The organism is Kurthia senegalensis, from assembly GCF_000285595.1.
GTDB classification, from domain to species: Bacteria; Bacillota; Bacilli; order Bacillales_A; family Planococcaceae; genus Kurthia; species Kurthia senegalensis.
Map to the genome: position 1 here is coordinate 250,214 of NZ_HE611067.1, position 104,268 is coordinate 354,481.

At 37.0% G+C, this 104,268-nt stretch carries 116 protein-coding genes, 1 tRNA gene, 2 pseudogenes and 1 riboswitch; of the genes and pseudogenes, 36 read left to right on the forward strand and 83 right to left on the reverse strand.

From position 1 onward, the window contains the following. Positions 1 to 66: 66 nt before the first annotated feature. Positions 67 to 1,617 carry a phytoene desaturase family protein gene (locus KSHG_RS10930; protein ID WP_010306104.1) on the reverse strand — a complete coding sequence of 517 codons (1,551 nt, stop codon included), beginning with the start codon at positions 1,615 to 1,617 and terminating at the stop codon, positions 67 to 69. Positions 1,618 to 1,776: 159 nt separating this feature from the next. Here KSHG_RS10930 and KSHG_RS10935 point away from each other — a divergent pair, with 159 nt between their 5' ends. After that, entirely contained in the window at positions 1,777 to 2,658 is an 882-nt protein-coding gene (locus tag KSHG_RS10935; RefSeq protein ID WP_010306108.1) for a MerR family transcriptional regulator, read from the forward strand. 156 nt (positions 2,659 to 2,814) lie between these two features. Here the strand turns inward: KSHG_RS10935 and KSHG_RS10940 are convergent, their stop codons facing one another. Then, positions 2,815 to 3,150 (reverse strand): TM2 domain-containing protein, encoded by a 336-nt coding sequence (locus tag KSHG_RS10940; protein WP_235728373.1) that lies wholly within the window; start codon positions 3,148 to 3,150, stop codon positions 2,815 to 2,817. Positions 3,151 to 3,446: 296 nt separating this feature from the next. Between KSHG_RS10940 and KSHG_RS10945 the strand changes: the two genes are divergently transcribed. Next, positions 3,447 to 3,875, forward strand: coding sequence for a hypothetical protein (locus KSHG_RS10945; protein WP_010306113.1), 429 nt, complete (start codon positions 3,447 to 3,449; stop codon positions 3,873 to 3,875). Positions 3,876 to 3,930: 55 nt separating this feature from the next. Here KSHG_RS10945 and KSHG_RS17605 read toward each other — a convergent pair whose 3' ends face one another. Together KSHG_RS17605 and KSHG_RS18375 are read right to left on the reverse strand one after the other, a co-directional pair. Continuing rightward, positions 3,931 to 4,332: a DUF3159 domain-containing protein gene (locus tag KSHG_RS17605; protein ID WP_010306117.1), complete on the reverse strand. Its 402-nt coding sequence runs from the start codon at positions 4,330 to 4,332 to the stop codon at positions 3,931 to 3,933. Between the two features lie 71 nt (positions 4,333 to 4,403). Continuing rightward, positions 4,404 to 4,595: a DUF3159 domain-containing protein gene (locus tag KSHG_RS18375; protein ID WP_147630532.1), complete on the reverse strand. Its 192-nt coding sequence runs from the start codon at positions 4,593 to 4,595 to the stop codon at positions 4,404 to 4,406. Positions 4,596 to 4,731: 136 nt separating this feature from the next. On the opposite strand from KSHG_RS18375, the gene KSHG_RS10960 reads away from it, so the two are divergent. Next, positions 4,732 to 5,136: a PaaI family thioesterase gene (locus KSHG_RS10960; RefSeq protein WP_010306126.1), complete on the forward strand. Its 405-nt coding sequence runs from the start codon at positions 4,732 to 4,734 to the stop codon at positions 5,134 to 5,136. A gap of 248 nt (positions 5,137 to 5,384) precedes the next feature. Beyond that, a complete protein-coding gene (locus KSHG_RS10965; RefSeq protein WP_010306130.1) occupies positions 5,385 to 6,248 on the forward strand; it encodes a YitT family protein in 864 nt (287 codons plus the stop codon). A 213-nt stretch (positions 6,249 to 6,461) separates the two neighbouring features. Here KSHG_RS10965 and KSHG_RS10975 read toward each other — a convergent pair whose 3' ends face one another. Beyond that, entirely contained in the window at positions 6,462 to 7,862 is a 1,401-nt protein-coding gene (locus KSHG_RS10975) for a GGDEF domain-containing protein (protein ID WP_010306132.1), read from the reverse strand. Continuing rightward, positions 7,843 to 9,201: a GGDEF domain-containing protein gene (locus KSHG_RS17610; RefSeq protein WP_147630533.1), complete on the reverse strand. Its 1,359-nt coding sequence runs from the start codon at positions 9,199 to 9,201 to the stop codon at positions 7,843 to 7,845. Before KSHG_RS17610 ends, KSHG_RS10975 begins: the two co-directional genes overlap by 20 nt. Positions 9,202 to 9,516: 315 nt before the next feature. Here KSHG_RS17610 and KSHG_RS18105 point away from each other — a divergent pair, with 315 nt between their 5' ends. Further along, positions 9,517 to 9,753: a helix-turn-helix domain-containing protein gene (locus KSHG_RS18105; protein ID WP_010306136.1), complete on the forward strand. Its 237-nt coding sequence runs from the start codon at positions 9,517 to 9,519 to the stop codon at positions 9,751 to 9,753. Here KSHG_RS18105 and KSHG_RS18380 read toward each other — a convergent pair. From KSHG_RS18380 to KSHG_RS11035, 11 genes are all read right to left on the reverse strand, one after another. Beyond that, positions 9,687 to 10,175, reverse strand: a complete 489-nt coding sequence (locus KSHG_RS18380) for a hypothetical protein (RefSeq protein WP_010306138.1) — start codon at positions 10,173 to 10,175, stop codon at positions 9,687 to 9,689. The two genes, KSHG_RS18105 and KSHG_RS18380, sit on opposite strands and share 67 nt — an antisense overlap. Positions 10,176 to 10,204: 29 nt before the next feature. Continuing rightward, the gene (locus tag KSHG_RS10990; RefSeq protein ID WP_010306140.1) at positions 10,205 to 10,459 is read right to left on the reverse strand and encodes a hypothetical protein; all 255 of its coding nucleotides are present in this window, start codon (positions 10,457 to 10,459) and stop codon (positions 10,205 to 10,207) included. Positions 10,460 to 10,593: 134 nt separating this feature from the next. Then, the gene (locus KSHG_RS10995) at positions 10,594 to 11,271 is read right to left on the reverse strand and encodes a DNA alkylation repair protein (protein ID WP_010306142.1); all 678 of its coding nucleotides are present in this window, start codon (positions 11,269 to 11,271) and stop codon (positions 10,594 to 10,596) included. Between the two features lie 7 nt (positions 11,272 to 11,278). After that, positions 11,279 to 11,563, reverse strand: a complete 285-nt coding sequence (locus KSHG_RS11000; RefSeq protein WP_010306144.1) for a YjcQ family protein — start codon at positions 11,561 to 11,563, stop codon at positions 11,279 to 11,281. A gap of 253 nt (positions 11,564 to 11,816) precedes the next feature. Beyond that, positions 11,817 to 11,890, reverse strand: a tRNA-Arg gene (locus tag KSHG_RS11005). 136 nt (positions 11,891 to 12,026) lie between these two features. Then, on the reverse strand, positions 12,027 to 14,435 hold the full coding sequence (locus KSHG_RS11010) for a heavy metal translocating P-type ATPase (RefSeq protein WP_010306146.1): 2,409 nt from the start codon (positions 14,433 to 14,435) through the stop codon (positions 12,027 to 12,029). Positions 14,436 to 14,513: 78 nt separating this feature from the next. Next, positions 14,514 to 14,723, reverse strand: coding sequence for a copper chaperone CopZ (gene copZ / locus KSHG_RS11015; protein ID WP_010306148.1), 210 nt, complete (start codon positions 14,721 to 14,723; stop codon positions 14,514 to 14,516). Positions 14,724 to 14,735: 12 nt separating this feature from the next. Further along, positions 14,736 to 15,035 (reverse strand): metal-sensitive transcriptional regulator, encoded by a 300-nt coding sequence (locus KSHG_RS11020; protein ID WP_010306150.1) that lies wholly within the window; start codon positions 15,033 to 15,035, stop codon positions 14,736 to 14,738. Positions 15,036 to 15,148: 113 nt separating this feature from the next. Next, complete coding sequence (locus KSHG_RS11025) at positions 15,149 to 15,955, reverse strand: ABC transporter ATP-binding protein (protein ID WP_010306152.1); 807 nt, start codon at positions 15,953 to 15,955, stop codon at positions 15,149 to 15,151. 14 nt (positions 15,956 to 15,969) lie between these two features. After that, complete coding sequence (locus KSHG_RS11030; protein WP_010306154.1) at positions 15,970 to 17,025, reverse strand: FecCD family ABC transporter permease; 1,056 nt, start codon at positions 17,023 to 17,025, stop codon at positions 15,970 to 15,972. Then, on the reverse strand, positions 17,022 to 18,026 hold the full coding sequence (locus tag KSHG_RS11035) for a FecCD family ABC transporter permease (protein ID WP_010306155.1): 1,005 nt from the start codon (positions 18,024 to 18,026) through the stop codon (positions 17,022 to 17,024). Before KSHG_RS11035 ends, KSHG_RS11030 begins: the two co-directional genes overlap by 4 nt. 164 nt (positions 18,027 to 18,190) lie before the next feature. On the opposite strand from KSHG_RS11035, the gene KSHG_RS11040 reads away from it, so the two are divergent. From KSHG_RS11040 to KSHG_RS11055, 4 genes are all read left to right on the forward strand, one after another. After that, entirely contained in the window at positions 18,191 to 19,174 is a 984-nt protein-coding gene (locus tag KSHG_RS11040; protein WP_010306156.1) for an ABC transporter substrate-binding protein, read from the forward strand. Between the two features lie 327 nt (positions 19,175 to 19,501). Further along, on the forward strand, positions 19,502 to 20,734 hold the full coding sequence (locus KSHG_RS11045; protein WP_010306160.1) for an MFS transporter: 1,233 nt from the start codon (positions 19,502 to 19,504) through the stop codon (positions 20,732 to 20,734). 157 nt (positions 20,735 to 20,891) lie between these two features. Beyond that, a complete protein-coding gene (locus tag KSHG_RS11050) occupies positions 20,892 to 21,332 on the forward strand; it encodes a MarR family winged helix-turn-helix transcriptional regulator (RefSeq protein ID WP_010306165.1) in 441 nt (146 codons plus the stop codon). Further along, positions 21,329 to 22,540, forward strand: a complete 1,212-nt coding sequence (locus KSHG_RS11055; protein ID WP_010306169.1) for an MFS transporter — start codon at positions 21,329 to 21,331, stop codon at positions 22,538 to 22,540. Before KSHG_RS11050 ends, KSHG_RS11055 begins: the two co-directional genes overlap by 4 nt. Positions 22,541 to 22,757: 217 nt before the next feature. Here KSHG_RS11055 and KSHG_RS11060 read toward each other — a convergent pair whose 3' ends face one another. The 5 genes and pseudogenes from KSHG_RS11060 to KSHG_RS11075 all read right to left on the reverse strand — a co-directional run bounded on the left by KSHG_RS11060 (position 22,758) and on the right by KSHG_RS11075 (position 26,257). Then, positions 22,758 to 23,255 (reverse strand): LURP-one-related/scramblase family protein, encoded by a 498-nt coding sequence (locus tag KSHG_RS11060; protein WP_010306173.1) that lies wholly within the window; start codon positions 23,253 to 23,255, stop codon positions 22,758 to 22,760. Positions 23,256 to 23,281: 26 nt separating this feature from the next. Then, positions 23,282 to 23,995 (reverse strand): methyl-accepting chemotaxis protein, encoded by a 714-nt coding sequence (locus tag KSHG_RS19250; RefSeq protein ID WP_407635307.1) that lies wholly within the window; start codon positions 23,993 to 23,995, stop codon positions 23,282 to 23,284. A gap of 105 nt (positions 23,996 to 24,100) precedes the next feature. Next, positions 24,101 to 24,652 (reverse strand): annotated as a pseudogene (locus KSHG_RS19255) (protoglobin domain-containing protein); the annotation flags it as partial. Positions 24,653 to 24,778: 126 nt separating this feature from the next. After that, the gene (locus KSHG_RS11070) at positions 24,779 to 25,288 is read right to left on the reverse strand and encodes a GNAT family N-acetyltransferase (RefSeq protein ID WP_010306183.1); all 510 of its coding nucleotides are present in this window, start codon (positions 25,286 to 25,288) and stop codon (positions 24,779 to 24,781) included. Positions 25,289 to 25,477: 189 nt separating this feature from the next. After that, positions 25,478 to 26,257, reverse strand: coding sequence for a TatD family hydrolase (locus tag KSHG_RS11075; RefSeq protein ID WP_010306186.1), 780 nt, complete (start codon positions 26,255 to 26,257; stop codon positions 25,478 to 25,480). Between the two features lie 133 nt (positions 26,258 to 26,390). On the opposite strand from KSHG_RS11075, the gene KSHG_RS17615 reads away from it, so the two are divergent. Next, a complete protein-coding gene (locus KSHG_RS17615) occupies positions 26,391 to 26,792 on the forward strand; it encodes a DUF5412 family protein (RefSeq protein ID WP_010306190.1) in 402 nt (133 codons plus the stop codon). Here the strand turns inward: KSHG_RS17615 and KSHG_RS18385 are convergent. Beyond that, on the reverse strand, positions 26,789 to 26,953 hold the full coding sequence (locus KSHG_RS18385; RefSeq protein ID WP_010306194.1) for a hypothetical protein: 165 nt from the start codon (positions 26,951 to 26,953) through the stop codon (positions 26,789 to 26,791). The genes KSHG_RS17615 and KSHG_RS18385 overlap by 4 nt on opposite strands. A gap of 23 nt (positions 26,954 to 26,976) precedes the next feature. Further along, a complete protein-coding gene (locus tag KSHG_RS11090) occupies positions 26,977 to 27,819 on the reverse strand; it encodes a pyridoxamine kinase (protein WP_010306200.1) in 843 nt (280 codons plus the stop codon). A 251-nt stretch (positions 27,820 to 28,070) separates the two neighbouring features. On the opposite strand from KSHG_RS11090, the gene KSHG_RS11095 reads away from it, so the two are divergent. Next, positions 28,071 to 28,571 (forward strand): Lrp/AsnC family transcriptional regulator, encoded by a 501-nt coding sequence (locus KSHG_RS11095; RefSeq protein WP_010306204.1) that lies wholly within the window; start codon positions 28,071 to 28,073, stop codon positions 28,569 to 28,571. Then, complete coding sequence (locus KSHG_RS11100) at positions 28,571 to 29,746, forward strand: aminotransferase (RefSeq protein WP_010306208.1); 1,176 nt, start codon at positions 28,571 to 28,573, stop codon at positions 29,744 to 29,746. The genes KSHG_RS11095 and KSHG_RS11100 overlap by 1 nt, the downstream gene beginning before the upstream one ends. A gap of 97 nt (positions 29,747 to 29,843) precedes the next feature. Here KSHG_RS11100 and ptsP read toward each other — a convergent pair whose 3' ends face one another. The 14 genes from ptsP to murQ form a co-directional block, all read right to left on the reverse strand. Next, the gene (gene ptsP / locus KSHG_RS11105) at positions 29,844 to 31,559 is read right to left on the reverse strand and encodes a phosphoenolpyruvate--protein phosphotransferase (protein WP_010306211.1); all 1,716 of its coding nucleotides are present in this window, start codon (positions 31,557 to 31,559) and stop codon (positions 29,844 to 29,846) included. Beyond that, positions 31,556 to 31,822 (reverse strand): HPr family phosphocarrier protein, encoded by a 267-nt coding sequence (locus KSHG_RS11110; RefSeq protein WP_010306215.1) that lies wholly within the window; start codon positions 31,820 to 31,822, stop codon positions 31,556 to 31,558. The genes ptsP and KSHG_RS11110 overlap by 4 nt, the downstream gene beginning before the upstream one ends. A 1-nt stretch (position 31,823) precedes the next feature. Then, positions 31,824 to 32,522 (reverse strand): glucosamine-6-phosphate deaminase, encoded by a 699-nt coding sequence (locus KSHG_RS11115; protein ID WP_026022584.1) that lies wholly within the window; start codon positions 32,520 to 32,522, stop codon positions 31,824 to 31,826. 31 nt (positions 32,523 to 32,553) lie between these two features. Next, on the reverse strand, positions 32,554 to 33,264 hold the full coding sequence (locus KSHG_RS11120) for a sugar isomerase domain-containing protein (RefSeq protein ID WP_010306220.1): 711 nt from the start codon (positions 33,262 to 33,264) through the stop codon (positions 32,554 to 32,556). Positions 33,265 to 33,278: 14 nt separating this feature from the next. Then, positions 33,279 to 34,424: an N-acetylglucosamine-6-phosphate deacetylase gene (gene nagA, locus KSHG_RS11125; RefSeq protein WP_026022585.1), complete on the reverse strand. Its 1,146-nt coding sequence runs from the start codon at positions 34,422 to 34,424 to the stop codon at positions 33,279 to 33,281. Between the two features lie 133 nt (positions 34,425 to 34,557). Beyond that, a complete protein-coding gene (nagE, locus tag KSHG_RS11130) occupies positions 34,558 to 36,498 on the reverse strand; it encodes an N-acetylglucosamine-specific PTS transporter subunit IIBC (RefSeq protein WP_010306226.1) in 1,941 nt (646 codons plus the stop codon). Between the two features lie 231 nt (positions 36,499 to 36,729). Then, complete coding sequence (locus KSHG_RS11135; protein WP_010306229.1) at positions 36,730 to 37,581, reverse strand: MurR/RpiR family transcriptional regulator; 852 nt, start codon at positions 37,579 to 37,581, stop codon at positions 36,730 to 36,732. Next, positions 37,571 to 38,467 (reverse strand): BadF/BadG/BcrA/BcrD ATPase family protein, encoded by an 897-nt coding sequence (locus tag KSHG_RS17620; RefSeq protein WP_010306232.1) that lies wholly within the window; start codon positions 38,465 to 38,467, stop codon positions 37,571 to 37,573. The genes KSHG_RS11135 and KSHG_RS17620 overlap by 11 nt, the downstream gene beginning before the upstream one ends. A 9-nt stretch (positions 38,468 to 38,476) precedes the next feature. After that, the gene (locus KSHG_RS11145; protein ID WP_010306235.1) at positions 38,477 to 39,562 is read right to left on the reverse strand and encodes a DUF871 domain-containing protein; all 1,086 of its coding nucleotides are present in this window, start codon (positions 39,560 to 39,562) and stop codon (positions 38,477 to 38,479) included. Further along, positions 39,563 to 39,886, reverse strand: coding sequence for a PTS lactose/cellobiose transporter subunit IIA (locus KSHG_RS11150; RefSeq protein WP_010306239.1), 324 nt, complete (start codon positions 39,884 to 39,886; stop codon positions 39,563 to 39,565). Between the two features lie 11 nt (positions 39,887 to 39,897). Continuing rightward, on the reverse strand, positions 39,898 to 40,173 hold the full coding sequence (locus KSHG_RS11155; RefSeq protein WP_010306242.1) for a hypothetical protein: 276 nt from the start codon (positions 40,171 to 40,173) through the stop codon (positions 39,898 to 39,900). Positions 40,174 to 40,225: 52 nt separating this feature from the next. Beyond that, complete coding sequence (locus tag KSHG_RS11160) at positions 40,226 to 41,566, reverse strand: PTS sugar transporter subunit IIC (protein WP_010306244.1); 1,341 nt, start codon at positions 41,564 to 41,566, stop codon at positions 40,226 to 40,228. A 16-nt stretch (positions 41,567 to 41,582) separates the two neighbouring features. Beyond that, a complete protein-coding gene (locus KSHG_RS11165; protein ID WP_010306247.1) occupies positions 41,583 to 41,888 on the reverse strand; it encodes a PTS sugar transporter subunit IIB in 306 nt (101 codons plus the stop codon). Then, positions 41,889 to 42,788 carry an N-acetylmuramic acid 6-phosphate etherase gene (gene murQ / locus KSHG_RS11170; RefSeq protein WP_010306249.1) on the reverse strand — a complete coding sequence of 300 codons (900 nt, stop codon included), beginning with the start codon at positions 42,786 to 42,788 and terminating at the stop codon, positions 41,889 to 41,891. Positions 42,789 to 42,928: 140 nt separating this feature from the next. On the opposite strand from murQ, the gene KSHG_RS19010 reads away from it, so the two are divergent. The 4 genes from KSHG_RS19010 to KSHG_RS11185 all read left to right on the forward strand — a co-directional run bounded on the left by KSHG_RS19010 (position 42,929) and on the right by KSHG_RS11185 (position 45,738). Further along, a complete protein-coding gene (locus KSHG_RS19010) occupies positions 42,929 to 43,192 on the forward strand; it encodes an anhydro-N-acetylmuramic acid kinase (RefSeq protein ID WP_010306251.1) in 264 nt (87 codons plus the stop codon). Continuing rightward, positions 43,167 to 44,042: an anhydro-N-acetylmuramic acid kinase gene (locus KSHG_RS16905; protein ID WP_010306253.1), complete on the forward strand. Its 876-nt coding sequence runs from the start codon at positions 43,167 to 43,169 to the stop codon at positions 44,040 to 44,042. The genes KSHG_RS19010 and KSHG_RS16905 overlap by 26 nt, the downstream gene beginning before the upstream one ends. 86 nt (positions 44,043 to 44,128) lie before the next feature. Continuing rightward, complete coding sequence (locus tag KSHG_RS11180; RefSeq protein ID WP_010306256.1) at positions 44,129 to 45,064, forward strand: C40 family peptidase; 936 nt, start codon at positions 44,129 to 44,131, stop codon at positions 45,062 to 45,064. A gap of 74 nt (positions 45,065 to 45,138) precedes the next feature. Beyond that, positions 45,139 to 45,738: a transglutaminase-like domain-containing protein gene (locus KSHG_RS11185; protein WP_010306260.1), complete on the forward strand. Its 600-nt coding sequence runs from the start codon at positions 45,139 to 45,141 to the stop codon at positions 45,736 to 45,738. A gap of 73 nt (positions 45,739 to 45,811) precedes the next feature. On the opposite strand, the gene KSHG_RS11190 is transcribed toward KSHG_RS11185, so the two are convergent. The 15 genes from KSHG_RS11190 to KSHG_RS11265 form a co-directional block, all read right to left on the reverse strand. Next, positions 45,812 to 46,063, reverse strand: a complete 252-nt coding sequence (locus tag KSHG_RS11190; protein WP_010306263.1) for a hypothetical protein — start codon at positions 46,061 to 46,063, stop codon at positions 45,812 to 45,814. Between the two features lie 137 nt (positions 46,064 to 46,200). After that, on the reverse strand, positions 46,201 to 46,386 hold the full coding sequence (locus tag KSHG_RS11195; protein ID WP_010306266.1) for a hypothetical protein: 186 nt from the start codon (positions 46,384 to 46,386) through the stop codon (positions 46,201 to 46,203). Positions 46,387 to 46,769: 383 nt separating this feature from the next. Next, a complete protein-coding gene (rbsB, locus tag KSHG_RS11200; RefSeq protein WP_026022586.1) occupies positions 46,770 to 47,687 on the reverse strand; it encodes a ribose ABC transporter substrate-binding protein RbsB in 918 nt (305 codons plus the stop codon). Between the two features lie 34 nt (positions 47,688 to 47,721). Further along, a complete protein-coding gene (gene rbsC, locus KSHG_RS11205) occupies positions 47,722 to 48,666 on the reverse strand; it encodes a ribose ABC transporter permease (protein ID WP_010306271.1) in 945 nt (314 codons plus the stop codon). Then, a complete protein-coding gene (locus KSHG_RS11210) occupies positions 48,653 to 50,146 on the reverse strand; it encodes a sugar ABC transporter ATP-binding protein (RefSeq protein WP_010306274.1) in 1,494 nt (497 codons plus the stop codon). Before KSHG_RS11210 ends, rbsC begins: the two co-directional genes overlap by 14 nt. An 18-nt stretch (positions 50,147 to 50,164) precedes the next feature. Further along, complete coding sequence (gene rbsD / locus KSHG_RS11215; RefSeq protein ID WP_010306277.1) at positions 50,165 to 50,557, reverse strand: D-ribose pyranase; 393 nt, start codon at positions 50,555 to 50,557, stop codon at positions 50,165 to 50,167. Then, a complete protein-coding gene (rbsK, locus tag KSHG_RS11220; protein WP_010306281.1) occupies positions 50,557 to 51,438 on the reverse strand; it encodes a ribokinase in 882 nt (293 codons plus the stop codon). Before rbsK ends, rbsD begins: the two co-directional genes overlap by 1 nt. Further along, positions 51,435 to 52,424: a LacI family DNA-binding transcriptional regulator gene (locus KSHG_RS11225; protein WP_010306283.1), complete on the reverse strand. Its 990-nt coding sequence runs from the start codon at positions 52,422 to 52,424 to the stop codon at positions 51,435 to 51,437. The genes rbsK and KSHG_RS11225 overlap by 4 nt, the downstream gene beginning before the upstream one ends. A gap of 566 nt (positions 52,425 to 52,990) precedes the next feature. Next, the gene (locus KSHG_RS11230) at positions 52,991 to 53,170 is read right to left on the reverse strand and encodes a hypothetical protein (protein WP_010306288.1); all 180 of its coding nucleotides are present in this window, start codon (positions 53,168 to 53,170) and stop codon (positions 52,991 to 52,993) included. A 19-nt stretch (positions 53,171 to 53,189) separates the two neighbouring features. Then, positions 53,190 to 53,642, reverse strand: a complete 453-nt coding sequence (locus tag KSHG_RS19260; protein WP_010306291.1) for a YrvL family regulatory protein — start codon at positions 53,640 to 53,642, stop codon at positions 53,190 to 53,192. Between the two features lie 527 nt (positions 53,643 to 54,169). Next, the gene (locus KSHG_RS11240) at positions 54,170 to 54,784 is read right to left on the reverse strand and encodes a pyroglutamyl-peptidase I (protein ID WP_010306293.1); all 615 of its coding nucleotides are present in this window, start codon (positions 54,782 to 54,784) and stop codon (positions 54,170 to 54,172) included. Positions 54,785 to 54,882: 98 nt separating this feature from the next. Further along, complete coding sequence (locus tag KSHG_RS11245) at positions 54,883 to 56,682, reverse strand: ABC transporter ATP-binding protein (protein ID WP_010306295.1); 1,800 nt, start codon at positions 56,680 to 56,682, stop codon at positions 54,883 to 54,885. Continuing rightward, a complete protein-coding gene (locus KSHG_RS11250) occupies positions 56,675 to 58,405 on the reverse strand; it encodes an ABC transporter ATP-binding protein (protein ID WP_010306298.1) in 1,731 nt (576 codons plus the stop codon). Before KSHG_RS11250 ends, KSHG_RS11245 begins: the two co-directional genes overlap by 8 nt. Before the next feature lie 522 nt (positions 58,406 to 58,927). Further along, complete coding sequence (locus KSHG_RS11260; protein WP_010306300.1) at positions 58,928 to 59,659, reverse strand: alpha/beta hydrolase; 732 nt, start codon at positions 59,657 to 59,659, stop codon at positions 58,928 to 58,930. A gap of 146 nt (positions 59,660 to 59,805) precedes the next feature. Next, the gene (locus KSHG_RS11265; RefSeq protein WP_010306302.1) at positions 59,806 to 60,171 is read right to left on the reverse strand and encodes a DUF4181 domain-containing protein; all 366 of its coding nucleotides are present in this window, start codon (positions 60,169 to 60,171) and stop codon (positions 59,806 to 59,808) included. A gap of 60 nt (positions 60,172 to 60,231) precedes the next feature. On the opposite strand from KSHG_RS11265, the gene KSHG_RS11270 reads away from it, so the two are divergent. Both KSHG_RS11270 and KSHG_RS11275 read left to right on the forward strand, forming a co-directional pair. After that, on the forward strand, positions 60,232 to 61,200 hold the full coding sequence (locus KSHG_RS11270) for a S66 family peptidase (RefSeq protein ID WP_010306304.1): 969 nt from the start codon (positions 60,232 to 60,234) through the stop codon (positions 61,198 to 61,200). Between the two features lie 68 nt (positions 61,201 to 61,268). Next, positions 61,269 to 61,637 (forward strand): DUF4181 domain-containing protein, encoded by a 369-nt coding sequence (locus KSHG_RS11275; protein WP_010306308.1) that lies wholly within the window; start codon positions 61,269 to 61,271, stop codon positions 61,635 to 61,637. A 283-nt stretch (positions 61,638 to 61,920) separates the two neighbouring features. On the opposite strand, the gene KSHG_RS11280 is transcribed toward KSHG_RS11275, so the two are convergent. From KSHG_RS11280 to KSHG_RS11310, 7 genes are all read right to left on the reverse strand, one after another. After that, complete coding sequence (locus tag KSHG_RS11280; protein ID WP_010306312.1) at positions 61,921 to 62,610, reverse strand: metal-binding protein; 690 nt, start codon at positions 62,608 to 62,610, stop codon at positions 61,921 to 61,923. A gap of 138 nt (positions 62,611 to 62,748) precedes the next feature. Further along, on the reverse strand, positions 62,749 to 65,151 hold the full coding sequence (locus KSHG_RS11285; RefSeq protein WP_010306315.1) for a S8 family peptidase: 2,403 nt from the start codon (positions 65,149 to 65,151) through the stop codon (positions 62,749 to 62,751). A gap of 90 nt (positions 65,152 to 65,241) precedes the next feature. Further along, the gene (locus KSHG_RS11290; protein WP_010306318.1) at positions 65,242 to 65,973 is read right to left on the reverse strand and encodes an amino acid ABC transporter ATP-binding protein; all 732 of its coding nucleotides are present in this window, start codon (positions 65,971 to 65,973) and stop codon (positions 65,242 to 65,244) included. Between the two features lie 11 nt (positions 65,974 to 65,984). Beyond that, positions 65,985 to 66,773 (reverse strand): amino acid ABC transporter permease, encoded by a 789-nt coding sequence (locus tag KSHG_RS11295; RefSeq protein ID WP_010306321.1) that lies wholly within the window; start codon positions 66,771 to 66,773, stop codon positions 65,985 to 65,987. A 29-nt stretch (positions 66,774 to 66,802) separates the two neighbouring features. Further along, the gene (locus tag KSHG_RS11300; RefSeq protein ID WP_010306326.1) at positions 66,803 to 67,648 is read right to left on the reverse strand and encodes a transporter substrate-binding domain-containing protein; all 846 of its coding nucleotides are present in this window, start codon (positions 67,646 to 67,648) and stop codon (positions 66,803 to 66,805) included. Positions 67,649 to 67,766: 118 nt separating this feature from the next. After that, a riboswitch (Lysine riboswitch) is annotated at positions 67,767 to 67,946 on the reverse strand. 407 nt (positions 67,947 to 68,353) lie between these two features. Next, the gene (locus KSHG_RS11305; protein ID WP_010306329.1) at positions 68,354 to 68,827 is read right to left on the reverse strand and encodes a hypothetical protein; all 474 of its coding nucleotides are present in this window, start codon (positions 68,825 to 68,827) and stop codon (positions 68,354 to 68,356) included. A gap of 222 nt (positions 68,828 to 69,049) precedes the next feature. Beyond that, complete coding sequence (locus tag KSHG_RS11310; protein WP_042231959.1) at positions 69,050 to 69,442, reverse strand: hotdog fold thioesterase; 393 nt, start codon at positions 69,440 to 69,442, stop codon at positions 69,050 to 69,052. Positions 69,443 to 69,581: 139 nt separating this feature from the next. Here KSHG_RS11310 and KSHG_RS11315 point away from each other — a divergent pair, with 139 nt between their 5' ends. Then, positions 69,582 to 70,745: a hypothetical protein gene (locus KSHG_RS11315; protein WP_010306337.1), complete on the forward strand. Its 1,164-nt coding sequence runs from the start codon at positions 69,582 to 69,584 to the stop codon at positions 70,743 to 70,745. A gap of 49 nt (positions 70,746 to 70,794) precedes the next feature. On the opposite strand, the gene KSHG_RS11320 is transcribed toward KSHG_RS11315, so the two are convergent. From KSHG_RS11320 to KSHG_RS11330, 3 genes are read right to left on the reverse strand one after another with little or no spacing between them, the layout of a single operon-like run. Continuing rightward, positions 70,795 to 72,150 (reverse strand): hypothetical protein, encoded by a 1,356-nt coding sequence (locus KSHG_RS11320; protein WP_010306344.1) that lies wholly within the window; start codon positions 72,148 to 72,150, stop codon positions 70,795 to 70,797. A gap of 13 nt (positions 72,151 to 72,163) precedes the next feature. Then, a complete protein-coding gene (locus KSHG_RS11325; protein WP_010306346.1) occupies positions 72,164 to 72,388 on the reverse strand; it encodes a hypothetical protein in 225 nt (74 codons plus the stop codon). A gap of 12 nt (positions 72,389 to 72,400) precedes the next feature. Further along, positions 72,401 to 72,598, reverse strand: a complete 198-nt coding sequence (locus KSHG_RS11330) for a hypothetical protein (RefSeq protein ID WP_010306349.1) — start codon at positions 72,596 to 72,598, stop codon at positions 72,401 to 72,403. A gap of 163 nt (positions 72,599 to 72,761) precedes the next feature. Here KSHG_RS11330 and KSHG_RS11335 point away from each other — a divergent pair, with 163 nt between their 5' ends. Continuing rightward, entirely contained in the window at positions 72,762 to 73,487 is a 726-nt protein-coding gene (locus KSHG_RS11335; RefSeq protein ID WP_010306352.1) for a 3-ketoacyl-ACP reductase, read from the forward strand. An 87-nt stretch (positions 73,488 to 73,574) separates the two neighbouring features. Here KSHG_RS11335 and KSHG_RS11340 read toward each other — a convergent pair whose 3' ends face one another. Further along, entirely contained in the window at positions 73,575 to 73,844 is a 270-nt protein-coding gene (locus tag KSHG_RS11340) for a hypothetical protein (RefSeq protein WP_010306354.1), read from the reverse strand. Positions 73,845 to 73,970: 126 nt separating this feature from the next. Here KSHG_RS11340 and KSHG_RS11345 point away from each other — a divergent pair, with 126 nt between their 5' ends. The 5 genes from KSHG_RS11345 to KSHG_RS11365 all read left to right on the forward strand — a co-directional run bounded on the left by KSHG_RS11345 (position 73,971) and on the right by KSHG_RS11365 (position 78,207). Next, entirely contained in the window at positions 73,971 to 74,513 is a 543-nt protein-coding gene (locus tag KSHG_RS11345) for a GrpB family protein (RefSeq protein ID WP_010306357.1), read from the forward strand. A gap of 288 nt (positions 74,514 to 74,801) precedes the next feature. Continuing rightward, the gene (locus KSHG_RS18390; protein ID WP_154646908.1) at positions 74,802 to 74,975 is read left to right on the forward strand and encodes a hypothetical protein; all 174 of its coding nucleotides are present in this window, start codon (positions 74,802 to 74,804) and stop codon (positions 74,973 to 74,975) included. Between the two features lie 361 nt (positions 74,976 to 75,336). Then, positions 75,337 to 77,112: a GTPase domain-containing protein gene (locus KSHG_RS17625; protein ID WP_010306360.1), complete on the forward strand. Its 1,776-nt coding sequence runs from the start codon at positions 75,337 to 75,339 to the stop codon at positions 77,110 to 77,112. Next, complete coding sequence (locus tag KSHG_RS11360) at positions 77,105 to 77,761, forward strand: GTPase family protein (RefSeq protein WP_026022587.1); 657 nt, start codon at positions 77,105 to 77,107, stop codon at positions 77,759 to 77,761. Before KSHG_RS17625 ends, KSHG_RS11360 begins: the two co-directional genes overlap by 8 nt. Further along, positions 77,758 to 78,207: a YcjF family protein gene (locus tag KSHG_RS11365; protein WP_026022588.1), complete on the forward strand. Its 450-nt coding sequence runs from the start codon at positions 77,758 to 77,760 to the stop codon at positions 78,205 to 78,207. Before KSHG_RS11360 ends, KSHG_RS11365 begins: the two co-directional genes overlap by 4 nt. Before the next feature lie 354 nt (positions 78,208 to 78,561). Here the strand turns inward: KSHG_RS11365 and KSHG_RS11370 are convergent, their stop codons facing one another. From KSHG_RS11370 to KSHG_RS11395, 6 genes are all read right to left on the reverse strand, one after another. After that, positions 78,562 to 78,813 carry a hypothetical protein gene (locus KSHG_RS11370; protein WP_147630537.1) on the reverse strand — a complete coding sequence of 84 codons (252 nt, stop codon included), beginning with the start codon at positions 78,811 to 78,813 and terminating at the stop codon, positions 78,562 to 78,564. Positions 78,814 to 78,946: 133 nt separating this feature from the next. Next, entirely contained in the window at positions 78,947 to 79,264 is a 318-nt protein-coding gene (locus KSHG_RS11375) for a hypothetical protein (protein ID WP_010306370.1), read from the reverse strand. A 200-nt stretch (positions 79,265 to 79,464) separates the two neighbouring features. Further along, positions 79,465 to 80,082 carry a stage II sporulation protein M gene (locus tag KSHG_RS11380; protein ID WP_010306374.1) on the reverse strand — a complete coding sequence of 206 codons (618 nt, stop codon included), beginning with the start codon at positions 80,080 to 80,082 and terminating at the stop codon, positions 79,465 to 79,467. Positions 80,083 to 80,583: 501 nt separating this feature from the next. Beyond that, complete coding sequence (locus tag KSHG_RS16915; protein ID WP_010306376.1) at positions 80,584 to 81,243, reverse strand: acetate uptake transporter; 660 nt, start codon at positions 81,241 to 81,243, stop codon at positions 80,584 to 80,586. A gap of 559 nt (positions 81,244 to 81,802) precedes the next feature. Then, on the reverse strand, positions 81,803 to 83,362 hold the full coding sequence (locus KSHG_RS11390) for a helix-turn-helix domain-containing protein (protein ID WP_010306381.1): 1,560 nt from the start codon (positions 83,360 to 83,362) through the stop codon (positions 81,803 to 81,805). Then, the gene (locus KSHG_RS11395; protein WP_010306386.1) at positions 83,359 to 83,640 is read right to left on the reverse strand and encodes a hypothetical protein; all 282 of its coding nucleotides are present in this window, start codon (positions 83,638 to 83,640) and stop codon (positions 83,359 to 83,361) included. The genes KSHG_RS11390 and KSHG_RS11395 overlap by 4 nt, the downstream gene beginning before the upstream one ends. Before the next feature lie 749 nt (positions 83,641 to 84,389). On the opposite strand from KSHG_RS11395, the gene KSHG_RS11400 reads away from it, so the two are divergent. The 3 genes from KSHG_RS11400 to KSHG_RS11415 all read left to right on the forward strand — a co-directional run bounded on the left by KSHG_RS11400 (position 84,390) and on the right by KSHG_RS11415 (position 87,804). Continuing rightward, entirely contained in the window at positions 84,390 to 85,880 is a 1,491-nt protein-coding gene (locus tag KSHG_RS11400; protein ID WP_010306389.1) for a primase C-terminal domain-containing protein, read from the forward strand. A gap of 188 nt (positions 85,881 to 86,068) precedes the next feature. Next, positions 86,069 to 87,259, forward strand: a complete 1,191-nt coding sequence (locus KSHG_RS11405) for a ParA family protein (protein ID WP_010306393.1) — start codon at positions 86,069 to 86,071, stop codon at positions 87,257 to 87,259. 122 nt (positions 87,260 to 87,381) lie between these two features. Next, the gene (locus KSHG_RS11415) at positions 87,382 to 87,804 is read left to right on the forward strand and encodes a hypothetical protein (protein ID WP_010306398.1); all 423 of its coding nucleotides are present in this window, start codon (positions 87,382 to 87,384) and stop codon (positions 87,802 to 87,804) included. Positions 87,805 to 87,875: 71 nt separating this feature from the next. On the opposite strand, the gene KSHG_RS11420 is transcribed toward KSHG_RS11415, so the two are convergent. The 3 genes from KSHG_RS11420 to KSHG_RS11430 all read right to left on the reverse strand — a co-directional run bounded on the left by KSHG_RS11420 (position 87,876) and on the right by KSHG_RS11430 (position 89,978). Next, complete coding sequence (locus KSHG_RS11420; protein ID WP_010306403.1) at positions 87,876 to 88,619, reverse strand: GNAT family N-acetyltransferase; 744 nt, start codon at positions 88,617 to 88,619, stop codon at positions 87,876 to 87,878. 40 nt (positions 88,620 to 88,659) lie between these two features. Further along, a complete protein-coding gene (locus tag KSHG_RS11425) occupies positions 88,660 to 88,986 on the reverse strand; it encodes a GNAT family N-acetyltransferase (protein ID WP_010306409.1) in 327 nt (108 codons plus the stop codon). A gap of 140 nt (positions 88,987 to 89,126) precedes the next feature. Continuing rightward, positions 89,127 to 89,978, reverse strand: coding sequence for a hypothetical protein (locus tag KSHG_RS11430; protein WP_010306412.1), 852 nt, complete (start codon positions 89,976 to 89,978; stop codon positions 89,127 to 89,129). A gap of 110 nt (positions 89,979 to 90,088) precedes the next feature. On the opposite strand from KSHG_RS11430, the gene KSHG_RS11435 reads away from it, so the two are divergent. Both KSHG_RS11435 and KSHG_RS11440 read left to right on the forward strand, forming a co-directional pair. Further along, positions 90,089 to 90,331 (forward strand): (4Fe-4S)-binding protein, encoded by a 243-nt coding sequence (locus KSHG_RS11435; RefSeq protein ID WP_010306416.1) that lies wholly within the window; start codon positions 90,089 to 90,091, stop codon positions 90,329 to 90,331. Beyond that, positions 90,286 to 90,606 (forward strand): GNAT family N-acetyltransferase, encoded by a 321-nt coding sequence (locus tag KSHG_RS11440; protein WP_042231869.1) that lies wholly within the window; start codon positions 90,286 to 90,288, stop codon positions 90,604 to 90,606. The genes KSHG_RS11435 and KSHG_RS11440 overlap by 46 nt, the downstream gene beginning before the upstream one ends. Before the next feature lie 186 nt (positions 90,607 to 90,792). Here KSHG_RS11440 and KSHG_RS11445 read toward each other — a convergent pair whose 3' ends face one another. Next, positions 90,793 to 92,337, reverse strand: a complete 1,545-nt coding sequence (locus tag KSHG_RS11445) for a solute symporter family protein (protein WP_010306424.1) — start codon at positions 92,335 to 92,337, stop codon at positions 90,793 to 90,795. After that, positions 92,334 to 92,627 (reverse strand): DUF485 domain-containing protein, encoded by a 294-nt coding sequence (locus tag KSHG_RS11450; protein WP_010306428.1) that lies wholly within the window; start codon positions 92,625 to 92,627, stop codon positions 92,334 to 92,336. The genes KSHG_RS11445 and KSHG_RS11450 overlap by 4 nt, the downstream gene beginning before the upstream one ends. Positions 92,628 to 93,148: 521 nt before the next feature. On the opposite strand from KSHG_RS11450, the gene KSHG_RS11460 reads away from it, so the two are divergent. Further along, positions 93,149 to 93,931 (forward strand): class I SAM-dependent methyltransferase, encoded by a 783-nt coding sequence (locus tag KSHG_RS11460; protein ID WP_010306433.1) that lies wholly within the window; start codon positions 93,149 to 93,151, stop codon positions 93,929 to 93,931. Between the two features lie 124 nt (positions 93,932 to 94,055). Here the strand turns inward: KSHG_RS11460 and KSHG_RS11465 are convergent, their stop codons facing one another. Both KSHG_RS11465 and KSHG_RS11470 read right to left on the reverse strand, forming a co-directional pair. Then, positions 94,056 to 94,808 carry a serine hydrolase gene (locus KSHG_RS11465; RefSeq protein ID WP_010306436.1) on the reverse strand — a complete coding sequence of 251 codons (753 nt, stop codon included), beginning with the start codon at positions 94,806 to 94,808 and terminating at the stop codon, positions 94,056 to 94,058. Between the two features lie 161 nt (positions 94,809 to 94,969). Beyond that, positions 94,970 to 95,248: a hypothetical protein gene (locus KSHG_RS11470; protein WP_010306439.1), complete on the reverse strand. Its 279-nt coding sequence runs from the start codon at positions 95,246 to 95,248 to the stop codon at positions 94,970 to 94,972. Positions 95,249 to 95,478: 230 nt separating this feature from the next. Here KSHG_RS11470 and KSHG_RS11475 point away from each other — a divergent pair, with 230 nt between their 5' ends. Beyond that, complete coding sequence (locus KSHG_RS11475) at positions 95,479 to 96,699, forward strand: carboxylate--amine ligase (RefSeq protein ID WP_010306443.1); 1,221 nt, start codon at positions 95,479 to 95,481, stop codon at positions 96,697 to 96,699. A 149-nt stretch (positions 96,700 to 96,848) separates the two neighbouring features. On the opposite strand, the gene KSHG_RS19265 is transcribed toward KSHG_RS11475, so the two are convergent. The 3 genes and pseudogenes from KSHG_RS19265 to lepB form a co-directional block, all read right to left on the reverse strand. Continuing rightward, the gene (locus tag KSHG_RS19265; RefSeq protein ID WP_147630539.1) at positions 96,849 to 97,049 is read right to left on the reverse strand and encodes an IS3 family transposase; all 201 of its coding nucleotides are present in this window, start codon (positions 97,047 to 97,049) and stop codon (positions 96,849 to 96,851) included. 315 nt (positions 97,050 to 97,364) lie between these two features. Next, positions 97,365 to 97,463 carry a hypothetical protein gene (locus KSHG_RS19270; RefSeq protein ID WP_369008784.1) on the reverse strand — a complete coding sequence of 33 codons (99 nt, stop codon included), beginning with the start codon at positions 97,461 to 97,463 and terminating at the stop codon, positions 97,365 to 97,367. 17 nt (positions 97,464 to 97,480) lie between these two features. Next, positions 97,481 to 97,861: pseudogene (lepB, locus tag KSHG_RS16920) on the reverse strand (signal peptidase I); the annotation flags it as partial. Between the two features lie 118 nt (positions 97,862 to 97,979). Here lepB and KSHG_RS11485 point away from each other — a divergent pair. Further along, a complete protein-coding gene (locus tag KSHG_RS11485) occupies positions 97,980 to 98,852 on the forward strand; it encodes an NAD-dependent epimerase/dehydratase family protein (RefSeq protein WP_010306449.1) in 873 nt (290 codons plus the stop codon). Positions 98,853 to 98,946: 94 nt separating this feature from the next. Here the strand turns inward: KSHG_RS11485 and KSHG_RS11490 are convergent, their stop codons facing one another. Both KSHG_RS11490 and KSHG_RS11495 read right to left on the reverse strand, forming a co-directional pair. Beyond that, positions 98,947 to 99,762 (reverse strand): hypothetical protein, encoded by an 816-nt coding sequence (locus KSHG_RS11490; protein WP_010306451.1) that lies wholly within the window; start codon positions 99,760 to 99,762, stop codon positions 98,947 to 98,949. A gap of 623 nt (positions 99,763 to 100,385) precedes the next feature. After that, a complete protein-coding gene (locus KSHG_RS11495) occupies positions 100,386 to 100,565 on the reverse strand; it encodes a hypothetical protein (RefSeq protein WP_026022590.1) in 180 nt (59 codons plus the stop codon). Between the two features lie 165 nt (positions 100,566 to 100,730). Here KSHG_RS11495 and KSHG_RS11500 point away from each other — a divergent pair, with 165 nt between their 5' ends. Next, positions 100,731 to 101,453, forward strand: a complete 723-nt coding sequence (locus KSHG_RS11500; protein ID WP_010306453.1) for a Fe-S oxidoreductase — start codon at positions 100,731 to 100,733, stop codon at positions 101,451 to 101,453. Between the two features lie 113 nt (positions 101,454 to 101,566). Here the strand turns inward: KSHG_RS11500 and KSHG_RS11505 are convergent, their stop codons facing one another. Beyond that, entirely contained in the window at positions 101,567 to 102,385 is an 819-nt protein-coding gene (locus KSHG_RS11505) for a hypothetical protein (protein ID WP_010306455.1), read from the reverse strand. Between the two features lie 133 nt (positions 102,386 to 102,518). On the opposite strand from KSHG_RS11505, the gene KSHG_RS11510 reads away from it, so the two are divergent. Together KSHG_RS11510 and KSHG_RS11515 are read left to right on the forward strand one after the other, a co-directional pair. After that, on the forward strand, positions 102,519 to 103,352 hold the full coding sequence (locus tag KSHG_RS11510) for a YitT family protein (protein ID WP_010306458.1): 834 nt from the start codon (positions 102,519 to 102,521) through the stop codon (positions 103,350 to 103,352). A 20-nt stretch (positions 103,353 to 103,372) separates the two neighbouring features. Beyond that, positions 103,373 to 103,729, forward strand: a complete 357-nt coding sequence (locus tag KSHG_RS11515) for a hypothetical protein (RefSeq protein WP_010306461.1) — start codon at positions 103,373 to 103,375, stop codon at positions 103,727 to 103,729. Positions 103,730 to 104,268 lie beyond the last annotated feature (539 nt).

The following is a 104,268-nucleotide window of genomic DNA, read 5'->3' on the forward strand; positions in this document are numbered from 1 at the left end:
CGTTTTTATGTATTAATGCGAAAAACGCTACCGTCTCATGTCGAAAAAAGATACGTTCACATCCATCTAAACAATAGGTGTAACTGGTGCATTTAAATCATACGCAACTTCCTTCGGCAATTCTTTAACTGCATACACTGCTTTTTTATCTTTTTCTAACAATAAATTTGCTGAAATACGTGCAGATTCTAAAATAATCGGCAAACCGCTACCTGGGTGTGTGCCTCCACCGACTAACCAGCAATTTTCATACGGTTTGAATTGATTGTTCGGGCGGAAGTTCATCATTTGAGACAATTGATGCCCTAAGTTAAATGTCGCACCCTCATAAACGTTAATTTTTTCTTCCCAATCAATTGGTGAGAAAATAAGTTCTTTTTCAATATGTTTTGATAAGTCTTCCAAGCCAAGTCGTTTTTCTAGCGTCTCAAGTAATAAGTCACGATATTGCTCTTTCATCGCTTCCCATTCAATACCGCTCGTATTGTTCGGAACGGGTGCTAATACGTACAAAGTGGATTTTCCTTCTGGAGCGAGCGTATCATCTGATACGACAGGATTTTGAATGTAGATCGACATATCTTTTGAAACCACTTTTGTGTCTGAAATTTCGCGCATGTTTTTCTCGTAATCATCCGCAAATAAAATCGTATGGTGTTGTAAATCATACGTCCGATCCACACCTAAATACAGCATAAATGTTGAACATGAATAGTTTTTCTTCTCTACTTTTTTCTTCGTCCATTTATTTTTTCCGTCATCCCCTAATAGTTTCGTCATCGCATATCCGAAGTCGGCATTAATGACTAATTCATCACAATGGTGGATTTCACCATTTTTCAAACGAATCCCCTCAATCGTATTTTTCACACGAATAACTTTTTGAACCGGTGCATTTAAATGAATTTTGACACCCATTTCTTCTAGCACTTTCGCCATCGCTTGCGTTAATTGGTTAAGCCCACCTTTTAAGTGATACACGCCGTAAGCTTGCTCGATATACGAAAGAATTGAGAAAGCACCTGGGCAAGACCATGGAGACATTCCTAAATATTTTGATTGGAATGTGAAAGCTAACTGCAGCTCTTCATCATTGAAATATTCTCCTAATTTATCCATTAATGACTTCCCTACTTCTAATTCAGGCAACGCACGTAACGCATCTTTTGAAAATAAATCTGTTAATTTTGCCATTCTTCTTTGAAGAAGCGGTGATAATGTTTTCAATTTTTGGTGCGTCTCTTCTAAATAACGACGATATCCGTCTTCATTCCCGGGGAATGTTTGTCTAATGTTTTCAACCATTTCTTGGTAGTCTGAAGTAACTGTGAAGCGTTTATCAGCATATACTAATTCATACAACGGTGTTAGTGGAATCGCTTCGACGTAATCGGATAAATTACGTCCAGTTAATTCGAAAATTTCTTTAATCAAATACATCATATTTAAAAATGTAGGTCCTCTATCAAACGTGTAATCGCCTAATTTAATAGCACTCGTACGACCACCTACATAATTTTCTTTTTCAAAAACTTCCACTTCATATCCTGCATTTGCTAATAGCATTGCGGATGTTAAACCACCAGGACCTGCTCCAATTACGATTACTTTTTTCATTGACGATTCCTCATTTCACATATTTTTACGTATCATTCCTTATTAAAATTATACCGATGAGTATATTTTTGTCAAACGTTAAAAAGAAAACTTTATACAAATTTGAAACGACATACGAGATGCTATATACTAAAAAACGAAAAGAAACGGGGGATACAGATGCCACTTCATACGAATAAACAATATTCAATTGCGGAAGTTTCAACGATTACAGGAATCGATAAACAAACGTTGCGTAAATGGGAAGAACGTTATTACCTTGTCCAACCTTTACGTTTAAATAACGGCTATCGCGTCTACTCTCAATCACAAGTAGATACATTACTCTTCGCACAATCCGAACTACAAAAAGGGCACACAATTAGCCAAGTCGCTAAAAAAATTCACACCGCACAACATTTACCTGTCACACAATCTTTTTACTACACGAAAATGCTTTTCTATGCCGATGAATGTGACGTTGAAAAAATGGATGAATTGTTGAGGATTGCACACCAAGTACTCGGTTTAGAACCGTTTATAGAAGAGCTGATTATTCCGCTTCTACGCGAAGTCGGCGACCGTTGGGAATCTAAGCGTTGGTCTGAGTTTCATGAAAAGTCCGTCTCTGCTGTCATTCAATATTATTTAATGGAAATTGAACATCAATTCCCGCTTTCTATGCATCCTGATATTTTATGTGCATGCTTGCCACACGAAGATCATGAATTACCTTTACGAATTTTGTCTTTACAGTTACGTATAAAAGGATTCTCTACGTACGTAATCGGGCGTTCTCCTGCCCCTGGTACGATTGAAGCATTAACGACTTTAAAAAGGCCAAAAATCGTTTTATTATCTGCTACAACAGCTATTCCTTTAAAACAACAGCAACAACTTATGGCAATTAATCTTTTTGCTGAAGAAAATGAAGATATTTCGTTCTGTTTAGGGGGAGCAGCCATTTTTTCAATGTCTGAACAACCTGTATATTCACATATCCATACATTAAAAGACTCAGAAAAAATATGGGACTTATGCCAAAAGCAACACGCCTTTTAGCTAAATGTACGTTACTCTATTACTCTTTCCCTTTATTTTGGAAATTTAAGCAAGAAAAGTTTTACTTTGCCTCATAAAAGCTTTCATAATCCGACGATTGAAAACAGAAAACGGCACGCATGATTTTAAATCATACGTGCCGTTTTCGTTATTCATTTAATGGATGCGACGTTCCGCTTCCTCTTTGTAATAATTATATTGTACAACATTTGCTTCTTCAACTAATTTTGCCAAACGGAAATAATCGATAATCCACCAAATTAAGCCGACTGCAAAAAAGCCCATTCCTACGTACGATGCTAATGTGAAAATCGCAATACACGTACAAGTTAAAATAACTAAGCCACTACCCATACGATTTAAATAAAATTTATGTGTCCCAAAAAGTCCGAATACCCAGCGCTTACGTGCCGTCGCTAGTGTGCGCACTCCTTCTTTTTCAATTTTTTGTTTTACATAGGCTTCTCGTTGTTGGTCAACAGCGCTCATCATGTAACCTCCTATATTTTACGAACGGAACGGAATAACGTTCCAATTATGTTGTACTTCTATTATAAAATAAATTTAGTAAAAAGGTTTATACAAACAGTGAATTTTTAAAGTGAATTATGGAGAAATCATGTATTACATCGTTTTTAGTCTTTTTATCATATCATAATTCTAAAATTTACAGTCTTTATGAACTATTGTTAACTAGTTCATTATATAGAGTTAAGCGATTCTTATTGCATATTTTGTCGAATAATGACATAATTTGTGTTGCACAATTTAAAAAGGAGTCGAAATGAATGCGTATCGTCATTTTTGAAAAAGATTATAGCGATATTAATACAGTACACAATACTATACAACGCATCGCTAAAGTAAAAGAATATCCAATTTATTTAGTACTCACAACACGTAAAGAACAATCTGTTTATGAATATATGACAAACTATGAAGCAAATGCTTATTTTATAATGGTAAGTGAGGCAGACCCTCACACGCTTGAACTAGCGAAAAAAGTGCGCGCAACACACCCTGCAGCACAAATATTCTTAATGACCGAGCAGCTTACGAATGAAATTGACCACTTATCGCGTCAATTACATTGTAAAGTCATCGAAAAAAATGCAATTACTTTTGCAAATAAAATCGAAATGCACTTTTTAAATGCGTATCGAGCATACATCCAAAAAGAACAAGTACGAACAATTCCTGTTCCAATTTCACAATAATCATAAAAAAGTGCCCCTTTTACATACATAAAGGAGGCACTTTTTTCATACGTCTTTAACTTAAAAATGTTTCTTTTTCTTCTTCGGATAAATGTTTGCCCGCTTCTTTCATAATAAGCATAATAATTAAAAACGTCACAAACATAAAGCCGATATTCATCCCTTGCTTCACAAGAATCCCTTTATCGTAAGCATTCACTCCGTACACCGTAATTAAATGTGCTTGGAATAAACCCGAAACAATTTCTTTCGCCACGATTGCTAATGTGAAAACGACGAACAATAAATGAACGCGCTTTTCATTAAAAATTGGTAATAGCTTAGCACGTCGTTCTGGATCGACAGCGAATAAATCGAGTGCCATGTAGAGCATTAATGGCTTGCGAATTACGATTGATAAAAAATAAACACCTGCCAAAACATATGTAAAATACACGTTGTTCCATAATAAATTCATAGCACTACCTGAGAATACGGTAATGAGCATCGTTATAATGAGATCGGCTAATATGAACGTACCGAATACATTTAATTTTTTTGCTTTTTAAATACGTATAAACCGTAAATAATCCCGATGCCTGCCGAAATAACCATTGCTAAATAGTCACTCAATCCAATTTTATCGCGAAAATGCCAAATAATAAGTGGAATCGCTACGTAAAAAAACAAATCGAGTAACGTAGAGTTCTTTTTCATCATAAATCCCTTTCTTTCTATCACATTGTTCCTACTATAGCATAATTCAAGAAATTTCGTACTTTGGAAGCAGTTTTTCGTGATTTTGTTCTTTTTCACGCTTAATCGACACATATCGTGTATGATGAGAACAACAACATATACTAAAGGAGTCTTACAATTGGTAACAGCTATGACAATTCAACAACATTTTGAAAATACAGAGCTATGGAATACGATTGGCTTTGAATTTTTAAAAGGGGAAGAAGGCTCTGCAGAAATCGCCTTAAATTTTAGCCCAAGTTTAACGAACGTTGCGGGTACGTTACACGGTGGCATAATGATGACGATGCTTGATAATGCGATGGGCATCGCCGCTTACACACTCGGTTTTGACCTCGTTATGACCATTCAAATGGAAACGCGTTTTGTGCGTCCCGTTACTGAAGGACGCTTAATTGCATCCGCACGAACAATTGATCGTACGAAATCAACTGCAATTATTGAAGGTCGTATTTATAATGAACAGCAGCAATTGATTGCGATGTGTACGTCTACATTCAAAGGCGTTCATCACACGGAATGATTTAATATCATATGAAACCATCACCTTCAAAATTTTTCTTTTTGAAGGTGTTTTTTTACATTTTTTGTGCAAGACACTTATTTTTTCTGCGTATTAATGAAAAATATCTATTTTACACATAGCATTTTCAAAGACAAAAATAAAACTTTGTGAAAAAAATAAGCGTTTTTCATAGTTTTAATTATACTTTTTCACAAATTATTCATAAAATATAAGTAATAACATTTATTTTACGTTGGGGGAGCTTTATGAAAAAGAAAAGAAAAAATTTTAAGCGCGTAATCGGACGTAGCTTCATGATTATTTTAGGTGCACTAATTGCTGCCTACGGTTTAGAAGCCATCTTAATTCCGAACGAAGTATCTGATGGCGGTGTCACAGGTATTAGTATCGTACTATCGCAATTATTCAACGTGCCACTTGGTGTGTTAATCGGTATTATTAATATTCCTTTCATTTGGTTAGGTTATAAACAAATTGGTAAAAGTTTTGCTTTGTATTCTATTTTAGGGATTGCTACGTTAGCCATTGGTACGGTAATACTGCATCATGTTGAAACGATTATTACAGGCGATACACTTCTTATTACCGTCGTTGGGGGGATTATTCTCGGTTTCGGTATGGGTATTGCACTTCGTAACGGGGGTGCTTTAGACGGAATTGATATGCTTGCCGTATTACTTTCAAGAAAATTACCTTTCGGTACGAGTGATTTAATTTTATTTTTGAACATGTTCGTCTTTATTCTCGTATCATTCGTCTTCGGTTTAGAAGGAGCGATTCTTTCAGGTCTTGCTTACTTCATCGCCTCGAAAGTCATTCACATTGTTGAAGAAGGCTTAAGTGGTTCGAAAACATTTAAAATCATTACGAAAGATCCAGATTTACTCGTTGAAACGATTCGTGATCGTTTAGGACGAAGTGCAACACTTTCGGACGTATACGGTGGTTACTCGAATGAAAAATTCAAAGAAGTTACGTGCGTCATCAACCGTTTAGAAGATACAAAAATCAAATCGATTATTTTTGAAATTGACCCGAAAGCGTTCGTTACTGTGTATGATACAGCCGAAGTTAAAGGCGGGAATTTCACGAAAAAAGATATTCACTAAACGTTACAAAAAAATTGGGACAACACCCTCGTCAAGAAGAAAAGACATGCATGATTTTATTCAAATCATGCATGTCTTTTTTCTGCTAGGTAGCTATTATTCTTCGTTTCGACCGACGCTTGTTGCGGACACAGCTTCATTTGAATTTTGTTGCCAGAGCACAAAAAATGAATAGCCCACTCATACTGTTCCCACAGAAGTACTAGCCTCTTTTTATAAGTTCGAAAATTCATCGATCGTCAATTGATGTCGTCCACTTTTTTTACTTTTATAAAGAGAGGCATCCGTTCTTGCAAAAAAATCGTCAAACGATTCATCCGCTTGGCGAATCGCTACACCCATAGACGTTGTAAACGTAATGGTCTCTTGTTGACTAAGTAAAAACATTTGGTTTATGGAACGATATAAAATATCGCTTAAATACGCAACTTTTGATGTTTCTCCAATCCAAAAAAGAACAAACTCATCACCGCCATAACGCATCACATATAAATATTCTGTCGCAAAAGCGTCCAGTGATTTCGACAGTAACAAGATTGCCTCATCTCCCGCTTGGTGTCCGAACTGATCATTTAAGGATTTCATATAGTCAATATCAATCATCGCACAAGCCGTGACCGTTTCTTTTGGGAACTCATCAAAGAACATACGATTGTATAGCTTCGTAAACGAATCAAAATACATCATTTCTTTCCACGTTACTACTTCTTGATACGAACGATACGTCTGTGTATTCATTTGATATTCATCCATTAAGCCCGCTTCAAAATCCGCAATTTGTAACCGATAAATAGCAAGTAAAAAAGGCGTACATCCATATATTTTAGCGTCTCTAATAATCTCTTCATAAGTTACCATTAAAATATCCAACATATTTTTCTCTTTTAATAAAAACACGCGTTCTTTTGAAAAATGTTCAAAATGTTCAAAATTTTTCGTTAGCAATGCTTCATAACTACGCATCGTCGCTTCAATATAACTACCGAACGTCGTTGATGATTGCCTCCCTACATACATATGATATGCGTTAACCCACTTTAATGCTTCTTCCTTTTTCCCGAGAACGAGAAAAAGGCGACAAACATTTGCAGGTAAAAAAGGGCATGCTGCTTGGTTTTCATGCCATATGTCGATGAGTGTCTCCAATTTTATTTCAGCCTCAATAAATGACAACACTTTTAACAAATCCCAACCAAACTCATCGTGATAAAAAAGACGTACGTACAACCAATTCGATATGTGTTTCAATTTCATCGTTAACTCAATATCTGATTGTTGAATCGTCTTTAAATATAAAATACTTTCTTTTCGCTTCATTTCAGGACTGCCATAATAAAAGCTAATCGAAGTACGAATGCTTTGTAAACGAAGCTTATCCTGGTTCGATTTTGTATGTCTGGTAAGTTCATTCAAAATTGCGACGTAATCAAGACTTAAATACATTTGCCCGATATCTAGACTATTGACGACAAGTTGCATTAAAAGTTCAAACTGTTGATCTTCTGTCATAATCATTCGATTTTCTAAATAAAAATTTCGCTGTTCTAACCATAAATCATAAGAAGGTCTTTCCAACATCCGCATTTCAAAATCGTTAATTTGTTGTTGAATCATATGACAATCCCTCCACTATCGATTGATCCATATTGAATTTTGCTTCATATTGTGCACTATCTGCACGTGCTACAAGCTGGATTACGGACTCCCCTTTCTGTCTATAACAGAAGCCTACTGACAGATGGATGAGTAGTTGCGAGCCAAAAGAAGTTAAGAAAAGCGGATTAAGGGCTTCATACAATTCAAGTGTCAGCTGTTTCGCAATAATTGGACTTTCTTGAATTAAAATAACAAATTCATCCCCACCATAACGAATTCCAATCATTTGATTCGTTAAAAGCGATTGGATAATCTGTCCGATTTGTCGGAGAACGTCATCTCCTACCCGATGACCGTACGTATCATTGATACTCTTAAAATTATCAATATCAATGAAAACAGCTGTTAACTCGTCCGGTGCATTAAAATGTTCAAAAAATCTGCGATTGTATAGCTTCGTCAAATTATCTGTGAGCGCGGCCTTTTTCATATCAACTGTCGCATCAATGGACTCTTTTGATACACCTTGCGATTTATAATAAAGAACTAATTTTTGAGCGAATATAATCGCTTCTTCTAACATCTGTCGCTCTTCACATACATTCATTAATTCTCTATACATTTGTTGAATTTCTTGATGATGCTCCTTCGACGCATAATACGTTTCTAAACGATCCGTACTTTCAAGCAACTGATCTATATCTTCTTGAAATAATGCGACGTACATTAACATTTCCGAATAAATATAAGAAAATGTTTGTAAAATAGGATGATTTTTATGTATTTCAATAAACGATACTAAATTTAAAATTGGCTCCAACTGATTGCAATAAAAATAAACTTTCACGGCATGTGGGAAAATGGAACGAATCGACACCGGAGAGTGCTGTAATATTTCTTCAAAAGCTGGAATGTTTTTTTCAAAAATAGCTCGCGCTTCTTCGAAACGCTTTTCTTCTATGAGAAAGAACAAATAATTCCCCGTCGCATCACACAAATGCTTCATTTTCCCCGTCTTTTTTGCATAGTGAAATACGCGTTCAAACGCCTCTTCAAATGTCCTGTTATTCCCTAACTTAAAAGCGACAATTCCTCTTTTCATCTCTGTATAATACAATGCTTCAGCGGAATTTATTTTTTCAGCTAACGACTGAAGAACTACTAAATGTTCAAAAGCTCGTTCCACTTCGTTCAAGTTCACTTGACAATTCGTTACATAATTTAATAAGTCAAAATGTTGTTCTATCGTCAATTGATTTTCATATACTAACAAATCTTGAAACTCTCGTAAGCTGTCTTCAAACTTTCCACTCTGAAATAATTCAACAGCTAGTTGAAATCGAGCTTCATAGTTCATAATTCCCACCTCAAACACCTCTTTTAACTATATTTTTGCCTCATATCGTACAATTCAAACATAAATGACGTATAATTCGCAAAATTCTTATTATTATGATGTCTTTTATTTAATGCTTTATTATGCATTTTTATCAATTTTGGTCCAAAAAAAACACCAATTTCCCCGAATTGAAAAATTGGTGATGATGTTTGGTATGAAACGAAACATTTTATAGAATATCATAATTATACGAGAATTTTAAGAAAATCGCAATGACAAAAGCTTGAAGAGATGTGTCATAATAGAGAGAAGAACTGGAAAGGTGGCACAATCATGGCAATTTATATACGATTAAATTATTTACTTGCAGCAAAAAATATGACATCCAAGCAACTTGCCGAAAAATTACAAATGACCGAGGCAAATGTATCGCGATTGAAAACAAATCAAACGCAAACAATCCGTTTTTCAACAATCGATGCGTTGTGCGATATTTTTGACTGTCAGCCTGGCGATCTATTTGAATACGTTCCAGACGAAGCACTTGATTCAACCCGAAGTAAATGTTGAAAATCTTCAAATACGTGCAACAAATGATCGAATTCTTTTACTACGTCCACATGCTCTTGTAAATGAAATAAGTCCGCAAAAATAGCTAACAACATTCGCTCATATGTAAACCGCGGATTTTCAAAAATATTGACATAATGTGGGTCGCTTACTTCTCGGACGACAAAATGATGTTGTTGGTCAAAATAACTATTCACTTTTACATTTTGATGTTGCACGAAAATAAATACATATTGTTGTTCGGTTTTAGTTAACGAATAAAAATATCGCTTACACGTAGAAGGCAATGCCTTTAATGCATGGCACGATAACGGGCTCTTCCCATTCATTTGTCTTAGCTCTTCTGCTAATACTGCGTCAAAGCTATTGTAAGACGCTTTCGTAATATCTATTTTTTTCAATAAATTCGCATCTACGTCCATAACTCTCTTGCCTCCACAAATCGATTATATTACGAATGCTTCCACTCTATTTCGGATGAACATGCCGTGATAATCGTATAAAGGGAAAGTCCCATAATTTTTGTATTGTTAATGAACAACGCAAACACATCTTCTTCTCCCGAACGTGCCACTTTATTTGAGCCTAAACATTCCATAAGCTGGAATCGATTTTGGACTTTTTGAATTTCATACGTCGCTAACTGAAAAGTAAAACGAACATTTTTCTCTTCTTCTAATTGTCGTTCAATTTGTTTTAAATCCATTTGAATTCCTCCTTAAGAAAACTTGATACGTCTATTATACGCCATATCATTTGTTTTTTCTGAATATTTCAATTAAAAAAAGAATCTCTACTAACTTATACTCAAATAAGTAATAGAAATTCTTTTCGTTACATTTATGCTCTTTTTAATTTTTTCAATTGTCGTTTCATTTCAGCGTCAATTTGTAAAGAATCCATACATTTCGAAATAGCTTTATTATGCGTCCAATCGTCGAGGTGATTCTCTTTCAAAAATCCCCACATAGCATGTGGCATTTTAATGAAAAATTTAGATACTGCCCATGCGACGCCCATTTTCACATAATAATCTTCATTCGTTAATGTTTGTAGCATATTCAAACTTTCTTCCATGTACGTTTCATTTACGAAGTGACATAACAACATTACAGCAGCGAACCGTTGTGCGTACGGTGCTTGTTGCTTACTATACGTTTGGACGATTTCCCAATAAAATGATTGTTCTTTTTTCGCTTCTTTTAGCGCACTGCAAAAGCCATCACAAACAGACCAGTTCGTTATTTTTGGAATAAAGCGATCGATATATACTTTTCGCTGTTCTTTCGGCACTTTTACCATGCCGATTACGAAGCCTTCAATCATCGTTTGCTCCATATAGTCATTTTCAACATGCTCTAAAAAGAACAACGGGTCCTCTTTCATAATTTCCTTCGCTAACTTGCGTTGGTCTGGTATACGAACACCTATAATACGCGCTTCAGTTGGAATCAATTTTTTTGAAAATTGTTGATATGATTCATCTCGTAGCGCAAATAATCTTTCTTTTAAATCCACCTTATCCTCACAATTCTATCCATGCTTTCCGATCTAAACTATTACGATACGGCATAATCCATTCAAAATGATCTGCCAAATATTTCATACCGGAATATTGAATTTCTACTTTTTTAAAATCGAGCGTTTCATCAGGTCCGAGATGAACGTTGCTTAACATCCCTTCCTTTTGTAAATTCATAACGTAATGTCTGAACTTCAATGGGTCAATCCCATAATCTGCCGCACTTATTTTACCATTTTTACGTTCAATTTCTTTCAGAATGCTGTACGTTAATCGTGCTTCATTCATCATCATCACCCCTAATTCATTTGATTATGCGAAATATTCCCGAACAGGAATGAAATTAAACACAAACAAAGTGCTGAGAGAAAAAATATTTTGTAAGATGTGAACAGCATAAGTGTCCCTACACTCGTACAAAACACACAAAAAAACACTTCCCAACTTTCCTATCTTCAGATACAGTAGACCTGTATTTTAGAAAAAGTTAAGAAATGCTTATTAACCATTGATATGACGCTATCAATAAAGTTTTCAGTAATGTCCCGAACAGGAATTGAACCTGCGACCTACTCCTTAGGAGGGAGTCGCTCTATCCGACTGAGCTATCGAGACGAAATCGAAACTGCCTTTTGATTTTATACCTGTTCCTGCAAATTGTAAAGGCTATTATTATAGTGGAAAAATTTTTAAACTGTCGATATAAAAAAGAAGCTTCCTTAAAAGAGTAAGGAAAGCTTCTACAGTCAAATTATTTATGAATATTAACACGTTGTAAGCGCAGAGCATTTAATACGACTGACACGGAACTAAGTGCCATCGCTGCTCCTGCTACCCAAGGAGCAAGTAATCCAACAGCAGCAATCGGAATGCCAAGCGTATTGTATCCGAATGCCCAAAATAAATTTTGTTGGATGTTACGAATCGTTTTCTTACTCATTAAAATGGCATCTGCAATACTCATCAAGTCGCCACGTACGAGTGTAATGTCCGCCGCTTCCATCGCAATATCTGTCCCTGTTCCGACAGCCATACCAATCGTAGCAGTCGCTAAAGCTGGTGCATCATTAATACCATCTCCGACCATCGCAACGACTTTTCCTTGCTTCTCAAGCGCTGCGACATGTGCCGCTTTTTGTTCAGGTAAAACACTTGCAATGACGTGGTCGATGCCGACTTCTTTCCCAATTGCTCGTGCCGTCGCCTCATTGTCACCTGTAAGCATAATTACTTCAATACCTAGTTCGTGTAATTGCGCCACTGCTCGTTTCGACGTTTTCTTCACCGTATCTGCTACAGCAAGCAGCCCAACGAATTGTCCATTCATACCGACGAGCATAACCGTTTGCCCTTCGTTTTCAAGTTGCACCATACGATCCGCTATTTCTTCCATAGGAATCGCATATTTCGCCATTAACTTTTTCGTTCCGACAACGATGAAATCGCCCTCTATTTCCGCCTCAATCCCGTAACCTGGTATCGCCTTAAATTGAGTCGGTGTCAGTAATGAAATGTCTTTTTCTTTACTATAGGCAACGATAGATTTTGCTAATGGATGTTCAGACGCTTGTTCACTGCTCGCTACGAGTTGTAAAAAGCGCATTTCATCGAGCGTTGTTTCTATATGCGTTACGACAGGTGTCCCGTTCGTAACCGTTCCTGTTTTATCGACAACGACGGTTGTTACTTTAGCAGCTTGTTCTAAATACTCGCCACCTTTAAATAACACACCGAGTTCAGCTGCTCGTCCTGTTCCTGCCATAATAGATGTTGGTGTTGCTAATCCGAGTGCACATGGACACGCAATGACGAGAACAGCAATCGTCGCTTGCAACGCTTTTGCTACGTTTCCAGCGTCTACGAAGAAAATCCAGATGATAAATGTAACGAGCGCAATTCCGATGACAATCGGAACGAAAATACTCGAAATTTTATCTGCAAGTCGTTGGATTGGCGCTTTAGAACCTTGTGCATTTTCTACAACTTGAATAATTTGTGCAAGAGCGGTTTCTTTCCCAATTTTCGTTGCGCGCATTTGGAATGCGCCGTGTTGATTCACTGTCGCTCCGAATACAGCATCATCGATTGTTTTTTCAACCGGCATGCTCTCACCCGTCAACATCGATTCATCAATCGTCGTTTGTCCGGTTAATAACACACCATCTACCGGAATTTTTTCTCCAGGTTTCACGAGCAATACATCTTGCAGCATCACTTGTTCGATTGGTACTTCTACTTCTTGTCCATTTCGAATAACACGCGCTGTTTTCGCTTGCAAATGCATTAATTTTTCAATCGCATCCGAAGAATGACCTTTTGCTTTTGCTTCAAAATATTTCCCTAATAAAATGAGCGTAATAAGTACCGCACTCGTTTCAAAATAAACGTCTGGCATATGATGGGCGGCACGGTCCATTGTCAACACTTCATACAAACTGTAAAAATAAGCGGCAGACGTTCCTAATACGACGAGGACGTCCATATTCGCGGCACCACTTCGAAGTGACTTGTAGGCACCTTTATAAAACTGCGCCCCGATTATAAATTGAACGATTGACGCAAGAACAAGTTGGAACCAAACGTTCATAAACAGTTCCGGTACGTACATCCACTGCGTAAATGAAAAATGCCCAACCATCGTCCAAAGTAATGGCAGAGATAATACGGCAGAGACGATTAATTTTACTTTTTTTCGGCGTAAAGCTTGCTTTCGAAAATCGGTCGGTGCTTCTTGTTTATATACCTCTGCCCCGTACCCGATTTTTTCAATGCGTTGTACGATATCAGCAAGCGATACTTCTGTCGGGTTGAATGAAACGGTTGCACGCTCTGTCGCTAAATTGACGGTTGCTGTATCAATACCATCCATTTTATTTAACACTTTCTCGATTCGAGCCGAACAAGCTGCACAAGTCATCCCGGTTACAGCAAATTGTTGTTGCTCTTTTACGACGCCATATCCGACACGTTCAATTTTTTCTACGATGTCTTTTGCCGACGTTGCCTCTTCATCAAAATGAACCGTTGCACGTTCTGTCGCTAAATTGACGGTTGCTGTATCTACACCGTCCATTTTATTTAGCACTTTTTCAATACGTGCCGAACAAGCCGCGCATGTCATCCCTGTCACTTGTAGCGTAATATTTTTTTCTTTCGTCATTTCCTTCACCTTCTTATACACCATAGGGGTATATTATTTTAAAAAAAGAAGAGGCGTTTATGCCCCTTTTCCTTACGATTATGAAAGAACGTCATATCCTTGATCGTCAATTGTTTCTTTAATAGCGTCCACATTCGTCGCTGATCCGTCGAATGCAACCGTTACTTCACCTGCTTCTAAATTAACAGCTACTTGAGAAACGCCTGCTAATTCACCAACGCTTCCTTCTACCGCTTTCACACAATGACCACAAGACATACCTTGTACTTTTAATGTAACATTTTCCATTTCCTATTCCTCCTATTTTCTCATTAATTTTTGCATCGTAACGAGTAATTCATCTAACACTTCATCGTCACCTTCTGCTAATCGATCTGCTACACAGCCTTTTAAATGCCCTTCAAGCAATATTTTAGCAACGCTGTTTAGTGCGGATTGAGCCGCTGAAAGTTGTGTAATCACTTCGTCGCAATACGTATCTTCCTCAATCATCCGTTTGATGCCACGTATTTGTCCTTCTACGCGATTCAACCGAACGTTCAAGTTTTTCTTTACCGATTCTGGATGATGACTTTTACGACAAGTATGCATTTCCTCCATACGCCTCACCCTCCTTTATGAACACATCTTAACATACCTATAAGGGGTATGCAAACAAACTGCTCATATCGAAAAGCCCACACTAAACATACTATTTGTGTGGGCTTTTGTATTTATTTCGCAGGCTCGAGTGTACGCCCTTTGCCGAACGGTAAACACATCGGCGTACCGAAAATAGGATCGTTCATCATCTGACATTGTAAATCAAACACATTTTCAACGAGTTCCGCTGTCATAATATGCTCAGGTTGCCCTTGTTCAAAAATCGTACGGTCTTTCACCGTAATAATATGATCTGCATAACGACACGCTAAATTAATATCGTGTAGCACCATAATAATCGTGCGCTGCTGTGTCCGGTTCAATTCAAATAATAAATCGAGGACGTCAATTTGATGCGTTAAATCTAAATACGTTGTCGGTTCGTCTAATAAAATAATATCGGTATTTTGTGCGAGTGTCATAGCTATCCAAGCCCGTTGACGCTGCCCACCAGAAAGTTCATCGACGATTTTATTTTGTAACTCGTACATGGCTGTTGATTTCAACGCATTCATAACGATTTCTTCATCTTGTTCTGTCCACTGCTTGCGCCACGTCTGATGTGGATAACGTCCTTGTTTGACGAGTTGTAAAACCGTTAACCCTTCTGGTGCGACAGGTGATTGAGGTAAAATCGACAATTTTTTAGCAACATCTTTCGTTGATAAATGAAAAACGTCTTCCCCGTCTAATAATACAGCACCATTTTTCGGCTTTAATAAACGCGCAATCGAACGTAGTAACGTTGATTTCCCACACCCATTTGCGCCAATTAATACGGTGATTTTATTCATTGGCATCGTTACGTTCAACGCATCAATAATCGTCGTTGCCCCGTAACTAAGCGTTAAGTTTTCTGTTTTTAAGGAATGTGCCATCATGCACGCCCTCCTTATTTTCTTGGATTTTTAAATAATAAATAAATAAAGTAAGGTGCCCCAATCGCAGCTGTAAATACACCTGCAGGCACTTCGATTGGATTAAATGCTGTTCGACCAATAATATCGGCAACGACGACTAAAAAACAGCCGATTGCGGCACTCATTGGAATGAGTAAGCCGAACGCTGACCCGACTAAGCGACGTGCAATATGTGGGGCCATCAGTCCAACGAAACCAATCGCTCCTGTAAAGGAAATGGCACTTCCGACTAGACACGCACTCAATACGATTAAACCGAAACGCATTTTTTGTACAGATTGCCCTAGACTCATCGCCGTATCGTCCCCAAAATCTTGTACGTTCAAATGACGTACAATCAAAAATGTCACAACGAGTAACACCGCAATAACCGGAACCATAATAACGACTTCATTCCAATCGGTACTTGATACGCTCCCAATGAGCCATTTTTGTACTTCGCTCGCTACATAAACGGGTCCGATAATCATGAGCATTGTCGTAATGGCTTGTAAAAATGTCGCAATTCCGAGTCCTATTAAAACGAGTCTCGTTGATGTCACGCCGTCTTTCCAAGCTAACACGTAGACGAGTAATCCGACGAGCATCGCGCCGATAAAACCAGCAAGTGGCATCCAGTTAATGCTCACTAATAACACGTGATCATTATTACTAAATAACGCTAAAAATCCAACAACTGCGGCACTCCCCCCTGCAGAAATCCCGATAATATCAGGAGAAGCAAGAGGATTTTTAATCATCCCTTGTAAAATTGCACCCGCAACAGCTAAAGCCATACCGGCAAAAGCAGCGAGTAAAATACGCGGCAATCTAAAATCTACAACGAGTAGTTGATTGTAAGCATCCCCTTGTCCAAGTAGTGCTTGAATAACGTGCCAAGGATTAATAAAAGATTCTCCAAAAGAAGCACTTATTAAAACGGCCAGTATTGCCATACAGCCGACAAAAATCGTTCTTCTACTTGCTCGCGTATCTAATAAAAAAGAAACACGTTGTTTTCCTAAACGAATCGTTTTTAATGACTTCATACTTTCTTACCTCCTTTACGTGCAAGATAAATAAAGAAGGGTGTTCCAATAATCGCCGTCATCACACCGACAGGCACTTCACGTGGCATAATCACATACCGCGCTCCGACGTCTGCCAATAACAATAAAACAGCGCCGAGTAATGCTGCCGCTGGAATTAACCATCGATGATCTTGTCCAATTAATTTTCTTGCGATATGTGGAATGACGATGCCAACGAAGCCAATTGGTCCAGCGATTGCAACACTTCCGCCTGCGAGTAACACCGCAATAATCCCAACGACTAATTTAATGAATCCGATACGTAAGCCTAGCCCTCTCGCCACGTCATCACCTAGCGCTAATACGTTCATTTTCCCTGAAATGAGGATCGCACCGACCCAGCCAATGACTAAATAAGGAAGTACCGATAGTAAAATTTCTAACTTACGCCCTTGCACAGAACCTGCTAACCAAAATAAAATTTGGTCCATTTCCGCTTCATTAATCGCCAGTAATCCTTGCGTATACGATGTGAACATCGCACTAATTGCCGCACCTGCTAGCGTAATTTTCAACGGTGTCGACGCATCACGCCCAACCGAGCTAATCCCATACACTGCTGCCGTTGCAATCGCTGCTCCTGTAAAAGCAATCCATGCAAAAGACTGTAAACTTTCAACGTGAAAAAATACGAGCGAACAGACGACCGCAAAACCCGCACCTGCATTAATCCCTAAAATACCAGGAGAAGCGAGCGGGTTTTTTGTTAATGTTTGCAACAAGACACCGGTAATGGCGAGTGAAGCTCCGACACTTGCCGCAATGAGTGCACGCGGTATACGAACATCTTGAATAATAATATGTTCATTTGACTGATCAAAATTCGTAAAAGATTGAATCGTCGTTTGTAATGACGTATAGGCATAGCCATATAAAAGACTCATACACATCGCGATTACGACCGCAAAGACCATCGCAATGAGTCCGATGATTTTTGCTGATTTGCTTTTTAAAACCATTATGTAAAGTTCCTTCCCTATAGAAAAATAATTAAAATATTACGATAAATGTCCATGGACTTTTCTCCTTCGACACTTTATGCTTAAAAAGCTTTATTGAGCAATTGAAAATGATTATCAATTTCAATTGTTTTGATTCTAACACAATTTTTGGAGGGAAAAAAGTGAAAAATTTTTCTAAAGTATTTATGTTATTGTTTACAGCTTTAACAGTTATTGTATTAGCTGCATGTGGAAACAACGATAAGGAAAAAGATGCATCAACTGCAGCAAAAGACGACAGTACATATAAAGTAGAGCATGCAATGGGCACTACTGAAATAAAAGGTGAACCAAAACGTGTTGTCGTTTTAACAAATGAAGGAACAGAAGCCGTACTAGCTTTAGGTGTCAAACCAGTAGGTGCTGTGCAATCATTTTTAGGTGATCCTTGGTATGAACATATCCAAGACAAAATGGACGGTGTCGAAGTCGTAGGATTAGAAACTGAATTAAATATCGAAAAAATCGCTTCTTTAAAACCCGATTTAATTATCGGAAATAAATTACGCCAAGAAAAAGACTACGCAAAATTAAGTAAAATCGCACCAACTGTTTTTTCTGAAACATTACGTGGTGACTGGCAAGAAAACTTCAAACTGTATGCAAAAGCATTAAATAAAGAAGATGAAGGTACAAAAATACTGGATGATTACACAGCTCACGTAGACAAAGTAAAAACAGCTTTAGGTGACAAAACGGATCAAGAAGTATCTGTCGTGCGCTTCATGGCAGATTTAACACGTATTTACTATACAGACTCATTCTCAGGTGTTATTTTAAACCAATTAGGATTTAAACGTGCCCCTGCACAAGCTGATATGTTCAAAGACGATGCAAAATTAGGCAACTTAGCTATTGAAGTAGGTAAAGAATCCATTCCAGATATGGATGCCGACGTATTATTCTACTTCACGTATGCACCAGCTGGTGATGAAACGGCAACAAAAACAGAACAAGAGTGGACAAGCGACAAACTTTGGAAAAACTTAAACGTTGTAAAATCAGGCAATGCACACAAAGTGGACGATGCGATTTGGAATACAGCTGGCGGGATTTTAGCAGCAAACCTTATGTTAGATCAATTGCAAGAAATCATGACAAAATAAACGTTACGTAACATTTAAATGAATCAATCTTAATAGCAAAAAAAGGCTGGGACAATATCCTAATCAATAAGAAAAGACATGCATGATTTTATTCCAATCATGCATGTCTTTTTGTCTGTTGTTCTTCGTTTCGCCCGACGCTTTTTGCGGGCACAGCTTCCACTTCGAACAACTTTTGTATACTTCTATCAAAAATCCCTTATAGAAAAAGGACAATTCTCGTTGAAATTGACGTCGCACCTTCTTTTCTATTTTATAATTCAGTCAAATGGACGATGCGATTCATTTACATTTACTGTAATTTAATAAAAAAGGAGGTCATCAATTATGAACTTTAGCTTCCCCTACAGCGAATTATTAACGCAAAAAAATTTCCGCCTTCTCTCACTCGCAAGACTTTTTAATAAAAGCGCATTCACTCTTTTTCAGTTAGAAATCATTTGGTTCACGATGGAGATTACCAATCAATCCCCGCTTTATTTATCGACAATTATCATGGCTGGAACCGTACCATTTATTTTGTTTGGAATGTACGGTGGGCATGTGGCAGATACGTATAACAAGAAAAAAATGATGATTTATAGCGACATCCTCACTACGTTACTCATCGGACTCATTCCCATTCTTTTTTATTTTGATTCATTAACTTACGTGTCACTCGTTATTATTTATACGTTAATTAGTACGTGTAGTTGTTTTTTAGAACCGAGTTTTCGTGCGATTTTACCCGACCTCATTCGCTCGACACAACTTCAAAAAGGAAATGCGCTACTCGATTCCATACAAAGAGGTGTCGGTATAGTCATTCCTCCTGCAATCGGCATCATTCTTTTTTTCACTATTCCTATTCATATTTTCACAATTTGTTTTTTCTTATTCAGTCTCTCTACGATTTGTCATCTAGCGATTCACTATACGAAACCTGCTATGCAACCCGGGCATACTGTACGAAATAAACAGTCCATCAAAGCGACATTCACTTACATAAAATCGTCGAAAATCATTTTATTGATTATCGTTATGCAAGGTGTCACGATTTTCATTAATACGGGTTTATGGCGCGTCGGTCTTCCGCTCTATTTAGAAAAAAATGTACACGAAGGTATTACAACGTACGGCATCATTACAGGCTTATTAGCTACCGCCGCATTGACAACATCTCTTTTGCTCGGTTTTATACAAAAAATACAGCCCATTACGATTTTTCTCATCGGCATTTCATTATGGGGAAGTGGGTTACTAGTCATCGGACTATCGCCTACTCTATTCACAATTTACGTTGCAACGATCTTAATTGGTATTGGACAAGCAAGTGAAGGGTTAAGCCGCTTAATTATTTTCCAAAAAGAAGTCCCTTCTACACTTTTAGGAAAAGTATTCAGCACATCTTCCTCTATTAATTATGTCAGCGATACATGTTCGCTCGCTGCCATTAGCAGTGTACTTCTCATCCTAGCGACTTCAAACGTTTTTATTTTAAGCGGCCTATGTATCGGACTGAGTAGTATATTCGGTGCCATTTACGTAAGAAAACCTAAAAATACGTCTATTTTTAAGTAACCTTGTTAACTTTTAAAATCACAATTTTTTTAAAAAGTATCTTCCAACAAGTATAAATATGCTTTTTTATGTGATTGACATTTACCTAAAAGTATTTTATGATTAATATCGTCAAAAAAATAGTTAATCAAGTTAACTAATTGAGAGGTGCCTCGAAATGGAATTGTATCAATCTTTCTATCGTGAACTCGTATTAGCCAATCGAACGTTTGAAAATCAGCTAAACGAGATTTTACAACAACAAGGCATTCATCGTTCAGACTGGTCTGTTATGTATTATTTATTAAATGATGAACATATTACGTCCGTTGAAATTGCCAAACGATTAAACATCGAAAAACCGAACGTCACACGAACCATTAAAAATTTAGAAAGTATGGGGTACGTAACCGTTGAACCTTCAAAAGAAGACAAACGAAAAAAACGGATCATCGTTACGCCCGAAGGTTTCGCTATGTATGAAGAAGTGCGTGTTTACGTAGATGAATTTGAACGCTGTACGATGGAAGGTGTTTCAATCGGACAACAACAAATTTTATTAGAGACATTCGAACAAATTCAAGCAAATTTACAAAAGAGAGCCGGGAAAAAAGAGTGAGTCATTCACGTGAAAAATTATGGACGAAAGATTTTATATTCGTTTCATTAATGAACTTTATCGTCATTTTAATCTTTTATTTACTCATGGTATCTATTGCTGCATTCGCAACGAAAGAATACGATGCCTCAACGAGTCAAGCCGGTCTTGCAACAGGAATTTACATCGTTGGGACATTGATTGGACGCTTATTAACAGGTCGTGTTATTAATAAAATCGGCTCAAAAAAAATCGCCATTTTCGGATTATTTTTATTTGCAATTACGATGAGTTTTTATTTTATCCATGCAGGTATTTCAATGTTGTTCTTTAGCCGTTTAATCAACGGGTTTGCTGCAGGTGTTGCTTCTACTGCTACGAGTACGATCATCGCACAAATTATTCCGAATACACGTAAATCGGAAGGGATTGGCTACTTCAGTATGAGTACAACGCTCGGTACAGCCATCGGTCCATTTTTAGGGCTTAACTTAATTAAATGGACGAGCTTTAACAATATTTTTATTTTCTGTATCGCTTTAGCTGTATTCGCTTTACTGATTGGCTTTACGATTCATGCACCGAAAAATACGTTACAAACGATGAGCAAAAAAGAAAAACAACCTAAAGTTCGCTTTAGTTTCAAACAATATATCGAACCAAATGCATTACCAATTGCACTCGTCACATTGTTAATGTCATTCGGCTACGCCGCCATTCTTTCATTCATTAGTTTCTTCGCAGAAGAACGCCAACTCGTTACAGCGGCTAGCTTCTTCTTCCTTGCCTATGCGATTGCCATTTTAGTAACACGTGTATTTAGCGGTCGCATTATGGATACGAAGGGCTCGAATGCGGTCATGGTTCCTTGTTTCCTCTTATTTGCGATTGGGCTAGCAACTTTAAGTTTTACGTATTCAGGCTTCTTATTAATTGTTGTCGCTGTTATTATCGGTGCAGGGTACGGGAACTTACAATCTGGCGCACAAGCGATTGCGATTAAAGTGACCCCTTCTGCACGTGCAGGTTTAGCGACTTCAACATACTTTATCGCACTCGATGCCGGTCTTGGTTTCGGCCCTTATTTACTCGGTTATTTAGAACCAATAATCGGCTTCGGTCAAATGTACTTTTACTTAGCTATTTTAATGATCGTCACGTTATTCGTCTACATGCTCGTTCATGGACGTAAAGAAGCGCACTTAATTGAGCGTGCAAATGCTTCATAAATACAAGAGACTGAAACAAAATCAATCCATAAAAAAAGACGTGCATGATTTTATTCAAATCATGCACGTCTTTTTTCGTCTATTATCCAGCCATTGTTCTCCGTTTCGAATACTTTTCACGGCTCCCGTTCCGAACAACTTTTAATTGTTCCTATCGAAAAGATAATTCCTACAAGATGTCTTCAAAAAAGACTGAAATTTTTACGTATGTCCCCTATTAGAAACTTGCTGTATTGCTCGCTGCATTCTCAGAAGCTTTCACACGATCAATCGCTAAAACGATTGCAACTAAAATAAGCTCATACGCTTCATCCGCAATTTGGATTTCATACGTATCGCGTACTTTAAACCATTGTTTATGAACTTCGCCAATTACGTGCCCATCTTTGCGTACTTCAAAATCCATATCCCACCAGTTACCCTCTACTTGAAGACCTTGCCCCTCAATTTGATACTTCGCTTTAAACAAACTAAATTCTTTACGAATAACCGCTACTTGTTTCCCCCCTACTTCCACTTCAAATGTCGGGAATAAACTAAGCATTTTTTTCGTAATGAAAGCGACTTCTTTATGATTTTCATTTTCAATCGTAAAGGTCTTCGGTATTTTCATAAAGCTACCTTGCGCAAAGTAAACAACTTCATCTTGTGCATTTGAAATCGTAAACTTTTCCGAAAGTGCCATAATATGTTGTTTAATGTATAATGTCTTCAAAAAAACCCTCCTTTACAAAAAATGACTCATTTTTTATTATTTGATTGAATAGCTAAATCATTCGATGCATCTAAAATCGCATCTACATTTTGATGAATCGATTGAACAGATTCACTAAGTTTCGAAACATCTTCACTGAAGCGGATATTGCTTTCATTTAACGTGTTCATCGAATCACTAACCGTTGAAAATGCCCCTTCTAGTAAATGAATCTCTGTCGTAGATTGTTCTAACTGTTTAGATAAAGAAGCAGACGTATCTACAATCGAGCTCGTTTTTGCCTTTGAGACGTGCAAAATTGAGTGTACGTCATCTACGGATTTTTTCGTTGACTCAGCCAATTTACGCACTTCATCAGCAACGACAGCAAATCCTTTTCCGTGTTCTCCTGCACGTGCTGCTTCAATTGACGCATTTAATGCCAATAAGTTCGTTTGATCGGCAATTTCTGTAATCATGCTCGCAATAATAGTGATTTGCTCATTTAATTGATACAATTCTCCGATTTGCTGTTGAATCGTCCCCATCGTTTCTAACAACTGATGTCCGAAATCTTCTGTCTTTTTCACACGTTTTTTCTCATTCACAGCAGATGATGACACGTGTTCGCTTAGTTGCACTGTTTTGATAGAAGACGCATCTAAATCATCTAGTACGACACAAACGCGCTGCAATTCTTCATTCGTTTCATGAACTAATCGTTGCATTTGCTCTGCACTCGCTACCATTTTTTGCATCATCACATCTTTTTGTTCATTTTCTAAATCTAATTGTACTTGATGTTGTGCATCATACGCTTCTAACACAATTTGTTGTTCTAAATTTAAAATTTTCGAAACGGCTAAAATGAGTCGGAATTGCTCTGTTTGTGTGAAAGACGTATTAGAAACAATAACGAAAAAGCCATTTAATAAATCTTGAAAAGCACTCATATACCATTTTGGTTCTAAACCAATACGGGCATGTACTTGTGCAATTTTATGTCGTTTTTGCACATACGTTTCATCAATTTCTCCATCAAACATTTCACTAATATGGTGGATGAGCGTTTGTCGTAGTTTTTGAACAGAACTATTCGATTCAATAATACGCCCGAGTGAAGGCTCTTTTTCCAAATTTTCGTAAAATTTATGAACGATTGAATCTATATTTTCCTTCAATGTTTCTCTCAAAATACGCAATAAAGCCAAATCTTCTTCTGTTAATTGAATCATACTCAATTGACGCTTCACCGATTCGTTTAAAGTAGGTGCAATATTTACAAATGGTTGCTCTTTTTGTAATAAGCTTTCTATCGTTTCTTTATCTACTTGTTGTTTGCGTGAAAATAAGTTCACTTTATATAGCCTCCAAAAGATAATATTTGGAGTTATTATATCATAAGTACTTAAAAACATATTTTTAAAATTAGTAAAAACGAATTAAATAAAATACATTATTTTTAATAATAACTCTTTTTTACCTATTAGAAAATCTCAATTAATACGATTTTGCATAAATAATTCGCAATTCAATAAAATCTATCACAATTCTTTTTGATAAATATGGACATTTTGCCCATTATACACGTCAGCTTTCCCCAATTTCATACCGATCGTCTGAGCTACTTTAATCGACGGGATATTATTCGGTTGAATGATAGCAATTAATTCTTTATTATACTGCAGTTGCTCTGCAAAATGAACGAAAGTTTGCGCTGCCTCTGTCGCAAACTTTTGCCCCCAATAGGCTTGTGCAATCCAATAGCCAATTTCTAACTTTTCTTCTCCATTTAAATTTTGTGGCACAATGCCCGCATGCCCAATCGGCTCACCCGTCTTTCGAATTTCAATAATTTTTAAGCCTAAATTTTCGTCTTGACGATAATGCATGTGAATCCAAGAGGCAAATTGCTCAACCTCCGCATCATTACGCGTATGCCCATCCCCGATATAGCGCATCATATCTTTTGATTGTAATAACCCTTTTAAAAAATAAAAATCCGCATCTGTGTAATTTCGATAGCGAAGTCTTTTTGATTGTAGTTCAAACATCCCCATCCCTCATTTCTACTTATATTTTACACTCTCCATACACAATTTAGCTATTTTAATCATAAAAATAAGTTAAAAAACAATTTTTTGTTCATCAAAAAAACACGCCCAAAACAATCACATTTTGAACGTGTTTTATTTCATCAAGCTAAAAAAGAAATAACGTATACTTACTTTAAGTTTTATTGTTTAAATACGGAAAAATCGACGTGTATTCTTCTCTACTTCATTGAAAAATAAGGCTTCTTCCACACGCATAATTTGCGCGATTTCACGGCCAATATGCGGTAAATATTTCGGCTCGTTCGTACGTGATTTTGGTTTCGGTCGAATATTTTTCGGTATTAAATACGGTGCATCTGTTTCAATCATTAACCGGTCAAGTGGCATATCGAGAAGTGCTTCTCGTAAATCTACGCCGCGCTTCGGATCGCATACCCATCCTGTCACACCAATATGGAATCCTAAATCTAAATACGCTTTTAGCTGCGTTCGGTCACCTGTAAAACAGTGTACGACAGAGCGCTCAATAAGCGTTGGATGTGCTTTCATAACATCGATAAATTGTTGATGTGCTGCTCTTTCATGAAGGAAAATCGGCAAATCATTTTCCTCCGCAATGCTTAATTGTAAATCAAATGCTGCATATTGGTCTTTTGGCTCTGAATAGTTACGGTCAAAATCAAGTCCACATTCTCCTACTGCAATCACTTGTTCGTCTTCATAAAGCGCACGTAATAAATCACCCGTTTGTGCGTTCACTGATTTTGCATCATGTGGATGAATACCTGCTGTCGTGTACAAAACATTCGGATGTCTTTTCGCCATTTCGAGTGCACGCTGACTCCCCGTAATATTACCACCTGTCAAAATCATTTTTTGAACGCCCGCTTCAAGCGCTCTTGCAAGTACATCTTTTTCTTTTCCCGCAAATTGATCTTCTGTTAAATTTAACCCTATGTCTATCATCTTGTCATTCCTTTTCTTCCATTTGTATAACCGTATCTTCTTTCATATGAAAAAACAACTAAATAGAATTATTTAAAAATTGGAACTTTTACTAAAAAATAACGTATATATTAAAAAAAGGAGGGATTTCAGTATGAAAAAAATCATCGTATGCATCGGTTTACTCGTCGTTTTGAGTTGTATTATTTTAGTAGTTGGTCGCCAATTTTATAGCGATTTATATGAAGAATCGTCTAGACATTCGCCGAATAACCGTTTCACTGCAACGGTCTCTTACGCGACATATGGCGGTGCAGCGGGTGGTGTTCAAGCATACGTACAAATCCAAGATACACATACAAAAAAAACGACAATACTTTATTCTGCGAAAGCATTGCAAAATGTTCAGCTCCAATGGGAAAATGAACAACATTTAACGATTATGAATGAAAATAGTACATCGAATGCCACGATGACACTTGACGTGCTGAACGATTCACCTTTCGAAAACGTACATATTCTTTGTAAATATTTTTGTAAACGCCCTACTTCTTAACGCTTTTCTATTTTTTTCAGTTGATGAATCGTCACTGGACGTCCGCATTGTACGTGTAATTTTTTGCGAACGTCAATTTGTGATTGCCCTTTCATCGTCGTTTGCTTTTTTTCGCCGTCTGTCTCATATTCAACGAAATACTTTTGATCTCCGCAGCGCATAGCCATTCCTCCTGTTGTTTATTTTATAAAAGCATGTTTAAATACCGTTCAAATTGCACCCCTTCTATTTTTGGTGTATTCGCAAGGTCAGTCGCTTTGATCGATGCTGTTAAAAATTGCTCAGCACGTTTTAATGCATCCGGCAAATTGTCCCCTCTCATCATGCTACCCATCACGACAGATGCGAATAAGTCACCTGTTCCAGAGTAGCTTTTTCCGTTATACGGTACGAACCCATAATGCGTCGTAGTTTCATCAAAACACATATTTCCAATAAAATTTGCGCCATTTTTCGGCGGTTGAACGCCTGTAACAATCACTTTTGCCTTCGTAGTCAATTGTAACTGTTGTCCTGCTTCTTCAATCGCTTTCAAAAAATCACGCTCCGAGGAATAACGACAAATCGCGTCGTATGATCTGTCTGTGAGCAAACAACATTCCGTCACGTTCGGTGTAATGACATCGGCTTCTTTTACGAGTGCTTTCATTCGATCGAGTAATGCCGGTGTAAAAAATTTATAAGCTTCCCCGTTATCACCCATTACCGGATCGACAAGTAGCGTCGACTGCGCATGATGAAATTTTTCAAGAAAACGAAAAATATGATGAATTTGCTTCTCACCCGTTACAAACCCTGTGTAAATACCATCAAAAGACATCCCTAATTTGGACCATTCCTCTTCAAAGTAATGCATTTTATCCGTAAAATCTTCACAATGAAAGCTCGGAAAACCTGTTTGTGCCGTCAAAATAGCTGTTGGCAATGGACAAGCTTGGACGCCCATCACCGACAATACCGGAATCGCTGCTGTTAACGAGCATTTTCCGAATGAAGATAAATCTTGTAATACCGCTACTTTTTTCATAAAAAAATCCCCCAACCGATTGTTTCTATCCGTACTGTATCATATTTTTTTATCATGTAAACAAACAAGATTAAATACACTCGCTAAAAACGTGAAAAACTCAATGAATATGCAACATTTATCAACGAAAAATCGTTTTCAATTCCTGTCATTGTATTGTAGAATAAATCTATTCGAATTATGAGATAATTCACTTTCTTTACGTATCTGTCCGCTGACAGAAATCGCTCGACATAAATGGAGGACATTGTATGAAATTAACGTCACAAGAAATTGAAATTGTTGAAATTCTAGAAAAAGATGCCCGTACCGATTTGCAAGATGTTGCAAAAATGGTCGGTCTTTCTTATGAAGCTACCGTTACAGCTGTGAAAAAATTAGAAGATGCGAAAGTAATCGTTCGCTATATTTCTCTCGTCGATTGGACGAAAATTGAAGAACACCCTGGTGTACGTGCGATGATCGACGTAAAAGTAACACCAAAACAAGGCGTTGGTTTCGATGAAATTGCCGAGCGTATATACCGCTTTGACAAAGTACAATCCGTTTACTTAATGTCTGGCGTATACGACCTTTCTGTCATTGTGGAAGGTCAATCGATGAATGAAGTAGCGAACTTCGTTTCTCAGAAATTGTCTACACTTGATTCTGTTATTTCAACGACAACGCACTTTATTCTTAAAAAATATAAACATGATGGCACCATTTTAGAAGCCGGTAATCCAGATAAAAGAATCGTGGTGTCGCCTTAATGATCACTTCTCGTAAAAACTACGTTTCCAAAATGGTTTCCGAATTAAAACCATCTGGGATTCGTAAATTTTTTGATTTAGCAGCAGGCATGGAAGGTGTCATCTCCCTTGGCGTCGGAGAACCTGACTTCGTAACACCTTGGCACGTTCGTGAAGAAGCAATTCGCTCACTCGAAAACGGCTACACAGCCTATACACCGAATGCAGGTCTTCTTGAATTACGCCAAGAAATCAGCTATTACATGGCTGACCGATTCGACGTGCGCTACGACGCGGAGCAAGAAGTGATCGTAACAGTCGGTGCGAGTTCAGCTATCGATATTGCGATGCGTACGATTCTTGACCCAGGCGATGAAGTCATCGTCGTCGAACCATGCTTCGTTTCATACGTACCAATGGTCGAACTTGCGGGTGGTAAAGCCGTTACCGTTCAAGCACTTCAAGAAAATGATTTTAAAATTTTACCAGAACAATTAGAAGCTGTTACGACGGCTAAAACAAAAGCAATTATGCTTTGTTCACCGAATAACCCAACTGGTACGATGCTCAATAAAACAGAACTTGAAAATATTGCGGCTTATGTAAAAAAACATGATTTGTTACTTATTGCAGATGAAATTTATGCCGAACTTGCTTACGACGAAACGTATACGAGTATGGCAGCCATTGAAGGCATGCGTGATCGTACGATTTTAGTTTCAGGCTTTTCAAAAGGATTTGCGATGACAGGCTGGCGACTAGGCTTCGTCTGTGCCCCTGCAGACTTAACAGAAGCGATGCTAAAAATTTTCCAATACCAATTAATGTGCGCTTCTACAATGTCACAATATGCGGCGATTGAAGCATTGCGAAACGGTCGTCCGGAAGTAGATGAAATGGTGAAAAGTTACCGTCGTCGTCGAAACTTCATCGTCCAATCATTCAATGATATTGGGTTAACATGTCACAACCCTGGCGGTGCATTTTATGCCTTTCCATCAATCCAATCGACAGGACTTACTTCACAACAATTTGCCGAACAACTGTTAGAAAAAGAAAAAGTAGCCGTCGTCCCTGGCGACGTATTCGGTGAAAGTGGCGAAGGACATATTCGCTGTTCTTACGCCTCTTCACTTGAACAACTTCAAGAAGCAATGAAACGTATTGAACGCTTTATTCAAACGTTAGAAAAATAGAGTGCTGTTTAAAACATAAAAGGAGCCGCCATGGGTTTAAACCCATGGCGGCTCTATTTAGTTGACTAGCATGTTTCACTAGCCTCTTTTTATTTTTTTACTTTGCTACGTATTGTTGAACTATCGCTAACACATCATCTGCAGTTGCTTCATCTAAAGCGCGCACAGCCAACTCTTCCAGTTCTACTTTATTTAATGATTGTAATAAAGCACGTGTTTTTAAAATAGACGTTGCGCTCATTGAGAACTCATCTAATCCTAAACCTAATAATAATGGTACAGCGAATTCATCGCCGGCCATCTCCCCACACATACCAGCCCATTTTCCTTCTTTATGTGCTGCATCAATAACCATTTTAATTAAACGTAAAATCGCTGGATTGTACGGTTGGTATAAGTATGAAACTTGTTCATTCATACGATCTGCTGCCATCGTATATTGGATTAAATCATTCGTACCGATTGAGAAGAAATCAACTTCCTTCGCAAATGTGTCCGCCATTACAGCTGTAGATGGGATTTCTACCATAATACCGACTTCAATTTGCTCAGCTACTTGCACACCTTCCGCAAGTAAGTTTGCTTTTTCTTCTTCTAATAACGCTTTCGCTTCGCGGAATTCTTGCAGTGTCGCAATCATCGGGAACATGATTTTCAAGTTTCCGTATGTTGAGGCACGTAAAAGTGCACGAAGTTGTGTACGGAAAATATCTGTACGTTCTAAGCAAAGACGAATCGCACGGTGACCTAAAAATGGATTCAATTCTTCTGCTAATGGTAAGTACGGTAATTTTTTATCGCCACCGATATCTAATGTACGTACGACAACAGGTTTACCAGACATGCCTTCTAACACCGCACGATACGCTGTGAATTGCTCGTCTTCTGTCGGTAATGCATCTCTACCCATATATAAAAATTCTGTACGGTATAAGCCGACGCCTTCTCCGCCATTTCGTACGACACTTTCTAAATCTTCTGGTGTCCCGATATTCGCAGCAAGTTCAACATGATGTCCGTCTGCTGAAACAGATGGTTCATTCACAAGTTTGGCCCATTCTTTTTGTTGCGCTGAGAAAGCTTTTGCTTTTTGTTCATAATGAGCAATCGTCTCGTCGTCTGGGTTTACTAAAACATCCCCTGACAAACCGTCTACGATGACCATCATGCCGTCTTCAATCGTTTGTGTCGCTTCTTTCGTTCCGACAACTGCCGGAATTTCTAATGAGCGTGCCATGATCGCTGAATGCGACGTACGACCACCGATATCTGTCGTAAATCCGAGAACGAAATCACGGTTTAATTGCGCTGTATCAGACGGTGTTAAATCGTTAGCCACGACGATGACGCGTTCATTAATTGCCGATGGATTTGGGATTTTCACACCTAAAATATGCGCTAAAATACGTTTTGATACGTCTTTAATGTCTGCTGCACGTTCGTTCATGTAGTCATTATCCATCGATTCAAACATCGTAACGAACATCGAAGATACTTCTTGCAATGCGAAAGCAGCATTCACTTTCTCATCAGCAATTTTTTGTTTCATCGGAGCGATTAATTCTGGATCATTCACAACGAGTAAATGTGCACCGAAAATAGCCGCTTCTTCTGCGCCTAAATTTTCTTCTGTCATTTGTTGAATCGCTTTTAACTCTTCTGTCGTCACAGCTAATGCAGCATCTAATTTTGCTTGTTCTGCATCGACATCTGTTATTTGTTGTTTCACAACTGTTAAATCTGGTGCTACTAGGCAATACGCTTTAGCAATGGCTACACCGCTTGAAGCGGCAATCCCATTTAATTTCATCATTGAGCAATCCCCATCTCTACTAAAATTGTCGAAATCGCAGTGAAAGCTTGTTCCTCATCTGCGCCTTCTACACGTAATGTAAAATCATCTCCTTGGCGTAACGCTAAAGACATCACGCTTAGAATAGATTTAACATTCGCTTCTTTATTGTCAGTCACAAGTGCGATTGTTGATGCAAATGCTGTTGAATTCGATACTAATTGACTGGCTGGTCGTGCATGAATACCTTGCGCATCCACGACTTTAAATTGTTGAGACTTCATCCTAATTTTCTCCCTCTTGTAAATCCGTTAAAATAATCACATTGTTATGTTTAACGAGTGCTGTTGCTGGATTATTTTCTGTATATTCACCAGCAATCACCTGTTCTAACACCGCGCGTTTCTTTTCGCCCGTTGCGATCAGTAAAATTACTTTGGCACGTAAAATCGACTGAATTCCCATCGTATACGCTTGTTTCGGTACATCTTCAATTGAATCGAAGAAGCGTGCATTCGCCTCTAATGTAGAAGGCTGTAAATCGACTAAATGTGTTTCTGATGCAAAAGACGTTCCTGGTTCATTAAATGCAATATGACCATTCACGCCGATTCCTAGCAGTTGAAAATCGAGTTCATGTTGCTGTAATAATTGTTCGTATCGATTCGCTTCCGCTTCTGCATTTTCAGCCAAACCATTTGGCAAATACGACATCTTGAATGGTTTGCAATCAAAAAGTTGTTTATGCATATAATAATTGTAACTTTGGTCATGCTGTACGTCCAACCCTACGTATTCATCTAAATTAAAACTAATCGCATCTGAAAAGTCGATGTCTGATTGACGTAGCTTTTCATATAAAGGTTCCATCGTACCGCCTGTTGCAAGCCCAAATGTTGTAGCACCTTGTGCTTTTACTTGTTTGATTATTTCCAGTGCACGTGTGTATAAAACCTCTTTTGATTCAAATCGTTCTATTTGCATTGTCATGGTTTTGAAAACTCCCTTTAGTTAATTAAAAGTTAATTCTTTTGCCATAGTTGGCAATCAATTCATCGTTGTTCGTCGCACCTAAATTACTATTTCTGAACACAGGAAGCGTTTGCCCTGCTTTATGGAGCTTTTCAATAATTTGGGCGTATAAATCATTCAAAATAGCCGCTCCTACAATCGTTGAAACAGGGCCATATTGAAGTTCGTCCAATTGTAACACACCATCTCCGATTGGCACCATCGTATCGAGTACGACATCGACTACTTGTTCTAAACGTTTGCCAGAAACATGTTTCGATGAAACGTGTTGATACGCTAAAGATTGGAGGGAAACAGTGACAACACCTTGTGCCTTCGCATACAGTGCTGCATCGATTGGAACGGGGTTTTTAGCAGAAGTTGAAATAATGATACATACATCTTGTTCGTTGAAAGCGAACGCTTCTTGAATATGTTCAAAATAACCTTGTTCTTTCTCCTTTGAAGAGGCAGATAACGCACCTCGGTGAAGCATTAAAGACTCTACTTGGACTGGTTTAATCGGTACGAGACCGCCACCTCTAAAGTAACCGTCTTGTGCGAGTAACATCGAATGTCCCGAACCGAAAAGCTGAATAATCCCGCCTCGTTGAATTTTAGAGGCGATGACTTCAGCCAAATCACTAATCGTTTCGCTCTGTTGTTCTCCTACGGTATGCAACAACTTTTCTACTTCTAAAAAATAATTATGCAACGTATTTCACCACCTTATGCTTCAAAAACAATTTCGCCTGCTTTAATCGTCGTCACTAATTGGAAAGACGCATCTAACATAACCGCATCGGCGTCTTTTCCTTCTCTTAGTTCCCCTTTATTCGCAAGATTCAGTTGCATTGCCGCATTGTAACTCGACATGGAAACGAGCTCTTCTAATGTACAATTCGTTGCTTTTTGCATGTTAACGATTGCTTCATTCATACGCAATACACTACCTGCAAGTGCACCGTTCGGTAAATGGGCACCCGTTTCTGTCACGTGCACCATTTGACCACCTAAATCGTAATCACCGTATGGCATTCCTTTTGCGCGCATCGCATCTGTAATTAAAATAATGCCTGACGCACCTTTCATACGATAAGCTAAATTGACCGCATCTTTGTGCACGTGAATAAAATCGACGATGATTTCAGCTTTTAATTCATTTAATAATAACGTACCGCCAACGACACCTGGATCACGATGATGGAAAGGACGCATTTGATTGTATAAATGCGTGCCTTGTTTTGCCCCCATTTTCACCGCTTGTTCCATTTGTTCAAATGAAGCATCTGAATGCCCAATGGATACGACGACACCACTTTCTGAAATTGCTTTAGTCGCCTCCATACCGCCTGGTCGTTCTGGTGCAAGCGTAATTTCTTTAATTTTCCCGTTACTTAATTTTTGCCATTTTTCAAAAGCAACTAAATCAGGTTCTACAATATACTCAAGTGGTTGTGCACCAGCACGGTCTTTCGATACGAATGGACCTTCCACGTGAATGCCGACAATTTCTGCTTCATCATGTTGTGACGTAAAAGTCCCAATCGTTTGCAGTGCCGCTTCAATATGTTCATAACTTTGTGTCATTGTCGTCGGTAGAAAGCTTGTCGTTCCTTCTTTTAATAAAGATTGTGCGAGAATACGTAAACCGGCTGCATCGGCATCCATAGCATCCATACGTGCTGAACCGTGAATGTGCATATCGATAAATCCAGGTACTAAATAGCGTCCTGTCCCGTCTAGTTCTCGTACATCTTCTTCGATGGAAGGAGCTATTTTAACGATTTTTCCATTCTCCATTAATACGTCCGCTAGTTGGCGACCATCATGGTTGACGACTGTAATATTTTTAATTTTTAACACATCGTTCATCTCCTAAAATTACTTAATTCAAACGACAAAAACCCACCGTTTTGGTGGGTTCTTATCTTCCATCCTATTTAAAGGACGAATCATCGTTCATAGAATATTCATTACGCTAGTTTTGAAAACCCATGCTGTGAAATTAGTCTTCGATTGAAACGATATTTGGTGTACCAGCTTCTTGGAAACCAGTTTTTTGTAAAACAACTTTTTTACCGATTGCGCTCGTAAATACAACCGGTGTAATGATTGACGGTACAAGTGGTTCAATCGCATTGAAATCGACTGTTAATAACGCGTCACCACGCTGAATTAATTGACCGTCTGTTACGTGTAATTCAAACCCTTTACCGTCTAGTTTTACCGTATCTAAACCGACGTGAATTAACACTTCTACACCTGTATCTGATTTTAAGCCAATCGCATGTTTTGATGGGAAAATCATTACGACTTGTCCATCGAAAGGTGCGCGAACGACGCCATCTTTCGGTTGAATACCGAAACCAGGTCCCATCATTTCTGTTGAGAATGCTTGGTCTGGTACTTCTGAAAGTGGAATAACATCACCCGTAATCGGCATTTCAAAATCATTTGAAGAAATAACCGCTTCTTCTACAGGAGCAACAGGTGTTTCAACTGCCGCATCTGCATTTGCAGGAACCGGATTTCCTTTTTTCAAACGATCTTTCATTGCTTCTGCAAGGAATTCAACAGATGTTCCGATAATGACTTGTACGTTTTGTTTATTAATACGCATCACACCACGTGCACCTGTTTGTTTTAATACTTTATCATCTACTTGTTCTGAATCTGATAACGTCATACGTAAACGTGTTGTACAATAGTCGACTTGTTGAATATTATTTTGTCCGCCAAGTGCTTCAATTGTTTTGTATGCACGTAAGTCTAGATCATTTGAAACCGCTGAATCTGTTGATAACTCATCTTCATCATCGTCTTCACGACCTGGTGTTTTTAAATCTAATTTTTTGATTAAGAAGTAGAAGATCACATAATAAACGGCACCGAATGCAAGACCTAATGGTAATAATAGCCACGGTCTCGAAGCGATATTCCAGTTTAATACGTAGTCAATCAAGCCCGCTGAGAAACCAAATCCGTCACGGAACCCGACTAAATAAGCAACAGCTAATGATAAACCTGTTAAAACAGCATGAACAACATATAAAACCGGAGATAAGAACATGAAAGTGAATTCAATTGGTTCTGTAACACCTGTTAAAAATGCTGTTAATGCGATTGAAAGGAACATACCACCGACGATAGCACGTTTTTCTTTTTTCGCTGCCATAAACATTGCTAAACATGCTGCTGGTAAACCGAACATCATGATTGGGAAGAAACCAGCTTGGAAGTATCCAGCAGTTGGATCTTTCGCTAAGAAACGGCTAATATCCCCTCGCACGATTTCGCCTGCAGCGTTCGTGAACTCACCGAAGTTAAACCATACAACCGTATTTACTACGTGATGTAAACCTACAGGAATTAATAAACGGTTGAAGAAACCATACGTACCTACACCTAATGCACCGGCACCAATAATCCAATTGGCAATCCAGTCAATACCGTCTTGAATTGGTCCCCAAACGACACCGAGTAGACCGGCAATAATTGCCATCGAAACGGACGTTATAATAGGAACAAAGCGTCTGCCACCGAAGAATGATAACCATTCTGGGAATTTGACAGTATGGAATTTATTATATAAAAGACCTGCTGTAATACCGGAAATAACGCCACCAAATACACCCATATCTAATTTGTCATTGATTGAACCTAAAACTGAAACTAACACGAGCTGAGCGATCGCACCAGCTAAAGCTGCACCACCACTCACATCGATTGCTAACCCCATGGCAATACCGATTGCGAAAATAAGCGGTAAGTTACCTAAAATAGCGTCACCTGCCGCAGCCATAATACTCGCAACGACTTTAATCCATTCAGCATCAAAGCTACCGAGCATATCCGTTGCGCCTAGGCGAACTAATAGTGCTGCTGCTGGTAATGTTGCGATTGGGAACATTAATGATTTCCCGATTTTTTGTAAGAAAGCAAGCATGCATTTCTCCTCCTTTGGTATAGTTGTCTAGACCACTAATGTATGAAAACGAAAACGTTTCCACAATGGTTATAGAGTTATTATATTCCCAAGTTTTGAGAAATGTAAATGGTTTTTCGAGAAAAAACGTCATAAACTCATAAATTCTTAAGAATACTGAATTTAGGACGTATATTTTTCCAGAAAGTACACAATTATTTCGATACTTACTATTTATTTTTACTAATTTTTTCATAATAAACGTAAAAAATTGATTGCTTCTTTCGTCGTTTCGACTTGTGCCTGCGTTTCTGAAAAATGCTGTGAAACGTATGAGAAAAACAAAATATTAACAGTTAAAAACTGAGCATACATTGAATTCGTCGCCGCCGTTCTAAATGAACTTTCTGGGGCAATCATATGTTGCAATGAGCAATTGGATAGCTGAGACACACTATTTTGACCATATTGTGTAATACTAATCGTTTGAATGTCTTTTTTATTGGCCCATTTGAGTAATTCAATGCCCTCTTTCGTTTCCCCTTTATTAGATACGACAATTAATAAAGCGTCTGCCGTTGTAGACAAAAGCGTCACCGCATAATGAATATCCGAAACACTCACACAAATCTTCCCAATTCTATTCCACTTCAATTCAATATCGTCTGCAACGAGATGCGAAGCACCTACTCCGAAAATAACGACACGAGAAGCGTTCGCTATTAAATCAACCGCCATTTGCAAGCGATCATTTTTAACGAAATGAACGGTTTCCTTGATTGTCTCAATGGCATTGAACATGACTTTTTCTTTAATGCTTTCAATCGGCTCATTTTCTAGTACATCGCTAAATCCTTTTGCATCTGGATTTGCGATCAACGTGGATAAAGCGATTTTTAAATCTGAAAAACTGCTTACGTTTACGGAACGACAAAACCTCGTTACCGCTGAACGGCTCGAATTCGACTTTTCAGCCAACTCAACAATATTCATTGTCGGTACATCAATTGCGTTTTCTAAAATATACGTCGCTATTTTAGATTCAGATTTTGGTAAGGAAGGTTGAATACTTTTAATTCGTTGTAAAATATTTTCAATGTACATGATCTTCCTCCGTTAACCCTAAATAGAAACACCCTTTGACAGCTGCTTCCTCTTGATTTTTCCATATAATAGAATATTGTTTCAAGCGTTCCTTCATATAGTGCTGAATGCAATCATTTTTCGTAAAAGTACTACCAGCAAAAGAAATCGCAAGCGGTTGAATAAAATGAAGTCGTTGTATTAATAATTCTATTTTTTCTACAAAAAGTGCCACACCCGTTTTTATAACGTGAATCGCAGTAGCATTATTTTCATTAACTAACTTCAATGTCACTTTAGCAAGTTGTGCAATATCCGTCACAGACTGCTTATAAAAGACCGTAATGCATTCTTGGATTTGATGACATCCCATTGCGTCTAATAGACTATTAGCAAATTCCTCATCTACTTTATTTTGTTCATATTGATGGAATAATTGTCGAATACTCTGTTTAGCAATCCAATAAGCTCCTAATTCGTCGCCTAAAAGATAGCCCCAGCCGCCTAATATTAATGACTGCTCTTTATTTTTCCCAAATAATACAGAACCCGTACCAGCCAAAACTAAAATACCGTCGCCACCTTTAAAAGCAGCAGCATGTGCGATTTCAATATCGCTATACACTTGAAAAGAAGCTTCTTCAAAAATACGTTGTAACTTCTCATGAACAAACGGCTGATCACAACTTTTCCAACCTGCTAATCCTAAGACTATTTTGGTACAATTAGCATTTGTGTGCAATGCCTCAGCATATCCTTCGCGAATATTTAATAATGCCCCTTCTAAGTTCGTCGTAACATTCCCTGCACCTTTCGTAAAACGAAACAATGATTGACCAGTTTGTTGATCGAATGCTTCAAACTTTGTTGACGTGCCGCCCCCGTCGATTCCTAATATATATGACATTTTCTTCACCTACAGTTCAAATGAGAAAGTCTGCCACGGTTGCAATAATTCCAATAAAAATAATTCATTTGGTTGAATACGTCCGACTACATTCGTATTGCCTGAATTCGGCATTTCTCTCAAGGCAATTTGTAATTCGCCTTTATATTGACCATAACCGTTATTTTCAATTAAAATATCGCCACGTTGGATTGTCTTCGTATCGTGTGCAGGAAAATCCTCTTGTTTATATTTTACACGAGATTGTGTAGAACGAATAAGGAAATCCGATACATCCCCTCTATAAAAATGAGGTTCTTCTAATACAATTTTACGTTCTAACGCTGAAATATTTTCGTTTAATTCGACTTTAAAGTTTAGTTCGTTCGGCATAATTTCACTAATTTCTTTTAACTCTTTCTCTGAAGCATAGGCATTCGCAATATAGACAGTATCAATTAAATTCGTAGCGAATAAATGTTTCACTTGCGTCGTAATAGGCAGTTCGCGATGTTCTTCTAATGTACATAAACCTTCCGTAACAGGCCACGGACCGAATGTAGCGTCATGCGAAGAAACAAAAGCAGCCGTCGGAATAAAATAACGTTTAAATTTTTCCGAGCTTTCTAAGAAAAATTTACGACTTAATCCTGAAAAACGATGTGGATAAAAGTTATGACAGCCACTTAATTTTTCACGATTCGGATGATGGTCCATTATCGTTTCTAAATAATGTGTCGTGTTACTCATATTAATTTCAATCGTTAAGCCTTGTTTGTTATACGTCATCATACTTTCTTCTTGCCCGCGGAATCCCATATCAAGACGAATGCCAGATGCACCTAATTGTTCGAAAAATGACAAATCATCGTATGAAATATTCAGCTTATCAAAAATTCTCGGTGCAATATCAACCATTACGTCCATCTGTTGATCTTTAGCATGTTGAATAATCTCTTTGAAGTTACTAATAATTTGTTGCTGGTCTCCTTCAACTGAAAGTAAACAAGTGAAAATTTTCGTGAAGCCATATTGAGCCGCCAAGGAAATGTATGCCATATCCTTTTCTTTCGTAGAATGCTCTGGATAAATGGAAATACCTAATGCTTTTGCCATTTATTTAGCCTCCAAGCGTTTATATAACGTAATCATCCGTTCAATTAAATTTTTTTCAGCAATTGCTGTCATCAAATGGTCTTGTGCATGAATCATTAACAATGATTTTTCTACTGGTTTATCATTTAACTCATCTTGAATTAACCTCGTTTGGGTATGATGTGCTTCTAGCATTTCTTCTTCTGCCTTCTGCATAATTTCCTCTGCCTTTTTAAAGTCGCCTTCCTCAGCAGCTGTCAACGCCTCATAACTTAAAGAACGCGCCCCACCACCGTGTGAAATAATTTCAAAAATCTCCATTTCATTATGCCCTTTTTCTACCATCTTAATTCCTCCTACCAATAAATAATGAGATAACTTAAAAGTAATGATGCGCCTAATAATAACCCAAGTAATTGCCATACTTTGTTCACGCATCTTTTTTCTATTTTCACGATAATCACAGTTAGTAAAATAGGAACGCTTAAAGCGAAGCCCCAGAAATAAATAGCATCGGTATGTTGTGAAAATTGTTGAACAAAATAACCGATTATAAAACTAACAATTAATAACGCACTAAAGAAAAGAAAACCACTTTTGTATTTAAAAAAATGAATTGCACTTTTTTCCATTTTAAACCTCCTATAAAAAAGGGAGTTGTCTTCTACCGACAACTCCTAAAAATTAAGATGGTGCATTCCCATCTGTTGATGGTTTAATTGGAGCTGTTTCTGTTGTTTCTTCTACAACTTCCTTCAATGATTCTTCTTCTAATTGCTCTTGTGCAACGAGTTGACGATCATAAATTTTAAAGAACGGTAAATAAATAATCGTTGATATCGCTATATTCACAAGCACTAATATAATAGCTCGCCAATCCCCACCTGTTGCCAAGTACGCACCGATTGGAGCAGGAAGCGTCCAAGGTGCCATAACATACGTAGCACTTACGAGACCTACTGTTACACAAATATAAGTAATAACTGTCGTAACAAGTGGCACGATAATAAATGGAATAATTAAAATTGGATTTAATACGATCGGCATTCCGAAAATAACCGGCTCATTAATATTAAAAATACTCGGGATAAATGTTGCTTTCGCCATCGATTTACTATATTTTGAACGAGCAGAAATAAACATTGCGATTACTAAACCTAACGTCGCTCCCGCTCCCCCAATCCATACGAACCATTGGAAAAATGTTTCCGGTGCAACGTATGGTAAAGGCATTCCTGAAGCAGCAGCTTCACCATTTTTCGCTAAATACACTTCCCAAACCGGACGAATAACTGCTCCTACTACTGACATCCCGTGAATACCAAATGCCCAGAAAAATGTAATTAAAAATACTGGAATCGTAACGCCAAAGATCGTGTCGCCACCTTTAATAATCGGTGCAACAACTTTATCGACCATCGAATGTAAATCTAAGTTGAATACGACTGTGATAACCGTCATCACACCTAAAATAATAACGATTGGAATAAGCGCTTCAAATGAACGTGCAACGGAAGATGGAACAGCTTCCGGCATCTTAATCGTAATATTTTTTTGCTTACAAAGGCGTAGTACTTCTACTGAGAATACCGCAACGAGCATAGCAACGAAAAGACCATGACCTCCAAGGTTAGCCATCGGTAAAACGAAGCCGAACTCTTCTGTGCTTTGTACACCAATTGTAAATAAAAAGGCAGCAATCGAAACTAATCCGCCTGATAGTGCATCGATTTTATAACTTTGTGACAAGCTATACCCAATACCAAATGTTATGTATAGCGTCATAATGTACATCGTTAATCGGTAAGGAATTAAAATGGTAGCAATATTTTCTTTTGCCCACACATAAAACGCCCAGTTTTCTGGAATAGGTGGATTCGCAATAATTAAAAAGATACTACCAAAGATAATGAATGGTAAAGCAGAAACAACCCCATCACGAATTGCGCGAATGTGCTGTTGCTCCGATAATTTTGCCATCGGTCCAGATAAATACTTTTCTAAAAAAGCGACAAATTTATTCATCGAATGATTCTCCTTTTTATACGATTGTCTCTTGAATAACTTTTAATAAAGCCGGACCACCTAAAGGACTATATGCAGTCGGAGGAATTTGTGCAATCGGTACATTTGCTTCATCTGCCGATTCTTTGAACAAGTTAAAGCGGTGACGTACTTGTGGTGCCACCATAGCAATGTCCCAACCATTTTGAACTTCAGCTGGGAATTCTGACGTACCAACAGCTAATACTTCCATTTCCATCCCATTTTTTTGAGCTTCTTTTTTTAATGTATTCACGATAATCGCACTCGACATACCGCCTGAACATACAAACAATACTTTCATTTACTTTTCCTCCTTTAAAATCGGTTTAATGTGTTGGTGATGTTGTTGTAATTGTTTAACCGCTTCATCGTAGTCACAGTCCAATAAATACATGACAATCGCAGTTTTCGGTTGCTGGCGAGATGCTTCAAGTAGCTGATCGGCCGTTTCATAGTCACAGTCTGTCGCTTGCATAATAATTCGTTTCGCTCTTTCAACTAACTTGAAATTAGTAGGTTGTAAATCAACCATCAAATTACCATACACTTTTCCAAGTTGAATCATCGAAATAGTAGAAATCATATTGCAAACTAATTTTTGCGCTGTTCCAGCTTTCAAACGTGTAGACCCCGTAATCACTTCCGCTCCTGTATCGACTTCAATTTTAACAGAAGCATAATCGGAAATTTCTGATTTTTTATTGCAACTTAAGGCAACGGTATGTGCGCCTACTTCATTCGCATAATCCAAAGCACCTTTTACATAAGGTGTTCGACCACTTGCTGCAATTCCAATGACTGTATCATCTTTACATAACTGAATACCTTTTAAGTCTTTTGCGCCTAATTCAAATGAATCTTCCGCTCCTTCAACCGCTTTAATAAACGCTTGGGAGCCACCTGCAATCAATCCTTGTACTTGTGTCGAATCGACACTAAATGTTGGCACGCATTCTACCGCATCTAAAAGACCTATCCGACCACTCGTACCAGCACCTACGTAAATTAATCGTCCTTCTTTTTTAAATGAATCGACGACAAATTCAATCGCTCGTTCAATATGATCGATTTCGTATCCAACCATTTCTGCAACTAATCGGTCTTCTTCATTCATTAATTGCAATGCTTTTTTAATTGATAGTTCATCAATGTGCATTGTTCTGTCATTTCTCGATTCTGTATTCATTGATGAAAAATTCACTAACCCACCTCCGTTTCCAGTAATTACTAATCATTATAAAGAAAAAGAAAATAATTCTCAATATTTTTTATTTTTTAAGAAAAATTTTAAAAATGGTACAATAGCATGAAAGACACACATCAAAGAAGGAGGAAATCATTATGAACGTCATCGGATTAATGTCTGGCACTTCATTAGATGGATTAGATATCGCTTTCGTTTCAATTGAAGAAAACATACAAAACTATAAAATGCACGCTTTTTTAACAGTTCCATTCCCTAGCCAATTGCTACAAAAAATTAAAAAAAGTATTGAAAGCAACTCCTTATCAGCTGCATTCATTTGTAGCTTAAACTTTGAAATTTCTTATTTTTATGCAGATGCTATTGAAGTATTTTGTGAAAAAATTTTCTATTTCACATGAAGATATTGACCTAATTGGCACACACGGACAAACCGTTCATCATCAACCAGTAGCAGAACAAGATTTTATTCGTTCAACGCTTCAATTAGGTGAGCCAAGTATTTTAGTTGAAAAATTCAACTGTCCGGTCGTTTCTAATTTTAGATCGATGGACATCGCAGCTGGCGGTCAAGGTGCGCCTCTTGTTGCTTATGTAGACAGCCAACTTTTCTCAGAAAAAAACAAACATATTGCACTTCTTAACATTGGGGGGATTAGCAATGTCACTTCCTTATCAGATAAAAAAACGATTGCTTACGATTGCGGACCGGGTAATATGATGATCGATTATTTATGTATGCATTTTCACAAGCAACCATACGACAAAAATGGATTCTTCGCTTCACAAGGCCAAATAAATAAACAAGTAGTAGACATTTTATTAAAAGACACATATTTTAAAAAACGACCTCCAAAAACGACAGGAAGAGAAAAATTCGGAAAACATTTTTGTGATGAACTATTGAAAAACTATCCGACAATTCTTCCGAATGATTGGATTGCGACCGCGACATATTTCACAGCTAAAACCATTGTAAAAAGCTTTTTAGATTTCCTTCCAACACCCGTTGATCGCCTCATCGTAAGCGGGGGTGGTGCATATAATCAAACGCTAATGGAGCACATCGTACAACTATTGCCGCATACAAAAATCATACTATCAGATGGACTTGGGATTAGTGCTGAAAGTAAAGAGGCTGTTTATTTTGCTCTACTAGCTTTCGATACATTTAATAGAAAGCCAAACAATCTTCCCCAAGCAACTGGTGCACATAAACGAGTTATTCTCGGTAGCGTTACGTACAATTGAATGATTAATTTCCAAAAAAAGAAAAAATAACTAATTTATCTCCTATTTTTGGTATACTATGACTAAACACTTTAAGGAGCTTAGACATGTATAAAAAATTACTAAGTGGCACAATTTTAACTGCGAGCATCTTCGGCCTTTCAACATGGCTTCATAGCGAAGAAGCAAGTGCGATTACGTACACAGAAGCTTATTTCTCAAAGCTCGAGTACAAAGATGCAAAACATGACGAAGAACGTCTATTGAACTCGAAAGCGAGCTTAACGCTGCAAACGACAAAGGAGAAGCAAGGGAAAGTACGTAGTACAAGTTTAGTACTTTATCCGAAAAACCAATCGATCATCTCGAAAGATCGTTCTGGAAACGGAGAAGTTGGTCTAAAATTAACGCGTGATGGGAAAGCATACGGCTTTGTCACACAACTAGAAAAATACAAAAATACGACGTACACATTGATTGAGCAAGGAAAAGGCAAAACATTCTATACACCAAAAGGAATCAAAGTGCGCATTGGCTATTCATCAAAAGGAAACTTATATTACAAATGGGGGAACCATGAAGTCATCGTTCGAACAGATGGTTCAATCAAACGATATGACGGGAAAGAAATTAGCGACAAAAAAGTACGCACGTACAATGTTACGAAACAAAAGAAAACCGGTACGACTGCTGAAAAGCTCGTTCATGAGGCAAAACGACTTGCTGGTGGACAATACGTTTACAATGGACAATCTCTCTTCTACGGACTCGATTGTGCGACGTATACACAAAAAATTTATATGAACGTACTCGGCATTGATATCGGTTCTACGACAAAAGCACAACGCGCACGCGCAACAGCTGTAAAATCAGTTAAAAATGCGAAAGTCGGAGATATTTTATACGATAACAAAGGACATGTCGGCATTTACGTAGGCAATGGGAAAGCATATGACATGCTAATCGGCGGCGCTAAACTTCATAAACTGAGTCATTGGAAATGGCAAGTTGCGATGAGTTACAGCCAGAAACCAGTTAAATAATTCCACTTATTTAAAAAATGGTATAAAATTAAGTTAACACTATACTTTATATTCATTTGGAAAGGGTGACGTTCATGGTATTTCATGCACAATCTGATACACAATCTGATTATTTACGCGCAACAGAAATCATTAACTTTGAACATCCAATCATTCAACAGCTCATTGATTCCTTGCAAATTGATACGAAGTCGGACGTAGAAAAAGCCCGTATTTTCTATGAATTTGTACGCGATGAAGTGAGCCATTCATGGGATGAGCAGCAAACTATCGTCACTGTATCTGCCTCAGATGTAGCTGAAAAAAGAACTGGTATTTGTTATGCAAAAGCAAATTTATTGGCGGCTTTATTACGTCATGAAGGCATTCCTAGCGGCTTCTGCTATCAACGTCTCATGTTGTTCGACACACCTGAACAAGGGTATTATTTACATGCATTCAATGCGATTTTTCTAGAAAAATATGCACGTTGGATTTTCGTAGATGCTCGCGGTAATGTGTTTGCTGACTTTTCAATGGATGAACCGAGTCTCGCATTCACTCCAAATGAATCGTTAGGTGAGAAGACGTATAAGACGATTTTTACGGACCCTAATGAACGCTCTATTCAAACGTTGCAACAAGCGACAAACGCACTTGAAATGTATACGAGTGCCCTTCCAGATGAACTGTAACGCATAAACATAATAAAAGGTCGGAACAAAAATTCGTTCCGACCTTTTATTTATTCTTTCTTATGACAAGCACTCATTTTAAATACACTTTACCGTTATTTAGTTTGACGATTGAAAATAAACATTCATCCGGAAAATTTTCACCTACGTACTGTAAATCTTTAAGATGCGCATAAATCGTTCGCCGATCCGGTTTTATCGGCAACGCAAATTCCCTTTTAGCGTACGTAGCAATCTCAGTTGCATTTAATGGATTTTCTATATTAGAATATTTTTTCAAAATTAAATATGTATACATAAATAATAAGTTTTGCTGCGCAATCATTCTCACCCGCTTCATCAGTAGCACTATTGTACAATCACATTTTATAGTAACATATAACTATAAAGAAAAGTAAGTACATCGTTCTAAAAATGAATACAAAAAAAAGAATTCCCTACTCGTAGGCAACTCTTCTCACGTTACGAAACACTCTCTTGTTTTCGATATCGAATTTCTTCCAATACGATCAGCACAACCCCGACAACAATCCACATCGCCATTGACTTCATCAACTGACTCTCATTCATCAGCTTCGTTGTATAACTTAAAATATGAAAAAATGACACGGCCACTACTAACATAAATAAGTTCAAATATAAATGCATCGTCATCCCTCCAATAAAATGTGGAAAATTCTAATTATTTATAACTTTATCATGAAACACACCATTTCGTCGATATTTTAGACTAAAAGTTGTTTATTTTATTTTCACCATTTCAAGTTATATTGAATTATTTACATACATATATTTGGAATTTAATTTAAAAGAAAAAATGACACAATTCTATTCTTCAAACATTTTTTCAGCGTCTAATCATACAAACTAGATTTCACATTTTGTTTTAAAATATGCCATCTATTCATTCGGTGTATATGCACTAGCAATCGCATTCCACACACAAATAAAAAGCAGGCATAGCCTAAAGACCATGCCTGCTTTTTGTATTGGACTAAGTTTATTCCTTAGCCTTTTTATAAAAGAGTGTTTTATTTTTTAATCAATTCTAATTCTACTGGAATATTTTTCTCTACTTTTTCACCTTTTAATGATTTCACAGCTGTTTCAATGGCAATTTCACCAATTTCAGTCGGTTTTTGTGCAATTGTTGCGATCATCTTACCATCTTTAACAGCTTTTACACCATCATCTGTTGCATCAAAACCAACCACTTTTATGTCTTTACCAGATGCTTCGATTGCTTCAACTGCACCTAATGCCATTTCATCATTTTGTGCGAATACACCTTTGATGTCTGATTTAGATTGTAAAATATTTTCCATTACAGTTAAACCTTCAGCACGATTGAAGTTAGCTGTTTGAGAAGCGACAACATCGAAGCCTGATTTCGCAATTTCTTCGAAGCCAGCACCACGTTCTGTTGCAGCAGAAGAACCTGCTACACCTTCAAGTTGCGCAACTTTAGCACCTTTACCGATTACTTCTTGTAAATATTCAGCGGCCATTTTACCACCTAATTTATTATCTGAAGCGATGTGAGAAACAACTTCCCCACCGTCAGAAGCACGGTCAACTGTAATGACAGGGATGTTTGCATCATTTGCAGATTCTACAGCTGAAGCAACTGCTTTTGAATCTGTTGGGTTTACGATAATTAAATCAACATCTTGTTGGATTAAGTCTTCAATGTCTGACGCTTGTTTAGAAGCGTTATCTTGTGCATCTACGACTGTTAAGTTTACTTTTTCATCTTTTGCTTCTGCTTTAGCACCGTCTGATAATGTGACGAAGAATGGGTTGTTTAACGTCGATACAGACATCCCAATTTTCAAATCATCTGTTGATTTTTTAGAATCGGATGATTTGTCGTCGCCGTTTGGAGACATTGAGCAAGCGCCTAGTAATAATGAAGAAGAAAGTAAAGCTGTCCACGATAATTTTTTAATGTTCATTTGAAAAATACCCCTTTTTTTAGCTTGATTAAGCTGTTTTTTTACGATCCAATAATACAGCGAATAAAATAACTAACCCTTTAACAACTTGTTGGTAGAATGAAGAAACACCGATTAAGTTAAGACCGTTGTTTAATACACCGATAATTAATGCACCGATTAATGTACCAACAATCCAACCACGACCACCAGTTAAGCTTGTACCACCTAATACGACAGCAGCAATTGCATCTAATTCGTATGATTCACCAGCAGTTGGTTGCGCTGAATTTAAACGAGAAGTTAAAATCAATGCAGCGAGTGCGGCTAACATACCTGTTAAAGCGTAAACAGCAATGGTAATGCGGTTTACGTTGATACCAGAAAGACGAGAAGCTTCTGCGTTACCACCTACTGCATATACGCGACGACCGAATGTCGTTTTGCGTAAGATGAAGTATAGAACGAAGAAAGCAATGACCATCGTTACGACCGGAACAGGAATTCCTAAGAAGTAACCTTTACCAAACATTTGGAATGAAGCATGATCACCTAACCCTGAGATTGGTTTACCATCCATGTAGACGAGCGTAGCACCACGATAAATCGTCATCGTCGCTAATGTTGCGATGAATGGTGCTACTTTCCCTTTTGCAATAATGACACCGTTAATGGCACCTAAAATTAACCCTAAGATTAACGCAACAGCCATTGCGATAATTGGATCTACACCACTTGAAAGTAATCCAGCGGCTACAGCACCCGTTAGTGCGAGGGTCGAACCGACAGATAAATCGATCCCCCCTGTTAAAATAACAAAGGTCATCCCGAATGCGATTAACGCACTAATTGAAACTTGACGTAAAACGTTGAAAATATTGTTAGCTGTTAAAAAGCTAGGACTCATGATAGAAATAATAACGACAATTAATAGTAATCCAAATAGCGGTCCTAATTTTTGAATAAGGCCTTTGGTTGAATTAGTTTTGGACAACTTTGTCACCTCCAGTAGCATAATGCATAATTTTTTCTTGTGTCATATCTTCACCAGATACTTCACCTGTAATTTTTCCTTCGTGCATAACGAGTACGCGGTCTGACATACCGATTACTTCTGGTAATTCAGAAGAAATCATTAAGATTGCCACGCCTTGTTCGGCAAGATCGTTCATAATTTGATAAATTTCTTTTTTAGCACCGATATCTACGCCACGAGTAGGTTCATCTAAAATTAAAATTTTAGGGGCAATACCGAGCCATTTCGCAATAACTACTTTTTGTTGGTTACCACCTGATAAAGCTTTGGCAGAAAGGTCAATACTAGCCGTTTTAACACCTAATTTTTCAACGAGATTTTGAACGAATGTACGCTCTTGTTTAGATGAAATAAAACCTGATTGCGCCGTTTTATCAAAGTTCGTCATTGAAATATTATCTTTAATCGAAAAATCGACGACTAACCCTTGTGTTTTACGGTCTTCTGTTACGAAGCCCATTCCTAATTTAATCGCTTGGCGAGGGTTTTTGATTTTTACTTTTTTGTCGTCAATCAAAATTTCACCTTTTGCCATTTTACGGAAGCCGAATAATGCTTGGGCAATTTCTGTACGACCTGCACCCATTAATCCTGCTAACGCAACGATTTCACCTTTACGAACGTTGAAATGAATATCCTCACACAATCCTGGGCGAGTTAATCCTTTCACTTCCAATTTCACATCACCTAACGTCACATTACGTGAAGGGAAACGTTCTCCAAGTTCACGACCTACCATCATTTGAACGATTTCATCGAATGTCGTTTTTTTAATTTCACGCACACCGACGGATTGGCCGTCACGTAAAATCGTAATACGATCACAAATCGCGAAAATTTCTTCCATACGGTGAGAAATATAAACGAATGAAACGCCCTCACTTTGAAGCTTACGAATCGTTTTAAATAACGTGTGAATTTCACGATCCGTTAGTGCCGCTGTCGGTTCATCCATGACGATTACTTTTGCATTTGTTTCAATCGCTTTCGCAATTTCAATAATTTGTTGTTTCCCGACAGATAACGTACCTGCTGGTGTGCGAACGTCGATATCTAAACCTAATTGTTTTAAAATACGTGTCGCTTCACGGTTCATTTCTTTGTTTTTCAAAATTCCGAAACCTGCTGTTTGTTCATTCCCTAAAAATAAGTTTTCCGCCACTGTTAAGTCGGGCAAAATATTTAATTCTTGGTGGATAACCGCGATTCCTTTTGCTTCCGCTTCTTTTGGTGATTTGAATGTCACTTCCTCACCATCTACTTTGATGACACCGTTATCACGATTGTAAATGCCTGTTAGAATTTTCATCATCGTAGATTTACCTGCACCGTTTTCGCCCATTAAAGCATGAATTTCGCCATCTGCTAATTCAAACTGAACATCTTTTAATACGACGTTTCCATTAAAGGCTTTACAAATACCTGACATTTCGATCATTTGCATTCCCCTCCTTTTCTAAAAAATGACACCTGATTGCAATAAAATATTGGCATATGGTGTTGCTTCACCTGTACGAATAATTACTTTTGCTTCTTTTGATAATTGTTTTAGTTGTTCATGGCTGACTTCTTCAAAAGGCGTTCGAATCAACTCGTGAACTTCTTTGTAAAGGCTTTCATTTTCAGCTGACATTTCAGTTGCAATGATGGCTTTTTCACTATTGTAATCTGCTAGAACCGTTTCTAAAATGGCCATGAAACCAGGTTCTCCGATTTTATATGATAAATCAATACACGTGACACCATCTGGAATTGGTAACCCACAGTCCGCAATCATAATACGATCTGTATGCCCAATACGAGCAAAAATTCCAGCTAGTTCACGATTTAAAATTCCGAGCTTTTTCATTAAGCGTTTAAGCCTCCTAAGCGTTGTTCAACGGCTTCTTTTTCAGGCATTCCACCTTGCGCACCAAATTGTTCAACAGATAATGATGCCGCAATGTTCGCAAATTCTACTGCTTTCTTAAGAGTAAGTCCTATTGTCATCGCGTATGCGAATGCACCATTAAATGTATCCCCCGCACCTGTCGTATCAACCGGTGTTGTTTTGAACCCTTTGACGAATACATGTTGTTGTCCATCAAAATAACGTGCGCCGTCTGCACCGAGTGTTACGATTAATTGATTCGGAAATTGTTCAAGCGCAGCTTCCACATCTTCTTTAAAAATGTCTGCACATTCCGTTTCATTCGGTGTGAAGTAAGCAACGCGGTCCATCCACTCTGCTTTGAAGTTTTCAGCTGGTGCCGGATTTAATAACACCTTCGTACCGAGCTGTTTGCAAACGTTCAATGCATATTCAACTGTTTGTTGTGGGATTTCTAATTGCATGATGACAAGATCACTTTTTTCAATCAACGCTTTCGCCGCATCGATTTCTTTTTCAGTTACGTCGTTATTTGCACCTGGTACGACGATAATACGATTATCTTGTTCAAATAATGTAATATTCGCGATACCTGTAGCCGTTTCACTCGTCATAACGAATTGATCTTGAATCGTTTCTTTTTGAAGAATCGTACGTAATTCGTGTCCGAACGCGTCATTACCAACAGCGCCGACCATATGTACATCTCCACCTAAACGAGCGACAGCAACAGCTTGGTTGGCTCCTTTACCACCAGGTACGGTGTGAAAGCCTTGACCAAAAACGGTTTCGCCCTGTTTTGGAAAAACCGCCGTTTCTACGACGATATCCATATTAATACTTCCAATTACTGTAATCATGAGTTTGTTCCTCTTTTCGTTGAATTTCGAATGAGCAATTTCGGTGGGAACACGACACGCGTTTCCTTCATTTGTTGCCCATTAATTAATGTAAGCAACAAATCCGTTGCCGTTTGTCCCATTTCTGTAATTGGTTGTGCGATTGTCGTCAACTCTGGCGATAAAAGCTTCGTAATATTTATGCCATCATATCCAATCACACTCAACTTTTCTGGAACGTTCAAATGAAATGTTTCTGCTGCTTTCATCACGCCAATTGCGGAGGCGTCACTACAAGCGAACACCGCATCGTACTGAATGTTTTCTGCAAAATGCTGTGCTGCTATTTGCTTCGCAGATTCAAAATCAAACGGACTCACAATTACGTCTACTTGAATTTCTGGATGCTTGTTCATTTCATTTTCAAATCCAAGCATCCGGTCGTTCGCGACGTCTATTTGCAATGGTCCACGCACACACAAAATTCGTTTATGCCCCTCTGCAATTAAATATTGCGCTGCAAGCTGTCCTCCAAGCACATTGTCCGTTGTCACGGTCGGAATCGCTTCCGATAAATGACGGTCAAGTGCAACAATCGGTATGTCCAGTTGCTTGTAAAAGTTTGCTTCAATATGATTGGTCGTCACAATCAAACCAGCGACGTAGTTTTGCTGTAACGAGCGAATGTAATGTTTTTCTTGTTCTTCTGTATCTCCCGCATTACATAAAACGACCGTATACCCATGTTTATAAGCTGTTTTTTCAACTGCTTTCGCTAACTCTGGAAAATACGGATTCGTAATGTCTGGAACGATTAGTCCGATCATGTTCGTTTGTTTCGTCGTCAATGATCTCGCCATTTGATTGGGTGAATAATTTAATTTTCCAATGGCACGTTCAATCGCATCTTTCGCAGCTTGACTGACATATCCTTTTTTATTGATGTGTCTTGATACAGTTGCGACTGACACGCCCGCTTGTTTTGCAACATCACGAATCGTTACCATTTCTTCACCCCAAATCCTCTGTGTAACCGGTTCCATGTGTAACCGATTACACATAATATATAGGACATAAATTGTTGTGTCAACACATTTTTCAATTAGGTTATACTAATTTACATTTTCAAATTAGTTGAATACTTATGTTTATAGAAAAATTTTATTTAAATAGAAAAAACTGATTAAATAAGATGTAACAGTTTTTTTCTAAAGAAATTCATTATGCTTTCGAAAAGAAATATTATTTTATTCACAAGTTTTTATAATGAAATATTATTTCATAAAAAGCATTTACGTAGTGAAATATACATTAAAAAAACCGATTACGTCACACCATTAATAAATAGCATAGCCTAATCAAAAAAGTAGAAAAACTGTGCTACTACAGAATGATTTTTGAACTAAAAACGTATCACTTTAATGAAAATAAGCGTTCACATTTAGTTAAATACCATTTTTTATAAAAATAAAACAATCCAAAATTTCCTCTCGGATAAATTTGGATTGTTTTACGTGTTCATTTTATATGTATGTAACGTCCTTCTGTTTTGAGTAACTTTTTCACAGAAGTGCTACTTCGCTTTTATTTTCCAAAAGATGCTCCCAATCAGTAGGACAATCCCAACAAAAACGCCGAGCAACTGATCTACTAGAACATCGCCCGTTCGAGTGTAGCGTATTAAAAATGTCCCACCAAAAATAATGAGCATCATACTAGCGAAAAAAAGAAGATACGTATGCCATGTATTCATTTTTTAAACTCCTTCTGTTTTATTTCTTCGAAAGAAAATTTTTACTAAGTTGTTCAAACTCTTTGTGATCCGCGTTTGGTGGTTCTGCCTCTTTATTATGTAACCATGCATTCAAACACGCTGTAACAAAGGCAAAAATGACAGCTCCTTGCGTCGAGATAAAGACCGTATGTAAAAGTCTATCGAGCCCTTCAATTAGTAAAAACGTACAACTAAAATGTAAGGCGAAGGCAAATATCCCCTTACTCGTCTGAAGAATCCCAATTGATTTTAAAGCGAAAGGAATCCCCTTTGTCAGTAGAGACAATGGTATTTCTAAAAAGACGTACAAAATGAAAAATACACACAATGAACGAAAATGATCGTACTGTAAACCGAGAATGCTTAACAGAATATATTCAAAAGAAGTTAAACATAATAAAATGACACATAAAATCACTGTGCATATCATTCCCGTTTTTATTTTCTTCATTCGATTGCTCCTTTACACAATGAAATGCCTGAACTATGCTTTTTTTAAAACGCAAACCTAAAAGAGGAGAAGTGGCATGACAGACTGTTACAATTTAGAACACGCAACATTTGAAACGTTCATGTCGCTTCTTGCAAATGCATCATGAAATTGGATTCATTTGTAAAGAGTGCAAATAGTTCATTCCAAATTTTCAAGATGGTCGTTCATTAAACGTAAACTCAAAAGCATGCTGTAATTACACCCAATAACAATCCATTCGTTCAAATGGCGGAACTTGACAGCGTGACACTGAAACAGCTGTTTAAAAGCAGCGTGAGAAAATCGAATTTGGCACTATTTTTCAAGCGCGTCACACGGTCTTTCTTATTCGCTTCATTTGAAGTAATCTATAGCAAAAAGTGGCGTATTTGACATTCCAATACGTCTCTTTTTCATGTGCGTATTTTATCTAAACCTCTCTCTTTATAGAGTTCATTTTTAAATAAAAATCTGATTTTACATTTATTTAATCATATATTATACAATTATTCTTTTATCATTTTATCAATTAAAACGTCTAAACAAATCGTCACCGCTGCGAGTAAATCTGCTTTATTCCAACTCGGTAAATTCCCATGCGCAATCGCTAATTCAAAGTCTGCTGGAATGTGAATAAAACCCGAAAATAACTGACGGTCATACGCATATTGCAATCCTTCATACATGACAGCATTGCATACATACGTCCCTGCTGTATTTGAAACACTTGCCGGATAGCCGTTCGTTAAAAGAGCTTCTACTAGATCATTTAGTGGCAGCGTTGAAAATAAGGAAGCCGGACCTGTAGAATCAATAACTTGTCCCGTCGCAACATGCCCATGATTATCAGGACGACGGCTTTGCTGTACGTTCAACGCAACTCGTTCTGGTGTGATTTGATTTCTACCTGCTGCGAGTCCGAGTGATACGATCGCATCGGGTTGGATTTCTTCCATCTTTTGTTTTAATTGCTCCCGCGCTCCGTCAAATGTAACCGGTAAAATCACCCCTTCAATGTGTACATTTTTTCGCGTCGTACCATGTAACGCTTGAATCACTCTTTCTGTCGGATTATGTTCGAAGTTTAAAAATGGTTCGAACCCTGTTAACATAATTTTCATTTTCAGCACCCCTTTATACATAGTATCTCATAGTTTTAATTTTCAAAAAAATAAATAACGAAAAAACCTTCCCGACGAAATTGAGAAGGTTGTTCGCACTACGTATTTTCTTGCATCGTTGATTTTTTTTGCAGTTCAGCATAAAAGCCGTCTTGTTCCATTAAAGAAGCGTGATTGCCAAATTCAATCACTTCACCTTGTTGCAGAACGTATATACAATCTGCTTGTTCAATCGTTTTCAGTCGATGTGCAATAACGAAACTCGTCCGATTATTCATTAAGTTTTGCAACCCTCGTTGAATATGCACTTCTGTTCGCGTATCGACGTTGGATGTCGCCTCATCTAATATTAAAATACGTGGATTTTCTAAAATGGCACGAGCAATCGCCACGAGTTGGCGCTGACCTTGGCTCAAATTCATGCCTCCTGCGGTCAAAGTAGTATCGTATTGTGCAGGTAAATGACGAATAAATTGATGTGCATACGCCACTTCGGCTGCTCGTTCCACTTCTTCATCTGTCGCATCTAAACGACCGAAACGAATATTATCGCGAATCGTTCCACTAAACAAATACGGATCTTGTAAGACGACACCGATTTGTTCACGTAAGTCCGATTTAGCAATCGTGTCAATGGGCTGTCCATCGATTAAAATCGTCCCATTCGTGTAATCATAAAAGCGTGAAAGCAGTTGAATAATCGTTGTTTTCCCGCTCCCTGTAGGTCCGACAATCGCAATCATTTGACCTGCTTTTGCTTCCATCGATACGTCTTTCAAAATCGGATGTCCTTTTTCATATTCAAAATCAACGTGTTGAATCGACACATCGCCTTTGAATTCTTTCTTATTAGCTACGTGTTCTGTCGCTAGCACTTCTTCCTCTTCATCCATCACTTCAAATACGCGCTCCGCACCCGCAATCGCGGATTGGAACGTATTCCATAAATTTGAAAGCTGATTAATCGGTTGGAAAAATTGTCGTGTATACGTAACGAAAGCTGCAATCACACCAACTGTCGTATAGCCATTTACCGCGAGCAGCGCACCCACACCGATGACGAGACCGAGACCGATATTGTTCATCGCATTATTCACCGGACCCATTAATCCTGAAACGGTTTCCGCTCGAATGGCAGCGTGACGAAGTTGTTCATTTTTACCGTGGAATGCATTCGTTTGTTCCATTTCCTTACCGAAAAGCGTTACGATTTCAGAAGCATTTAACGACTCTTCCATAAAACTATTCACTTGTCCGAGTGCTTTTTGACGTTTACGATAATGCACACTCGCATATTGAATAATTTTTTTCGATAAAAAAACAATCAGTGGAATGACGAGTAACACGACGATAGCTAAACGCCAATCGAGCCAAAAGATGGCGAAAGTCGTTCCGACAATCGTTAAAATAGCCGTTAATAGTTGCGTGACACTTTGCGTCAATGCCATATTAAGCGCATCAATATCATTCGTCACACGGCTCATTAAATCCCCCTGTTCATGCTTGTCAAAAAAACAGAGGGGCAAATGTTGAATTTTTTGAAATAAAGCATAACGTAATTTTTGAATCGTCTTTTGCGCAACATGAATCATCACAATCGTTTGTACGTATGACACGCCAAATAAAGCAAAGTACGTTGCTGCGAGTACGCATGCCATTCGAATCGTCCCCGAAATATCTAGTGGAATAACATGTTCATCAATAATGTATCCAATCAACCACGGGCCTGCAATTTTCAAAGCGGTCGCTGCGAGTACGGTTAACGTCGCAATGATCAAACCGAGACGTTGTTTACTCATATACTGCCATAAACGGGCAATCGTTTGTTTTTGATTTTGAGGTTTTTCAAAGTTACTTTGTCCGATTTTTGGTCCACGTTCTAATCCCGTTCTACTCATGCAACATCCCTCCTTGCGCACGTTGCGTTTCAGCAATTTCTTTGTAAATCGCATTCGTCGAAAGCAATTGTTCATGTGTTCCGATTCCGACCATCTCGCCATCTTCTAAAACGAGAATTTGGTCTGCATGACGAATAGATGACAATTTAGACGACACGATGATTTTCGTCGATTGTTCAAAGTTTTCAGCAATTTTTTCTTGAATAAATCGTTCACTTACCGCATCGACTGCTGACGTCGTATCATCTAAAATAAGAATTTTCGGTTGGCGTACGAACGCTCTTGCCATCGCAAGTCGTTGTCGTTGTCCTCCTGATAAATTATGACCACCTTGTGTAATAAAATGTGCCATCCCTTCATCGAATCGTTCGACAAAAGCAGTAGATGCACTCGATTCTAAAGCGGTAGCCATTTGCTGCTCATTCGCATCTACTTTACCGAATCGAAGCTGTTCCTCTACCGTCCCTGATAAAAGAATTGCACGTTGCGTCGCCATACCAATCGCTTCACGAAGCACGCGTAAATCATATTGTTTGCTATCGATTCCATCAATTGTAATCGTTCCCTTTTTCGGGTCATACATACGTGGAATGAGTTTCAATAAAGAAGATTTACCGCTACCAGTCATCCCGATAATTCCGAGTGTTTCCCCTGGCTGAAGTGTGAAAGAAATATCTTTTAACACATACTCTTCTTCGTTGTAATAATAAAAAGAAACATGATCAAATTGAATAGCACCTTGAATCGGTCGATTGATCCCGTTTTCTGGAGATTGGACAGCAGGCCGCGTATTCAATACACGCTGTAGTCTTTTCGCACTCGGTACGGCACGTGCTATTTGAATTAGCACATTACTCGATGACATAATACCGTTCATAATGATCGTTAAGTAGTTAATGAATGCTAAAATAACCCCTACTTCTATAATGCCCGCATCTATTTTAATAACACCGAGCCAAAGTGCGGCAACAATTCCTAAATTAATAATAAATGTCGTAAGCGGTCCGAGCGTACTCACAACATATTCTGCTCGAATCGAACGATTTGCTAATCGATCATTAATTTTTTGGAACTGTTTCATTTGATGAAGATGGCGATTAAGGGACTTTACGACCCGTATGCCCGCTAAATTTTCTTGCATAAAAGCATTCACACGGTCAATTTGTAATTGAACGACGCCGAATACTTTACTCGAAAATTTTGTAAATAAGACGATGAGAATCATCAAAATTGGCACGATGACCATTAATAAGGGGAAAAGCTCTCGCGCTGTAAAGAAAACAATGGCAATCGCTCCTAAAAAGAGCAATGGCCCTCGAACGAACACTTTTAACGTCATTAAAACAGCACGTTGCAACGTTTCAACATCGTTCGTAACGTTCGTAATGAGCGTTCCTATACCAAAGTCATCTTTGTTTTTTGAAGAAAAAAGAACGGTCGTATGAAATACTGCTTCTCGTAAATCGGCTGAAAATTGTACAGCAGCTCTTGAAGCAAAAATCGTACAGCCCACGCCGCCCACTAACCCGCCTAATGCGGCAAGTAACATGAACATAAACATTTTCATAACGTAAGACGTATTGCCTGACGCAATCCCGTCATCGATTAAATGTTGCATAATGGTCGGTTGAATTAAATCCATCATCACTTCAAACACCATAAAAAGAGGCGCAAAAATAGCTACCCATTTATATGGCTTTATGTAGTGTAAAATCATTCCCATTTATGACATCCTTTCTACTATTTAACTATACTATTTTTCCATTTTACTCGTAATAGTTAATTGAGAACCATTTTCAATTATTTTTTAAATACATTCTATTATTTATTTTTCATCGAGTTCCTGTCACCATAATTGTAGTACACTTTTCCATTTCGACTTATTTTACACATTTAGGAACATATTTATAACAATTTTTTGGAAATAAATAGTTCACAAATGGTTATTTTTTATATACTTAAATTAAGATTGTCACCTCGGCTATGACACCATTCCACCGGGATGTTACGCATCTAAGAATGTTTGTCATTTATCATTACTTTCCTCCATGACAAAATCCCTTTTGTCTTTCCACAAACGATTATGAATAGAAAAATCACGCCCCCTTTCTATCCTAATCATTTTGGCACCCTCATATTGCCACTGTACAGCTGCTTTAAACTAAATGACGAAATGTCTTTTTCTCACACATCCCATTACTTTAGAAAAAAGAACCGTTGTAACTTCAAACGGTTCTTTTTTTATTTATTGTTCATTTAAAAAGTTAGCAATATACGCAAATAAACGTTCTTTCTCGTCGCTTTCTGTCATCAAATGACCTGCCACAAAACCTTTCGCTACTTTGTCATCGTTCCTCACGTGTAAAAGAAGTTCATTTGCACTTTCTTTATATAAAGGCAAATCTGCTGTCCCATAAAGAAGCCGACTCGGTACGTGTACGTCATGCGCACGTTGTTGTACGAGATCAATAAATTCAAGCAAATGCTCAATCATTTCTTTTCCTCGTTGTTCGTGCGTGTGCTTCTCGTATTCTATTTGTTCGTCCGTTGTTCCTATTATTTTCAAATAATTTTCAACGTATTGATTCAAACGCTTCGGAAGATGATTCATCGCTGAATGATTCGGAACAGACATCGTCACGACACTCGTTACACAATACAGCTGCGCTAGTCGCAACGTAAATAAGCCTCCTAACGATACGCCAATGACATGAATCGTTTCATATCCTCTTGCATACAGTTCATTCAACGCATCGACTGCATCTTGCCACCAATCAGCTAAATCGTATTGTAAAAACTGATTCGGTGATTCACCGTGGCCTTTATAAATCGGCCCGTAACACGTATAGCCTTGTTCGTGTAAATAGTTAGCAAGCTTTTTCATATCTCGATTCGTACTCGTAAAAGAGTGCAATAACAAAATAGCTCGCTCATCCCCTTCATAAAAAAAAGGCGCTGGCTTTTTCAATTTGACCATATCGTTCCCACCTACTTCATACTGTGATGCTAGTATAAGCAAAAAAAGTACCGTTTTCTAGAAAGATTGTCTATTTCACGTATTCTCCATATAAAAACCACCTTTCCGCTACGAAATCTAGCGAAAAAGGTGGCGTTCTCTTCCTATTATCCAATTAAACCAATCACCGTAAAGAAAATAAGCATGTATGCGAGTGTTACCGCATAAATAATATATTGTTTTTGTTCTTTACGGTATTTATACTCGATCAAAATACGCGTGCCGACAAAAATAATAATGAACGCAAAAATAGAATACGGTGTCGAGTGGTGTACGATGAACATTTCAATCATTAACACAATTAAAAATACGATGTAATACATTCTCTCAATTTGTTTATGCCACATGTTCACGTATTGATATTTTCCCTTTGGTTGCGGTGGAATGTTGTACACACGTGTAACGAGCTTCGTGACAAAAACCATCACGAGTACCGCCAAAATAAAAAATAAAATCCAAGCAATTAAATCCATGATTGTACTCCTTTTACGAAACGTTTATACTAGTCAATAAAATAAAAAGGTGGTGTTCTTATGATTATACCAGTAAAGCTCCGTCCTGGTGATGAAATACGCGTCATTGCCCCGAGTCGAAGTGCCACAATCATCGGTGAAGCGGGTATGCATCTTGCGAAACAAAAACTCGAAGCACTCGGCTACGTCGTCACGTTCGGCAATCATATTTTTGAGACGAATCTTTTTCATTCTTCCTCCATTCAACATCGTGTAGATGATTTGCATGACGCTTTTCGTGATCCACATGTGAAAGCTATTTTAACCGTCATCGGTGGATACAATAGCAATGAATTGCTGCCTTATATTGATTATCATTTATTGAAAAACAACCCGAAAATATTTTGCGGATATAGTGATATAACCGCTCTTGCCACGGCTATTATGACAAAGTCCGAACTCGTCACGTATTCAGGTCCTCACTTCTCAACATTTCAAATGGAAAAAGGAACGTCTTATCACGAACAAAATTTTCTGAAATGTCTGACAGAAGAACACCCTTTCGAAGTAACACCCTCTTCTTATTGGAGTGATGATCTTTGGTTCCTCAACCAAGAAGAACGCCACTTTGAACAAACAAAATGGAAAGTGTATACGGAAGGCAATGCGTGTGGACAAGTGCTCGGTGGGAATCTGTGTACACTTAATTTACTCCAAGGCACACCGTACTTTCCGAAAGCACAAGATCGAAAAATTTTACTTTTAGAAGAGGATGAACAAACGGACGCCCCTACATTCGCACGAAACCTGCATTCTCTTTTGCAAAACGTAACGAACGTTCAAGGGATTTTAATTGGGCGTTTCCAGCGTAAATCTCAAATTTCTGAACAGCAACTTCAATTCATATTCGACAGCATCCCACTATTAAAAGAAATTCCGGTCATGTACGACGTGGACTTCGGTCATACACAATCTATGTTTACATTCCCGATTGGTGGCACCATTCATTTCGATACTACGTCGAAAACGTTGAAATTTTGGCGATTTTAGTACGTATCTAGCTTCTGATTAGACGTAGTGAGAGGCTCTATTTATAATAGAAGAAACAGGAGGTCACCATGAATTTTCTTTTTATCATTATTATTTTCTTTATTGCATCATATGTTTTAGAAACGGCAATCCGCAAACAATTGAACGTACCGAAAACAGCTGCTTCTGTAGTACCTGTTAACCGCGTGCATAAAATTGGGAAAAATATTATTTTAGGATTGTTAATTGCCACATTATTAGTGAGCTTCACGACAACGATTCACGTGTTATGGATCTTTTTAATTATCATTTTTGCGCAATATATATTCGACATTATTATGCAATTCAAATATGCACGTCAAACGAAAGAGCATTTAATTAATTTGTTTTTCTTAATCTTTTACGGACTCGCAGCCGTTGCGATTTATTTCGTAAACCCTGCAATCTACTCCGTTTAATCTAAGAAATCTAGATGAATTTGTGCGAAAGAGCAGTCACGATGTTAACATCGTGACTGCTCTTTTTATTAAACTACCATTTCATCTAGTCTTTTTATGTAGTATTTCACACCAAAAAAGCTCAACGCCACGATTATTGATGAGACCCGACAAACTTTAACTAAGGAGGCTCAGTGATTCACCGGCGAAAGCATTCGTCCTGAACGAACAGAAAGGGTAGAGTGATTTGAAAGAACCAAATCACTCTACCCAAACATTTGACGTAGAACCTTTTATTTTTCTATTATTTAGGACGCTTCAATCGCTTGAAGCCTGTCAATAACATATCTAAAGACGTATGCAAAATAGTCGCTAACACATTTCCGAAGAAAAATAGTTGCAGCGGTTTCTGAACTTGTGCTAATTCTTGTTGAATCGTTTCGTACTGAATCGTCATACCAAAAGGCGCACCGTTTATTAATGTATAGACACTATTCGTTACGAATAGGACGAGCACAACTGAACCGAAATCAAAATGAAATCTTTTTTTACGGTATTTTTTAGGCAATTTCTTTTTCGTAGCCGTAATGTAAACGATGACGAGAAGGGTCATGACTAAATAAGCTGCGTCCATCCATTCGAAATCTTGTAAAATATATTTACAAATAATATACGGTCCTAAAAAGAAAATCGTATACATGAGTCCGAGCCATATGTACCGAATCACATCACTTAAAAGGGGAAAGTGACTCCAAATAGAACGATGCGATAAAATATTTTGATAAGGATGCCAGATGAAACGTAGCGCTCCCCAACGGTAGTATAAATTACTACGTAAATCTAAATCGGGCCCCAAATAAAAAGTGCCAATTAAAAAGCCTAATACGAAATACAGAATGCTACTATCGCTTATTAAATTATAGAAAAATAACACGAGAATGAATAGCGCAATGAATACGCTATTGACTCGGTCATGCGTTTTTCCAGATGCCATATTTTGCACTCTTTCTCTTTACGTTAGATTTTGTAATTATTATACCGTTTTTACGTACAAATGAACATATGTTCGTCTGTTTTTATTCAAAAAAGCATGGAAGTACGCAGTCCATAACTGCTCTTCCATGCTATCGTATTATTTGGCGACATAAACAGCTAAATTCGCCGTATAACTTTTTCCTTTTTGAACGGTCACGACAAGCTTTTGTTTTTGCTTTTGTGTCGGGATTTTCACGGTGTATTTCCCTGTTTTTTTCATCGTCGTCTTCCCGATTACTTTCTTACCACTTTTAACCGTCACACTTGCTCCCTTAGCCGCGTATCCCGTTACGATTTTAGACGTCGGTTTTACAGGATCGACGAGTGCCCGAAGTACAGCGGCTTGTAACACGTTTTCACCATTAAGGCGTCCATAACCCGATACGAGATCTTTCCCAACTGCGAGCTTGCCACTATCTGTCTCGACTTCTCCATTACCGACGCCAACTAAATTGTATAAATCTTTCGTCGTCGTTTGTTGATTATCTGTATCTTTTTGTGTAAAGGCAATCGTTTTTGTCGTTTGTTGTAACAGTTTCTTTAAATTTGAATTCGTGATTGTCGGATAAATAGACTTCACTAAACCCGCTACCGCTGCCACATGCGGCGCAGCCATCGACGTACCACTTAAATACGTCACATTCCCATTCGGTACTAAGCTCGGAATGTTCGTTCCTGGTGCAACAATGTCTAATTTTTTACCGTAATTCGAATAATCCGCAACGACATCTAAGGCATTCGTCGCTCCGACTGAAATAACGTATTTAGAAGAAGCCGGGTATGATAATCCTTGTAACCCGTCATTCCCACTTGCAACGACGACCGCTACTTTGTTGTCGTATGCATATTTCAAAGCACTTTCTAACGTTCGACTATACGATCCACCTAAGCTCAAATTAATAACATCCGCACCTTGGTTCACTGCGTAAATAATGCCGAGCGCGATATTTTCATTATTTCCTGCTCCATCCGCATCTAACACTTTAATCGGTAAGATTTTCGTATATTGGTTAATCCCTTCCATCGAATATCCATTATTCGCCTCCGCTGCGATAATGCCGGCTACGTGTGTCCCATGTCCATGATCGTCCATTGCTGGCTCATTACGATCGATATAATTCCGTCCTTCATTCATCAATACGACGTTCGATAAATCTGCGAGCGTATTGTCTACTCCGGTATCTAACACTGCAATTTTCGTTTCATCCATAAATAAGCGGTTCGTAATTTTTTGCATTTTCGTATATTGAATATCTGCAGCAAACAATCCTTCTGCCCCGGTATTTTCTAATGCCCATTGGTATTTGTATTGAATATCATTCGAAAAATTTTCATACGTCTTAACCGGCTCCACGTACGCTATTTTCGAATTGTCTTCTAAAAGAGACACGACATCTGAAGCGTCTTCTGTCATTTCTAATACGTACGTGTTATCTAATCCACTATGTCCGAGCGCACTCGTCGATTTAATATCGAGATTTTTTTGTGCATCTACTTGTTTTTGTACCGACTGGATCGATTGTCCATCTTTCATTTTAACGATGACTTTCGATGAAACATTCGGTTGTACAACGAGACCTGTTGCTCGAACGAGTACGTCAGAAAGAGCTTCCCCTTCGAAACCCGCTTCCATATTTAACTCATCCGCCGATTGTTGTAATTGTTGTTTCAAACGCTTCGGTACAGACTCATATACCATATCGTATAAAGAAGAAATGGCATCACTTTCTTCTTCATTAATCACATAAGTCGAATCAAAACTTTTCGTATTCACTTCTTCTATGAGCGGCTGTAAAATTAATAATTGTGTATACAAATCATCTTTAAGCCCTCTCTGTTTGACGAGTTGCTTCACGACAAAAGGAGACGCTTTATAATAAAGAGAAGATAGTTCTTGCCCTTCGGCTGTTTTTGCTAATGTTCCATCACGGAATAAGCGAATATCTTTTAATAAGACAGACGCATTCGATTTTCCTTGCGTACTCGACTCCACCGGACAAATAAGCGTCGCTTCATTCGTCGTCTCAGGAGATAATTTTTCTAAAGATGCTTGCAACGTATAATTGGCGGACGCATTCGCCTGTCCTTCTTCTCCGTTATAAGATACTTCTATATAATAGGGACCGTTCCATGCGAGTGGAAAATCAATCGTTCCACTCTTTTTATGAATCGTTGCCGTCACGTACGATTCATAAACGAAATCATCCATTGCACGGTCTGCACTTGAATATACTTTCACGGTTACGGTTTGTTTACTATTTACAGTAAAGCGAATGTGCGAATACGTGGACGTAACATTCGTACTTGGAAACACTTGATACCACTGCGTCTCACCTGCTTTCAACTGTCCTTGCATCGGCACGTACACTAATAGTTCAGGCGCTTTCAAAATCGTCACACGATCCGCCGCATCCGCGACTTGGTTACTCCATCCGAAACAACCCATTAACACAAGACTAATGAACGACAACTGAACGATTCGTTTTACTGCTTCGTTCAATCTAATCCCTCCGTATTTTCACATTTTTCTTTTTAGTAAAAAAGCACCTACATATCAAAAGCGATATGTGGTGCTTTTTTATTATATCGGTTACTTTAATGCTCTCTTTAGAAAAGTTTTCGTACGTTCATGTTGCGGATTGTTAAATACTTGTTCCGGAGACCCATCTTCCACGATGACGCCTTTATCCATAAAGACGATTCGATCGGAAATTTCTCTCGCAAATTCCATCTCATGCGTCACGATAATCATCGTCAGACCGCTTTCAGCTAATTCTTTCATTACTTTTAACACTTCCCCAACCATTTCCGGATCGAGTGCTGAAGTTGGTTCATCAAAAAGAATCGCATCTGGCTGCATAGAAAGAGCGCGGGCAATCGCGACACGTTGTTTTTGACCACCTGATAATTGTGCTGGACGCGCATTAATATACCGTTCCATCCCAACTACTTTCAAGTAGTTCATCGCGACTTCTTTTGCTTCTTCTTTTGATTTTTTTAAAATTTTCGTTTGCCCAACCGTACAATTGTGCAGAACATCCCAATTGTTAAACAAGTTAAATTGTTGGAATACCATTCCTAAATGTTTACGATAATCGTTCAAATTGCTTTTCGATAAAATATTTTCCCCGCGGTAATTAATCTCGCCACCTGTCGGATATTCTAATAAATTAATACAGCGGAGTAACGTCGATTTTCCTGAACCGGAAGAACCGATAACCGTAACGACTTCCCCTTTATTAACGGAAAAGTTAACGTCTTTTAGCACCTCGTGTGAGCCAAATGATTTGTTTAAATGGCGAATATCAATAATTGTTTCCATCAGCGTTCTCCTTACTCGTTATTTTTCGGACGAGTAATGCCTGCTTCATCAATCATTTGATACGTGGCATTGCCTTCTAAGCGTCGTTCGAAGAATCGTAAAATTTGTGTTGCCGTAATCGTCATAACTAAGTAAATAATACATGCAATAAAGAATGATTCGAAGTAACGGAAGTTCGCACCCGCAATCGTTTTTGTTTGGAAGTACAGTTCCGTAACCGTAATAACATTCAGTACAGACGTATCTTTAATATTCATAATAAATTGGTTCCCTGTCGCAGGTAAAATATTGCGTAACACTTGCGGTAATACGACCGTCGTCATCGTCGTCCAGTGCCCCATACCAATCGCACGTGCCGCTTCGAATTGACCTTTATCAATTCCAATAATACCGCCTCGTACAATTTCAGCCATGTAGGCTCCTGTGTTCAATGATACGATTAAAATAGCCGCAAATAGTGCCGGCATATCGCCACTGAAACCAAAATTCGTTCCGATTGCTTTTTCTAACCATTGCATAAATAATGGTGTTCCGTAGAAGATGACCATCGCTTGAACGATCATCGGTGTTCCTCGGAAGAATTCTACATAAACACGTAGCAATCCATTAATTATTTTTAATGCATTTTTTCGAAAACCACCAACATTCATCTTAGGAATCGTATTAATGACGCCAATAATCAAGCCGATCAATGCACCAATAATTGTCCCAATTGTTGAAATAACTAGGGTCATCCAAGCGCCATGTAAAAGCATCGGCCAGTTATTTGTAATAATATTTATAAACCACTCTAAGCTCATTTCATACCCTCCTACTGAAGCAAATCGACTTATTTAGCTGCTGGTTGATTTTTGATTGCCTCATCCATCAATTGCACACGCTCATCTTCAGAAATTCCTTTTAATGCTTCATTTACTTGCTCTTTTAAATCGCTACCTTTTTTAAGTCCAACTGCAATCGCTGTATCTTCTGGATTTGTTTCGAATCCTTTACCATCTTCAAATTCAACCATAACTAGATTGTCATTCGCTGCAGATGCAGATACACCTTCTGGACGTTCTGATACGTAACCGTCAATTTTTCCAGACTCTAACGCGACACGCATCGCTGGGAAATTATCCATTGCTGTTTGTTTGCTTACAGATGGAATTTGATCAATTACTGAATAATGGAACGTATTTAATTGTGCTGTAATTTTTGCACCATCTAATTGATCTAATGATGTAGCACCTTCATATTTGCTACCTTTTTTCACAACGACTACAAGATTTGATGTGTAGTAGTTGTCTGAGAAATCAATCGATTTTAGACGTTCTGCTGTTGGAGACATCCCCGCAATAATCGCATCGATTTTACCAGAAGTTAATGCTGGCACTAAGCCATCCCATTCAGTTTTAACGATAACAAGCTCTTTGTCTAAATGATCCGCGATTTTTTGTGCAATCGCGACATCGTATCCACCTGCAAATTCATTGCCGCCTTTAATTTTCACGCCGCCATTTGAATCATCGCTTTGTGTCCAGTTAAATGGTGGATAACCTGCTTCCATTCCTACTTTAAATGTCCCTTTAGAGTCTCCTGAAGATTCCGATTTTTCAGAATCTGAAGTGCCGCAACCTGCTAATGCCAGTACGAGTACGAGCATCAAGCTCATTAGTAATGTAATTTTCTTCATTTTATAATCTCCTTTTTCCTTTATTTCCATTTTTTCTTTTCATTCAATAATAAAAAGGGACCCGAGTAAACTCAGGCCCCTTGAATGATCAGTACCAGAATCCACAACACGTTCGTTTTTTAGAGATAGCGCAACTCATTTAACTACTTAAATGAGACAGTCCTGCAATTATTAATTGCAGACCCAGCAAAAAATGGTGAGATCCATTTTAAGCTTCGGCGACATTTCCTTCTTTTTAGCTTCATCGTTTTCTCTAACTCGACTAAAAACTAATAAATATCGCGCCTCTACCTCACATTCGTGTGAGGCATTCATATCTTTAATATGTCATTACTATACAATAGTGAAATTTCTATGTCAACATAACTTATCATTTTTTTAGAAAATTTTAAGTTTTTAGTTAAGTATATGGTAGCATTCGATGTACCCTTTTTCCGAGTAGCACTTCCTTCTCGCTGCTTCGATTAGCATCATATTTACTTTACGAAATAGCACGTATCCTTCTACACATCAAACGTATCGTATTTATTTGTAAGAATAGCAGAAAGTCGTTTAAAAATGGGACGTCATTCGTAGATTTTTTTATGAACTAGACAATATAGTAACATAATAAGTGCCCTTTCAAGACGGTTTCAGAAAAAATCGATGTGCAGCATAAGCATCTACTACTACCTATACGACGAAACATTCAATTTTTATGCCATTTTATTTAGCAATGTGTAGCGGGACGTAGTAAATCGCTTCACCATTTTTAAACTCGGCATCGATTTTGACAACATATGACCCTCGCTCTTTAATCGCTTCGATCGATTCGTAATGTGCCATTTCTTCGTCTTCTTTATTATACAATGTGACATCATAATAAATCGGCATCGGATCGAAGCCTACTTTTAAATAGCGAAATGCCTTCACATTTACTTTTTTCATTTCGGCTACTTCTTTTGAAGGCGGGAGCATGTCCATTTGACGTATGTGTTTCGTCTGACCATTCGGCAGTGTAAATGTCCAGTCGTAAGAAGTTACTTCGATTTTTTTAATAAGGACATCACTAACAGCTAAAAATAAAGTAGGTGGTTTTTCGTCTATTACACGTTCTTCTACTGATTCTTCTTTAGGCTGGCAACTAGAAAGTAATAGCAACATAAGGAGAAAGCATACAAACGCCCCATATTTCTTCATTTGATACACACTCCTTTTCTCATTAGAACATCCGATAAATATGCTAATCTAAACATCTATTTTCTTGAAAATATATATTTTTTCATTTATATTTAGTACAACAACATGTTGCATGTTGACTTATGAACTCCCATTCATAAGTTGGATTTTCATACGTAATTGTATGATTCCACTCATCTCATAAAAAGGACCAACTCTTCCCCAGGGTTGGTCCTTTCCCTTTTATTTTTTCGTTACAACTGCCATCGTACAACGTGAAATACAAATCGCATCACCTTGTTCATCCGTTATGCGAATGTCCCAAACCATCGTCGAACGACCGATATGAAAAGGCGTTGCAGTTGCTGTGACGATACCGTCACGCTTTCCTTTTAAATGGTTCGCATTAATTTCTAAACCGACTGTATATTGTTTTTCAGGATCAATATTTAAAAATGCCGCAATCGAAGCCGCTGTTTCAGCGAGCGCCACGGAAGCGCCCCCATGTAAAAGTCCCATCGGCTGATGCGTTTTAGGTCCGACCGGCATCGTACATACGACTTTATCTTTTTCTAATGTAACGAAGTTCATGTCTAACGTACCGATTAATGTATTTTCTAATTTTCCTTCTTGCATTAATTGTAAAAAATCCACAACCAAAACCTCCTTTTTTACTATTATACGTGCAATTGTATTTTTTCGACAATTGAATATTTCTTACGGACGAAACGTGCCAAAATATGGTACGATGACATGACAAAGGGGGTTCTACTTTATGAAGACATTTACATTATTAAACGAAATAATTTCTATTCCGAGCGATATAAAAGCCTATACGAAAATTCGTTTAGAGGCGCGCACACGTAGTAAACAATTAGTGCAACAATTACGTGAAATTGAAAATTCCTCGTTGCATCTTGTAGCAGCCTTTCAAAAAGTGCAAACCGCACGCGTTACATTAACAAACGCTGAAATAGCGCACTATTTTACGCGAGCAGCCTCTTTACATAATCGACCGAGTGAAGCAGATTTTTATAAAGACGCCGAAAAAATATTATCGCCTATCGAAATATTTGAACGACAAACACATGAGCTTTTTGAAGAAGCAAAACTTCGTGGTGATTTAGCAGCTATCAATGATGTCATTTTTACAGCAGAGCGTTTCGAACACTACTACCAACTCATCGAGCAAAAAACGATTGAGTTACATTGTTTGTACGTTCGTCTAGTCATCGATAGTACAGACCATTGGGAAATGACCCGTGTACCATTTCAATTTTATGGAGATTTAAAAGAAGAAGTACGAGCATTTGCAGCTGAAAATGACTTCGATAGTATTGCGAAACTCGTCTTTAAAAATCCGTATGATCCAGAAATTGTGGCATTAAGCTACGTTCTCTTACGAGGAGATTGTGACGTATTCGATCACTTCTTTGAAGCAATTGGTATTGAAACGTACGAAACACTTTTCCAATCCGTCGACCATATTTGTGCGTGGCTCGGGCATCGGGATCCATTATTTTTCATTCAATTATTCGGACAACCACTCTTCCAAAAACTATTAGAAGAAGACGGTTTTTCATCTGACCTCCATTTATTTGAAGCAGTCATGACCCAACTATCTCTTTTAACGAAGCAACATTTTTCAGTAGTCGAAGAACAGGAACAGACATTACTTCTATACAAACCGAGAGGCATTCGTGCCCTCGGTGTCACGAAAGAAATTTTATACGGTAAAGGAAAATGGTTTAAAAATCTAGCTATTCCTTACTCAGAACTCATTACGTATGAAGCGAGCGGTGGCCAATTACGACTTAATAAACTCATCGTTTCTACACCGAGCTTCGACCGAGAAGATGAGAAACTTCTCGTGCAGCTGTTAACGATCATGAAAGAAGCTGAAGCTTCAAGACATCGCATACAGCAACCACTTTCATAACGAAACACCCTCCAATTTTTATACTATTGGAGGGTGTTTTACGTCTTATTCATTCAGAAAAAGTATATAAAAGAGAATATGTATTTTCTAGTTCAAAACGCTGATTTTCTAATTGATGAATTTTCGGAATAATGGATTTCATATGCTGTTGCTCTTCGACTATTTTTTCTTCCATGCGACGGATTTCATTTTGAAGATGTGCGATTTCTTTCGTCGCTAATTCATAAAACAATTGTTGCATTTCATCATACGTAATTTCAGACACTAATAAAGCGTCTGCTAATTGTTCAAAAACCGCTTGGATTTCTTGCTCGATTGCCGCCATTTTCCCGTGATGTTTCAAACGATTCGACGTCATCTCAGCATTTTCTGCCAAGCTGTACGTGCGTGGTTTCGTAAACGTTCGCGTATTCAACCTCACTAACTCTTCTCGTAGTTGTGTAATTCGTTTCGTGTACGGTTCATACATCGGTACATTTGATGTGTGCATCAGTTGCGTCACTAATTGTTCCCATGCTTGTCGTTGCTTCGCACGTTCCAATATTATTTTCTTTTCATATGTATAGAACGTATTCCCCATCGTTTCGAGCTGTTGTTGCGCTTCTTTATATGTGTACATAAGCTGATTGACTGCTTGTGTTAATTTCGTATGTAATTGCGTAATTTGATACCAACGCTGTTCGATTTCTTGCGAGGTGTCTCGTCGCTCTGTAAACATGTACGGTAATACGAGTTGGACGATTAAATCCGGCAACATTTCTTGTTTCATTTGTTTATTTGAAAAGCGATACGCTAAAAATTGCTGTGCCGTTTGCTCATATCGAGTTTCTTCCGGTAAGACGCTGAAAAAACAAATAGGCCACTGCAAAGTTGGGGCATAGCGTGTGAGTGTTTGAATAAATGGTCGCATAAACGTATAGCCAGCACGTGCCATACCACGCTCATATAAAAATAAAAAACGGTGCCAACTACTTTCCTTTTCTATTGCTTCTACTGACAGTTCCGTCATCATTTGTATGCGCACATCTCCTGCTAAATCAGCCCACTGCTCTTCTAAAAGATGCAGCATTTCCGCTTCAGCAAAATGTAGCAACTGTTCAATATTTTCAATACCACAACGTTCTAATAACAATTGGCATATCGCTATACGATGCTTTTCATCTGTCAGATTTTGCGGACGAATTTTTACAAAATCCAGCATACGTAAAAACAGTTGCAGTTTTAATTCGCTTAGTAATTGGTCTTTCGTTTCGCGCATAGAATGTTCAATGACTTCTGCTAAGTTGCCGTCCCAAACTGCGCCAATTAATTCCAAAGAAGAACGATTCATAAAAATAGCATACAGTTCATGAAACGTCCTCTCTGGACAATCATTTATTCCTGCCAAAATAACATTCGCTTGCATTGGAATCCTCCTTTTATCTACTAGTTGAAAGTATATCATTCCAATAAAAAAAGAGTGCCATTTGACACTCATCATTTATTAAAAGATGGAACATAACGATGTTTTTTAAAGCACTTAGCGGTCGAGAGGATTCCTTTTTTTGCATACGTGAGTAAAAACTTTTAAGCTGTTCAAACTCTAGATGATTCATTTCAATCGTAATCTGTTCATTTTTATGATTCCATGATTGTAGCTTCAAAAAATCATCTCCTTAATTCGTTTTACAACGTTGTTGCTTGTATTCGTATGCTTGTTGTCGTTGAATTTGAATGTCAATCGATAGTAGTTTATCTGCAACAGTTTCCTTTACATTCGAACGTCTCAAAAAATCACATAAAGCGGTCCATTCACTTTGTGAAAATTCAATATGCATGTTTTTATTTACAGTCGTTATTTTTTGAATTTTCATTAGTTTTCTTCCTCCGTTCCCTTTATACATCCGTGTTATTATCTTTTTTACTATCTACATCATTAATTGACAAATTTTTATTATTTAAAACCTAAAAGCATTCGTTTTTGAAAAAAGGGAGAAAAGTATATAATATGAGTAGAACAGAGAAGGAGTGAGTCAATTGGCACAATCAATTCAAGGAAAAGTAGCTTTTGTAACAGGTGCTGGACGTGGCATTGGTCGCGCAGTAGCTGAAGCGTTAGCAAAAGAAGGCGTATCAGTAGGTCTATTAGCTCGCACAACAGCACAAATTGAAGAAGTAGCGAATGCAATCAATGCAAATGGTGGGAAAGCAGCTTTCGCTGCAGCCGACGTTACGAATCAAGAAGAAGTGGAATCAGCGATTGAATCTTTAACGAAACAACTTGGCACAGCAGATATTTTAATTAATAATGCTGGTATGGGTGGCTTCGGTAAATTAGTCGAACAAGATTCTGAAACATGGCTTAAAATTGTCGACACAGGTATTAAAGGAACTTACTTCGTCACACACGCCGTCCTTCCTCAATTAATCGAGAAAAATGAAGGCGACATCATTAACATTTCTTCAACGAATGGCTTAAATGGTGCTGCTACTTCAACTGCTTACTCAGCAGCAAAATTCGGAATCATCGGTTTAACAGAATCTCTTGCACAAGAAGTACGTCGCAACAATATTCGTGTAACGGCACTTGCACCAAGTACAGTCGTGACAGAATTAGCACGTAACTCGGGCCTCATCGATGCTTCAAAAGAAGATCGCATGATGCATCCAGAAGATTTAGCAGAAGTCATCGTACATCAATTAACATTACCAAATCGTATTTACGTGAAACAAGCGACGATTCTCGGTACAAATCCGTACTAATTCAGTACGAGACCCTTACGTAAACATTCCTAAATAACGATAAAAAAAGCGTACAGCTAAATAATGCTGTACGCTTTTATTTTTCCACTAATAAAATAGCATCCATAAAAGGATTCCTGCGCTTAGGAAAATGGAGCCAAATAAAAATGAAAATACTTTAAATACGTATATATAAATGGATTGTGGAGAAATTTTTTCTGCGATTACTAATAACATATCGAAAATAAATTCGATTGTCGTGAATCCATTAAACGTAAAATCATCCTCTTCATCGTATCGCTTAAACGCAATGTAATAAGCATTTCCTGCGATATACAGTACGATAAGTGTCGACAGACATAGAAAAAATAAATTCAAACTACATACCTCTATCGTCAAAATACTTTATTATATTTTACCATTTATTTCAATTTATTAACAGACTACTTTTGACTCGAAATCCATTGTAATATAAGCATTATACAAAGAAATGGAGGTTATTTTATGCCACTCGGTTTAAAACATAATGAGGTCACACTCGTCCCTTTCGATCCTACGTGGAAACAATTATTTGACGAAGCGAAGCAAGCTATTTTACAAGCTATCGGTAACGAACATATGCCGATTGAACATATCGGTAGTACGTCAATTGAAGGTATTTCTGCAAAGCCCGTAATTGATATTTTACTCGGTGTTCCGGATATACGCACACTCGATGCAACATTTTTCAAACGATTACAACGAGCAGGATTTTACGAACTAAAAGTGAAGCGTCCTCATGAAATCGTCTGTGCAAAATTTACAGACGACACGTTTGAGGCGAAGACGCATTTTATTCATATCGTTGATTTTGAAAAACAAAAATGGAACGAACTTCTCTTTTTTAGAAATTATTTAAACGCACATTCTACAACTAAAAAAGAATATGAAGCGCTCAAAAAATCATTTTTCACAACGGACTTACACGGCATTCATGCATACACAAATTATAAAGAACAGTTTGTGCAAATGATTGTTGAAAAAATGGATACTGCAGAAGATGATTAATTCGTAAACTACGGCTATCTTAATTAACAAGGAGCCTTCGTTTACTGTATGAAACTATTCTATTTTTAATCGCTACTATCATGAAAATCATCTTTTATTGAAGAAGTGATATTCATTTTAACAAATTCGAACTTTATGCTATGCAAAAGCGTTCTAAACTTAGGACAATTCCTTTTATATCCAAAAACTAGTCATTTTCATTCAAACTTTTTACAGTTCCATCTATCCTCTCTACCGTTTTTCATTAATTTATAGTATACTTTCTCTACAATAAGGAGGTTTTTAACAATGAATTTCACTGCGTTATTTCTCACCCTATCGTTTGTCGCCTTATTTGTCGGACTTGCCTTCAAAAATTCCTTCACATACGCTATGGCAATCGCTTATTTTGTTGGGGCTATTTTTTCATTTTGCGCACTTATTTCCGTTTTACGTAAAGGAAATGACACATCGCATAAATAGGTTCCATTGTTTCTTCTGAATATATAATACGTATCTTTTACGATATTTTTTCAAAACACTTCTATACATATGTACATACCGTACTGAACAAATTCGTCTATTCGTACATAAGATCCGACCATATTCCTCCATACTTCTTTCTAATACAAACAAACCTCCCTATTATAAATTTATGTATTCCTCACAAATTATATATTCATCTATCATTATAAAAATCTTATTTTATACAAATATAAAATAATAAAACTATAAAAATATCATTTTATATTTTTGTAGTTTTATTATTTTTCATTCAAATGAAACAAAATGAAGTGGCTATACGTAGAATACGTACACATACTAAATGAAAATGGTGATGACTATGGATTTATCAAAACTCGCATTAATTCAACAAAATACAAGTTCTCGTTTAAGTGTTCCATTTGATCACGTCGGTCAAATCCCGTTAACATCAGATTCACATACGGCACAAGTTGCAGTTGCAAATATTCAGCAACAATTAACGACTGCTCAAAATAATTGGTTACAACAAATCGGCAAGAAAATGCCGGTCGTTCTTTTATATGATGACATCTCTGTCATACCAGAAAATTTGCCGAAACACTTTTTAATTGCACCGAGATCAAATAGTGTTCAATTACAATCTGTTTTATTTGATGCGTACATGATTGTCGTTCGCACGTATTTTCAAAGTCGCATCACGCTATCAATTCAAAATAAGCTAGACCCTTATACGTGGAAACTTTCTAAAATGTGGCGTACGACAAAAGCAGATGAATTAGCCGTTGCTTATAAACAACAATTTTTACGTCAAGAATTACCGACGATTTTCCACAATGTGGCGGAGAAATTATTACTGCCTCTCTCACCTCAAATTGCCTTTTATGCACTTGAGCAGCGAGTCCATCATTCTAGTGAAGACCGCCTCATTCAAAAACAATTAAAAAAAGTATCGATTCCAAATAAATTACAAAAAAAATTGCATAAGTCGACGATTCAAATTGCCGAAACGTTTGAAAAAGACGTCTTGACGACATTCCAACAAAATCAAGAAATTCAACAACTCATCGATGCATATATGGCACCGGTCAAAATGGCACTACAACCACCGAATAAAACACATTATTTAAACGTCGCACTCATTGGTCAAACTGGCGTAGGGAAATCATCTTTAATTAATTACTTATTTGATTCGCCTAAGCGAGCAACAGGGGCTGGTAAACCAGTAACAGAGCAAGGTTTTTTCAAAGAGAATCTACTATTAAATAACGTACCGGTTTCTTTAATTGATTCATGGGGAATCGAACAAGGGAAAGCCGAAATATGGCAACGACAATTCGAGCAATTTTTAAAGCAGCATAATTATGAAACAGACGTTGCCGATTGGGTGCATATTGCCGTCTATTGTATTTCTGCTGCGACGAGCAGAATTCAAGATTTTGATTTAAGTATTATTAAAATGTTGCAACGACAAAAAATCAATGTGATGGTTGCTCTTACGAAAACATCACTCGTCCCTACTGAAACGATTCAAGCATTGCAACAAACGCTACAACTTGAATTCGGCAAAAATGTACCGATTATTCCAGTTAATAGCGTGTCACAAACTTTACTATCTGGTGAAAAAATCGAACAAATCGGCAAAGAAGCACTCATTCATGAAATGCAATTAAATTATTTAACGATGCTTGAAAATCGTTTACCTGAACGCATTCAATTCGTGCTACAACAACATATTCAAACAGTAGACCGACGCGCTATTTCTGAATGCTCGTCAGCAAGTGAAGCAACAAAATTATCCAAACAAAAAGGGAAACAATTTTTTGAAGACGTCATTCCGTCTACGATCGAAAAAGAAGTATCACTTGCGATGAATGCATACGACCAAGCGTTGCAACTATCCAACAAAAGACGAAGTAAACAAACGATTCGACCGATCAAAGTATCCACTTTCGAAGAATGGGTTTCATCTGTCGAACAATTCATTAAAACGACGTTCTTAAAACAAACACCGTTAGACATCGGTGCCACGTACGATAAAAAAATGTCGAACCAATTAAAACAACTTGAATCAACTATTCAAGCAGCAACGATTCAACGAATTCAACAATTAAGTAAGGAGACTCATTATGAATAAACAGCAACTAATGGAACAACAAATAGAAAAAGCGATGCATTCCTTTTTAAAAGAAGATGGACATGCGAATATTTTAGTCGTTGGCGCAACAGGGGCTGGTAAATCTGCACTCGTAAACAAAGTTTTCAATGTCGACTTTTCGGAAGTAGGTGTCGGAAAACCCGTCACGCAACAAACGACACGTTATACGGTCGATGGCATGCCGATCTCATTATTCGATACGAAAGGGTATGAGATTGCGAGTGAAGAACATGAACGTTTCTTACGTGAAATGCATCACTATATGACCGATCGTCACCAAAAAATAGAAGATCAAATTCATATGATTTGGTATTGTATTTCTGCACCTAATAGTCGCGTAACGGACATGGATTTGGCGATGATTAATGAATTCAAAAAAACAGGTAAACCGATTACCGTCATCTTTACGAAAGCAGATGCATCCACATTAGATGATTTGCAACAAATGGAACAAATTTTAGACGCAATCGACATTCCTCATTTTTACGTATCGACAATTATGGACGCGCAGCAAAACTTTCAAATGAATGCGTTAATTGATTGGACGTTTGAACAAATCGAACCTTCTGTAAAATACGCCTTTTTACGTGCACAGCATTTCAATATCGACTTAATAAAAAAGAAGTGAATAAAGCCATTCGCCAACATGCGTCAGCTTCTTTCGCAGTCGGCTTTACACCGATTCCATTTGCAGACGGTCCGATTTTATTAGCAAACCAAGGAACAATGATTCGCCGTATTATGAAACAATATGATTTAGAAAATGATTTTGAATCCATTCAAATGATGGTCGGTGCATTAGGAGCTGGAACACTCATTAGTAATTTAGGGCGTTATCTCGTCGGACAACTAGCTAAGTTTATACCGGGAGCCGGTTCAGTCATTAACGGTAGTGTCGCAACCGCCATTACCGTTTCACTCGGCTTTACCGTATCTGAAATATCTTATCGGATTGCCAAACAAAAATTACAAGGCAAAGATGTGTCGACTTTCATTAAAGACTTAACGAGCCAAGATGAAGTAAAAGAACTATTCAATGACTTTTTGAAAAAAGAAATGAAATCAAAAAAATAACACAGTAAAACCTAATCGTATAAAAAAGAAGAAGATCAGCCATTAATAAAGAAGGGGATGTCGAATTGGACATCCCCTTCTTTATTGTTATGCACAAATTAGGAAAGCCCCTTCCCATATGGCATATATTCTTAATTTTGTTGCCGCACAGATGAGGCCCATTTCATTTTTCACTTTCGATGAGATGGTAAATATGAAAAGCACTCATATTGTCTTCATTTTGGATGCGACTTCTATAGGAACAGCACGAGCGAAATATCCATTTTTTTGCACCTCGCAAAAAATCACATGAAGTCGTGCACGAGAAAAGCATCAGTCGAAACGGAGAACAACGGTTACCTAGCCTCTTTTTATTTATTGTGCTACTTTCACTCGACTTCGATCTCGACTTACGATGAACCCTTTCAAACTAATGAAGAAATACAAAATAGCAAATAGCATCATGATAATCGTCATTTGGGACCATTCAAACGAAGGTTCATTCATCGCAAAAAGATTCACGATAATCGTGCTCGTATAATAAACGAGTAACCACTGCCAACAACGCTTAATACCTCGAACGAGAAAATAATAGGCCAGCAGTTGAATACCAATACTATTGATCATCTGAAAAACTTCGATTGTCGTCATAGGGAAATGAATCGTATCTTTACTATATAAATAAAAAAATACGCCAATGATAAGAATCGAAATCACTATATAATCATGTCGCTTTGCTTTTTTAAATGAACATAATTCGTTAATGAAACGATGCCAATACAAAAAATAAAACAAAAATATATGTAAATAAATTTGCGTTAAAGTCAGACGTTCTTTGTGCTGCAAGAAGACTAATTGCTGCAAAGAGGCCGAGTAAGCTGGCAAGGCGTCCTTTTTTATTCGAATAAAGATTTATACTTAGTAGTAACAATAATTGACCAACACCCCAAAAAATAGGCTGTGCTATTCTTTGTTCTTCGGGTTGTATCCACGCGATAACTATTTGCCATAAAACAATTAAAAAACCGAGTATTACCCAAATTTGAACAAATCGTTGGGAAGAAAAAACCTTATACACGTAATCACTCCAATTTTTTATACATTTATTATTTTATATTTTTATTTTTTTATACTAATTAAATGAACTTAATTTGTCTTCACTTTCTTATCATACCAAAAAACAATTGGAATGTATTTGTTCAATTGATTAATAATTCCAATTTTCAAACAATTTTGCGCGTACGTAAAAAAGCAGCCACATTAATGTGACTGCCTCTGTTATTTTATTCCCCAGTGCATAAGATAAGGCGTAATATAACTTTCAATAAGACCCGCAATTAACATACCTGGTGTCATGAAAAAGATAAATTGTCGAATTGCTTTCTTGCCTTGCTCTTTCAATACTGGTGATTTGAACTTTGAAAAAATCCATTTGAACATCGCATTATTTAATTTCATCGCTACGACAACTGCTAAAATAATCGTCGGCAATTCCACGATTCCATGTGGCAAAATACCGAATACAAATCCTTGTAAAACACTTTGCCCGTTCACAGCCATCATATAGGCGACCATGCCGAGCATTGCACTGTTAACGAAGTAAATGAATAAATAAATTGGAAATGGAATGAGTGCAAATAATAAAACTTTAAAACATACACCCCAGTTGTTTAGAAAAAGAGTGAAAAACATTTCATGTTCATTCGCCCGTTGAAACTCTTCAAGTGCTTCTTGCCCACCGAGCATCGTAATCAATTGTTTCGTAATTACGACTGGATCTACATTCGCTATTTTTAACCCGACAAACGTTGCTACAGCAATAATGACACTAATAATTGCATATTGAATAAATGCGTTTGCGTACGTTTCTTTAAAATCTCGCCAAGCTTTAACCAAAAAACACACCCCTTATTAATTTTATACAATTATATTATTATGATTTTATTAAAATATAATTATTTTTCAACCTATTCTTATCATAGCATGATTTGATTCATTTGCGGAAGTTCGGTAGTTCATAGCATCCTAGCAGCGCAAATTTTTTTGAAGACATATGAATCGCATGAAATAAATTAAATGATAAACTATTTGATTTGGACATTTGAAATTATACGTTGTTTGTACTTTATCTATCACTTCTGCTACCGTTACAGTCATTAAATATTGATTGTTATTGTTGAACTACTCTTACTATTATCTTTTATAAAAAAGTCTCCTACATCGCCTATACACTTATTTCAAGAAACATTGAAACAGTAACAACTTTGAAAAATGAGTAGTTCATTTAGTCATTTCCTAACAATTTCTAATCGGCAATCCTTTTCATTTCATACTAGTAAAAAGAAGCACATAAAAAGGCAGTCACGCTTTTTAACATGACTGCCTTTTTTCTGTTTACTAATGAGAAACTTGTTCTTCTTTTTGAGCTGCTTTTTTAGCTACGTAGCGCTCTTTTGAAATAATACCAAATGGTTTACCAATCGGCATAAAGTTGAAGCCAAAATGTTTATTTAATACGTTTGCACCTGCACCATATACGCTTAATACACCGACTAATAATTCAGACCAAGCAGCTACTGCATGCATGAAGTTTTCCATAATACCTAATGAACTTAAACCTAAACCTAAGAATAAGAAATTGATTAAGAAGAAAATAAAGAATAATACTTTATTCGTCTCTAACGCACCAATTGTCATAAATACAGTAAACACTAAGTACCCTAAGTATACGATTCCTAATTGATGTGGATCCACATTTGCAAAGCTTTCGCCTAACAATCCTGCTTGAGCCATCCAGCTTCCACCTACTGCTAACCAGAAAAATCCGTATGCACCGAATGCCGTTGCACCGAATGTATTGTTTAATTTAGAATCTAAAATAGACGCATATAATTGTGCAAAGCCACCTAAGAAAATGGCCCACGGTAAGACAAAACCTAATCCTTCTGTCCATCCAAGTTTTTGTGATGATGCAACAAGTGTCACAATCGCTAAACCGAATAAACCAATTCCTGATGGATCTGCCACCGAAATACGTACGTTATTCATTTCTTTCATAATAAAGAAACCTCCTATTCGCTCTTTCATGTTGTTTTTTCTTTATAAATCAAATATTAACTGTTTTTTGTTATTTTTAAATCAAAAAAATCAAAACCGAGTATTTTTCAACGTTTTCAAAAGGAATTTTATGATTAAAGTAGATATTTTTTATTATGAAACAGAAAAAATATTATTAACGAGCGTCTATTTGTTATATAACAAACGTCTAAAATTATATTTTTATACAATTATATTTTTATGAATTAATATTTTTATATTTTGAGTTTCTACCTATTATATAGATTCACTATTCCAGCGAATTACACTGCTTTGCAAAAAATATACACACTCTCTCCTTTCTTCGCCATTATTCACTTATTCACTTTTATGTCATAAGTGTCTATCAAATGATTTGCCTCGTATTCATTATTCATTTTCATGCCATACTTGTTCGTATTCTGACTTTTGCTTTTTATACAATTATCGATTTATAAAAATATAATTTTTTACTATGTAAAATAATAATTTGTTGATATACAAAGAGGACCGTACGCTTAGTGTACGGTCCTCTTTTATTTTATGATTCATCCCTCGTTAATACGTACCATTCATTGATCCATTTTTCGAGTTGTTTAATTGTATCGAGTTTCTTCGGTGTTTTACCTGTTTTTAAATAGCGCTGCACTGCACTATATGAAACATTTGCTTCTTCTGCGATAATCGTTAAAGAAATATTTCGAATTTCTTTAATTTCTTTAATCACTTCTGGTGATAACGTAACTTTTTGTTTTTCTTGCTTCGCTTCGATAAACAATTCAGAAGAAATCGTTTGTGGACTTAAAAGTTTACGATTTTCATCTACGACAACATCTGGTGGTAAAATAATAATTTTAATGTCCATCCACTCGTTTTTGTACCAATACCGTTTCAACGCAATTTCTTCATCATCAATTGGCGTTTCATAGTACCAATTTTTCACAACGGAATCTTTCATCAAATCATCTAACACTTGTTCAAGTTTTTCTTTAGATTTGGCACCTGTATAGCGTGGATTCAAATCCATTGCTCGATGAAGTTCTCGGACCGTATACGGTGTGAGTAAATCTTCACTTCTGACTTTCCATTCATAATTCAAAAAGCGAACGAGTCGTTTATGTGGGCGTTTTTGATAATAATTATATTGGAACACTTTATAATCTAAATAGCCAAACGACTGAGTATTATCCGTTAAATAATAAGCAAGTAACGAAGAAGGTTTAATCGTTAAAGAATAAATCCCTTTCGCTTCACCTGTTTTTTTATCATATGCCATTTCAAGCGATCCAATTTGGAACATCGGTTGAAAGTTCGTTAAATCATATTCTGTACGGTCTTCTAAATTCGCTTCATTGACGATAATAAAATCGTCATTTTCTACAGCAATCCAAACACTTGAAAGTGCCGCAACGCGCTTCATAATAGCAAAACGTTCACGTTCTCGTGTTTTAAATGACTGACGATAAGGATCCGCGTATTTTAATTTCAATGCCTCATCACTTTCAAAATGAATATACCCTTCGGAATTTTTCCCGCTAACCATCCATAAATATGAAATCAAATCGAATAAATCCGCCGATAATTCATCTAATGACGTAATAGCCGACTCCATTAAAGAGAACCACACTTTTTTCTTCTCGACTGTATCTGCAGGCAAACGCTGAATTTCCTCGTTCGTACGAATTTCAGCCTGACCTTGTAAGCTACCATCCATACCGACGATGTCTTTCGCATATGTACCGTGTTCATTTTTTGCAAAATCCGGTTTCGTTACGAGATCACGTAAAATTTGAAAAGTTGAACTTGAATTAGAATACAAATGTTCTTTTTCAATAATCCGTTCCACTGGTTGCTCGATTTCTACATGTACGAGCTCTACTGGTACGTCTTCTACTTGTTCCAATTCTAGTGATTGTTGAATTTCTTGCAAATCCTCTTTTACTTGCTCCACTTTTTTAATTTTTTTAATCGGTTTTTTAGTAATTTCTTCTTTAGCTTTGTTATCAAGCTTTTTTTCAGCCGACCGTTTCTTTTTATCCGATTCATTTTTCGGCGTACTTTTATTTTTAGATGTTTGTTTTAATAACGGTTCAATTTTCATTCGAACATATTCAATATTTTTTCAACGCGTTCGACTAAAGTTGATTTATTGTACGGCTGTAATTCAAAAAAGTCATCATTAATGACTTTTAACAATTTTTGAAAACTAGATGAAGGCTCATATTCATCATCTACACTCAACATATATGCATCTTCCGACCATTCAATCACTTGTTCTGGATATTCACTAACAAAATACGGTTGAACGACCTCACAAATTGCCAACGGTTTCCATTCTTTTTTTATGAGCAACGTTGGTGGTAATTGTTCATAATTCATAACAAACCACCTTTCTTTAATCATTTGTATAGCTAGTATATCAAAATTATTCATATTCATGTAATTATTCATTAATGAGCCACACTTGTCGCTCGAATACCGAAAATCATCAATATTCATTTGTTCAAAAGTGAGCCACACTTGTCGCTCGACTGATTTAAATTATTCATTTTTGGCCCACATATGTTATTCAATTATACATTTTATTCATTTTTGGCCCACAAAATGTGCTCGAATACCTTAAAAATCATAAATGTACTATGAAACGTGCTCGATAACATTCAATTATTCAAATATCGACCATATATGTCGCTCGAATAACAAAAAAATTATTCAAAAGTGGCCCACACTTGTCATTCAAAAAATATTTTTGGCCCACATATGTCGCTCGAATAAATTATTCAAATTCACAAATTCAGTCATAACAGTTATTCAAAACAATTTGCACTATTCATTTTTGGCCCACATATGCCGTTCAACCACATGTGTCGCTCGCCACATATGTCGCTCGTTTTTTTATTGATAGTCCAAAAACATTGTCATATCAAGCTTTAGAGAGAATCCATCTCATAAAAAAATTATTCAAATGTACAAAAATGTGGCCCACATGTGTCGGATAAGTGCTTTTTTTTTACAAAAAAAATCCCCGAATCCGTTGGGACTCTAAGGCTCAAGTATATATTCAAAAAACCATTATTCATTATTCACGCGATTTTTATTGCTTATACTAAAAATCGGAGGTGAAGATTATGGATATGACGCGCATTTATACACAGCTTTTTCAATCGTCTTTGCATGCATTTCAACAAAAAAACTCAAGTTATCCACAGGAGCTTGTTACGAAAATGAACACGCTTGAAGCTGCAACGCATCAAGGCGGTATTTTTGCTGTGCGCGACAAACATGACTTCGCGCATCCGAATGGAGTCAAAGGAATGATTTTTACATCCATTGAAGCACTCGTGAAACATCGTGCACAATTAAGTCACTTCACACCTAACCCATTTACTCAATTTCATTATCGTGATCAAAAGCGTCAACTGATTACAGGCTTTAGTGAAGACAATCTTTTACAAATTAATACATTCGTCGTTGATATTGATACGAAAGAACATTCTTTACAAGCGATTTTATTAGAATCAATGGATCAAAGTATTGGTGTTCCGACGCTTGTCGTTGAATCAACGCGTGGCTACCAATTGTATTTTATGTTAGAAAAACCTTTTTTCTTATCATCCAAAAATAAACAGTATAGCCTTCGAATTGCTAAACGTATTTCTGAAAATTTAAAACGCAGCTTGCAAACTGTCGATGCCGACCTTTATTGCAATGATTTTGGTTTTTTCAGACTTCCAACCGAACAAAATATCGTTTCATGTCAATTAGATACCGTTTATTCAGTACAACAATTCATCGATTTTTCTAGTCGCATCGATGACAATCATGACCGTCTATTGTTCAAGCAAGCGTCGTCGACATCAACAGGCGTTTGGAAAAATAGTGACTGGTTCCAAGCCATTATTCAAAATCCATCTATTCTCGGTGCAAAAGGACAAATGGGGCGTAATAACGCTATGTTTACAATTGCCCTTGCTTGCTACCAAGATGGCGATCGTTACGATCAAACATTTGATTTACTCGATGAATGGAATTCATCTTTACACAAACCACTAAAAAATGCAGAGGTACGCCGCATTTGCCAATCTGCTTATTCAGGTAAATACACGGGTCCTCAATTAGACTATATTCAACAGCTACTTGACACGTATCATCATGAACCGATTACGATTCAACGAAAAACAGGCTGGTATAAACATAAAAAAGAACGTAAAGATCGTGTACGTTCACACATAAAAGAATGGGAATGTGATATTTGTTCTTTCTTAACACAAAAAGGAACGAAAGAAAATCCTTTCGTTACATTATCTCAAACAGAACTATGCTCAGAACTAGGAATCGCAAAAAGCACACTGAATAAATTATTGAATGAAACATCACAAATTATTCGAATTGTTGAAGGCGTTGGACGCAATGCTAAAACAAAATTCACGACAAAAGATCTTTTCATTCACTATTTAATTAAACAATGGATTGCAAAACAAAAAGAAAATCCTTATTATGCCTTTTTATTTGATGAACGAACTATGATTTCAAATTATCATATGAGCTTATACAATCAAATTTCATCCCTTTTACAACGAAGGCGAAGGCATGATACTTTATTGGTCCACTCTGCCTAAACATATTTTTATACCTTGTTCCACGTGAAACATTCTGTGCATAATCAACCTGGTACCACATTGATTTTAAAAACATGGTATACTATTACTAACTTCATAATTTGCTATTAACCCTCAATTTGTAAGCATTTATACAAATTAATTCGTGTAAAGTAAATTATACAAATGTACATAAGGAAGGTGTTCATATGGCAATTAAACTTTTTTTTGGGAATGTAAAAGGTGGTGTCGGTAAAACGACTATTACTGATATGACAGCCTATATTTTATCTACACAATACGAACAACGTGTATTAGTTATTGATTGTGACCATCAAGGAGATTCAACCGATTTCTTTTGTGATTATTTCAATATTGATTTAGGCATGGAACAAGGACAAGAAGGTTCTATGTTTACGATTTACGATGCGATTCAAGATTATGCACAAAACGATAATGTATTTGCAATTAAAAAAGCAATCGTTCCTGTAACAGATCATTTAAGCTTTATTCCTGCTAATTCTTTGTTAGAAGAATTCTCAACATTTTTATCTCGTATGAAAACGACAGAATCAATTCAAGGTACAACGTATATTCGTAACATATTACAAGCTGTTGAAGATGATTATGATTTTATTTTATTTGATATTCCACCGAGTGCGGGGCATCTTGTAACGAATGTGATTATTGCTTCAGATTTTTACGTAGGTATTATGTCAACAGAGAAAAAAGCATTCCGTAAGTTACAACCATTTTTTGATATGTGTAATGAACATAGTTTACGTGCTCAAAAATTTTTACCTGACTATACGGTTGCGGATAATTTAGGCGTTGTCATGTATTTTGTAACGCAAAACTTGCAAGAAGAAAAATATGTTGCCGATGCAGCGCAAGACTTTTTTGGACAATTAATTTTTGATTCGAAAATTCGTCGTGCAGACGTTGTACGTGAACATGAACGTATGCCAGAATTATTTTTTGAAGATACGGAAGATAACCGAGATTTTTTACGAATGTTTGAAGAAGTCACACAAGAGTTATTAATTCGTATGGAGGCTCTTCCAGAAGATACGATTCGTGTGGCCACACAAGAAATTTTAATGCCTTTACAAGCTTATTTTTCAGAGCAGCAATTGTTCCGTTTGAAAGAAGCTATTGAAGAACATGGACTTCAAAATATTGAAAAATTACGTTTACGTGGTTATAAATCAAACGATCCACGAAAAACATTGCAAGGTCACCTCATTCGTTTATTTTCAAATTGTAAAGATGACAATGCATTGTTCGAACAACAATTTGGCCAATTAATGAAATGGTTAGCGAAAACACCATCACCATATAGCATTAGTGCAATGCAACGTTTAATTCGTAAACATCGCAAAGCGCTAGAAATCGTTTAGGAGGTGCCTCAGATGCCCAATGATTGGTTAAAACCAAAAACAGCATTAAATATTAACAAAGTGAAACCAAACGCCTCTAAAAAGGCTGAGAAGGCTTCTACGCAAAATGCATTAACAAAAAAATGACAAAACGTGATATTCCGAATTTAAATTACCATGCAGAACGTCCGCGCTATACGTCTGATGTTCGTCGCCCAATTGGTGTATCACCTGATACGAAAGATGCGATTGCAGAAATCGCAGAAGACCAAGACGTTAAATTCAATATGATGGTTGCTGTTTTGACATTGTATTTCGAAGATCATAAATCTGAACAACTTGTTGAAAAACATCGTGAGAGCGTTCAGGCTGCTGTTAAAGTAACGTCTACCTCACGTGCGATTCATGTGTATCCGAATATTTATCGTTTAATTCGTCATAATGCGCGTATTTACAAAATGACAATTCGTGAATTAACACAATTAATGGTTGATGTGTATCGTGAAAAAAATGGTGCAAGTCAATTTATGGAATATGTTGATCGTTTTATGACGATGGAATCATAGAAAAAGCCGTTGTTCTTTTGAACGACGGCTTTTTCTATATTTTTATATTTTGATAAATGTATAAAATGCCTTTAAAAGGTCTTTAAGAACTCTATACGAAATCCATCATTCACAAATCCTAATTTTTCATACATTTCTTTTGCCGTATCCGCAGCATCGGTAACGAGCATCATATATGTATTTGGAAAGTCAGCGACAATTGCGGAAAGTAATGCAGAACCAATTCCCTGTCGTTGGAACATATCAAGTACGTAAAAATCGTCTAGTTCAATTCCTCGATTATTTAGATGCACTGTAATTGAACCGACGAGTTGTGAATCAACCGTTGCCGTATAAATTTTATGACGAGGCGAGCGTATTAATTTACGCAACAAATATGTCTTCTGTTCTGCGAAAATGGAATCGTAGCGTAAACTCTCTTCTTGTTGTGCGTGTAAATAAAAAGTCATCGTTTGATCTGTCACTTTTTGGATTTTTGCTACGCTCGTTGAAGTTGGTAGATAATGCGTACTATTCATTGTATATAAGTATAATTTTGTAATCGTATATTTCTTTGATGTTAAATAGGAAGAAACTACTTCTGAAAGCTCTTCATTTTCAGGCCAAATAAATTTAATATGTTTCATCCCATGTAGGCTATGGAAGCTCGTTAAATATAGTTCATACAGTTGATACTGTGTAAGATTCGGTAATTGTTTAAACGCTAAAAAATTACTATCATAGCGAGCAGACAATTGGGCATCAAAATAATGATGAACGAATTCATTTTGTCGGTATAACTGTGAGTCGATATGCAGCAATGAAAATGTCTTCATATGGGTTCTCCTTTTTGGCACAATCATTTAAACGTAGCTATTAGTCTGTTATGTTATATACGGTCGAAGTAATCGCATCGTGTAACATATCTCGGTCGAATGTTTTTTCGTAACGATTCAAAATGAAGGGCTCCGAAATAGCAATTGTTTTTGTAGTTTCAATAAAATGTGATGCAATAAAACCGACAACAATTCGATCTTCAATAACATAGACCGCATAATTCGGATTCGTTAAATAGATTTTCCATAATGCTTCATCTAATTCGAGATTCGAAGGAGTCGTCGGTTGGATAGATTGACAAATAGCTTGGATCGCTGCAAGTTGTTCAGCGTCTTGTAGTGTTGCTTTTCTAATGATTCTTTTCAAATAAATCGCCCACTTTCAACGATATATATTTTACCATTTCGTCTAAAAATTAAACATTTATTTCCTATCAATTGATAAAATACATTAATTCAAACAGTTTATGTCTTTTATTCGCATATTTTTATAAAAAGATAAAAGTATTAATGTATAAAATCTAATAGATTCAACGTTTTACCGTTCAAATGTGTAGGGAGTTGTTGCTCTTGTTGTAAGGTAATCATTGAGCCAACCAAATATTCCGCTGTACTAGAAAAGAGAAGTGTCGGACGGATGATTATGACATCGTCTAACTCGCTCGTGAAGCTGTGCCATTCATCGACATATAGTTGTGTACTAGAGTAATCACTTTGTCGTATGCATAAATGTGACATCGTTAATTCACAACGATGTAATGTGATGAAGTCGTACATGTCTATTTTTTGACAATGCAGCGTACTATATTTAATTTGACATGTTAGGCTGTTCGCATACCATTTTGTTGCATATAATGTCGTATGAATAAGAGAAAGTTTTTGGGCAATTAACTGAACCGTCGTGATGTGAAGTGTTAAAGCAGCGAGTTGAAGGTTTTCAATCGTTAAGTCAAATCGTTCACCAAGTAGCGCACAATCTATTATTTTCCCAGTCGCTTTTAATAAACATTGTTCACTTTGAAGACGTAAAGCTGTTATGTGAAGGCTATTTGTATAAATTGATAATTGTGTAGAGTTCAGTGTGCTATAGTATAAAATCGTATTTTCAATAGAAGAATATGCAGAAACTTGAACGGTTGTATCGTAAAGTTGACAGTTGCTTACAAAGATCGGTCCGGTAACGGTACTTTTTACGAGCGTACATTTTGCATCTAACCAACAGTCTTCACTAATTTTGCTGTTATCGTCAATCGTACCACCAATTGTTCCTTCACGTATGATTTTTTCACCTATACGAAATGTTCGGGTGGCTTGAAGTTGACGAGTTTTTTTCGTTTGTTCAATGAAAGTCCAGTTCATCGAAAAACTCCTTTTCTGTTTAGCATATCAAATAATTGATGAACTCGTGTAAAAAGTATGTGTAAATGTTTTAAAGTTGGGGCATAATAAGGAGGAGGGGGTTATCGATTATGACAGAACAACAATTAATAGAAGATGGATACCGTAAATATACTGGCGAGAATATTGATGTATTTTTTAATGCTTCTATGTGCGAGCACGCTGCTAAATGTGTTCGTGGTAACGGTAACGTATTTAATACGAAAAGAAAGCCTTGGATTTTAGCTGATGCTGCACAAGCCGATGAAGTAGCACGTGTGATTGATACATGTCCATCAAAGGCCTTACAATATATTCGAAAGGAAGATGTATAGTGGTAGAATTTCTAAAAGAAGAAGGTCGTTTTTATTTAGAAAATGAAGGCGAAATGGTTGCTGAAATTACATTTACACAACCGAATGACGAGTTCTTTATTATTGATCATACGTTTGTAGATGATTCTTTACGTGGACAAGGGATTGCAAATAAATTAGTGTTAGCAGTCGTTGAAAAAGCACGTGCAGAAGAAAAAACGATTATTCCTTTATGTCCTTTTGCTAAAGGACAATTTGAGCGTATTCCAGAATATGCGGACGTTTGGAGAAAATAAAAGAGGCTCAGACAATGTGTCTTACAACTCGATTAAAAGGGTACTGTCAGCTGGCAGTACCCTTTTTTTGTTAGTATACATGCATGTATCGGTGTAAGGTATTTGTTATGAAACGTATTATATGAAATAAAAAAAGGTATAGACATTTAATGTCTATACCTTTTATACAATTATTATTTTATAAAATTAGTGATCTACTGAATCGCTAACGTTTAAACCAGTCGTTGCATTTACTTTGACTTCAGCGTATTTACGAGCTTGTGCTTTTTCACCGATCATAGAGCCAATCCAGCCGGCTAAGAAGCCAAGTGGTACAGAAATAATCGCTGGGTTCGTTAATGGGAATAACGGTGTTCCCGTTAAGATGGCTGTGCCTTCTGGAGACCAAATATTCGGGCTAAGTGCTACGAGTATAAGCGCTGAAACTAAACCGAATAACATCGCTGACATTGCACCAGTCGTGTTGAATTTTTTGTAGTAAATTGTGTAAATAATAACAGGTAAGTTTGCAGAAGCTGCGATACAGAAAGCTAATGAAACTAAGAATGCTACGTTTAATGTTTGAGCGAATAAAGCTAGGATAATCGAGAATACAGCAACGCCGATTGACGCCCAACGTGCAGCGGCCATTTGTTGTTTCTCTGTAATTTTACCTTTTTTAATTACTTGTCCGTAAATATCGTGTGCGAATGCAGAAGCTCCTGACAGTACAAGACCTGCTACAACGGCTAAGATTGTCGCGAAAGCAACGGCACAAATGAATGACATTAAAATGTCTCCGCCAAGATATTGCGCAAGTAATGGAGCTGCCATGTTCCCTGCAGGGTTTGCAGCTAAAATTTTGTCAGAACCTACGAATGCCGCAGCACCGAATCCTAAGAAAATTGTTAAGATGTAGAAAATACCTACGATCCAAGTTGCCCAGTTAATAGAAGAACGAGCTGTTTTTGCATCTTTTACAGTGAAGAAACGCATTAGAATATGTGGTAAGCCTGCTGTACCAAGTACGAGTGCAAGCATCATAGACATCGTATCAATACCATTTGTATACTTCACGCCTGCTGTTAAATAATTTTCACCGTGAGGATTGTCTTTTGCGACAGTTGCGAACATATCTAAAATATTGAAATTGAATTGTGCTAATACGAGTACAGAAATGATGACTGTACCGATCATTAATAATACGGCTTTAATAATTTGTACCCAACTTGTGGCACCCATACCGCCCCATAATACGTAGATTGTCATCATCACACCTACGATTAAAACAGCTATTTTGTAGTCGATTCCTAAAAGTAATTGAATAAGTGCACCAGCACCAACAAGTTGTGCAATCATGTAGAACAGTACGATTACGATGGAACTAACTGCCGCTGTTGCACGAATTTTCTTTTGATTGAAACGAGCTGTAATCATATCAGCTAATGTATATTTACCAAGGTTACGTAATGGTTCTGCCACGATGTATAGTACGACTAAGTAAGCAACTAAATAGCCTAAGCTATAGAAGAAACCATCGAATCCGAATAATGCAATGGCACCTGCAATCCCTAAGAATGAAGCAGCTGATAAGTAATCCCCTGCAATCGCAATACCATTTTGCCAACCAGTTAAGCCACCGCCAGCAGTATAGAAATCTGCAGCAGAGTTATTACGTTTTGAAGCTAGATAAGTTACGAATAATGTTAGACCAACAATCGCAACGAAGAAGAAAATCCCAATTCCACTCATTTATAGTCACCAGCCTTTGCCTTCGCATTAATTTCATCTGCAGCTTTATCAAATGTTGCAGCTTTTTTCACATAAATAACAGTGAATGCCCAAACCATAATGAACAATCCAAGTGAATAAATCCAAATCCATGTGACGTGTCCAATTGCTTTACCGTCTAGTACTTGTGTAAAGGAAGATAAAAGCGGTAATAAGAAATACAGTACTAAAAAGGTAATTGACATCGGTACGATGAATTTTGCTTTACGTTTTGAAAGCGTTTTAAATTCTTGGCTTTCTGAAATATTCACATATTCTTGTTCAGTAAATGCTTTTTTTCGTTAGCCGAATTTGAAAGTTCTTCATTTGTATGCAGAACTTTTTTTCAACTTTATGATCCATATAGAAGCCCCCCTTGATTCAATTTAATAACTTTGTAAGGACGTATTGTCCTCTTGCAATAATCATATTTGAATGTTTTTACAAATGCAACATTTTTTATCGAAAAATAAAATTTTCTATTTTAAGTATACTTTAAACTAAAAATGAATCTTTTTTCTAAAATGAAACGAGTGTAATCAAGGGTTTTAAGATAAAAATACATTATTTGGAATAAAAGAAATTTACTTAAAAAGAAAAACGAAAATACGGTTAAGATGAAAAATGCAACGTAATAGTAAGTTTAGAAATATAAAAATACAATTGTATAAAATGCTATTTTACTAAGAAAATTTAAAATAGATGCGTCGATGGGGCCATTTTAAAAGTAGAAAAAAGGGGAATAGAAGAACAAGTAATTTTCTAGACAATACGAGGAGTAGAGGTGACGTAAATGAGCATTGATTTTCATGATCAAAAAAATAAAAAAACATATGCAGATCGTAACGCCAATATAGCTTGGAGCAAAGATATTGAAAGTTTATTACCGGAAGGAAAACATTTTAAGTGTGCCGCAGATATTGGGTGTGGCGGAGGCATTTACTCGAAAGCACTCGTCGATGCCGGCGTAGAAAAAGTCGTCGGTGTCGATTTTTCAAAAGCGATGCTTGAAGGGGCACGTGAAAATTGTAAAGATTATGAGACGATTACGTTTCAACAAGGAACAGCTTATGAAACAGGTCTACAAGATGAACAATTTGACCTCGTACTAGCAAGGGCATTAATTCATCATCTGGACGATTTAGACACGTGTTTTCGTGAAGCAAATCGCATACTTCAATCAAAAGGATATTACATCGTACAAGACCGAACACCGGAAGATATTTTATTAGAAGGTAGTGAAGAACATGTGCGAGGGTATTTTTTTGAAAAGTTCGTAAAGCTAAAAACGACAGAGATTAATCGCCGACACCGCAAAGAAAAAATTCGAAAAGCGTTAGAAGCGAATCATTTCGATATTGTACAAGAAGTCGCTTTTTGGGAAATTCGAGCAGAGTACCTTTCTAAAAAGAGATTGTTGAATGATTTACAACATCGAATTGGTCGAAGTATTTTATATGAATTGGATGATACAGAGCTAGATGAATTGATTGCCTATATTGATGAAAAGCTACCAGAGGATCAAGCGATTACGGAGAAGGATCGCTGGACAATTTGGATTGCGATTAAACAATAAAGGTTATTTTTTTATAAATGTATAATTTGACAATAATATAAAAGAGGATTCTTTTAGACGAAGAATCCTCTTTTTTCTTTTATTTATAAGTATTTTATACATTTATATTTTTATGATTTTATCTTTAGTCGAAATACATTTCGAGTAATTTACTAAATGGAATCCAAAATAACGCTTGGTCTTGTACGTCTGCAAAAATGGAAATGTACAGTCTTCTTTGACCGGAAGAGAGAATCCCTGTCGTAGCTGTAATTGAGTAATACGAAGAAGAAAGATGTGCGAAGTGTCGTTCTTCTTTATTAGAAAGCACGAGTGGGCTCGGCAACTGTTGGTCGTATAACATACCATACAAATGGCGACGACTTTCTTCATTAAAGAAAGGATTCGGTTCGCCAATAAGTTGAAGAAGCGTCATACAATCGATCGCAGAAGTGAAATTATCACGCATACGATTTTGAGACATAAATGGTTTGAGTAGACGCGTATTCGATACGTGAGCAGCTGTTAAGAACGTATCGAGTTCGTTACGATCTGTTTGCTCAAGTAACGTATTGGCTGCTGTATTATCTGCTACGATAATACTCAATTTCATTAAATCATGTAAGCTTAGTTCGGCAAGATCATGTAAATGCGCAATGACGCCACTACCTTTCGTAACGTTAGAGAGAGGGAGCACGTCTGTTAATTGTTGTTTGTTTAATTCGATTTGTTTCATCGTATGCATGACGAGTGGAAGCTTCATAATATGATGTGCGGTAGTTGGAACGGTTGCACTATGAGAGAAGAAAGCGTTTTGTTCTTTTAATGCGATATGAATTTGTCCTTGCTGCTTTTCACACAATGAATCGACGGCTTCCGTAAATGCTTGCCAGTTCATAAAATCACCTCATTATTTTTTAAAGTGTAACGTAAAATAAAAAAGACTGCACTTATAAAGCAGCCTTCATAAGAAAGAATATACGAAGTTGTAGAAAATCATATATCATTTAGTTATAATGTAAATATTTTATACAAATATAAAAATATAATTTTATTCAATTATATAGAAAGAAATACGCTATAAATTAATCTAGATGTTAATGCGAGCATTAATAATAGCGCGACATAGTAAAGAACGTAGTGGCGATCAAATTTTTGTCGGTAGCCGAGAATTAGTGCGACGACTAATAATAAGACGGCTAAAACCGCTACAATACTTCGCCAAACAATCGGACTGAGTAGTGTAATTGGGTAAAATAATGAAGCAATCGGCACTAAGAAAATTGTTAAAATTAACGCCAGTACTAAAAGGAATCCAATTTGAATTTGCTGTTTCATGAAAATCACCTCTCTACTAGTATAATTCCCGTCTCACAAAAGCTCAATCATCGTAGAAAGCTATAGAAAATACGTATCCTTTGTTTACGAAAGGAAGGCATTAGTAATATAATAACAAGGTGTGTACGAATCGTGCACAAATATAAATAGATGATGTAAAATGAATAAACACATCATTCAAAAGAAGGATTTTGCCATTCTTATTTTGAATGAATTATTTGGAGGCTATTATGTCAAAATTAAATTTTATTCCGATTATTGTCGGTACAGATATTAACGCATACAACATGGCGATTTCTTTCCACGAAGAATACAACGTGAAACCGGTATTAGTCGGTCGTGGAGAATTACCGTTTACGAAATTTAGTACGATTCCATCAACAATCGAATACTTCCCTAAATTAGGTGAACCAGAAGAGTTTGCTTCTATTATGGAAACGGTCGCAAAAAAATATGCGAAACCAGGTAAAAAATTAATGCTAGTCGGTACGAACGATATGTACGTTCGCTACATCGTTGAAAATGCAGCCTTTTTAAAACAATTTTACGTGTTTAACTACCCAACACTTGAAGTGATGGACATGCTACAATACAAAGCGAATTTTTATAAACTTTGTGAAGAGTATGGCATTGATTATCCTACAACACGTTTCTTTGACTGTACGACAGTTGACGTACCTTTCAAAGACGAGGACATTTTATACCCATTAATTTTAAAACCAAGTAACGTCATTATGTACTTAGATTTAAAATTCCAAGGAAAAGAAAAAGTGTATAAAGCGGAAACAGAAGAAGAAGCGAACCGCATTATTAACTTATTACACGATGCAGGTTATCACGATGAAGTGATTATCCAAGAATTCATCCCAGGTGATGATTCACTAATGTGGGATGGTGTCGTATATGCCGACCAAAATAAAAATGTACAGTTAGTAGCACTTGGTCAAGTTGTGTTACAAGAACATACACCGACTGCCATCGGGAACTATACCGCGATTCTTGCACGTTTTAATAAAGAGTTAATGCGTAAAATGCAAGACTTTATCGAACATATCGGTTATACGGGCTTCGCCAATTTTGACTTAAAATACGATGTACGTGACGGTAAATATAAAGTGTTTGAAATTAATATTCGTCAAGGTCGTTCAAGTTATTACGTAACACGTATCGGTCATAACTTAGCGCGTTACTTAGTAGACGACTGTGTCAATAATAAGAAAAAAGATGTCGTGTATGCGAATGGCGAATTTTTATTCTCAGTCGTACCGAAAAAAGTATTGCGTGATTTCGTAGAAGATCCAGCAATTAATGAAGAATGCCAACGTTTAATTAAAGAAGGAAAATGGGCAAACTCATTATTCTATCCGAAAGATAAGAGCTTCAAACGTAAATTGTATATGGCAGCACGTCAATACAACTACTATCAAAAATATAAAAACAATCAATGGTAATCAAGTAAAACGAAAAGGGATGGAGACACTAGCTTTCCTGTCTCACATAATCTTTTAAGCCGAATTTGATGGACGCTTTCCTGTGGCCTAGCTGAAGCCTCCTCGCTCGCTATGGGGTCTTCTGCTCACTAGGAGTCGCAGTCAAATTGTTATTGAACCATCTTTTTCCAGTATTGTGCTGGAGAAAGGTGGTTTAACTTTGCCAAAATCCGAGTATTATAGTAGCTAATGTATGCTCGAATGCTTTGAAAGACAACGTCATTTGTTGTTCTCAAAAGCCTTTCAATATAAAATATTTCATACTTTAAGATGGCATTATGAGAAGGCGTTCCTTTACGGGACATGCTCATAGTAACGCCTGTTTATTGAATCGCTCGTTGCTGTTCATGCGATGTGCTTTTTAGTCTTTTACGTTTAATTATATAAAACTATAAAAAGATAAATGTATAAAATATTTATTTTATTAAGTTAAATACCTAATATAACATGAAAATTTGACATATAAAAACACCTTCTATGAAAAACGGGATGGAAAATCGTTTTTTGTAGAAAGTGTTTTTTTCATAGCAAGTGACATCGTTTACAACGATCAATGAAAAGAGTTAATGCTTCTGATATTTTTTGTTTTAAAGAATATTTTTATAAATGTATAAAATGATAAATGTTTAATTTAGTGAATAAACAATGACAGATTTCACTTCGGTTTCGTAGTTGATACTATGGAAAATACGAGAATCAATTGAATGGTTTCGATTGTCCCCCATGACGAATACGTGTTTTTCGGAACGACTATTTTGAAATGGTCGGGGCGCATTAATTCTTTGATATAAGGTTCTTTTACATGCTGCCCGTTACGATAAAAATCTCGACCTCGTATTTCGAGCACATCACCAGGTAAACCGACGACACGTTTAATATACAATTCATGCCCTTTAATGTGATCAACGTCTAAAATGACGATGTCATCGTAGGCAGGTTTTTTCCATTTATAAGCGAGGCGGTTGACTAAAAATTTATCGCCATCTTGAATCGTATTTTCCATACTCTCCCCTTTTACGACGACAAAACGTAACGTCGTATAGAGGAGAATAGAGCATGTACTAGTCGTAAAAAAGAATACACAAAAAAGAATAATTGCGATGCGACGATGTTTTTGATCCATATGAAAAATCTCCTCTCTCGTATATGGTATAGTTTGAATACGCTCAAATTATTTTATTTTATTCTATACCACAATTCGAGTAAACGTATGTATACATTTTTGAAATGAGGGGAAACATATGGCAAACATTTTAGTATTAGGTGGTACACGTTTTTTTGGGAAACATTTAGTTGAACAATTAATTGAACAAAAGCATGACGTAACGGTCGCGACGAGGGGAATTAGTCAGGCGACATTTGAGGGGAACGTTACACGTGTTACCGTTGACCGAACGAATGAACGAGAGATGAAGGCATTATTTGCGCAACAAACATTCGATATTGTGTACGATAATATTTGTTATACACCACAACAGGCTAAAATAGTTTGTGATGCATTGCAAGGGGCGAATACGAAAGTCGTCTTTACGTCTACGATGGCTACTTATGCAGCAGATGGACAAATGAAAAAAGAAGAAGATTTTGACCCGTATCATTATTCGTATCAATTAAATACTGAAGAAACGTTATCGTACGGAGAAGGAAAAAAACAAGCGGAAGCTTTTTATACGGCAAATGCGACGTTTCCTGTGACGATTGTACGTTTCCCGATTGTAATGGGAACGGACGATTATACGGAAAGACTTTCATATTATGTGAAGCACATTATGACAGGTGAACCTATCGAATTGACAAATATGGAAGCTCAAATGGGTTTTATTTCATCGGTAGAAGCTGGTGCTTTCTTAGGATGGATTGGCTTCCAATCGCAAGAAGGCATTTGGAATGCAGTTAGCCACGGTACGGTGACGCTGCGTCAATTAATTGCTCAAATTGAAAAGATTTCACAAAATAAAGCGACGATTGTTGAAGGGACAAATAGTCCGTACAGCATTCCGAATTCGTGGTATATGGATAACGAGAAAGCGAAACGAGCAGGTTTTTCATTTTCAAATTTAGAAGATTGGTTAACGGACCTCATCACGTATTACGTAAAAAGAATTGGCAATTAGTCATTAAATAAAAAGGCAATCACCGTTTTCAAACGATGATTGCCTTTTTTCGTATGGATACATGAGGTAGTGACAGACTTTACTCGTTTTCGATTTAGCGTACGTTCCGGTTGAGCATCGTATGCCAAATAATCGTCAGCAACCAAAGCAGCAAACTAATGACGAGGATGATGACCATCGTCGCGATGTAGTAGGCAGTAAAGATGCTAATGTAGTGACTCAATCCGTCTGATAATGTGAGTCCGAACATGGCAGATAACAGGTTGATAATTAATAAGGCAATCGACAGGAAGAAAATACCACTCGTTGCACTTTCGAGATCGGATAGGCTTAGTCGAATGTGGACAGCAATCGCACTAGCAACAATGAGAAAGACATAGAGCTGCCAACTAAGTACGTGTTCGAATGTAAATAAGGAAACGAGAAATTGACCACTCAGTTTGAATAAGTCATAAAAGGTGGAAAGTTGCCAAACGGCGGGAATATGTCCAATTTTCGTTTCGACGATTTGAAAACTTGTAGGAAGTAAAAAATATAATAAAAGCAAAATACAAAGTGGTCCTGAAAATAGCGGACCGATTCCGACGAAAAATTTACCGATTAATTGATAGATATTTTTCGGATTGTACGAAAAATTAACGTAACCGAGCGTTCCTTCGGCATTCGGTTTTTGCACCCAAACAACTTTATTGACGCGATAGCCAAAAATTTTGCACATGAAGAAATGTCCAAATTCATGAATGGGTGTACCGATGAAAGACATGAAGTGAAAAAGAAAATGATCGTATGCAAATTTTTTCAACGTATGTTCGCCAATCCATTTCAATGCGAATCCGAAAAAGAAAATACATCCGAGTAGCTGGCAAAGTTGTGAAATCGTTAAGAGTAGAATATGTGTGACATTATCCATAAATCATTGTCGCTCCTCATATGTGAATAAATTTATTTTACGCTTTTTTACATGTAGGGGGAATATAATTATGAATATAAAATAATAATTGTATAAAATAATAAAAATATAAGTTTATAAAATATTGAATTTAAAAGGCTAAATGGCTTTTTGAATGTTGCATATTTTTGAACGATAAGAAAAAAGGATTGAGCTATTTGTGGGGATGTTCATGAAAAGGGGTGTTCAAAATAAAAAGTCATCAGCAACAGACCTAAAATTTGAGACAATCTAAAAAGAGAAAACCTCTTTTGAAGGAAATATTTGGAGTGACTTTTTGATGAACAACATACAGACGACATAAAAATGAAAGGGATTGAGATGCAGTGGGCACAAGTACGGGGGAAAGAAATTATGAAAGTATGTAAGGTTAAGAATGATAGTGCTATTGATTAATCGGTAAACAACATAGACATGTTTTATTTTGAATGGCTTTTGAACATAACAAATGTTGTCGTTCAAGCTTACATGAACGACTGTCATAACACGCAAATTTGGAAAAAATAAAACCACCTTTCACCGATTCAATATCGGAAAAAGATGGTTCAACAAAAATTGAACGGTGATTCTTAGCAAGGCGTATATTAAGAAGTATGCGCATTTACGTTAATCGTACGGGCAATTTCGACAATACCGACAATGAGAAAAAGAATGCTAATAGGCATAATAAACACGAGGAATAATTGAACAGCGATTAATTTCGTTACGAATAAAATAGAAACGATGGCTGTCAATACGACGAGCGTAAGAAATGTTTTTTCCATTGAACATCATCCTTTTTAAACGACTTTTTATGCCTACATCGTATCATAGAAGTGATGGGGGAAGGTACTATTTCGTCTTCGTTTAGTCGTTTAGTTTGTAGACGGTTTAATAAGAAGGAAAAGTGTATTATGATAAAAGGACTTATATAGAATAAAGGTGATTAAATGCCCGCATTAACAATGGAGCAAGTATTAATTTTAGATTCCTATCAAATATATACGACGCAGCCGAAGCGTTCTTTATTTACGCTAGACCGCGTTCATAAATTATTTTTCCAAGAAGATGAATTTGGGGATTTGATGAAAGGAATAACGAGTGCGACGTCTGTCGTTGCAGCTATGTCTCATTTTTCGAAAAAATATGCGCAGTTTATTGCGATGCAATTTTATATGTTAACAGCGTACGATGAAATTTGGGATGGTAATGAAGAAGATTTACGATTTGAAGCGACGCAACAAAACGGGGTGTATACGATTTGTATGTTTGCGAACCCGAATGATTGGCGCTACGTAAAAGAAGATGAACGGGAACGTGCGATGAAACATATTTTGTATCAGCAATGTTATAAAGTCGTACAAGATTTGAGAAACGTAACATCGATTTCGCCGAAAGTGATTTGGGATAACTTTTTCGTGCAAGTAGTCATTGTTTACGCGAAATTACTCGATGATCCATCGCTTGCAGACCGTGCAATGGATGATTTAGAAATGTTAGAAGAGAGAGACGTTTGGTCAGGGATTAGCACGAAATCGTTATTTTATGACTATACGCAAGGGAAAGCACCGAGCGCACTCGTAAATCAACCGATCCGAAAAACATGTTGTTTATCGAAAGACATTCCAGGTTTAGCCGCGTGTGGATATTGTCCACTAGAACAAGATGCATGAATGAAAAAAATGGGATAAAAAAAGCAGTCATCGTTTTAAAAACGGTGACTGCTTTTTGTCTTTAGTTAGAAGCACCACGTTCTGTGAGAACCGCCTCGGCTTGTTTTGCACCTTTATAATGATTGGTTTTGACACGAGAGAAGCCAGTTCGTCGCTTGTTTGTGAATGACTGGGTCATCAATTGCAGCAGTTAGAACGGTTAAATCGATGTGGAGCGTATTTAAAACGAATTTATTTTTAAACAGTAAGCGTGCATATTGTTCGGAGCAGTAATCGAAATCGAGTGGCTCATCGTCTAGCAAATAGCTAAGAAATTGTTTGCGAATTAAACTATGCGTCGCTGCGAGTGGCATACGAACAGCACTTCGTTCAATAATATGTGTCACGATTTGTAAAGCCGTCGTCCACTGTTTTTTACGAATGTAAGCACTCGCCAAATGCCCGTGGATGACGTTCCAATAAAGAGGGGCTTCTAATGATAATTCATGTAATAAGCGTTCATCTAATAAATTATATTGTTTAATTGCATCGTCTAGCTGGCCATGAATCATCAAAATCATCGCACGGTCATGCGTAAGCATCGCGTATTCTAAATGAAAATCTTCTTTGGATTGCTCGATGAAATCAAAACATTTTTGAATATGCTGTAGTGCAGTTTGGTAATGATTGGCTTCAATTAATTCATTGATTAAAACGAAGTCGAGCTGAAATTGTTGTAAAGGAGAGAGTGCTTTTTCTAAGAGTGTTTCTTTATAGGCAGTCATATAATGAGTAAAGCGGTCGGAATCATATGAACGCTGCGCACTCAATAAACCGTAATATAAGTACGTTCGTGTGTCCGTAATGGATGCATTTTCTAATGATATATCAACTACTTGAAAAACACGCTCATAAGCCATGTTATAAAAGTAGGTGGGAATTTGTTTATTCACTCGGATCCACGTCCTATCTGGAACGGATTTCTTTTTATTATACAATCTTTTAAAAGTTTTGAATACTCATATTCAAGACGTAAACTATTCGTTACAATAGGGGGGATATTGTAAATAAGAGAGGAATGGAAATATGAGTAAAGAAATACGTTCGTACAGTTTGATTGTACTCGGTACATTCATTTTAGGGATTTCATACAATACATTTTTATTACCGGCACGACTAGCAGCAGGAGGCGTCGTTGGTATTAGTACGATTTTGTATGATTTATACGGGTGGAATCCGACGCTCGTTCAATATGCGTTTAATATTCCACTTTTCATCGCAGGGTATTTTTTACTCGGTAAAAATTTCAGTGTCAAAACACTCGTTGGTACGTTATTATTGCCTACATTTATCGGGTTTACGACGAATTTACCGTTTGCGGTACATGACCCGATGCTCGCTTCCATTTATGGGGGAATGTTAACCGGTTTAGGACTAGGATTAGTATTTAGAGGAAATGGTTCGACAGGTGGTACGACAATTATTGGGCAATTGCTGAAAAGATATTTTCATTTATCGAGCGGCTTTGCACAATTATTAATTGATGCGACGATTGTCATTTGGGCGATGTTCGTCTTTAATTTAGAACTCGCTTTGTATGCGATGATTGCGATTTTCATTACGAGTAAAGTGATTGATTTCGTTCAACTTCGTTCATCTACTTCAAAAATGGTCATGATTATTACAGAAGAAGAAGAAGCGGTCAAAGCGCTCATTCACAATGAAATTGATCGTGGTACGACGAAGCTCTGGTCTGAGGGTGGGTATTCTAAAAAGAAAAAAGCGTTGTTATTTACTGTTGTCGAACAAGCAGAAGCTGTGTATTTGAAAGAAGTTTTGCAACAACAACATAAAGATTCGTTCGTCATTTTCTTAAATGCCTCAGAAATTATCGGGCGAGGATTTTCGATGCCACGTTAACGAATCGTTAGGAGACAAAAATGAAATGTAAATGGATGATTGGCTTCGGAATAGCTACATTTGGCATCATGAAATGGTACAGAAGAAACAAAGAAAATAATACAGCAAACTATCCACTATATTTAATAAAAGATGCGCCTATTTATGCACAACCGTACGGAGAAAAGATTGGTAAATTACATGCCTATTACGAAGGAAAACGTCAAAAAGTTATCGTAAAAAAATATATAGATCATAAATGGTTGGAAGTGGATGGACCTGAAAAATACTTTATGAAATTTTTCCATTTACAAGTAAATGATACAAAATATGAGTATTTAGTTGCGAAAGAACGAACGCCTCTTTATACAGAATCGACTGAAAAATCTAAAAAATAATGGATATTCCATTCGGGACACGTGTTAAAATTTTGCATCATAATCAAGGTGAACAATGGATTCATATGGAAATTATGAAAAATAAAATAAAATCTCTGGTTTTGCATTAGCAGCGCATTTTAAATATTAGGTAAGTAACACTTATAGGTATAAGGGAATAGTTAATTTGGAAAATTTAAAGTAAAAAAGAAGTAAAAAGATATAAAAGTGTTCACAATTTATTCAATAAATAAGGACTAATTCATCTATTTATGTTTAGTAAATGAGTTTAAAATAATATTGTAAAAAAATATAGAGAAGAATATGGGGTACTACAATATTATGAAAAAACGTTATACACAGCATCTGCGGCAGCCTTATTATTAGCCAGTGTGGCGGCGCCAAATGCAGCATTTGCTTCAGAAAATTCAGTAGCAGAAAATCAACCCGTTGAACAATCAACTGAAACCGTACAAACAGTTGAAACTGTAAATGTGGATGAAGCAGCAAAACAAGCGGAAGCAGCAAAACAAGCGGAAGCAGCAAAACAAGCGGAAGCA

What these genes read in the sequence shown, in the direction of transcription:
- KSHG_RS10930 (WP_010306104.1), bottom strand. Translation starts at nt 1,617, where the DNA reads ATGAAAAAAGTAATCGTAATTGGAGCAGGTCCTGGTGGTTTAACATCC.
- KSHG_RS10935 (WP_010306108.1), top strand. Translation starts at nt 1,777, where the DNA reads ATGCCACTTCATACGAATAAACAATATTCAATTGCGGAAGTTTCAACG.
- KSHG_RS10940 (WP_235728373.1), bottom strand. Translation starts at nt 3,150, where the DNA reads ATGATGAGCGCTGTTGACCAACAACGAGAAGCCTATGTAAAACAAAAA.
- KSHG_RS10945 (WP_010306113.1), top strand. Translation starts at nt 3,447, where the DNA reads ATGCGTATCGTCATTTTTGAAAAAGATTATAGCGATATTAATACAGTA.
- KSHG_RS17605 (WP_010306117.1), bottom strand. Translation starts at nt 4,332, where the DNA reads ATGAATTTATTATGGAACAACGTGTATTTTACATATGTTTTGGCAGGT.
- KSHG_RS10965 (WP_010306130.1), top strand. Translation starts at nt 5,385, where the DNA reads ATGAAAAAGAAAAGAAAAAATTTTAAGCGCGTAATCGGACGTAGCTTC.
- KSHG_RS10975 (WP_010306132.1), bottom strand. Translation starts at nt 7,862, where the DNA reads ATGATTCAACAACAAATTAACGATTTTGAAATGCGGATGTTGGAAAGA.
- KSHG_RS17610 (WP_147630533.1), bottom strand. Translation starts at nt 9,201, where the DNA reads ATGAACTATGAAGCTCGATTTCAACTAGCTGTTGAATTATTTCAGAGT.
- KSHG_RS18105 (WP_010306136.1), top strand. Translation starts at nt 9,517, where the DNA reads ATGGCAATTTATATACGATTAAATTATTTACTTGCAGCAAAAAATATG.
- KSHG_RS18380 (WP_010306138.1), bottom strand. Translation starts at nt 10,175, where the DNA reads ATGGACGTAGATGCGAATTTATTGAAAAAAATAGATATTACGAAAGCG.
- KSHG_RS10990 (WP_010306140.1), bottom strand. Translation starts at nt 10,459, where the DNA reads ATGGATTTAAAACAAATTGAACGACAATTAGAAGAAGAGAAAAATGTT.
- KSHG_RS11000 (WP_010306144.1), bottom strand. Translation starts at nt 11,563, where the DNA reads ATGAATGAAGCACGATTAACGTACAGCATTCTGAAAGAAATTGAACGT.
- KSHG_RS11010 (WP_010306146.1), bottom strand. Translation starts at nt 14,435, where the DNA reads ATGACGAAAGAAAAAAATATTACGCTACAAGTGACAGGGATGACATGC.
- copZ (WP_010306148.1), bottom strand. Translation starts at nt 14,723, where the DNA reads ATGGAAAATGTTACATTAAAAGTACAAGGTATGTCTTGTGGTCATTGT.
- KSHG_RS11020 (WP_010306150.1), bottom strand. Translation starts at nt 15,035, where the DNA reads ATGGAGGAAATGCATACTTGTCGTAAAAGTCATCATCCAGAATCGGTA.
- KSHG_RS11025 (WP_010306152.1), bottom strand. Translation starts at nt 15,955, where the DNA reads ATGGCACATTCCTTAAAAACAGAAAACTTAACGCTTAGTTACGGGGCA.
- KSHG_RS11030 (WP_010306154.1), bottom strand. Translation starts at nt 17,025, where the DNA reads ATGAAGTCATTAAAAACGATTCGTTTAGGAAAACAACGTGTTTCTTTT.
- KSHG_RS11035 (WP_010306155.1), bottom strand. Translation starts at nt 18,026, where the DNA reads ATGGTTTTAAAAAGCAAATCAGCAAAAATCATCGGACTCATTGCGATG.
- KSHG_RS11045 (WP_010306160.1), top strand. Translation starts at nt 19,502, where the DNA reads ATGAACTTTAGCTTCCCCTACAGCGAATTATTAACGCAAAAAAATTTC.
- KSHG_RS11050 (WP_010306165.1), top strand. Translation starts at nt 20,892, where the DNA reads ATGGAATTGTATCAATCTTTCTATCGTGAACTCGTATTAGCCAATCGA.
- KSHG_RS19250 (WP_407635307.1), bottom strand. Translation starts at nt 23,995, where the DNA reads ATGATGCAAAAAATGGTAGCGAGTGCAGAGCAAATGCAACGATTAGTT.
- KSHG_RS11070 (WP_010306183.1), bottom strand. Translation starts at nt 25,288, where the DNA reads ATGTTTGAACTACAATCAAAAAGACTTCGCTATCGAAATTACACAGAT.
- KSHG_RS11075 (WP_010306186.1), bottom strand. Translation starts at nt 26,257, where the DNA reads ATGATAGACATAGGGTTAAATTTAACAGAAGATCAATTTGCGGGAAAA.
- KSHG_RS17615 (WP_010306190.1), top strand. Translation starts at nt 26,391, where the DNA reads ATGAAAAAAATCATCGTATGCATCGGTTTACTCGTCGTTTTGAGTTGT.
- KSHG_RS18385 (WP_010306194.1), bottom strand. Translation starts at nt 26,953, where the DNA reads ATGCGCTGCGGAGATCAAAAGTATTTCGTTGAATATGAGACAGACGGC.
- KSHG_RS11090 (WP_010306200.1), bottom strand. Translation starts at nt 27,819, where the DNA reads ATGAAAAAAGTAGCGGTATTACAAGATTTATCTTCATTCGGAAAATGC.
- KSHG_RS11095 (WP_010306204.1), top strand. Translation starts at nt 28,071, where the DNA reads ATGAAATTAACGTCACAAGAAATTGAAATTGTTGAAATTCTAGAAAAA.
- KSHG_RS11100 (WP_010306208.1), top strand. Translation starts at nt 28,571, where the DNA reads ATGATCACTTCTCGTAAAAACTACGTTTCCAAAATGGTTTCCGAATTA.
- ptsP (WP_010306211.1), bottom strand. Translation starts at nt 31,559, where the DNA reads ATGATGAAATTAAATGGGATTGCCGCTTCAAGCGGTGTAGCCATTGCT.
- KSHG_RS11110 (WP_010306215.1), bottom strand. Translation starts at nt 31,822, where the DNA reads ATGAAGTCTCAACAATTTAAAGTCGTGGATGCGCAAGGTATTCATGCA.
- KSHG_RS11115 (WP_026022584.1), bottom strand. Translation starts at nt 32,522, where the DNA reads ATGCAAATAGAACGATTTGAATCAAAAGAGGTTTTATACACACGTGCA.
- nagA (WP_026022585.1), bottom strand. Translation starts at nt 34,424, where the DNA reads ATGAACGATGTGTTAAAAATTAAAAATATTACAGTCGTCAACCATGAT.
- nagE (WP_010306226.1), bottom strand. Translation starts at nt 36,498, where the DNA reads ATGCTTGCTTTCTTACAAAAAATCGGGAAATCATTAATGTTCCCAATC.
- KSHG_RS11135 (WP_010306229.1), bottom strand. Translation starts at nt 37,581, where the DNA reads ATGTACATTGAAAATATTTTACAACGAATTAAAAGTATTCAACCTTCC.
- KSHG_RS17620 (WP_010306232.1), bottom strand. Translation starts at nt 38,467, where the DNA reads ATGTCATATATATTAGGAATCGACGGGGGCGGCACGTCAACAAAGTTT.
- KSHG_RS11145 (WP_010306235.1), bottom strand. Translation starts at nt 39,562, where the DNA reads ATGGCAAAAGCATTAGGTATTTCCATTTATCCAGAGCATTCTACGAAA.
- KSHG_RS11150 (WP_010306239.1), bottom strand. Translation starts at nt 39,886, where the DNA reads ATGGTAGAAAAAGGGCATAATGAAATGGAGATTTTTGAAATTATTTCA.
- KSHG_RS11155 (WP_010306242.1), bottom strand. Translation starts at nt 40,173, where the DNA reads ATGGAAAAAAGTGCAATTCATTTTTTTAAATACAAAAGTGGTTTTCTT.
- KSHG_RS11160 (WP_010306244.1), bottom strand. Translation starts at nt 41,566, where the DNA reads ATGAATAAATTTGTCGCTTTTTTAGAAAAGTATTTATCTGGACCGATG.
- KSHG_RS11165 (WP_010306247.1), bottom strand. Translation starts at nt 41,888, where the DNA reads ATGAAAGTATTGTTTGTATGTTCAGGCGGTATGTCGAGTGCGATTATC.
- KSHG_RS19010 (WP_010306251.1), top strand. Translation starts at nt 42,929, where the DNA reads ATGAACGTCATCGGATTAATGTCTGGCACTTCATTAGATGGATTAGAT.
- KSHG_RS11180 (WP_010306256.1), top strand. Translation starts at nt 44,129, where the DNA reads ATGTATAAAAAATTACTAAGTGGCACAATTTTAACTGCGAGCATCTTC.
- KSHG_RS11185 (WP_010306260.1), top strand. Translation starts at nt 45,139, where the DNA reads ATGGTATTTCATGCACAATCTGATACACAATCTGATTATTTACGCGCA.
- KSHG_RS11190 (WP_010306263.1), bottom strand. Translation starts at nt 46,063, where the DNA reads ATGATTGCGCAGCAAAACTTATTATTTATGTATACATATTTAATTTTG.
- KSHG_RS11195 (WP_010306266.1), bottom strand. Translation starts at nt 46,386, where the DNA reads ATGCATTTATATTTGAACTTATTTATGTTAGTAGTGGCCGTGTCATTT.
- KSHG_RS11210 (WP_010306274.1), bottom strand. Translation starts at nt 50,146, where the DNA reads ATGATCGAAATGTCAGGTATTTGTAAAGCCTTTAATGGAAACGTCGTA.
- rbsD (WP_010306277.1), bottom strand. Translation starts at nt 50,557, where the DNA reads ATGAAAAAGCTCGGAATTTTAAATCGTGAACTAGCTGGAATTTTTGCT.
- rbsK (WP_010306281.1), bottom strand. Translation starts at nt 51,438, where the DNA reads ATGATTACAGTAATTGGAAGTATTAATATGGATATCGTCGTAGAAACG.
- KSHG_RS11225 (WP_010306283.1), bottom strand. Translation starts at nt 52,424, where the DNA reads ATGGTAACGATTCGTGATGTTGCAAAACAAGCGGGCGTGTCAGTCGCA.
- KSHG_RS11230 (WP_010306288.1), bottom strand. Translation starts at nt 53,170, where the DNA reads ATGAATACATGGCATACGTATCTTCTTTTTTTCGCTAGTATGATGCTC.
- KSHG_RS19260 (WP_010306291.1), bottom strand. Translation starts at nt 53,642, where the DNA reads ATGAAGAAAATAAAAACGGGAATGATATGCACAGTGATTTTATGTGTC.
- KSHG_RS11240 (WP_010306293.1), bottom strand. Translation starts at nt 54,784, where the DNA reads ATGAAAATTATGTTAACAGGGTTCGAACCATTTTTAAACTTCGAACAT.
- KSHG_RS11245 (WP_010306295.1), bottom strand. Translation starts at nt 56,682, where the DNA reads ATGAGTAGAACGGGATTAGAACGTGGACCAAAAATCGGACAAAGTAAC.
- KSHG_RS11250 (WP_010306298.1), bottom strand. Translation starts at nt 58,405, where the DNA reads ATGGGAATGATTTTACACTACATAAAGCCATATAAATGGGTAGCTATT.
- KSHG_RS11260 (WP_010306300.1), bottom strand. Translation starts at nt 59,659, where the DNA reads ATGGTCAAATTGAAAAAGCCAGCGCCTTTTTTTTATGAAGGGGATGAG.
- KSHG_RS11265 (WP_010306302.1), bottom strand. Translation starts at nt 60,171, where the DNA reads ATGGATTTAATTGCTTGGATTTTATTTTTTATTTTGGCGGTACTCGTG.
- KSHG_RS11270 (WP_010306304.1), top strand. Translation starts at nt 60,232, where the DNA reads ATGATTATACCAGTAAAGCTCCGTCCTGGTGATGAAATACGCGTCATT.
- KSHG_RS11275 (WP_010306308.1), top strand. Translation starts at nt 61,269, where the DNA reads ATGAATTTTCTTTTTATCATTATTATTTTCTTTATTGCATCATATGTT.
- KSHG_RS11280 (WP_010306312.1), bottom strand. Translation starts at nt 62,610, where the DNA reads ATGGCATCTGGAAAAACGCATGACCGAGTCAATAGCGTATTCATTGCG.
- KSHG_RS11290 (WP_010306318.1), bottom strand. Translation starts at nt 65,973, where the DNA reads ATGGAAACAATTATTGATATTCGCCATTTAAACAAATCATTTGGCTCA.
- KSHG_RS11295 (WP_010306321.1), bottom strand. Translation starts at nt 66,773, where the DNA reads ATGAGCTTAGAGTGGTTTATAAATATTATTACAAATAACTGGCCGATG.
- KSHG_RS11300 (WP_010306326.1), bottom strand. Translation starts at nt 67,648, where the DNA reads ATGAAGAAAATTACATTACTAATGAGCTTGATGCTCGTACTCGTACTG.
- KSHG_RS11305 (WP_010306329.1), bottom strand. Translation starts at nt 68,827, where the DNA reads ATGAAGAAATATGGGGCGTTTGTATGCTTTCTCCTTATGTTGCTATTA.
- KSHG_RS11310 (WP_042231959.1), bottom strand. Translation starts at nt 69,442, where the DNA reads ATGCAAGAAGGAAAATTAGAAAATACATTAATCGGTACGTTAGACATG.
- KSHG_RS11315 (WP_010306337.1), top strand. Translation starts at nt 69,582, where the DNA reads ATGAAGACATTTACATTATTAAACGAAATAATTTCTATTCCGAGCGAT.
- KSHG_RS11320 (WP_010306344.1), bottom strand. Translation starts at nt 72,150, where the DNA reads ATGCAAGCGAATGTTATTTTGGCAGGAATAAATGATTGTCCAGAGAGG.
- KSHG_RS11330 (WP_010306349.1), bottom strand. Translation starts at nt 72,598, where the DNA reads ATGAAAATTCAAAAAATAACGACTGTAAATAAAAACATGCATATTGAA.
- KSHG_RS11345 (WP_010306357.1), top strand. Translation starts at nt 73,971, where the DNA reads ATGCCACTCGGTTTAAAACATAATGAGGTCACACTCGTCCCTTTCGAT.
- KSHG_RS18390 (WP_154646908.1), top strand. Translation starts at nt 74,802, where the DNA reads ATGAATTTCACTGCGTTATTTCTCACCCTATCGTTTGTCGCCTTATTT.
- KSHG_RS17625 (WP_010306360.1), top strand. Translation starts at nt 75,337, where the DNA reads ATGGATTTATCAAAACTCGCATTAATTCAACAAAATACAAGTTCTCGT.
- KSHG_RS11360 (WP_026022587.1), top strand. Translation starts at nt 77,105, where the DNA reads ATGAATAAACAGCAACTAATGGAACAACAAATAGAAAAAGCGATGCAT.
- KSHG_RS11370 (WP_147630537.1), bottom strand. Translation starts at nt 78,813, where the DNA reads ATGATCAATAGTATTGGTATTCAACTGCTGGCCTATTATTTTCTCGTT.
- KSHG_RS16915 (WP_010306376.1), bottom strand. Translation starts at nt 81,243, where the DNA reads ATGAAAGAAATGAATAACGTACGTATTTCGGTGGCAGATCCATCAGGA.
- KSHG_RS11390 (WP_010306381.1), bottom strand. Translation starts at nt 83,362, where the DNA reads ATGAAAATTGAACCGTTATTAAAACAAACATCTAAAAATAAAAGTACG.
- KSHG_RS11395 (WP_010306386.1), bottom strand. Translation starts at nt 83,640, where the DNA reads ATGAATTATGAACAATTACCACCAACGTTGCTCATAAAAAAAGAATGG.
- KSHG_RS11400 (WP_010306389.1), top strand. Translation starts at nt 84,390, where the DNA reads ATGGATATGACGCGCATTTATACACAGCTTTTTCAATCGTCTTTGCAT.
- KSHG_RS11405 (WP_010306393.1), top strand. Translation starts at nt 86,069, where the DNA reads ATGGCAATTAAACTTTTTTTTGGGAATGTAAAAGGTGGTGTCGGTAAA.
- KSHG_RS11415 (WP_010306398.1), top strand. Translation starts at nt 87,382, where the DNA reads ATGACAAAACGTGATATTCCGAATTTAAATTACCATGCAGAACGTCCG.
- KSHG_RS11420 (WP_010306403.1), bottom strand. Translation starts at nt 88,619, where the DNA reads ATGAAGACATTTTCATTGCTGCATATCGACTCACAGTTATACCGACAA.
- KSHG_RS11430 (WP_010306412.1), bottom strand. Translation starts at nt 89,978, where the DNA reads ATGAACTGGACTTTCATTGAACAAACGAAAAAAACTCGTCAACTTCAA.
- KSHG_RS11435 (WP_010306416.1), top strand. Translation starts at nt 90,089, where the DNA reads ATGACAGAACAACAATTAATAGAAGATGGATACCGTAAATATACTGGC.
- KSHG_RS11440 (WP_042231869.1), top strand. Translation starts at nt 90,286, where the DNA reads ATGTCCATCAAAGGCCTTACAATATATTCGAAAGGAAGATGTATAGTG.
- KSHG_RS11445 (WP_010306424.1), bottom strand. Translation starts at nt 92,337, where the DNA reads ATGAGTGGAATTGGGATTTTCTTCTTCGTTGCGATTGTTGGTCTAACA.
- KSHG_RS11460 (WP_010306433.1), top strand. Translation starts at nt 93,149, where the DNA reads ATGAGCATTGATTTTCATGATCAAAAAAATAAAAAAACATATGCAGAT.
- KSHG_RS11465 (WP_010306436.1), bottom strand. Translation starts at nt 94,808, where the DNA reads ATGAACTGGCAAGCATTTACGGAAGCCGTCGATTCATTGTGTGAAAAG.
- KSHG_RS11470 (WP_010306439.1), bottom strand. Translation starts at nt 95,248, where the DNA reads ATGAAACAGCAAATTCAAATTGGATTCCTTTTAGTACTGGCGTTAATT.
- KSHG_RS11475 (WP_010306443.1), top strand. Translation starts at nt 95,479, where the DNA reads ATGTCAAAATTAAATTTTATTCCGATTATTGTCGGTACAGATATTAAC.
- KSHG_RS19265 (WP_147630539.1), bottom strand. Translation starts at nt 97,049, where the DNA reads ATGAGCATGTCCCGTAAAGGAACGCCTTCTCATAATGCCATCTTAAAG.
- KSHG_RS19270 (WP_369008784.1), bottom strand. Translation starts at nt 97,463, where the DNA reads ATGGGGGACAATCGAAACCATTCAATTGATTCTCGTATTTTCCATAGT.
- KSHG_RS11485 (WP_010306449.1), top strand. Translation starts at nt 97,980, where the DNA reads ATGGCAAACATTTTAGTATTAGGTGGTACACGTTTTTTTGGGAAACAT.
- KSHG_RS11490 (WP_010306451.1), bottom strand. Translation starts at nt 99,762, where the DNA reads ATGGATAATGTCACACATATTCTACTCTTAACGATTTCACAACTTTGC.
- KSHG_RS11495 (WP_026022590.1), bottom strand. Translation starts at nt 100,565, where the DNA reads ATGGAAAAAACATTTCTTACGCTCGTCGTATTGACAGCCATCGTTTCT.
- KSHG_RS11500 (WP_010306453.1), top strand. Translation starts at nt 100,731, where the DNA reads ATGCCCGCATTAACAATGGAGCAAGTATTAATTTTAGATTCCTATCAA.
- KSHG_RS11510 (WP_010306458.1), top strand. Translation starts at nt 102,519, where the DNA reads ATGAGTAAAGAAATACGTTCGTACAGTTTGATTGTACTCGGTACATTC.
- KSHG_RS11515 (WP_010306461.1), top strand. Translation starts at nt 103,373, where the DNA reads ATGAAATGTAAATGGATGATTGGCTTCGGAATAGCTACATTTGGCATC.